This window comes from Variovorax sp. UC74_104 (genome assembly GCF_044055375.1).
In the GTDB taxonomy this organism is placed as follows: Bacteria; Pseudomonadota; Gammaproteobacteria; order Burkholderiales; family Burkholderiaceae_C; genus Variovorax.
Map to the genome: position 1 here is coordinate 1017844 of NZ_CP171978.1, position 110450 is coordinate 1128293.

Sequence of the window (110450 nt, forward strand, 5' to 3'; positions counted from 1 at the left end):
CAACAACGAAAAGCGCTTGGTCGGCCAGTGACGAAAAGAACTGGGCCGACATGATCGTGTAGAAACCGCGCTTCATCGATGGGCTGGCTGGCCAGAGACGCTGATCGGGTCTGCTGGCGGTAGTGAAAAAGTGTCGCCAAGAGGGCGAATGGGCGGTTATAGCACGGGGGTGCGAGATCGAATCCGGCATCCCCACCGTGTTCGACCCCATTCCCGAAGATGCTAAAACGTGGTCTGCATTCTCCCCGAGCCCCCACCGAGCCTCCCCGGAAACCCCATGCCGCGCCCCATCCTCGCCACCGTCCATACCGAAGCCCTGCGCCACAACCTCGAGCGGGCGCGCCGTTCGGCCCTCGAAGCCCGCGTCTGGGCCGTCGTCAAGGCCAATGCCTATGGCCACGGGATCGAGCGGGTCTACGAGGGCTTTCGCGGCGCCGACGGCTTCGCGCTGCTCGACCTGGCCGAGGCCGAGCGCGTGCGCGCCCTCGGCTGGCGCGGGCCGGTGCTGCTGCTGGAGGGCGTTTTCGAGGCCCGCGACCTGGAGCTGTGCTCCCGCCTCGACCTCTGGCACACCGTGCACTGCGACGAGCAGATAGACATGCTCGCCGCCCACAAGACCCTCAAGCCGCAGCGCGTGTTCCTCAAGATGAACTCCGGCATGAACCGCCTGGGCTTCACCCCCGAGCGCTTCGGCTCCGCCTGGACCCGCCTCAACGCGCTCACCCAGGTCGACGAGATTTCCCTCATGACCCACTTCAGCGACGCCGACGGCGACCGCGGCATCGCCCACCAGCTGGAGGCCTTCGAGCGCGCCACCCGCGACCTGCCGGGCGAGCGTTCCATCGCCAACAGCGCCGCCACGCTGCGCCATGCCGATCTCACGCGCGGCGACTGGGTGCGCCCCGGCGTCATGCTGTACGGCGGCGCGCCCGACTTTCCGCAGCACGACGCGGCGCACTGGCAGCTGCAGCCCACCATGACGCTGTCGACCAGGCTGCTGTCGGTGCAGACGCTGCAGGCCGGCGACACCGTCGGCTACGGCTCCAACTTCACGGCCGAGGGCCCCATCACCATCGGCGTGGCGGCGGTCGGCTATGCCGACGGCTATCCGCGCCACTGCGGCACCGGCACGCCGGTGCTGGTGAACGGCGTGCGCACCCGCATGGTCGGGCGCGTGAGCATGGACATGATCACCGTCGACCTCACGGGCGTGCCCGACGCGAAGTTCGGCAGCGAGGTCACGCTGTGGGGCAAGTCGGCCAGGACCGGCGCCGTGCTGCCCATCGACGAGGTCGCGCGGGCCGGCGGCACCATCGGCTACGAACTCATGTGCGCGGTGGCGCCGCGCGTGCCTTTCGCAGAGCCGGAACCCGCCTGAAGCCGTGAAGGTCCTTTCCAACTGGCGCTCCGTGCGCCTGTGGGAAACACAGGTGGAGCGCGAACTCCACCGCAAGTACAGCCTGCGCACGCACGGCATCCTCATCGGCAGCTTCACGCTGCTGCTGATGTGGGGCGTCTCGGCGCTGCAGATGCACCTGCTGCACGTCGATTCGCTCGCGGTGCGCTACTTCCTCACGCTGGGCGTGGGGTACCTGGGCTACCTGCTGGTGCTGCGCTGGTGGGCGAAGCGCCTCGTCGAGGAGCGCGGGCTCGACCTCAACGTCGACGCGCCCGACTTCGAGTTCGGCGGCGGACGCGGCGGCGGTTCGCACGGGCACACGAGCGTCGGCGAGGCTCCGGGCGATGGTGGCGGCGGTGGCGGCGGCAGTAGCCTCTCCGACATCGCCAGCGGCGCGCTCGACGTGGCCGGCGGCGCGGACGAGGGCGCGGTGGTCGTCATCCCGGTGATCGCCGTCTTCCTGATCTGCGCCGCCATCCTGTTCGGCGCGGGCTCGCTGGTGCTGCTGTACTTCAGCTGGGACGCGCTGCTGGCCGTGGCCATCGAGATCGCGTTCTCCTACGTCTCGGCGCGCGCCGCGGTGCGCGTGGCGCGCGAGGGCTGGCTCATGGCTGCGGTGCGGCTCACCTGGAAGCCGCTGCTGGGCGCGGTGATCTGCGCGGTGGCCCTGGGCGCGCTGCTCGACCACTTCATGCCGCAGGTCGACTCCCTGCCCGAGGCGGTGCGCGTCCTGATGAAGAAGCACTGAGCGCGCTCGTCAGGTGATCGACCAGCGCCCTGCACTTGGGCGCCATGAAGCGGTTGGGCGGGTACAGGACGTACGCGTGGCCCCGGTAGTTTCCGCGGTACTCCCAGCCGGTCAGCACGCGCACGAGGCTGCCCGCGTCCAGCGCCTCCTGAGCGACGAAGGCCGGCACCACGGCCACGCCCAGGTCCGCCAGCGCGCCTTCGAGCCGCACCTCGCTGTGGTTGGAAACATAGCGGCCGCGCACGATGACTTCCGCTTCGTCCCCGCCTTCACTCTTGCCGAACCGCCAGTGGTTGTCGCGCTCGTGCTCGCCCAGCGAAAGGCAGCTGTGGGCGGCAAGATCGCCCGGGTGCTCGATGGGGCCATGCGCCGCCAGGTAGCGCGGCGAGGCGCAGAGGATGTGCGCCACCGGCATCAGCTGCCGCGCCACCAGCCCCTCGGGCGGCTTCGTCGTCAGCCGGACCACCAGGTCGACGCCTTCGCGGATCGGATCGACGTCGCGGTCGGCCACGATGAGCTGCACGTCCACGTCGGGGTAGCGCCGCAGGAACTCGAGGATGTGCGCATGCAGCACGCGCCGCGCGAAGGCCTTGGGCGCGCTGATGCGCACCAGCCCGCTCGGGCCCGCGGCGAACTGCTGCCCGATCTCCATCGCGCCCTGCGCCGCCAGCACCAGCTCGCGGCAGCGCGCGAAAGCCTCGGCGCCGGGCTCGGTCAGCCGCAGCTGGCGCGTGGTGCGCTGCAGCAGCTGCACGCCGATCTCCTTTTCGAGCCGCTTCACCTGCCGGCTCGCCGCCGACGGCGTCATGCCCAGCAGGTCGGCCGCGGCCGAGAAGCTGCCGAGCTCGGCGACCCGCACGAAGGTCACCATCTCCGGCAGCACCTTGAGAAATGAATTCGTTCCCACGACGCAATAGTCCTGTTCCGGCCGACGCCTGTGCGGCCCGGGTGATGCCCGGAACAATTTCCTGCCCGGCGGATGCGTCGGGTTTTCGGAAATGTTCACGGACGGCGCAAGCGAAGTATGGATTCAAAGACGAAGAGGCCGGCGGGCATCGGCCTCGCCGAAGTCATGCTGCTGCTGGTGGCCGCCGTGTGGGGCGGCAGCTATGCGGTGGCCAAGCAGGCGACGCAGCAGCTGCCGGTGCTGGAGTTCATCGCGCTGCGTTTCGGGCTGACCTTCCTTGTGCTGCTGCCCGCGCTGAAGCCGCTGTTCGGCGCCGGTTGGCAGCGGGGCCTTGCCGTGGGCGGCCTGCTCGGCGCGAACCTGCTGGCGATCTTCGTGTGCGAGACCTTCGGCGTGTCGCTCACCACGGCCAGCAACGCAGCCTTCCTCATCAGCCTGTGCGTCGCGCTCACGCCCTTCGTCGAATGGTGGCTGCTGGGCCAGCGGCCGGCGCGGCGCATGTTCTGGGCCGCCGGACTGTCGGCGCTGGGCGCGGCGATGCTCTCGGCCACCTCGCCCGCCGAGCTTTCGGTGGGCTGGGGCGACGGCCTGATGGTGATCGCGGCCTTCCTGCGCGCCGTGATGGTCTGCATGACGCGGCGGCTCGCCGGGCACCACGCGATGCCGGCGCTGACGCTGACGGCGGTGCAGTCCGGCGTGATGGCCCTCGGGGCGGCGGTGCTCGCCCTCGTCGCTTCGCCGGCCGGCGGCGCATGGCACGTTCCGCCCGCCACCGCTTCTTTCTGGTGGGGCATGGCGTACCTCGTGCTGCTGTGCACCGTCTTCGCCTTCTTCGCGCAGAACCATGCGGCCTCGCGTTCGAGCCCGAGCCGCGTGTCGCTGCTGATGGGCAGCGAGCCTGTGTTCGGCGCGCTGATCGCGGCTTACGGCTTCGGCGAGCGAATCGGGCCGTGGGGCTGGGCAGGGGGCTTGCTGATCGTCTGCGCGGCGTGGTGGGTGACGATGCCGGCGAGGGAGGCTTCGGGCCGCGCTGTCGCCGGCGACACGGCCTGAGGGAGCGCGGACCCGCCGTGTCTCTTGCTGCGGACGATGGCCCCGGCGCTCGGAGACAATCCGCGCCGGGAGGAATTTCGTTCACATGATTTCGAAGAAACAGGGAGCGCGCGCCGTCCGGCGCGCATGCGGCATCGCATTGGCGGTCGCCGCCATCTCGGCGCACGCCGAAACCGACGCGGCGGCGCCGGCTGAACAGCAACGATCGCAAGCCACGGAGGCTGTCGCAGAAGCGCCCATCGTGCCGGCCGCACCGATGGAACCGGCCGCACCCGCCGCACCTGTCGCGGCAGTCGCACCTGCGGCACCGCAGACCCGCGTGCGCTTCGCCCGCGGCAACTACAAGCCGGGCATCGAACAGCTTCGCGTGGTTCGCCGCGAGAACACGATGAACAACATCGCGGGGCAGGTGGCGCTGAACATCGCGCTGTCGGTCATCGCGGGCGGCGTGAGCGTCGGCGCGCAGGGCTTCTCGAAGGACGACCTCGGCGGCACCACGCTGGAGGCGCTCAAGGACGACCCGCTGGGCGCCAACCCGGCCATCGGCGAGCTCAGCGATGCGCTCGGCAAGGTCGCCACCGACATCTACCGCAAGCGCGCCGAGGCCGCCTACGCCACGGCCCTGACCGACGGCTCCACGCCCGAGGAGATCGAGGAGGCGCGCAAGGTGCAGGCGGTGGCGGACACGCCGCTGCTTCCGGGCTCCTGGCACCTGGTCTACGAGAACCTGACCGGCTCGGACGAGCTGTTCCGCCTGAAGTTCGGCGCCGCGCTCGGCCGCGCGGGCTTCATGCGTCCGCCGGCCGAGTGCTTCTATCAGTCGGAGCCGGTCGCGTGGAACGAATGGCAGGCCGACAACTGGCAGCGGCTGCGCGAGGAGCGCGCCAAGGCCGTGGCCCGCTGCACCGAGACGCTTTCGGCCACGCCCGAGAAGTTCTGGTGAACGCGTCCTAGGCCGCGCGGAACGCCTGCATGGCCGCGGGCTGCCGGTTCAGCCCCAGTTCGTCGTCGGCGCAGAGGATGGCGAAGGCCCGGTGCTTCTCGCCGAAGCTCATGACGGGGCCGGCATGGTGCAGCGACCGGTGGTTGAAGGCCACCACGTCGCCCGGGTCCACCTCGTAGCCCACGATGTCGAAGGCGCTCCGGTTGGCCTCGATGTCGGGCAGCTCGGGGGCCAGCGCCTCGTCGTCCGCCGCCGCGATCCAGCCGCGCCGGCGGTACGCCGTCTTCCAGAGGTGGGAGCCGCGCACCACTTCCGGCGCGGTCTCGCGCGGCATGTGGTCCACCGCCATCCAGAGGTGGACGATGCGGTGGCTGTCCGCGAGGCCGTAGGACATGTCCTGGTGCCAGGGCGTCGCGGTCGCGGCGCCCACGTCCCTGTCGAAGAGCAGCTGGTCGCAGATCCAGCGCAGCCGCCGCGTCACGGTGAGCTGCCCGGCGATCTCGCTGGCGCCCGATTCGGACACCACGCGCTGCAGCATGCCGTCGTGCCGCTGCTCGATGCCGTCGCGCGCCAGTTCTATCCACTGGGGCGAGACGATCCCGCGCAGGCACACGACGCCATCCCGCAGGAACCGGAGGCGCTCGTCGAAGCTCACGCCGCGAAGCAGTGGGTTGCTCATAAGGATCTCCTCCAGCGCCGGACCCGTTCGGGCTCAGGCGCGTTGCTCCCCGTTCGCCCGCATCAGGAAGAACAGCCAGGCGATCATCAGTGCGGCCATGCAGGCGAAGCCCCACGTCATGGCGTGGACGGTCTGGATGTAGGAGACGGGCGTCCCGGCCGCGAGCATCGCCACGGCGAACACCACCGCGCCGGCCACCGAGCACAGCAGCAGGGCGCCGGGCCGCGAGGCCGCCCGGAAGCCGGTGCGCAGGCACATCGTCAGGCCGAAGATCGCGGGTGCGTAGAAGAAGGGCGAGAAATCCATTCCCCTGTAGTTCTCGCCGAAGGCCAGCACGACGAGGCGGGGCCCCAGCAGGCCCAGCACCACGCCCACGGCCTCGGCGACCACGAACCCCAGCAGCACGAAGCCGGTGAAGTCGCGCAGGGACTTCTTCCTTTGCGCTTCCTGTGCCGACTTCCAGTTGGCCGCCAGCTGCGGCAGCAGGTAGTAGCCCAGTGCCGACAGCACGTACTGCATCGGCAGCAGGAAGGTGATGTAGATCTTCAGCAGGCCGCCCTGCTCGGCGTCGGCCGAGGAGCCCAGCAGCAGGATGGCGCCGCCCGTCATGATCCAGCTCATGAACTGCGAGAGGCTGGCCTTCCAGCCGTAGGCCATCGATTCGCGGACCGTCAGGCCCTGCGCATCCCTGGCCGCGGGCAGCGGAAGAACCGTGTGCTTCAGGTTGCCCAGCACGAGGAGGAGAAACGGAATCTGGAGAACCGAAACCAGCAGCAGGGCCTCCTTCCAGCTCGCCGGCCTTTCGGCGCCGAGCACGACGACGTAGCCCGCCGCGATGAGCGCGCCCGTGACGCACAGCACGACGTAGCGCCGGCCCGCGAGCAGCAGGCTGCGCGAGATCCAGAAGATCTCGTAGCCCACGATGAGCGCCGCGCCCACCCATTGCAGCTGCCCCGGAAAGGCCGCGACCTGCCAGGCCAGGTAGCCGAGCAGCGAGAACAGGACCACCAGCGCCCACGCCAGCCACGCGGTGGACCGGTCGGCGTAGTAGCGCCTGATGAGCAGGGGCTCGTGCACCATCGCCATGTGCAGGATGTACTGGAAGCTGACCACCGCCAGAAAGGCGGAGGCCACGCCGAAATCGGCAGGGGAGAGCACGCGCGCGAGGGCGAAGCTCAGCAGCAGCTGGCTCGCGCTGTAGATGCACTGGTCGGCAACGGCGAAGACCGGACCTCCGAGGCGCCTTGCCAGACCGGACAGACGTTTCATTCCACCTAGTCCGATATGGAAAGCAGTACGGGACTGGACGTCGCCTTGACGGTGAACCCCTCGCCCGAACGGCTGCCGCAGCTGCCTTCGCGCATCACGGGAAAGAAATCGACGCGCGTGCACTTGCTGCCGCTCGCGCCGGCGGGGACCGACACGGTCTTCTCGCCGCCCTGCGTCCACACCACGTTCAGCAGCGACTGGCCGCGGCGCAGCACCAGCCGGTTCGCGCCGCCGGCGTCCTGGTAGGACACCTTCTGCGAGTGCCGGACGATCTTGAGGAATTCGGTGAGCGCCGAGTAGGCCTCCTTCTTCTCGCCGCCCTTCGACTTGAGGCCGAAGTTGTCCTCCTTCGAGAAGTAGGAGTCGCCGCGGTCGCGCCACGAGTAGAGGTTCAGCAGCCTGATGCCCGCGGCGGCGTTGATCAGGTATTCCCTGAAGATCAGCGAGGCCTGCGCGCCCTGGTCGCGCACCGGCATGTACGAGGCATAGCCCCATTCCGAGGCGACGATGCCGGTCTTGTTCAGCTGGCGGCGGTCGAGCTGCACGCGCAGCTTCTCGTAGTCGGCCAGCGCCGTCTCGGGCACCGAGCGGTAGGGGTGGATGGAGATGTCCGTCAGGCAGTCGCTTTTGGCGGCGGAGACGAAGGCGTCTTCGAGCTCGGTAGGGACCTTGCCGTTGCTGCCGCCGACGAAGGGCAGCTTCGCGAAGCCGAACCCGACGATGATGTCGGGCGGATCTGCCGCTGCGCCAGCTTGCTGCAAAGCGCGGAAGAGGCCGCGCCGAACTCCGGCACCAGGGCGGGCTGCAGGAAGGTCTTGTTGTCGGGCTCGTTCCAGATTTCCCAGACGGCGACGTCGGCCGAATGCGCCTTGATGAAGTCGCTCGCGAAGTCGGCGAACAGGCTTTCCTTGTTGGCATTGCCGGGTCCGCCGCGCAGGTCGCCGGGCTCGTGGCCCCAGATCTCCTTGCCGCCGAACAGCGTGACGATGGCGCCGAGCCTGGCCTTGCGCACGCGCTGGATGAGCTTCGGATAGTCGATCAGCGTCGGGTTGACGCTCTTCAGCGGAGGCCGCACGCCGAAGCGCACGAGTTCGAAGCCCGACGCGCGGATCTCGCGCAGGTCGTCGTCGGTGATGGTCGCCGGGTCGATCTGCACGCTCAGCGCGACCGGGTACTCCGAGCTCAGGGTGCCGATGCCCCGCGCCTCGGCCGGCCCGGCCGCCAAGGCTGCTGCAGCCGCTGCCGTCGCGAGGAGCAGGGCGCCGAGCCCGCCGGCGAGCTTGCGGGAAAGAAGACCGGGAGTCGTCATGGAAGTCGTGGAGGTCTTCATGGCAGCACCGATTCCTTGTACAGGTCGACGATGGCGGCGTTCATGCGCTGCGAGGTGAACTTCTCCTCGAAGATCCTTCGCCCCGTCTGCCCCATCTGACGCAGGCTCTGCTCGGGCATGCGGTCGATCTCGCGCAGCATCTGGTCGATGTGGTCCAGCTCGAAGAGACGGCCGCTGCGGTCGTTCTCGACGATGTCGACCAGGCCGCCCACGGCGGATGCGAACACGGCCTTGCTCCGCGCCATCGCCTCCACGGCGACGAGGCCGAAGCCTTCCCAGCGCGACGGAACGATGATGGCGTCGCACGTCTGGTAGACCGCGTCGAGCGCGTCCTTCTCGAGCCAGCCCTTGAATTCCACCCGGTCGGGTTGCGCGAGCTGGAGGTCCTTGCGCACCGCGTCGCCGACCACGATCAGCCTGAAGTCGGGCCGGACCCTGGCGTAGGCATCGAGCAGGAGGTCGATGCCCTTTTGCCGGTCGAGCCGGCCGACGAAGAGGATCGTGCGCGGCCCGGCTTCGCCGTCGCGAAGCGGCAGGCGCGCCGGCGCGGGGCCCACGGAGTCGATCCCGTTGGGAATGCAGGTGCACCGCCTGATGCCCGACTTCGACGCGATCCGCACCTCGTGGCGGCTGATGCAGATGATGGCGTCGCTGCGCGAGGACAGCAGCCGCTCGATCCAGCGGTAGGCCGACTTCTTATAGCGCGACGCCGCCTGGTCGAAGGCCCAGCCGTGGGAGCAGTAGACGATCTTCACCTCGCTGGGTATCTGGCCCAGCAGCGCCATCGAGCGCACGATGCCGCCCGCGATCGAGCTGTGCAGGTGCAGCACCGAGGGGCGCTCCGTCTCGATGATCTTCTTCACCCGCTTGGCGTAGCCCACCAGCGACAGCGGGCTGCGCGCGGTGGGCACCACGTGGGCGCTCTCGGGGTTCAGCCAGTCGACGTTGCCGGGCAGGATGAACTTCACCTGGCTGATTTCCGGCGAGTTGCGCTGGAAGTTCGAGACGATCCGGAGATAGGTCTCCAGTCCGCCCTTGAGCGTTTCCGCGACGTGCAGGACTTTCATGGGATTCACTCCTCGGCTCAGATCAATGCGTGGGTTCCGGCGATGACGGCGGACTGCAGCTCGTGCAGCCGCTCGCGGTCGTTTCGCGCCTGGAGCAGCGCCAGCACGGAGGCCTTCAGCTCGTCGTGCCGGGGCGAGAGGCCGAACAGGTGCTGGGTGCGGTTCGTGAGCTGGAAGAAGGACTCGACCTTCTTGTCCCAGTTCATGCCCAGCGAGGGAATGCCCAGGCTGTAGGCGACGATGTTCGCGTGCAGCCTGTGGGCGGCGATGCACGAGCAGGCGCTGATCAGCGAGACGAGGTCGTCGGGGCGCTTCGGAACGGCGAACGAGAAGTTCGCCGCCGTGGCGCGCGAGGAAATCTCGGCCAGGACCTTGTTGTCCTCCGCCGCGCCGTTCGTGAAGTACAGCACCCGGGCGCCTTCTGCCTGCAGCGCTTCGGCCAGGCCCGAGAAGAACTCCGCCGAGCCGACGGTGCGCGTGCTGCCGTACTCGGAATTCATCACCAGGGCGTCGAGGCTGCTCACGCAGATGCCCACGTCCCACTTCTTCTCGGGCGCGAGCTCTTCGGAGAAGGCGCTCGCGCAGACCAGCGCCGGATCGGGCACCACGCTGATGCGGCTGCGCGGAATGCGGAAGAAGGCGTGCAGGTTGTTCGCCGAATCCACGTCGCGCGTGGCGTAGAAGACCGGCGCGGCGTTCTGGAGGAACTTGCCCACGAGCAGCTTTCCCCAGAACGACCATCTGGCCGTGACCCCCACGGACACCACCGCCACCTTCTTCCCGCGCAAAAGCCTGCCCAGGAAGAAGAGCTTCGACGGGAAGTTCAGCGCCACGTCGCAGAAGAGCTGGCCGCCACCGACGATGACCAGGTCGGCATCGGCCACCGCGGCCTGCCATTGCCTGCGCCAGCTCAGCAGGTAGTTCTTCAGGCAGTAGGCGAAAACGATTGCGGAACGCAGCAGCGAAGGCAGCTTCTGGAAGATGCCGAAGGCGCCGCCGCCGCGCAGGTTCGATTCGTCGAACGCGACGCGCCCGGCGATGTCGAGGAATTCGACCTTCACGCCCGGGTACTTCATGTCCGCGATGTGGGCCAGCGACGCCGCGATGACGCCGTCACCCAGGTTGTCGCTGAACGGCACCGCGCAGATCAGTATTTTTTTCATCTTTGAATTGGCCTGTTTCCGGAAACCTTGATGGCAATCAGATAAAGCATCACGGAGGTCAGATGCCTGGTGAAACTGCCGAGGTCCGGTTCGAATATCAATTGGACGAGGATGTGAGCGACGAAAAGACTGCCGAAGAAGCGGGGCTCGAATTGCCCCGGGTCGCGCTTCGACCTTCGCCGCGCCTTGTAGAGGATCAGCAGCATCGCGAAGATCATCAATTGCATGAACGCGTCGCTCGGCGTCTGGAAATAGATGACGGGCGTGATCAGCACCGTCGCCGCATAGACGTAATTGGCCAGGAACCCGGGGCCGGTGGCCGGCGACGCAATGTTGGTGAAGGCCGTGCGGTTGTCGCTGCCGATCTGTTCCGCATAGGCATTGGAGGTGTCGCGAGGCGATTGCAGGGTCTGCAAAAGGCTGGAAGGCGCTGCCATGACCGCGCCGGCGGCCAAAATGGCGGCCGCCACGTGGTATTTGAGCGGCCGGCGCCAAAGGTAATGCACGACGAAGAAGGCGCCGACGATCAGCAAATAATAATTGCGGACGAAAATCCCGTAGACGGCGTAAAGAGCCAGAAAAGCCCCGATGGTCAGGAATTTCGAGGTCCGGAAATAGATCGTCGTCACGGTGATGCACATGGTCATGATCAGCACCACCGTCTCCTTCGACGGCGCGAACATGTTCAGCATGATGCAGGGCGCGATCAGCAGCAGCCGGGAAAAGAAGTCGCCGGCCCGGCGGATGTTGTGCGTCGCGAAGAAAAGGAATATCGCGCTGCTGATGCAGGTGAAGACGTCGAGATTGTCCGACCCGATGATGCTGAACAGCGCGGCCGTGACGGCGAACGAATTGTCCATTTCGTCCGTTCCGCCGTAATTCAAGATCTCGAGGATCTTTGCCGAATCGACGCTCCATTTCTCGGGAAGCATTTCCCGGAAATATGCATAGATGATCACGTACACGAACACGATCAGCACTCCGGCAATCGAGTACTGGTTGAAGCGGCGCGTGCCTCTTCTTGTTGTTGTTCGTGCTGTCGCGGCCGGACCTGGAATGGCGTGGCTCATCCGCATGTGGATTCCAATCCGATCATTTGCAAAGCGAAAGAAGGTCTGTCCGGGCTTGCGGCACGGACTCCGTGGAAGACTTGCTCCGGCCGGCGCGGCCGGAGCCGATCACCCGGGACCGGCGAAATTCATCGCGACCCGTGACCGGCTGCAACCACCCAGATGGTCCTGAAGAAGATGTCGACGTCCTTCCCGACGGAAAGCGTTTCGACATACCGCACGTCGAGCGCGACGCGTGCGTTGTAGGTCAGCTGGTTGCGCCCGCTGACCTGCCACAGGCCGGTGATCCCGGGGCGCACCGCGCAGTAGTGCGACCAGCTGTGGCCGTAGAGCTCCTTCTGCTCGAGCATGCAGGGGCGGGGGCCGATCAGGCTCATGTCGCCCGTCAGCACGTTCCAGAATTGCGGCAATTCGTCGAGGCTGGTCTTGCGGATGAATTTGCCGAAACGGGTGATGCGCGGATCGTCGTCCAGCTTCTGGTATTCGTCCCACTGGCGGCGCGCCTCGGGATTGCTTTTCAGATGCTCTTCCAGCACCTGGGCCGAATTGGCGATCATCGAGCGGAATTTATAGAAGCGGAATACCCGCCCGTTCTTTCCGTATCGCGGCTGGTAATAGAGCACCGGCGCGCCCGAACTCGCGAAGACGCAAAGGCCGAGCAGCACGAAAAGCCAGCCGAAGGCGATGAAGAAGAAAAGCGCGGCGCCGATATCCACCGATCTTTTCGCGATCTTCAGCAGCGGGGAATGGTTGATTCCGGATTGCGAGCCGCCGCGGGCCATTCCACCGCTTGCCTCTGAGATGTCCCAGCCTTGCGGTACGAGCGATTCCTCGGGACGGAGATTGCCCATCGGGTTTTTCCATCCGGATTTGAAGCGCGACAAGATTTCCCGTCGAAATGCTTTCATTTTTGACGCACCTTTCCTCATGCGGGCAATTGCCCGCATATCCTCGGTTATGGCCCTGTATTTTTGGCCGACACTACCCGCACAAATGCCTCTTAGTGTCTGCAATGCAGAAACTATTGCGCGGCCAAATGACTCGTTGAAGGCAATACGAATGGACTAATCGTCATTTGTAATGCCTTTTCATGCCGAATACTATTTGAGTATTCAATCGATGCGCCAGGCTGGAACCCACCGCATGATTTTGAATTTAACTCCAATTCAGACGGTCTAAGTGGAATCCCTGTTGGTATTGTATGTGTATTGCAACTGTTTGTAAGCGCCATATTTGTATCCCCCGCTTCCAGCGTGGCGGCGGCTTAGATCAATAGCATTCAGAATTACGCCATTTACCGTTCTGCCGGCATGGGCGAGCCTTCTGACGGTTTCGTTCAATTCGCCAAGCTGGGTCTTCTCGGCCCGCGCCACGAGCAGCAGGGTGCTCGCCAGCGGGGCCACCGAGGCGGTGTCGGCCGCCACCAGGACCGGGGCCGTGTCGATGACCACGAGGTCGTACTGCGGCGAGAGCTTCTCCAGCACGTGCACGAAGGACTCGCTGGTCAGCAGCTCCGCCGGATTCGGCGGCAGCACGCCGGTGGTGATGACGTCCAGGTTCGGCAGCACGGCAGGGCGGATGGCCTGCTTGAAGTCCAGCGTGCCGGCGATCAGTTCCGACAGGCCCGAGGAACGCGGGATCGAGAAGAACTGGCTGACCCGGCCCTTGCGCAGGTCGGCGTCGATCAGCAGCACGCGCTTTCCGGTGGCCGCGGTGATCGCCGCGAAGTTGACCGAGATGAAGGTCTTGCCCACGCCGGGCGTCGCGCCCGAGATGAGCAGGCGGTTGTTGGTCGCCTCCAGCATCGCGAACTGCAGCGCCGTGCGCAGGCTGCGCAGGCTTTCCACCGCCGGGTCTTCCGGCTGCAGGTGCGCCAGCACGTGCTTGCCGGCCAGCTTGTTCTCGATGTTCCTGTCGATGGCGCGCTGCGCCGCGCTCAGCGGCACGCTGCTGTAGACGTTGAGGCCGGTGTGGCTCTCGATCTCGGCCGGGTTGCGGATGCCGCCGAAGAAGGAGCTGCGCGCGATCGCGGCGCCGAAGCCCGCGGCCAGCCCGAGGATCGCCGCCAGCACGATGATCAGCGGTTTCTTGGGCCACACCGGCTCTTCGGGAACGATGGCCTCGTCGAGCAGGCGGACGTTGCCCACCTTGCCTTCCTTGGCCAGCCGCATCTGCAGCGAGCTGTTGAGCAGCGACACGTACAGGTCGGTGTTCACCTTGATGTCGCGCTGCATGCGCACCGTGTTCTGCTGCAGCTCGGGCATCTTGCGGATGCGCGCGTCGACCGTGGCCAGCGCGCTCTTCCACGCGGCGACCTGCGCGTCCAGCGTCTGCACGTTGGGATGCTCGCTGGTGAAGCGCGAGGTGAGCTCGCGCCGCTTCTGTTCGGCCTCGAGCAGCTTGGACTGCAGGTCGACCGTCTGGGTCAGCGCGTTCTTCGCCTCGTCGTCGAGGCTGACGGTGCCGTTCTGGTTGCGGTAGCGGTTGTAGATGTCTTCCGACTGCTCCAGCTGCTTCTTGAACTGCGGCAGCGCGCCGTCGAGGAAGCCCAGCGTCTTCTCGGCCTCGGCCGCCTTGCGCTCCATGTTCTGCCGCACGTAGAGCCGGCCGATCTCGTTGAGCAGCTGCGTCAGCTTCTCGGGGTCGGGGTTCTTCCAGCTCACGTCGAGCACGCCCGACTGCTTGCCCTTCTCCACGACCTTGAGCGCGTCCTGCAGCCCCAGCAGCGTGAGCTGGGTGGACGAGCGCACGAGCACGAACTGCGCGCCTGGCTTGGCCTCGATGCTCGTGACCATCAGGCTCAGGTTGCCGTTGGCAACGCCCGGCACCTTGGCCTCGAGCAGCGTGCCGACGCGGCCCTTCATCGGCGTGTCGATGTCGGGGTTGCTCAGCTCGTACTGGCCGTCGGTGCCGAGGGTCAGCGTGAACTGCTTGTCCTCGAAGTCGGCGGGCACGTCGAACCTGGGCACGAGGATCTTCTCGGTGCCCGTCACGTAGCCGGAAAGCCCCATGAAGCCGGGCTCCGAAAGCTCGGTGGCGCGGCGCGCGAGCCAGCTGCCCACGAAGGGCGCGTAGCGCGGCCGCGCGCTGATGTAGAGCTTGGTGTTCTCCACCGCCTTGCCGAGGATGGCGCGCGAGCGCAGGATCTCGATCTCGCCCGCGGCCGGCGTCTTCACGCTCAGCAGCGAGGAGGCCGCGTCGCCCAGGAAGCTCCCGGCCGAATTGCCGCTGTCCTCCACCTGCACCGCGACGTTGCCCTCGTAGACCGGCTTTCCGAGAAATGCGTACGCCGTGCCCAGCAGCACGGCCACCGCGGCGATGGCCGCGACGAGCCAGCGGTTGTCGATCAGGATGTCCAGGTACTCGGCCAGGTTGATGCCATCGCCATCCTCTTCCATGGCTTGCAGCGGCAGCGCGGCTTGCTGGGGTGCGTTCATGTAGTTTGCTGCTCGGGTTTCGTGATTTTCAGAATGCGGTCGATCCACGCGCGGGCGCCGGCATCGATCAGCGCCAGGGCGTGCTCGAAGGCGGCCTCGTCTTTTCCGTACGGGTCGGGCACGTCGTGGCCGTCGAACTCGGCGATGCGGAACACCTTGCCGCGCACGAAGGGGTAGGTCGACTCCAGGTAGCGGCGCTGCTCGCGGTCCATCACCAGGATCAGGTCGGCCTGCCGGCACAGCAGCTGGCTCACCTGCTGCGCGACGTGGCCCGAGATGTCGATGCCGCGGTCTTGCATGAGCCTGCGCGCGGTGGCGTCCGCCGGCTTGCCGATGAGCGCGCCGGTGCCCGCGGAGAACACGCGCAGCTGCGGCAGCCCCGCGGCCAGCAGGCCTTCCGCCATCGGGCTTCGGCAGATGTTGCCGATGCAGACTGTCAGCACGGATCTCATCGGTGGTTCATGTAGACGCGGTCGCCGATGTCGAGCACCTGCGCCGCGGGAAGGATCAGGCTGGCCACGCGGTTCCAGCTGGCCAGCGGCACCGAGTCGATGTAGACGACGTCGCGCGGCTGCAGCGGAAAGCGGTCGGCCAGTGCGAGCGCTGCGGGGTTCTTCGCGTTGAGGTGGAAGACGGCGGGCGTGTTCCTCGCGCCGGCGTCGCTGCCGCCGTTGTTGCTGCTGTTGCGCACGACGTAGATCTGCCCCGTGTTCGCCGTGCCCAGGTTCGCGCTGCCGGACTCGCCCAGCGCCTCGTTGAGGCTGAGCCTGCCGTTGTGCATGGTCAGCGCCGAGGGCTTGAGCACTTCGCCCATCACGAACACCTTGCTCTCGTCGCGGTTGCGCACCTGCACCACGTCGCCGTTGTGCAGCGGGATGCGGCTGGCGCCGACGCCGATGTCCTGCAGCTTCGGCAGGTCGATGAGCGTGGTCCTGTCGCCGCGCGTGAGCGTGATGAACGAGCGGTCGCCTGCGGCCGTGATGCCGCCGGCGCGGTTGAGCGCCTCGGCCAGCGTCATCGGCACGTCGGTGAAGATCTGCAGCCCCGGCGAGTTCACCTCGCCTTCGACGAAGGCGCGGCGGCTTCTGAAGGACTGGATGCGCACCGTCACCTGCGGGTCCTTGATGTACTTCGCGATGCGCTTTGCGATCAGGTCGGAGGCCTCGATCTCGGTCAGGCCCTGCATCTGCACGCGCCCGATGTACGGAAAGCTGATCTGTCCCGAGGCGTCGACGATGAAGCCGGGCGCCACGCTGATGCCGGTCGGGTCCACCTGCTGGGAGATCACCGCGCCGGCGTGCGGCAGCAGCTCCGGGTGGTCGTAGACGACCACGCCCACCACGTCGCCCGGCCCGATGGTGTAGACCGGCGCCTCGCCGAACAGCGCCTTCACGTCCGGCGGAACGGCAGTGGGCCGGGCGTCGGCCATCGCGCGGATGAGGCTCGGCGAGATCGGCACCAGTCCGCCTTCGGCCGGCGTGCCGTCGGCCGAGAGCGCTGGCGCGGGACTCTGGTCGGGCTCGTAGGCCACCACCGAGCCGAAGCCCGGAGCGCAGCCCTGAAGCGCCAACGCACCGGCCAGGGCGGCAATCCACCCCGTCAGGTACAGGTAGCGGGTCAAATGGAACTCCATTGCGAACTTGGTTATTTCAAAAAAACTGCGATTGCCCATGCAAAGCCCGAGCCTGATTTGGCGTCGATTGCGCCGGTTAATTCTTTTTATTGATGGTGGCTTATTTCGGGCGGTCGACGATTTATCGGAAGGTCGGCGAGAGCGCGAATTGTCGCTGCCTTCGCAAGGCGACTTTTTGGTGGAGTAGACGCAAGTGACGTGTCTATTCGTGCCTCGACCACGCCGGCCGCAGGGTCATGTCCCGGCATGACCGGAACCGGTCTGTTTTCACTCGGGAAATGGGGCGTGGCTTGCCCGTTTTGCAGGCGCTTCCGGCGGCCGGAAATTGCGACCTATTTATTACCCTGCGCAGCCGGGAGATTGTTGTTTTCGATCCACAAAGTCAGGTTGTATAGGGTTTTTGATATTGCGTTCGATTTTGTAAAGAAATGTGTCCCGGTAGGAGGCGGCTGACAAGCCGTGGGTCGGGAGCATCAATGTGCCTGCCGGAGGCAACAAATGGCTTCGGTTGGCAAAGACCGGCCGGAATGCCGCCGGGGCAGGCGGGCAGTACGTTTTTCTAATTAATCCGGCAATTGAGCGCCCCTTGGCGGGGCTGAAAGCACCAACTGCGTGCAATGGTGTTCCATGAGGCCGAGGAATGATTTCGATCTAATTTGGCGGATATTTGGTGCGAATTTCGATTTGCTCGGCCACAGGCAAAACTTTTGTATTGCCTGGCAACGCCATCAATTTCCGCCGCCGGAATATGTTTCATTTTTCGATCGTTGAAACCGGCGCCAACCAGGGCAGGCGCCGAAAAAATCAGAAAAAAGAATTCATGAACGGCAGTGCATTGCCGTTCCGGGCGCGAAATACAGGAGGAATATTGTGCCGAATCGCGGCGAATTGAATGCGAATGTTTCTGTGCCGCGGCGCGAAGCAGGGCCCGTTGCAGGCCCCGCGGTTTATTGCTCGCGGTCGTCGCCGGGGTGGCCGAGCTGGCTCTTGGCCGAGCGCACACCCCGCACCACCAGATAGAGAGCGCCGCCGGCAACCACCACGAAGCCGGCCACCGCGAGGCCGCCCATGCCGAAGGCCCACCACCAGAACAGGCCGCTGATGGGCAGCAACACCAGCGCCACCAACAGCTCGATGAAGATCAAACGCATCCGTCTCCCCTTGTTCTCGGACATGCAGGCAGCCTTGTGGGTGTGTAATAAATCGCTACGTGCATTTTGAGTGGCGAGAGGATAGCCCAAGACGAAAAGCGGGGGTACAGGGTTTGCGGCCCCCCGCAACCCCACCTCCCGGCTGATCAGTCTGCGGGCCGAACCTGTGCGCGGCCTGACTGGCGCCGGCCAACTCCCCGACGCCCGGCGCCCGGCGGCTGGGTCAGTACAGCCCGAGCTGCCGCGTGCGCAGCCGCGCCAGGCCCAGCAGCGCGTCAGTGAACGGGGTGGCCACGGCGGTCCGCTCGCCCAGTTCGCGCACCACCGTCACCAGCGCGTCGAGTTCCACCGAGCGTCCGGCTTCCACGTCCTGCAGCATGGAAGTCTTGAAGGCGCCGAGCTTCTTCGTGATCTCGTGCCGGTCTTCCGGGCTCTGGGTGATCTCGATGCCGATGCGCCGGCCGATCTCCTTGGCCTCCAGCATCACCGCCGAGATGAAGCCGCGCACGTAGTCGTCGCCCATGATCAGGTCGGTGGTGCAGCCGGTGAGCGCGCTGATCGGGTTCACCGTCATGTTGCCCCAGAGCTTGAACCACACGTCCTTCTGGATCTGCGGCGACAGCGTGGTGTCGATGCCGGTGCTCCTGAGCAGCGCCAGCAGCTTCTGCACGCGCGGCGTGGCCTCGCCCGAAGGCTCGCCGATGATCAGCCCGTTGCCGAAGTGGTGCCGCACCACGCCCGGCGCGTCCAGCGAGCAGCTCGCGTGCACCACGCAGCCGACCACGTTGCGCGACGGAATGGCGCGCGCGATGGCGCCGTCGGGGTCCACGGCCGCGAGCCGGTGGCCGGTGATCGGGCCGCCGAAGCCGCCCTCCAGGAACCACCACGGCACGCCGTTCATCGCCACCAGCACGATGGTGTCGGCGCCGATGAGCGGTGCGATGCGCTCGGCCACGCCGGCCAGCGCGGGCGCCTTCACGGCAATGACCACCAGGTCCTGCACGCCGAGCGCCTCGGGGTCGGCCACCGCGTTGACGGGCACGCGCGTGCGCACATCTCCACCCGCGCTGCCGCGCATCAGCGACAGGCCGTCGCGCTGCAATGCCTCGAGCGTGGCGCCGCGCGCCACCACGTTCAGCCGTTCGCCCGCCTGGGCGAGGCCGACGCCTATCCATCCGCCGATCGCGCCGGCGCCGTAGATGCAGATCTTCATGAGCTGGGCCGTTCCGTTTCAGTTGCGGTAGGAGGGATCGATGCGGTCCACCTGCCGCACCAGCGCGTTGAACACGTCCTGCCCGGCGCCGTGCTCGGGGCTGAACTGCAGCGCGTCGCGCGTGCAGCGCCGCGCGATCTCCTCGCTCACCGGAATCGCCTGGCCCATGGAGAAGGTCGCCATCTGGATTTCGCAGGCGCGCTGCAGCGTCCACAAAATCGCGAAGGTCTGCGGCAGCGTCTGCCCCCAGGCCAGCAGGCCGTGGTTGCGCAGGATCACCGCATTGCGGTCGCCGATGCTCTTCAGGAGGCGCGGACCCTCGTCGGCATGGATCGTGATGCCCTCGAAGTCGTGGTACGCCACCATGTCGTGCAGCTGCGCCGTATAGAAATTGGTCTGCTGCAGGCCGCCCTGCAGGCAGGCCACGGCCACGCCGGCCGTGGTGTGCGTGTGCATCACGCAATGCGCGCCCTCCAGCCCGTCGTGGATGGCCGCATGCACCGTGAAGCCGGCCGGGTTCACCGGGTACGACGAACCGTCGAGCACCTTGCCCTGCAGGTCGATCTTCACCAGGTTGCTGGCCGTGACCTCGCCGTAGTGCAGGCCGAAGGGGTTGATGAGGAACTGCTTCTCGCCGCCCGTCACGCTGTCGGGCAGCCGCACCGTGATGTGGTTGTAGATCATCTCCGTCCAGCCCAGCATCGCGAACACGCGATAGCAGGCCGCGAGCTGTTCGCGCGCGGCGCGCTCGTCCGGATGGATCGAGGGATGGACCAGCGCTGTCGTGGAAGACGGCGCGGTGGTGGCGAGTGCGTTCATGGCAGTTCTTTCTATCTGGATGACTTGCCTACCGCGCCGGCCGGCGCCCTTCGCGGGGATCCGGCTACACGAAGCGGGCAAGAAACGGGGTGGTCTAGCCCTCTGCGGTGAAGCCGACCTCTTTCACGATCGGCGCCCACTTGGCGGTGTCCTTCTTCAGCAGTTCCGTCAGCTCGGCCGGGGTGGAAGACATCGCCTCCAGCCCGAAGGTGCCGAGGCCGTCGATCACGTCCTTCTGCGCGAGCGCGTTCTTCATCGAGGCGTTCAGCTTCGCCACCAGCTCGGGCGAGGCCTTGGCCGGCAGGAAGAAGGCGAACCATTCGCTGTGCGCCATGTCCTTCAGGCCCTGTTCGCCGAAGGTGGGCACGTCCGGCGCGAAGCGGCTGCGCTTGGCGCCCGAAACGCCCAGGATGCGCACCTTGCCCGTCGGCAAATGCTGCGTGATGTCGCCGATGGGGCCCGACACCGCCGAGATGTTGCCCCCCAGCAGGTCGAGCATGGCCGGCTGCGTGCCGCGGTAGGCCGCGTGCTTGAGCTCGACCTCGCCCTTCTTGCCCAGCAGCGCACCGATGAAGTGCGGCGTGGAGCCGGCGGCCGGCGAGCCGTAGTTGGCGCCGGCCGGGTTGGCCTTGGCCCAGGCCAGGAACTCGGGCACGGTCTTCACGCTGGCCGGCACCGCCGGGCCCACGGCAAAGCCGAAGTCGAAGATGCAGGCCAGGCTGACCGGCGTGATGTCGGTCATCGGGTCGTACGGCAGCTTCTTGTAGATGTGCGGGTAGATCGTGAGGATCGAGGTCGGCGTCTGCAGGATGGTGCTGCCGTCGGCCGGCTTGCTCTTCACGTAGCCCACGGCGATCTGGCCGCCCGCGCCGGTGCGGTTCTCCACCACCACGGTCTTCGCGTAGTCCCCGCCGAGCTTGGTCGCCAGGCGGCGGCAGGTGGTGTCGGAGGTGCCGCCGGCCGCGAAGCCGGTGACGATGGTGGCGGTCTCGATGTTCGTCGTCGCCTGCGCGAAGACGTTCTGGCCCAGGCTGGCCATCAAGGCGGATGCGCTGGTGGTCTGAAGGATCTGGCGGCGCGTGAAGGTCATGGTGTCTCTCTCCGGGTGGTGGTTGTGGAGGGTCGATCAGGACTCGTCGCGCAGCCAGGTGACCGCGCCCGAGTGGGTCACGGCGCCCTGGTGGGCAGGGCGCACGGTGAGCGCGTATTTTTCCAGCAGGCCGCCGCGCGCGACCCCCGCGTTTACCTCACGTCCGGCAAGGCGCGACGCGATTTCCCCGGCCGTCAGGTCCACCGTGATCGAGCGCGCTTCCGCCCGCGCGTCGATCGACACCATGTCGCCGTCGCGCAGCGCCGCGATCGGCCCGCCGTCCGCCGCCTCGGGGCCGGCGTAGCCGATGCACAGGCCGCGCGTCGCGCCCGAGAAGCGCCCGTCGGTCAAGAGCGCCACCTTGTCGCCCATGCCCTGGCCGTAGAGCAGGGCGGTGATGCCCAGCATCTCGCGCATGCCCGGGCTGCCCTTGGGGCCCTCGTTGCGGATCACGATCACGTCGCCCGCCTCGTAGCGGCGGTTCTGCACGGCGGCCTGGGCTTCTTCCTCGGACTCGAAGACGCGGGCCGGGCCGCGAAACACCAGGCCCTTGAGACCCGCCGTCTTCAGCAGCGCGCCGTCGGGGCACAGGTTGCCCTTGAGCACCGCCAGCCCGCCGTCGCGCGTGATCGGGTTGCCCGCCTCGCGCACCACGCGGCCGTCGGGCGCCAGCGCGCCGGCCAGCTCTTCGGCCATGGTGCGGCCGGTGAAGGTGAGCGCGTCGCCGTGCAGGAAGCCCTGCTCCAACAGCGTGCGCAGGATCACGCCCGCGCCGCCGATGTAGAACACGTCGCGCGCCAGGTACTTGCCGCCCGGGCGCAGGTCGGCAATGAGCGGGGTGCGGGCGAAGATTTCGGCCACGTCGTCGAGGTGGAACCTGATGCCCGCCTCGTGCGCGATGGCCGGCAGGTGCAGCGCTGCGTTGGTCGAGCCGCCGGTGGCCGAGACGATGGCGCAGGCGTTCTCCAGCGCCTTGCGCGTGACGATGTCGCGCGGCAGCGGCCCGTCGCCCATGACTGCCTTCATCAGCTGCTTCGCGGCTCGGCGCATCAGCGGCGCGCGTTCGCTGAACACGGCCGGCACCATGCTGGAGCCGATGGGCGCCAGGCCCAGCGCTTCCGACACCATGCCCATGGTGTTGGCCGTGAACTGCCCCGCGCAGGCGCCGGCCGTGGGCAGGCAGGCGCGGCTCATCGCGTCGAGCTCGTCGTGCGTGGCGGTGCCGGCCAGCACCTTGCCGATGGTCTCGTAGGTGTCGACCACGTTGAGGTCCTGCCCGTCCGGTCCCGGCATCTGGCCCGGCAGCGCCGAGCCGCCGTGCACGAACACGCTGGGCACGTTGCAGCGGAGCATGCCCATCATCAGCCCCGGCAGGTTCTTGTCGCAGGCGCCGATGGCGAAGATGCCGTCCCACTGGTGGCCGCGCGTGGAGGCTTCCACGCTGTCGGCGATGAGTTCGCGCGAGATCAGCGAGAAGCGCATGCCCGAGTGCGCCATCGTCAGCCCGTCGCTGATCGACACCACCGGGCACTCGTGCGGCGTGCCGCCGCCGGCGTAGATGCCGGTCTTGGCGTGCTGCGCCTGCTCGCGCAGGTTGAGGTTGCACGGGCTCATCTCGCCGCCCGTGTGGAACACGCCGACGTGCGGTCGCGCGATGTCCTCGTCGTCCTGGCCCAGCGCGTGAAGAAAGCTGCGCGTGGTCGCACGGATCGTGCCCTCGCGGATGGTGGCGGAGCGGAAGCGCTTGGGCGTAGGGTCGGTCGGCGTGGTCATCGGACTGGCTGGGGGTTGGCTGGCTTGATCTAGGGAAGTCAGAACATGCCGTTCTTGTTCGCGGCGGTCTCGGGCACGGGCTGCACCACGTCCCAGTGCTCGACGATCTTTCCGTTCTCCAGCTTGAAGATGTCGACGATGGCGCTGCCGCGCGTGCCCGGCTCGCGGATCGCGTTGACGTGCAGGATCACGTAGTCGCCGTCGACGAAGCTGCGCTTGATCTCGCTCCTGGAGTTCGGGAATTTCTCGCGCAGGAAGGCGATGAACTTGCGAAAGCCCTCGGGACCGTCGGCCGCCGTCGGGTTGTGCTGCACGTAGCGGTTGCCCACGTACTGCAGGGCGGCGTCGGCGTCCTTCTGGTTCAGGCCCTTCTCGTAGAAGGCGAGCACCGCGCGGCGGTTGGCCTCCTGCTGGGCGCTGGCGTCCTGCCTGCCGGAGCCCATCGGCGCGCAGGCGGCAAGGAACAGGGTGGCTGCTGCGGCCAGGGCCGCCAGGGTCATGCGTTGCATCGAGGTGCTCCGTTGGTGTGAAGTGAATCAATAGCCGTTGGCCGAGGGCGTGCCCGGCGCCGCCTTGTACCTGGCCAGCAGCTGCTTCGCCGCCGCCGCCAGCACGATGGTGTCCACGCCCACCGCCACGAACAGCGCGCCGGCCGCGAGCCACTTGCGCGCCTGCTCTTCGGTGGTCGAGAGGATGCCCGGCGCCTTGCCGGCCTTGAGGATGCGCGCGATCGCATCGGCGATCACCGCCTGCACCTCCGGGTGGTTGGGCTGGCCCACGAAGCCCATCGAGGCCGACAGGTCGGCCGGGCCGATGAACACGCCGTCCACGCCCGGCGTGGCCGCGATGGCGTCGAGGTTCTTCATCGCCTCCACCGTCTCGGCCTGCACCAGCAGGCAGGTCTGCGCGTTGGCCTCGTGCAGGTAGTTGGGATAGGCCTGCCAGCGCGAGGCACGCGCCAGCGCGCTGCCCATGCCACGGATGCCCTCGGGCGGGTAGCGCATGCCCTGCACCAGGCGCGCGGCCTGCTCGGCCGTGTCGACCATGGGCACCAGCAGCGTCTGCGCGCCGATGTCGAGGTACTGCTTGATCAGCGTGGTGTCGCCCACCGGAATGCGCACGATGGGGTGCGAGCGGTCGGCCTCGGCCTGCGCCGACCATGCGCTGGAAATGCCCTGCAGCTGCGCGAGCACCGATCGCACGTCGTTGGGCGCGTGCTCGCCGTCGACCAGCAGCCAGTCGTAGCCGGTGCCGGCCAGGATCTCCGCCGCGTAGCCGTCGGCCAGCCCGACCCAAAGGCCGATCTGGGGCTTGCCGGCCGCGAGGGCCTGCTTGAAGGTGTTGATGGGTGTGTGCATGGTGTTGTTCGTTCAGACTAGACGAAAAGAGATGGAGCCCAGAGGTCCGTAGTCGGCGTGGAAAGTGTCGCCGGGCACGGCCGTCGTGGGCCGCGTGAAGGAGCCGCCCAGCACCACTTCGCCGGCCTCCAGGCATTCGTCCCACGGCGCGAGCTTGTTCGCGAGCCAGGCCACGCCGTTGGCCGGGTGGTTGAGCACGGCGGCGGCCACGCCCGATTCCTCGATCACGCCGTTCTTGAACAGCAGCGCGCTCACCCAGCGCAGGTCCACCGCGTCGGGCTTCACCGGCCGCCCGCCCATCACGATGCCGGCGTTGGCCGCGTTGTCGGAGATGGTGTCGAACACCTTGCGCGGCGCCTTGGTGTGGCGGTCGAACTGCTCGATGCGCGCGTCGATGATCTCGATGGCGGGCACCACGTAGTCGGTGGCGGCCAGCACGTCGAACATCGTCACGTCCGGGCCCTGCAGCTTCCTGCCGAGGACGAACGCCAGCTCCACCTCGATGCGCGGCGCGATGAAGCGCTTGAACGGGATGTCGCCGCCCTGCTCGAAGAACATGTCGTCCAGCAGCGTGCCGTAGTCCGGCTCGTCGATCTGGCTGGACTGCTGCATCGCGCGCGAGGTCAGGCCGATCTTGTGGCCCTTGACGGTGCGGCCCTCGGCGATCTTGGTCTTCACCCACTCGCGCGAGATGGCGTAGCCGTCGTCGATGGTCATCTCGGGAAAGCGCTTGGAGAAGTGCTCGACCTGCACGCGCGACTTCTCGCTTTCGTGCAGCTCGGCGGCCAGTTGGGCGATGGTGGCTTGGGACAGCATGGGGGACGCTCTCTTCTTCTTGTCGTTCAGGTCTTGTTGAACAGGGGATGCAGGTTGCTGTGCTTGCCGTCGTACACCTGCCCCGGGCTCTCGTCGATCTGCAGCGTGATGCCGATGTGGCGCTTGTCGAAGATCGGCGCGAAGTGCGTGCGCACGGCCGCCAGCAGGTCGTCGCCGGCCTTCTTCTTCACCGCCTCGGAGCGGCCCGCGGCCATGCGCAGGTTGAGGTACACGAAGGCGTAGTCGGCCTTGCCGTCGGCCACGGCGTAGTGCGCAGCGGGGTAGGCCAGCACGCGCGTGCCGCCGGTGGGGTACACCGGCTTGCCGGCCTCGTCGCGCTGCTCCAGCATGGTGTCGGCCAGCGTGCGGCACAGGGCCTGCATGCCGGTCTCGGCCTCGATGTTCGGCGTGTAGAGGATCACCAGGTGGGGCATCGTCGCTTCCTTGCGTTCATTCGACCGACATCGTCGCGGCCGTGCAGGTCACCGCGAAGATCGGGATCGCCTTCATGTGGAAGATCTCGCCCTTGCCTCGCGCGGCGGCCGCCACGCTGATGAAGGTGCGGATCTCGAAGCCGCCCTGGCCCGCCTCGCGGTAGGTGGCCTCGTCGCTGTAGTCGTCCTGCGAAAGCAGCGCCTCGCGGTCGTTGGCGCACCAGCGGCGCATGAACTCGGCGTCCCATTCGGCGTTGACCTTGCCCGAGTCGGGCGTGGCCGGCCAGTGCGAGATGCCGCCCGTGCCCACCAGCGCGATGCGCTCGGGCACCTTGTCGCAGGCGCGGCGCAGGGCCTCGCCGAAGGCCCATGCGCGGTGCAGCGGCGTGAGCGGCGGACCCTGGCAGTTGATGTTCACGGGAATGATCTTGGTGTCGAACTTCGGCGTGAGGAAGTTCAGCGGCACCATGATGCCGTGGTCGAACTTCCACTCCTCCGCGTAGGCCACGTCCACAGTCTGCATCACCTCGCGGATCAGCCGCTGCGACAGCGCGGCGTCGCCGGGGATGCGGTGCTTCTCGATGCCCAGCCACTTCGGGTCTTCGATCGGGCCCTCGTAGCTGTTGGCCATGCCGATCGCGTAGGCCGGCATGTTGTTCATGAAGAAGTTCGCGAAGTGCTCGGCGGCGATCACGATCACCGCGTCGGGCTTCGTCGCGCGCATCGCCTCGCCGAAGCGATGGAACTGCGCGTGGAACTCGTCCTTCACCGCCGGGTCGGCAAGATGCGCGCGGCCGGTGATGCCGGGGGCGTGACTGCACACGCCTGCGAATACGAGGCTCATATCGATGCCCGCCCGGCCGCCCGAAGGGCATCGAGCGCCCCCTCGGGGGGCAGCGAACCACACGAAGTGGGGAGCGTGGGGGTCTTCATATTCCTGCCACCTTTTCGTCCGTGCCCGTTGTCATTGCGTAGATGCCCGCGCGCACCGGGCCGTACTTGCGCACGCCCTCGCGCATGGCCTCGAGGTAGTCGGCCCACGGAATGCCCAGCAGCGGTGCGAAGTGCATCAGCAGCTGACCGTTGCATCCGAGCACGTAGAGCTTGCCGATGTCGCCGGTGTCGATGGCCTCGCGCTCCTCTTCGGTGAAGTCGTAGGCGCCCAGCAGCGCCGCGCGCGCCTCGCCGCCTTCGGCGTAGCGGCGCTGCACCTCCGGCTCGCGGTTGAGCGCGAAGAGGAATTTCTGCATCGTATAGAGGCTCATGGTTCAGCCCTCGATCTGGATGTTGGCCTTGCGGATCACCTCGGCGTACTTCGCGATCTCGCTCTGGATGAAGGCCGCGAAGCGCTCCGGCGTGCCCGACAGCGACGCGATGCCACCCTTCTGGAAGGCATCGGTCACGGCAGGGCCCGCGAGCGCGCGGTTCACCTCGGCGTTCATGCGCTGCACGACGGCGTCGGGCGTGCCGGCGGGCGCCAGCAGGCCGTTCCAGGAATTGGACTCGATGGCCACGCCCTGTTCGGCCAGTGTGGGTATGGCCGGCGCGTACTGCGAGCGCTGCGCGGTCGCCATGCCCAGCGCCACCAGCTTGCCGCTCTGGATGTGGCCGCGAAACTCCGGCCAGTTGCCGAACATCATCGTCACCTGTCCGCCGAGCAGATCGGTGAGCGCCGGACCCTGGCCCTTGTAGGGCACGTGCACGATGTCCAGGCCCATCTGCAGCCTGAGCATCTCACCCGAGAGATGGGCCGAGGTGCCGTTGCCGAAGGAAGCGAAGCTCAGCGTGCCGGGCTTCGCCTTGGCGGCGTTGCGCAGGTCGGCCAGCGTCTTCAGGCCGCTGCCCGGATGCGTGGCCAGTACGTGCTCCGACATGCCCATGAGCGCGACCGGGCGCAGGTCTTTCTGCGTGTCGTAGGGCAGCTTGCGGATCAGCGTCTGGTTGGCCGTGAAGCTGTTGGCCACGCAGACGAAGGTGTAGCCGTCGGGCGCGGCCTTGGCTGCGGCATCGACGCCGATCACCGTGCCCGCGCCGGGCTTGTTGTCGACGATCACCGGCTGGCCCAGCGTCTTCGACAGCTCCGTGCCGACGAGGCGCGCGACGAAGTCAGTGGTGCCGCCGGGGGTGAAGGGCACGATCACGCGGATCGGCTTGGCGGGCCATGTGCCCTGCGCGCGTGCGAGCGAGGGCAGGGCCGCCAATGCGGCCGCGCCCTGCAGCAGCGTGCGGCGCCGGGAGTTCACGCCACGCCCCAGTGCGGAATGTGATGCGAGCCCAGTGACACCGCCACGTTCTTCGGCTCGCAGAACACCTCGTAGCTCCAGGTGCCGCCTTCGCGGCCGGTGCCCGAGGCCTTGGTTCCGCCGAAGGGCTGGCGCAGGTCTCGCACGTTCTGGCTGTTGACGAAGCACATGCCGGCTTCCACCGCGGCGGCCACGCGGTGGGCCTTGCCGATGTTCTCGGTCCACACGTAGCTCGAAGAGGCCGTACTGGATGTCGTTGGCCAGCTCGATGGCGTGCGCTTCGTCCTTGAACGGAATCAGGCAGGCCACCGGCCCGAAGATCTCGTCCTGCGCGATCTTCATGCGGTTGTCCACGTCGGCGAACACGGTGGGCACGACGTAGTTGCCCTTCTTCACGCGGTCCGGCAGGTTCGACGGCGCCTCCAGCCCGCCGCACAGCAGCGTCGCGCCTTCCTTCGGGCCCAGCTCGATGTAGCTGCGCACCTTGGCCAGGTGGGCCTGGGAAATCATCGGGCCGACGATGATCTTCTCGTCCAGCGGATCGCCCACCGTGATGCGCTTCGCGCGCTCGGCGAACCTGGCCGCGAAGTCGGCGTAGATCGACTGCTGCACCAGGATGCGCGAGCCGGCCGTGCAGCGCTCGCCGTTGTTGCTGAAGATCATGAACACGGCCGCGTCGAGCGCGCGGTCGAGGTCGGCGTCCTCGAAGATCACGAAGGGGCTCTTGCCGCCGAGTTCCATGCTGAACTTCTTCAGGCCCGCGCTCTTCACGATGCGGTTGCCGGTGGCGGTGGAGCCGGTGAACGAGATGGCGCGCACGTCGGGGTGCGCCACCAGCGGCTCGCCGGCTTCCTTGCCATAGCCGTGCACCAGGTTCAGCACGCCTGGCGGAATGCCGGCTTCCAGCGCCAGTTCACCGAGGCGCGCGGCCGTCAGCGGCGAGAGCTCGCTCATCTTCAATACGGCGGTGTTGCCGAAGGCCAGGCAGGGCGCGACCTTCCAGGTGGCCGTCATGAAGGGCACGTTCCACGGGCTGATGAGCGCGCACACGCCCACCGGATGGAACAGCGTGTAGTTCAGGTGCGTGGGCGTGGGGTAGGTGTGGCCGTCCACACGCGTGCACATCTCGGCGAAGTAGTAGAAGTTGTCGGCCGCGCGCGGCACCAGCTGCTTGCCCGTCTGCGCGATGACCTGGCCGCAGTCGTTGGTCTCGGTCTGCGCGATCTCCGGCACGTTCTTCGCAATGAGGTCGCCTAGCTTGCGGATGAGCTTCGCGCGCTCGGGCGCGGGCATGCCGGCCCACTTGGGAAAGGCTTCCTTCGCGGCGGCCACCGCGGCGTTGACCTCGGCTTCGCCGCCCGAGGCGACTTCTGCCAGCACTTCCTGCGTGGCGGGGTTGACGGTCTCGAAGTAGTCCGAGCCCTTGACGGACTTGCCGCCGATGAGATGGTCGATCTGTTGCATGGGGAAAGGTCCGGTTCACTCAGTCCAGTTTGATGTCGCGCGCCTTGATGAGCGTGTGCCATTTCTTGCGCTCCGAGTCGGCGTAGCGCGTCATTTCGGTGGCGTCGGCGGGGCGTGCCTCCCAGCCGGCGTCGTAGAGCTTCTGTTTCACGCCGGCGTCGGCCATGGCCTTCTGCAGCTCGCTGCCCAGCTTCGCCTGCACTTCCTTCGGCGTGGCCGCGGGCGTGACGAGGCCCTGCCATGTGTAGGCCTCGACGTTGGCGAAGCCGAGCTCCTTGGCGGTGGGCACGTTGGGCAGTTGTGGCACGCGCTCGCCCGACATGGCCAGCAGCGGGATCACCTTGCCGGCCCTGATCGCGCTCACGCCGCTGGGCAGGTCGAGCATCATCAGCGCGACTTGGCCGCCCATCAGGTCCTGCAGGGCAGGGGCGCCGCCCTTGTAGGGCACGTGCAGCATCGATACGCCGGCCTCGCGCTGGAACAGTTCGTAGGCGAGGTGGTGCGGGCTGCCGGTGCCCGGCGTCGCGATGCTGTACTTGCCGGGCGAGGCCTTGAGCGCGGCCAGCAGCGCCTTCGCATCGGCGATGCCCGCGTTGGGCGCGGCGGTGATGATGAGCGGCGAGCGGCCCATCATGCCGACGAGCGCGAAGTCTTTCTCCGCGTCGTAGGGCAGCTTCTTGTAGAGCGCGGGGTTGTAGACCAGCACGCCGTTGTCGGCGGAGAACACGGTGTAGCCGTCGCCCGGCGAGCGCGCCACGTTCTCCGACGCGATGATCGCGCCCGCGCCGGGGCGGTTGTCCACCAGCACCGGCTGGCCCAGCTGCTGCGAGACCTGCGCGCCCACGGTGCGCGCGAGGAAGTCGGTGCCGCCGCCGGCCGGGTAGCCGACCACCCAGCGCACGGGCTTGGCGGGGTAGGCGGTCTGCGCGAGGGCCGTGGCCGAGACGGCCAGCGCCAGAGCGGCCGCGGTGAACTGGAGGAGCTTTCTGCCGGTGATCATGTCGTGTTGTCTCCGCTGATCTGGTTATGGATATGGCAAGGAAAAAGTGCGCTGCGACAGCGCGCCGGCTCAGGCCGCCGCGATGGTGTTGACCAGTGCGCCCACGCCCTCGATCTCGGTGACGATCACGTCGCCCGGCTTGCAGTCGACCACGCCGTCGGGCGTGCCGGTGAGGATCAGGTCGCCCGGCGAGAGCGTCATGAAGCGGCTGAAGTACTCGATGAGGAAGGGCGCATCGAAGATCATGTCGCGCGTGTTGCCCTCCTGCGTGACGGTGCCGTTCACCGTGGTGCGCAGCGCGAGCGCCATCGGGTCGGCGATGTCGGCGGCGTCGACCAGCCACGGGCCCAGCGGTGTGCAGGTGTCGCGGTTCTTCACGCGCAGGTTGGGGCGGTACCAGTTCTCCAGGTAGTCGCGGATGGCGTAGTCGTTGGCCACCGTGTAGCCGCCGATGAAGTCGTAGGCGTCCTCGCGCTTCACGTTCCTCGCGGTCCTGCCGACCACGATGGCGAGCTCGCATTCGTAGTGCATGAACTGCACGCCGGCAGGGCGGTGCGTTTGCTGTCGATGGCCGATGAGCGTGCTCTGGCCCTTGACGAACACCAGCGGCTCCTCGGGTGCCTTGAACTCGAGCTCCTTGGCGTGGTCGGCGTAGTTCAGGCCCAGCGCGAGGATGGTGCGCGGACGTGCGGTGGGCGCGAGCGGCGGCAGCCACACCAGCTGCTCCTGCGGCACGACGCGGCCGTCGTCCAGCCGCACCGCTGCGTCGGGGCGGCCGTCGAGTTCATGGCCGGTGCCGGTGTGCTCGCGGCCTTCGAAGATGACGCGTGCGTGCTTCATGCCGTGGCTTCCTTCACCAGCGTGTTGCTCAGGGTCTCGAAGCCCGGCGCGGAGATGTCGATGCGGTCGCCCGCGCGGGCCAGCGGCCGGCCGGGGCCGCAGCCGAGCATCAGCACGTCGCCGTGCGCGAGCGTCATGAATTCGCCGACGTCGGCGAGCAGCTGCTGCGCGGGGCGTACGAGCTGCGAGAAGTCGAGCGACTGCTTCAGCTCGCCGTTGATGCGAACCTCCACGCGGAAGCCGGCGGGGTCGGCCACCTCCTGCGCGTCGCGCAGCACGGCGCCGATGCCGAGGAAGCCATCGACGCACTTGAACTTGACCGGCGGCCGGAAGAAGCTCGCGTGCGGGATCGACAGGTCGTTCATCAGCACGAAGCCTTCCACGTCGCCCTCGGCGCCGATCACCATGCCGATGCTTGCGCCGACTTCGACCTCCGGCACGCCGGCGGGCACCGTGATGGCGCTGCCGTGCGGGCTCCAGGTGTTGGCCGTCTTGACGTAGAGAACAGGCGCCTTCGGCGGTGCCTTGTAGGGCGGCTGCGGCATCTGCGGCGCGAGCGCTTCCACCTCCGCGCGGAAGTTGAGCAGGGTGCCGTACACCGTGCCCGTGGGCAGGAAATGCGGAGTGCTGCTCATGGCGAGGGTTGCTCCAGTGCGATGAGTTCATCGAGCAGCCCGTAGAGCTGCGCGAGCTTGGCCTTGCCGAGGGACTCTTCCATCCACTCGTAGTGCGCCTCGATGCTGGTTCCCAGCCGCTTCACCAGCTTCATGCCGTGCGGCGTGGCCTCGACCACGGTGCGGCGCTGGTCGGCCGGATCACGCGCGCGGGTGATGAGGTTGTCGCGTTCCATGCGCGCGAGCACGCCGGTGAGGCTGGGCCCGAGGATGAAGGCCTCGCGCGCCACGCGCCCGGTGTCGACCGCGCCGTGCTCGCCCAGCACGCGCAGCACGCGCCACTGCTGGTCGGACAGCGCGTGCTCGCGCAGGCTGGGCCGCGTGTGGGCCATCACGGCCTCGCGTGCCTGCAGCAGAAGGCGCGGCAGGTTGCGATGAGTGAATGTGGTGCTCAAGGCTTGTCTCTTCCGAAATTATTTAAGATGTTAAATAATTGGCCGTTTCTTTTCAAGAAGCCGCGGATCAGGGTTTGTACGGACACCTAAACTCGCCGCATGGCCAAGGACAAAACAACTTTCGTCTGCAGCGAATGCGGCGGCACCAGCCCGAAGTGGCTCGGCAAATGCCCCAGCTGCGGCGCATGGAACACGCTCGTCGAGCAGGTCGCGGGCGCGGGCAGCGGGCCCGCCAACAACCGCTTCGGCACCCAGTTCGCATCGCTCGCGGGCGCATCGGAGCTCGCGACCCTTTCCGAGATCGAGGCGACCGACGTCGCGCGCACGCCGACCGGCATCGACGAGCTCGACCGCGTGCTGGGCGGCGGCATCGTTTCGGGCGGCGTCACGCTGATCGGCGGCGACCCGGGCATCGGCAAGTCGACGCTGCTGCTGCAGGCAGTCGACGCGCTGCAGCATGCCGGGCAGAACGCGCTCTACGTCACTGGCGAGGAAAGCGGCTCGCAGGTGGCGCTGCGCTCCAGGCGGCTGGGCCTCGACCACTCGCAGGTGCAGGTGCTGGCAGAGATCCAGCTGGAGAAGATCATCGCCACGCTCGACGCCACGCGGCCGGCCATCGCGGTGATCGACTCGATCCAGACCGTGTATTCCGACCAGCTCACCTCGGCGCCCGGCTCGGTGGCGCAGGTGCGCGAGTGCGCGGCACACCTCACGCGCTTCGCCAAGACCAGCGGCACGGCCGTGGTGCTGGTGGGCCACGTCACGAAGGAGGGCGCGCTCGCCGGCCCGCGCGTGCTGGAGCACATGGTCGACACGGTGCTGTACTTCGAGGGCGACACGCATTCGAGCTTCCGCCTCGTGCGCGCCATCAAGAACCGCTTCGGCGCGGTCAACGAGATCGGCGTGTTCGCGATGACCGAGCGCGGCCTGAAGGGCGTGACCAACCCGAGCGCGATCTTCCTGAGCCAGCATGCCGAGCCGGTGCCGGGCAGCGTGGTGCTCGTCACGCTGGAAGGCACGCGGCCGATGCTGGTGGAGATCCAGGCGCTGGTCGACAATGGCGGGCCCAGCCCGCGCCGCCTCTCGGTGGGCCTGGACCGCGACCGCCTCGCGATGCTGCTGGCGGTGCTGCACCGCCATGCCGGCGTAGCCTGCATGGACCAGGACGTGTTCGTCAACGCGGTGGGCGGCGTGCGCATCAGCGAGCCCGCGGCCGACCTGGCCGTGATGCTGGCCATCACCTCCAGCCTGCGCGGCAAGCCCATGCCCAAGGGCTTCATCGCATTCGGCGAAGTGGGCCTGGCCGGCGAGGTGCGCCCCGCGCCGCGCGGGCAGGAGCGCCTGCGCGAGGCCGCCAAGCTGGGTTTCAGCGTGGCGGTGGTGCCGAAGGCGAACGCGCCCAAGAAGGGCGCGAAGGAAATCGAAGGGCTGACGATCCACGCGGTGGACCGCATCGAGGAGGCGATGGACGTCGTCCGCCGCCTCGACTGAATCCCGGGGAAAAAATGACCCGGCGCGCGCGATGACGCGCCGGGCCTACCCTCCCTATCCCCCTATGTGCATCGTGAACGCCGGGCCGCTGTTGAGCACGCACTGGCCGCTGCCCAAGGTGGCCGAGTTCATCGAATACTGGCAACTCAGGTTGCCGCCGCGGCTGCCGGTGGCGTTCGCCACGCCGTTGGCACGCGAGCCGGCGACCCGGGTTGCCTCTCCCTGAAACTGCTCGTCGCCGATCTGTGCGTTGAAGTGGCCGCGGCCGTTCATGTCGTTGGTCACCGTGCCGGCGACGACGCCGTAGCGCGAGGCTTCGGCATTCGACGGGTACAGCCGCGCGTTGAAGGTCTGTGCGACGGGGCCCGGTGCGACGGCGTAGGCCTGCGAAGGCGGCGCTGCCGGAGCGGGTTGCCCGAGCGGCACGACGTAGCAGCCGCTGAGTGCGGCGGCCGTGAGCGTGGCGGCGAGGGTGAGACGAACGAATGTGACGGAGCGCGGAATGGTCATACGCTTTTCGGTGGCCCGGGCAGATGCCCGTGCGGCGAAATGTGCCAGTCGATGCGCCCGCGCAAAGTGCTTTTGAAGCCGAGTACCGTTTTTCGCCCCTTGCGGTAGTCGGGCTGGCTACTTCGGGGCGGCGTGCACGGGCGGCGACAATGCGCGCCATGAATTTCAAGAACTTTCTGCTGCCTCTGGGCGCCATCGTCGTCATGGCGCTGGCCTGGCGCGCTGGCGGTTGGGGCGGCGTCGCCCTGGCCGGCGGCGCGATCGTGATGTTCCTGCTGCTGCACTTCAACCGCGCCATGCAGGTGCTCAAGCGCGCGGCCGAGCGGCCGGTGGGCTACGTGGGCAGCGCCGTGATGCTCAATGCCAAGCTCAAGCCCGGCGTCACGCTGATGCACGTGATCGCGATGACGCGCGCCCTCGGCGAACTGCGCTCGCCCAAGGACGAGCAGCCTGAGCACTACCGCTGGACCGACGGCGGCGGCTCGTACGTCGACACCGTCTTCAAAGGCGGCAAGCTGCAGAGCTGGACGCTGACGCGCCCTGAGACACCGGCTGACGACGAGGGCAGCGACACGGCAGCCTAGGCCGCACTCCCCTTTCGCCCGGGCTGCCGCCAGGGCGGATTCGCCTTCGCCTGGTGGCGCGCCTCCTTCGCGAACTCGGCGCATGCATGCGTCATCAGGTCGGCCGAGCGGTAGACCAGGAACACGTCGAAGTCCGGCAGTTCGTCGGTGATCGGCAGCTTCTCCAGGAGGTGCGGCTGCAGCCGCAGCGGCCCCGCCCCGTGGAACACGAAGTCCGACCACATGCTGATCAGGTCGGTCTGCGTGGCCAGCTGCAGCCCCAGCAGGTTCGAGGCGCTGTGCACCATGCGCCTGGGCATCTCCAGCCCGTGCATGTTCATCATGCTCACCAGCGGGCTGCCCGCGTCGTCGATCGGGTCGAGCACCAGCCAGTCGGCGTCCACCAGCGGCTGCAGCCTGCGCACGCGCCTAAGCGGATGGCCGGCGCGCACCGACAGGTGCATGGCCACCGAGAACAGCGGCTCCCACTGGAAGGCATTGGTGCCCGGCCCGTTGCAGGTGGAGACCATGCCCAGGTCGAGCCGGCCCTCGCGCAGGCCCTCGAAGATCTGCTGCGGCCGCAGCTCGAAGCCGCGCAGCGCCACGTTGGGAAAGCGCCTGCGGAACGAGGCCATCGCATCGGGCAGCGGTCCGCTCGACGCCACGGCGGTGAAGCCGATGTTGAGCTGCGCCTCGTCGTGCCCGCGGATCGCCTCGATGTCTTCCAGCGCGTGCCGCAGTTCCTGCTCGACCACGCTCGCGCGCTTGACCAGCGCCGTGCCGTAGGCCGTGAGGCTCACGCCGCGGGTGGAGCGCGACATCAGCGTCACGCCGAGCTCGCGCTCCAGCTCCGAGATGGTCTTCGACAGCGCAGGCTGGGTGGTGTGCAGGCTGCGCGAGGCCTCGTGGATGCTGCCGTGCTGCGCCACGGCCAGCAGTACGCGCAACTGTTGCAGCTTCATCGTGGTGCCGATCTGCCGTAAAGAGGCGTCTTGGGGCTTGTCCCGATGGCTTCCGGTGCCTGTTTATGACGGGGATGCCGTTTGGTTATCAGCATGAAAATTTGTGATTCTTCGCCGCAGCGCTTTGCCTGAATACTCCGCCGCGAACGGGCCCGTGCCCACCGCAACCTGTACGTTGGAGTGACATTAGATGAGCGAAGCCGCATTGCCCGCAAGCCCGATCCTGGGTTCTTCTTCAACTGGCGCCACGGCGCACGGCAAGGGAAAGCAGAGCCAGTTCCGCCTGATCGCCGCCTGCTCGCTGGGCAATGCGCTGGAGATGTACGACTTCACCGTCTACAGCTTCTTCTCGCTGCTGATCGGCAAGCTGTTCTTCCCCTCCGACAGCCCCTACGGCTCGCTGCTGCTGGCGGTGGCCACCTTCGGCATCGGCTTCGTGATGCGGCCGCTGGGCGGCGTGATCATCGGCAACTACGCCGACCGCAAGGGCCGCAAGGCCGCAATGACGCTGACCATCGGCCTCATGGTGCTCGGCACGCTGTGCATCGCGTTCGCGCCGCCGTATGCATCGGCCGGCGTGTTCGGCTCGCTGATGATCCTCGCGGGCCGGCTGCTGCAGGGCTTCTCGCTCGGCGGCGAGGTGGGCGCAGCCACGTCGATGCTGATGGAGGCGGGCGGCGTGAAGGGCCGCGGTTTCCGCGTGAGCTGGCAGCTCGCCAGCCAGGGCGTGTCGGCGCTGCTGGGCGCGCTCACCGGCGCCGCGCTGTATGCCGCGCTGCCGCAGGCCTCGCTGGAGAGCTGGGGCTGGCGCCTGCCGTTCCTGCTCGGGCTGCTGATCGCGCCGGTGGGGCTCTACATCCGCTCGCACCTCGAAGAGACGCACGTTGCCGAGAGCCACGAGGCCAGCCCCATCGGCCGGCTGCTGCGCAACCACGGCGGCCTGGTGCTCAAGGGCATCCTCGCCACCACCGCGGGCACGGCCACGATGTACCTCGTGGTGTTCTTCATGCCCACCTACATGATCCGCGTGCTGCACATGCCGCCGTCGCTGTCGCTGCTGTCGGGCTGCGTCACGGGCATCACGCTGTTCGCGGTGTCGCTGGTGGCGGGGCGGCTGGCCGACCGGCTGCCGAATCGCAAGCCGCTGGTGGTCGGCTCGCTGCTCTTCAGCGTGATCGCGGTGTACCCGGTGTTCTGGCTCATCGGCCAGTACCCGAGCGTGCCGCTGGTGCTGTGCCTGTCGGCGCTGCTCACCGCGAGCGTGAACATCGGCACCACGCCCATGTTCCTGATGCTGCTGGAGATGCTGCCGGCCGGCGTGCGCGCCAGCGGCATCTCGGTGATCTACAGCGTGGGCGTCACGGTGTTCGGCGGCTCCTCGCAGTTCATCGCGACCTGGCTGCTGGCGAAGACCGGCAACCCGCTCTCGCCGGCCTTCTACATGATGGCCTGCGGGGTGATCAGCCTCTGCGCGCTGCTGAGCCTGCGCGAACGCAAGGCGGCATGAACCCCACGACGATCACAAGCAGGAAGCTCCAAGAATGACCCGCCAACTCAGCCCCCAGACCACCAAGCTCCTGTCGCGCCTGCTGCCGCAGGCCGACGTCGACACCCAGGCCTTCGTCGACATCCGCAGGCAGATCCACGCCAACCCCGAGCTCGGCTTCGAAGTGAACGCCACCAGCGAGCTGGTCGCGAACCTGCTGCGCAGCTGGGGCTACGAGGTGCACACCGGCGTCGGCCGCACCGGCATCGTGGCGCAGCTCAGGCTCGGCAGCGGCACGCGCCGGCTGGGCATCCGCGCCGACATGGACGCACTGCCCATCACCGAGGCCACCGGCCTGCCGTACGCCAGCCGCAACGCCGGGCGCATGCACGCCTGCGGTCATGACGGCCACACGGCCATCCTGCTGGCGGCGGCCAAGGCGCTGGCGAAGGCGCGCAACTTCGACGGCACGCTGAACCTGATCTTCCAGCCCGACGAAGAAAACCTCTGCGGCGCGCGCGCCATGATCGATGACGGCCTGTTCGAGCGCTTCCCCTGCGACGCGGTCTACGCGCTGCACAACGCGCCGGGCGTGCCGGTGGGCACGATGATGGCGATCGAAGGCCCGGTCACGCTGTCGTCAGACGTGGCCGACGTCACCCTCAAGGGCGTGGGCGGACACGGCGCCATGCCGCACCGCGCGCGCGACCCGGTCGCGGCCGCCGCCGCGGTGGTGACGGCGCTGCAGACGGTGGTGGCGCGCAATGTGGCGCCCGACGACACGGCAGTGGTGTCGGTCGGCTTCATCCGCGGCGGTGCGACGCACAACGTGATCCCGCAGTCGGTGTCGCTGGGCCTGAACGTGCGCGCGGCCCGGCCCGAGACGCGCGCGCTGGTCGAGCAGCGCATCCGCGAGATCGTGAGCCTCACCGCGCAGGCGCACGGCGTGGAAGCCGAGATCGACTACCGCCAGCTCGTGCCGCCGGTGGTCAACACCGCGGCCGAGACCGAGCTGGCCGCGCAAGTGTGCGCCGAGCTGGTGGGCGAGGAGAACGTCGTCAGGCAGGCGCCCAAGGGCTTCTCGGGCAGCGAGGACTTCGCCTGGATGCTCTCCGAACTGCCGGGCTGCTACTTGCTGCTGGGCAACGGCGAGGGCGAATTCGGCGGCTGCATGGTCCACAACCCCGGCTACGACTTCAACGACGAAGTGCTGCCGCTGGGTGCCGCCTGCTGGATGCGATTGGCCCAGACTTACCTGGTCGCCTGAGCTGCCGATGAAGGCGCGTCAGAACGGCGCGTCTTCTTCCTCGGGCGCATCGGCCGGCACGGTCGTCGTGGGCGCGGCTGCAACAGTGGGCTTGGGCGCTTCGTCTGGCGCCGCCGCCGAGAAAGCCGCCTCGCCGCCCAGCGCATCGAGCAGCGCCGGCACCAGCTGGCCCAGCTCGCCCGTGGCGATGGCCACGTCGGCGTCGAAGTTGTCTTCCTTCTTGCCGCCGGCCGCGCCGTCGCCCGTGCCTTCGAGGAAGGCGATCTTACGGATCAGCAGGCCGTGCGTGAGTTCGAAGGACACGCGGTCGTCCCAGGTCAGCGCGAGGCGGGTGGGGCGCTTGCCGTCGGTGATGTGCTGCTTGACCTCGTCGATGTCCAGCGGGTGCTTGGCGTAGCGCACCACGGCCTTGGAGTCGTCGCTGGCCTTGAGCTCACACTCGCGGTCGATGGTGAAGCCGGCCGGCGGCTCCTGCGTGAGCAGCCAGTTGGCCATGGCGGCGGCGGGCTCGATCTGGGTGTTGATGAGAGCCACCGCGAAGCCGTCGAGCGACTTCACGAGGCTGGTGACCACTTCGTCGGCGCGCGAGGCGTTGCCGGTGTTGATCACCAGGCGGTTCTCGGCCTTGTCGATCCACACCGTGACGCGGGCGCTGCGGGTGAAGGCCATGGGCAGCAGCTCGAGCGTGATGTCTTCCTTGAGCTCCTTCTTTTCCTTCTTGCCGGGCTTGCGGCCGGTGGTGGCCTCGATGTGGGCGCAGCGCTCGTCGACCTTGCGGCGAACCACGGAGCCGGGCACCTGCTTGCTCTCGATCATGTATTCGACCAGCCACTGGCCGTCGATGGACTCCACCAGCGGACCGTTGGCCTCGCCGCGCGGCTCGATCCAGCCGGCGGACTTTTCCTGCGAGGGGCCGCAGGGTTCGAAGCGCTGCTTGCCCAGGCCTTCTTCGGCCTCGGCCAGTGTCTGGGACCAGGCAGGTTCGATGCGATAGACGATGACGTTCTTGAATACGGACACGGAAACCCTTTTCCCACTGGTTTGCACAACCGGCCATTGTCGGGCACCCCGTTGCGGCCCCGGCCGTAAAATCGCAAGCTTTTGCGACTTCCCTTCCTGTCGCACCCCCACACCGATCCCAAAGGAATCAGGAAATGAGCTCGATCCCCCCCTCGCTGGACGACCGTGACGGCAAGATCTGGATGGACGGCGAACTCGTGGACTGGCGCGACGCCAAGATCCACGTGCTGAGCCACACGCTGCACTACGGCTGCGGCGCCTTCGAGGGCGTGCGCGCCTACAAGACGGCCGACGGCAGCACCGCGATCTTCCGCCTGGCCGAGCACACCGAGCGCCTGTTCAACAGCGCCAAGATCCTGCGCATGAAGATTCCCTTCACGCAGGAGCAGCTCAACGAGGCCCAGAAGCAGGTGGTGCGCGAGAACAAGCTCGAGAGCTGCTACCTGCGCCCGCTGATCTGGATCGGCTCCGAGAAGCTGGGCGTGAGCCCCAAGGGCAACAAGATTCACGCCATGGTCGCGGCCTGGTCCTGGGGCGCCTACCTGGGCGAAGAGGGCATGAAGCGCGGCATCCGCGTGAAGACCTCGAGCTACACCCGCCACCACGTCAACATCACGATGACGCAGGCCAAGACGGTGAGCAACTACACCAACTCGATCCTGGCCAACATGGAAGCGCTGGACGACGGCTACGACGAGGCGCTGCTGCTCGACGTGAGCGGCTTCGTGTCGGAAGGCGCGGGCGAGAACATCTTCGTGGTCAAGGGCGGCGTGGTCTACACGCCCGACCTCTCGGCCGGCGCGCTCAACGGCATCACCCGCAACACCATCCTGCACGTGTGCAAGGACCTGGGCCTGGAGCTGGTGCAAAAGCGCATCACGCGCGACGAGGTCTACGTCGCCGACGAGGCCTTCTTCACCGGCACGGCCGCAGAAGTCACGCCCATCCGCGAACTCGACCGCGTCGAGATCGGCAACCGAGGCGACGGCGGCGCGCGCGGCCCGATCACCGAGAAGATCCAGGCGGCCTTCTTCGACATCGTGAACGGCAAGAACCCCAAGTACGCACACTGGCTCACGAAAGTCTGAGCAGAAGAAGAGAACGAGAGAACGATCCCATGTCCACCAATGCAGTAGTCGAACTCCTGGCCAAGGAACTCAATCATCAGGGCGGCGTGTTCTGCCCCAGCCCCAAGGCCGACATGAAGCTCTGGAACAGCCACCCGAAGGTCTACCTCGACGTGGCGCGCACCGGCGAAGCCAAGTGCCCGTATTGCGGCACGCTGTACCGGCTGAAGGCCGGCGAGGCGGTGTCGGCGCGGCACTGAGCCCGGGCGAACCGCTGGTTCGCTGAACCGACCGGCCCCGGTCGTCCGATGCCTCTTCAGGCAGCCGGGCGGGCGGGGTCTTTTTCCAGGCTCTCCAGGCTTTTCAGGCGCGAGGACAGCAGTCCGCGCCACGGATTCGGGTCGTTCTTCTCCTGCGCGAGCCGCAGGTAGACCATCGAGATGAACAGCAGCGCCAGGCCGATCTGCGCGTCGCGCATGGCCGAGTTCACGCTCGACGCGATCAGCGCGATGAGCGTTGCGGCCAGCGCGTAGCGGCCGGCGATGTCGGGCCGCTTCCATGCCTGCCAGACGGCGGCGACCATGATGAAGAGCAGGCTCAGCAGGGCGGGCAGTCCGCCCTGGGCGCCGACCCAGAGGAAGTCGTTGTGCGGCATGTTCGAGTCGGCCAGCAGCGCGGGGCCGCGCTTGTGCCACTGGTCGGTCCAGCCGCCGATGCCCCAGCCGGTGAACGGACGGTCGGCGATCATGAGGCCCGTGTCGCGGTACATGTAGTAGCGGATGGCCCAGCTGCCCTTGAAGACCGCGCCGGCCTGCGCCTCCTCGAGTTCCTGCACGCCGACTTCGACCTTGTGCTGCAGCTGCGGCAGCTGGTAGAGCCCGGCGCCCATCACCACGGCACCCAGCACCAGCGCGCCCACCAGCATCTTCAGGTGGCTGCGCCACTGGTGGATGCACACCACCGGGATCACAAGCAGCAGCGCGAGCACCGAGGTGCGCGAGGTCAGCGGCAGCGCCACCACCAGGCCCAGCCCGAGCATCAGCACGAAGGCCGGAATGGCGCGCAACGGCCTGTGGGCGGCGATCTGCGCGATGCCCCACACGGCGGCGGTGGAGGCCACCACGCTGAACAGCAGCGCGTTGCTGATCGACTTGTTGCCCACCTCCATCACCACCGCGCGCAGCGGCGACCAGATGTTGAAGCCGCCGACCGCATAGAAGACGATGACCAGCACGATGTTCAGCGCCGCGATCAGCAGGAAGCCGCGCAGCGCCCAAATGGCCTCCTCGCGCGTGAGCGCCATCGCCATCAGCATGGTGAGGCCGATGCGGATGCCGTGGAACAGGTTGGAGCCGGTCTCGGGATAGTGCTGCCCGATGGCCAGCACGATGAGGGTCCAGGCGAAATAGGCCATCACCGGCCACCACAGCGGATTGGCGCGCAGCCGCGCGTAGCGCTCGCCGAGGCCGCCGGCCACCAGCATGGCGAGCAGCAGCACGATGGCCGAAAGATACGTGACGCCGACCGGCATGAACACCACCAGCCCCCAGAACATGGCCGCGGGCCGAACGATGTGCGATCTCTGCATAGGGCCGGGATTTTATGTTGGCGTCCCCGGGGCCAACCTGACCACGACCCCGCGCGGGCGGGGGTGGTGGACAGTGCGCGCTCAGTGGCTGCGCGCGGCCGCCGGCAGGCGGATCACGAAGCTCGCGCCGCCGCCCGGACGGTCTTCGCAGCGCACGGTGCCGCCGTGCCGCTCGGCGATCGACTTCACCAGCGCCAGCCCCAGGCCCACGCCGCCGTTGCGCTCGCTGGCGCCGGGCAGGCGGTAGAACGGTTCGAAGATGCGTTCGCGCAGGGCGGCCGGCACGCCCGGGCCGCGGTCGTTCACGCGCACAGTGGCATAGCCGTTGGCACTGCCGAGTTCCACCGCGATCTCGCCGGCGCCGTAGCGGCGCGCGTTCTCCAGCAGGTTGCGAATGGCGCGGCGCAGCAGGCGCGACACGCCCGGCACGGTGAGGGTGGCGTTGTCGGTGCCGTCGGCCAGGTCGAGCTCGGCGTTGACCTGCGAGCATTCCTCGGCCGCCAAGCCGGTCAGGTCGACGGGCTCGATGGTGCCCATGTCGGCCTCGCTGGCGTCGAGCCGGCTGGCCAGCAGGATCTCGTCGATGAGCTGGTCGAGCTCGCCGATGTTGCGCGAAATCTCCTCGCGCGCCGACTGGCTCGGGCGCTCGCCCATCAGCTCCAGGCCCATGCGGATGCGGGTGAGCGGCGAGCGCAGCTCGTGCGAGGCGTTGGCCAGCAGCGACTTGTGCGAACGCACCAGCTGCTCGATGCGCTCGGCCGACGCGTTGAATCGTTTGGATAGATCAGCCACTTCGTCCTGCCCTTCTTCTGTCACGCGCACTGAAAGGTCGCCTTCGCCCCACCGCTGCACGCCGCGCTGCAGCGATTCCAGCCGCTGCGTGATGCGCCGCACGATCGGGTACACGCCCAGCGCCACCGCCACGCCCACCAGCGCGATCATCCAGCCCAGCCCGAAGGGCGTGCGCCACGGTGCGAAGCCGGTCGAGCCCGTGGGCCGCTCGCGAGGCGCCACGCGCAGCGTGATGGCCTTGCCGTCGCTGAGCGTCACGTCGAACTCCAGGCCCTGGCCCGGTACGCGCAGCGCGGTGCCCGCGCCGATGGGCTTGTCCTGCGCGTCCAGCACCACCACGTTGCGCGGCACCGGCGCCAGCCGCTCGCGCTCGGCCTCGGCAGCCTCGCGCACGATCCAGTTGGCCATCAGCGTGAGGATGACGACGCCGCCCACCACCGCGAGCCAGATGCGGACGTAGAGGTGGCGCGAATAGAGACTGCGCAGCATCGGCGGTCAGCCTAGTCTTGCTGCTTGGCGAAGACGTAGCCCACGCCGCGCACCGTGAGGATGCGCTTCGGGTTCTTCGCGTCGACCTCGATGGCCGCGCGGATGCGGCCCATGTGCACGTCGATAGAGCGGTCGAAGGCTTCGAGCTCGCGGCCGCGCACGGCTTCCATGATCTGGTCGCGCGTGAGCACGCGGCCCGCGCGCTCTGCCATCGCGGTCAGCAGGTCGAACTGGTAGGAGGTGAGGTCGGCCAACGCGCCGCCCACCGACACGGTGCGCGCGTTGCGGTCGATCTCCAGCGTGCCGAAGCGCATCACCGACGAAGCCTCGGCCTCCGTGGCGCTCTCGGCGCGGCGGCGCAGCACGGCGCGGATGCGCGCCAGCAGCTCGCGCGGCTCGAAGGGCTTGGGCAGGTAGTCGTCGGCACCGATCTCCAGGCCGATGATGCGGTCCATGGGGTCGCCCTTGGCGGTGAGCATCAGCACCGACACCTTCGACAGCGGACCGGGCAGCGCGCGGATGCGGCGGCAGACTTCAAGGCCGTCGGTGTCGGGCAGCATCAGGTCGAGGATCACCAGGTCGGGGCGCGTGCTGCTGCAGCTGCTCTAGCCCGGCGGCGCCGTCGCCGGCATGGTTGAACGCGAAGCCCGACTGCGTCAGGTACTCGCCCACCATCTGCGCCAGGCGGGCGTCGTCTTCGATCATCAGGAGTTGGGGGGTGCTCATGCGCTTCATGGTCGTCCACCGGGAGCAAGAGGGCTTGAACGCTCCGTAAAGTTGGGTAAACCTCGGCAACCCCTGTCAACCGGCCATGCTGCGAAAAGCATAGCGCCGGTTACAGTGGCCGTGGGCTCAGCCCCGCGCGAGCGGCCGCAACTGCAGCCGCAGCGACAGGGACGCGGAAAGCGGCAGGTCGACCGGCGTGCCCGCGCCGCCGACATTGCCGTCATCGAGATGTGCCAGCGATTCGAAGAGGCCCAGCGACTGGGCCATGGGGTTGATCTCAGCCAGCGACTTCGCGGCTTCGGAACGCGGCGGCGTGGCCGCGGGAGCCTTGCCGTCTTCGCTGACGAGCGACCAGTCGAGCGCCGCCACGGTGCGCTCGCCGGGTTCGCTAGCGATCACCAGCGCCACCGCGAGCAGGCCGCGGCTGTCGGTGACGGAAGCCAGCGCGCCCAGGGTGGGGGTGTCGTAGCCCACCAGCAGCACCGGCTCCTGGTCGCAGGCGGATTGCACCGCGGCCTCCAGCAGGCCCGAGGCGAAGCTGTGCTCATAGGCCGAAACCGCATTGCTGGCCGCCATGCAGCCGGTGCCGATGGTCCAATAGCCCACGGCCGCGTTGTGCACCGAGTTGTGGAACTTGGTGGGCGACAGCCCCTTCGGATCGCTTGCGAGCGTGCTGCACATGTAGTCGTTGATCGACAGGTCGCCGTGCGCCGACGTGAACACGCAGGGCACGTCGGCCGCATTGCGGCCGGAGCCGGCGAGGGCGGCGGCGGCCACTTCGAGCGCCAGCGCCACGGTGTCGGGCGCGCGGCGGCGCTCGGCCGGGGCCAGCACCTGCGGAGAAGGCCGCTTGGCGGGCGGATCGGCCAGCGCGCCTTCGCCGCGGAAGGCGGCGCGCGCGGCGTCCCAGCCGGGCAGCGTGGGCGTCCAGAAGGCGGGGCCTTCGATGTAGAGGGTGGGGGGCTTGGGTGCGGCCTGGTTCATGTCGTTCATGCCGCCTTGCCGAAGACCAGCGAGCAGTTGTTGCCGCCGAAGCCGAAGGAATTGCTCAGCGCGTAGCGCACCTCGCCGCGCGCCGGCTCCAGCCGGATCTGCGGGCCGAAGCCCTCGTCCAGCGTCTGCGTGTTGACCGTGCCCGGCATCAGGCCGCGCTCGATCGCCAGCAGGCTGATGACGGCCTCGACGATGCCGGCCGCGCCCAGCGTGTGGCCCATGAAGCCCTTGGTGGAGCTCGCGTGCGTGCGCGCCGGGAAGCGGCGCGCCACCAGCGCGCCCTCGACCTCGTCGTTCTTCTGGCTCGCGGTGCCGTGCATGTTGATGTAGTCGATGGCCTCGGGCGCGAGGCCGGCGCGCGCCAGTGCCTCGTCGAGCGCGCGCTCGGCGCCCAGGCCCTCGGGGTGCGGCGTCGACATGTGGTGCGCGTCGCTCGCCTCGCCGTAGCCCAGCAGGTGCAGCGGCGCGGCATCTGCGCCGGCCTGCACGCGCTCGACCAGCGCGAAGCCCGCGGCCTCGCCCAGGCTGATGCCCTTGCGCGCGGCGTCGAAGGGCCGGCAGGGCTCGCTCGACACCAGTTCGAGCGAGTTGAAGCCGAACAGCACGCTGCCGCACAGCGTGTCGGCCCCGCCGACCACGGCCGCGTCGGCCAGGCCCAGGCGGATCAGCCGCTCGGCCGAGGCGAACACCTTGGCGCTGGAGGAGCAGGCGGTCGAAATCGTCTCGCTGGGCCCGCTGATGCCCAGCAGCTGCTGCGCGAACATGGCCAGCGAATGCGGCGTGTGCACCTCGGCGCGGCGCTGCCCGGGCGGGAACATGCCCTGCGCGTCGAGCTGCGTGTAGGCCAGCTCGGTCTCGCCGATGCTGGCGGTGGAGGTGCCCAGCACCAGCGCGATGCGCGAGGCGCCGTACTTCTCGCGCGCCGCGGCCACGGCCTCGAGGAAGCCGTCGGCTTGCAGGCCCATCCAGGCGAGCCGGTTGTTGCGGCAGTCCCACTGCGCGAGCGACTCGGGCAGCCGGGCCTCCTCGACCCCGTCGACGCGGCCGATCCAGGTGGGCAGCGGCGCGTCGCCGAAGTCGTTGGCGCGCAGCCCGCTGCGCGACTGCGCCAGCGCGTCGGCCAGCGCTTCCTTGCCGACACCGACGGCGCAGGTGGCCGTGTAGGCACTTATTTGAAGAGGAGAGATTCGGGACGGCACGATCTTGGAGGTGTTTGGCTGTCGGTCAGGCGGACGATGGGCGCGCGGAAAAATGGAAAACCCGAAAGCGCGCGGCGGAGAAAGGACATTGAAAGAAACGAATGTATACCGGCACAGCCTACCAGTTGCGCGGCCTGCGCAGCGTCGGCCGTTTCCTATAGGAGCCGGCCCTGCAGACCCCTATTGACGGCCCTGTGGGCTTGTGGTCGTGGTCAGCCGCGAGGCCAGCGCCACCAGCACCAGCACCGGCGCGCCCAGCAGGGCGGTGCCGACGAAGAAGCTGCTGTAGCCGTAGGCGTCCACGAAGGCGCCCGAATAGCCGGCCAGGAACTTCGGCAGCAGCAGCATCAGCGAGCTGAACAGGGCGTACTGCGTGGCCGAGTAGCTGATGTTGGTGAGGCTCGACAGGTAGGCGATGAAGGCCGCCGAGGCGATGCCGCCGGCCAGGTTGTCGGCCGACACCACCGCGATCAGCGCCGTCAGGTCGTGCCCGCGGGTGGCCAGCCAGGCGAAGAGCAGGTTGCTGGCGGCACTGAGCACGGCGCCCATCATCAGCACGCGCATCACGCCCAGGCGCATCGACAGCACGCCGCCGACGAAGGCGCCCACCAGCGTCATGATCACGCCGTAGATCTTGCTGACCGAGGCCACCTGGTCCTTGGTGAAGCCCATGTCCACGTAGAAGGGGTTGGCCATGATGCCCATCACCACGTCGCTGATGCGGTAGATGGCGATCAGCGAGAGGATCAGCACCGCCTGCCATCTGTAGCGGCGGATGAAATCGGCGAAAGGCTCGACCAGCACGTTGCGCAGCCACTCGGCGGCGCTGCGGGCCTTGGGCAGGGCACCCGGCACCGGCTCGGGCGACAGCAGCACCGTGATCACGCCGACGGCCATCGAGCCCGCCATGACCAGGTAGGCCGTCTTCCAGGCGCCGTTCTGATAAGCCGCCGCGCCCGTGGCCGCCACCGCGGGCGCCACCTCGGCCCAGGCCGCGACCCACAGCACGCCGGCGCCGGCCCAGATCATCGCGAGCCGGTAGCCCGTCTGGTAGGCGGCCGCCAGCGCGGCCTGCTTGCGCGGCTCGGCCGATTCGATGCGGAAGGCGTCGAGCGCGATGTCCTGCGTGGCCGAGCCGAAGGCCACCACCAGCGCGCACCAGACCAGCGGCGTGAGCCCGTGGCGCGGGTCGTTGACCGCCATGCCCGCCAGCCCCGCGATGACCATGCACTGCGCCAGCAGCAGCCAGCCGCGGCGGCGCCCCAGCAAGGTGGTGAGCGGTGGCAGCGGCAGCCGGTCGACCAACGGCGCCCAGACCCATTTGAAGCCGTAGGCCAACCCGACCCAGCTCAAATAGCCGATGGTGGTGCGGTCGATGCCCGCCTCGCGCAGGCGGAAGCTCAGCGTGCCCAGCACCAGCAGGAGCGGCAGCCCCGCCGAGAAGCCCAGCGCCAGCATGCGCAGGGTGGCGGGTTCCAGGTAGACCTTCAGCGCGTCGCGCCAGGGCGGAGAGGGGGGCGTGGGGGTTTCTGCGGGCGAGGCGGACATGTGCCCCGGATTGTCCATGAGCGAAGGCCCGGGTTCCCGGGCTTCTTGTCTTCATTTGTTCCTATCATCCGGCTCCTATGTGCACACGATGCGATCGCCCCTTTTCCGCCGTTCCCGCTCCCTCCGTAGCCTCCGCATGGAATCCGCGGCGCGCCTTCCTGCTGGCCGCCGCCGGCGCGGTGCTCGCGAAGCCGGCCCTGGCGCAGGTCGAGGTGGGCAAGCCCTCGGTGGCGCGCAACCTCGTGCCGGCGGACCAGATCGAGACGGCTGGCGTGCAGCAATACGGCCAACTGCTCGCGCAGGCGCGCGCCAAGGGCGCGCTCGCGGGCGACAGCAATCCGCAGCTGCAGCGCCTGCGGGCCATCGCCGCGCGGCTCGTCCCGTTCGCCATGCCGTGGAACGCGCGCGCCCGCGACTGGAAGTGGGAGGTCAACCTGATCGGCAGCAAGCAGATCAACGCCTTCTGCATGCCCGGCGGCAAGATCGCCTTCTTCACCGGCATCCTCGAGCAGCTCAAGCTCACCGACGACGAGGTCGCGATGGTGATGGGCCACGAGATGGCCCACGCCCTGCGCGAGCATGCACGCGCCCGCCTGGCCAAGAGCGCGGGCACGGGCGCGGCGCTCTCCATCGGTGCGCAGCTGCTCGGATGGGGGCAGGTGGGCGACCTGGCCGCGCGCGCCGGCACGCAGCTCATCACGCTCAAGTTCAGCCGCAGCGACGAGACCGAGGCCGACCTCGTGGGGCTCGAACTCGCGGCGCGCGCGGGCTACGACCCGAAGGCGTCGGTGTCGCTGTGGCAGAAGATGGCCACGGCGTCGAAGAACCAGGGCGGCCTGAGCTTCCTTTCGACGCACCCGAGCGGGCCGGACCGCATCGCGAAGCTGGAAGCGAACCTGCCGAAGGTCGAGAAGCTCTACCGCGACGCAAGGAAGAGTTGAGCTTCTTGCTCCCTCTCCCCTTGGGGAGAGGGCGGGGGTGAGGGCGACGGCCTCTAGATAGAAGCCGCGCTTCACTCTGCGCACCTGCCCTCACCCCAACCCTCTCTCCAAGGGGAGAGGAAGCCAATTTCAGACACGGTTTCCCCATCCGCGCCACACGGCGTTCGCGCTGGCATGCCGCTTGCATCTCAGCTTGTACACATGTTTGGATGCCTGAAGATGGTGCATGAACAAAACCCGAAAAGCGGAACGCCCGAAGCAGCCTGGATCGCCAGGTTCGCGTCGCCAGTGGTGCACACGCACGCCGCCGTGGCGCTGGATTTCGCCCTGCCGCTCGCCGGGCTGCGCTTCGCGGTCAAGGACAACATCGACGTGGCCGGCGTGCCCACCACCGCCGCCTGCCCGGCCTTCGAGCACCTGCCGGAGGCGCATGCGGGCGCGGTGCAGCGCCTGCTCGAAGCCGGTGCATCGCTGGTCGGCAAGACCAATCTCGACCAGTTCGCCTGCGGCCTGAACGGCACCCGCTCTCCTTATGGCGAGGTGCCCAACGCCTTCGACGCGCGCTACGTGTCGGGAGGCTCCAGTTCGGGATCGGCCTACGTCGTGGCCACGGGCGAGGTCGATTTCGCCCTGGGCACCGACACCGCCGGCTCCGGCCGCGTGCCGGCCGGGCTCAACAACATCGTCGGCCTCAAGCCCTCGCGCGGGCTGCTGAGCGCCTTCGGCGTGGTGCCCGCCGCGCAGAGCGCCGACTGCGTCTCCATCTTCGCGCGCACCGTTGCCACCGCGGTCGACGTGCTGCTCGCGGCCGCGGGCCACGACGCGCGCGACCCGTATTCCCGGAACATCGACCTGCGCCGCGAGCCGCTGCCCGCGCGCTTCCGCTTCGGCGTGCCCGACCGGCTGAGCTTCTTCGGCGACGCCGCCGCCGAGCAGGCCTTCGGCGATGCGGTCGCACGGCTGCTCGCCATGGGCGGCACGCCCGTCACCATCGCCTACGCACCGCTCGCGGAAGCCGCCGGGATGCTCTACGAGAGCGCACTGGTCGCCGAACGCTACGCCGCGGTGCGCGAGTTCTTCGATGCACATGCCGACGAAGTCATCGAGCCCGTGCGCGGCATCCTCGCGAGCGGGTGCCGAATACGACGCCGCCGACGTGTTCGCGGCCCAGGCACGGCTGCGCGCCATCGCGCAGAAGGTCGAGCCGATGTGGCGCGACATCGACCTGCTGCTCGTGCCCACTGCGCCCACGCACTACACGCGCGAGCAGATGCGCGCCGATCCGGTCGTGCTCAACCGCAACCTGGGTGCGTACACCAACTTCGTCAATCTGCTCGACTACGCCGCGCTCTCGGTGCCCAGCAGCCTGCGCGCCGACGGCCTGCCCTTCGGCATCACGCTGATCGGCCCCTGCGGCAGCGACCTCGCACTAGCCGAGCTGGGCCAGCGCTTCCACCACGCCACCGGCCTCGCGCAGGGCGCGACCGGCGAGCCTCTTCCGCCGCCGCGCGCCATTCCGGGGCTCGCCGCACCGGGCGCCGGCATGTTGCCGATCGCCGTCGTCGGTGCACATCTCTCGGGCATGCCGCTCAACAGCCAGCTGACCGAGCGCGGCGCCGCCCTGGTGCGCGCCACCACCACCGCGCCGGCCTACCGGCTTCACGCGCTGCCGGGCACCGTGCCGCCCAAGCCCGGACTGCGACGCGTGGCCGAAGGCGACGAAGGCGACGGAGGCGCCGCCATCGCGCTCGAGGTGTGGGCCGTGCCGCTCGCGCAGGTCGGCAGCTTCCTCGCGCTGATCCCGCCACCGCTGGGTCTCGGCAGCGTCGAGCTGGCCGACGGCAGCTGGGTGAAAGGATTCATCTGCGAAGGCCACGCGCTGGCCGGCGCGCAGGACGTGACCCATCACGGCGGCTGGCGCGCCTACGTCGCGAGCCGCGCCACCCCGAGTTCCAACTGATCAGAGGAGTTCCGATGAGCATCCAACAACACTCTCCCGCCGCACGCCGGCGACGCCAGCTGCTGCAGGCCGGCGCCGCGGGCCTGGCCGTGCTGGCCGCGCCCGCCATCGTGCGCGCGCAGGGCGCGGCTGCGAAGCTGCGCATCGGCTTCTGGCCCGTGGCCGCCGGCCTGCCGTTCTTTGCAGCCGTCGACAAGGGCTACTTCAAGGAGGCCGGCCTCGACGTGGAGCCGCTGAAGTTCGCCGGCGCGCAGCAGGTGATGGAAGGTATGCTCGCCGGCCGCTGCGACGGCAGCGCCAACGGCACCGGCTCGGCCAACCTCGCCATCGGCGAGATCGCGCAGCCCGGCCTGTTCAAGATCTTCTGCACCAACCCGAGCAACGCGAAGTACGTGCTCGACGAATTCATCGTCGCCAAGGACAGCCCCGTCAAGAGCGTGGCCGAGCTGGCCGGCAAGAAGGTCGCATCGGGCCCCGGCATCCAGAACGTCACGCTGTGCAAGACCATGCTGGAGCGCGCGGGCGCCAAGGGCGCGACCGTGAGCGAACTGCCCATCGGCCAGCACGTAGCTGCGCTGGTCGCGGGCCAGGTCGACGCCTGCTACACGCTGGAGCCCACCGGCACCGTGGGCCGCATGAACGGCACCACGCGCGTCGTCGAGGCCGGCGTGGTCGCGAAGTACATCCTCGGCGACCCGATGGCGCCGTGGCACGGCGGCGCGGCCAGCCTCACCAGCGACTTCATCAAGAAGAACCCCGAGGTCGCGAAGAAGTACATCGCCGCCTACGCACGCGGCGTGGAGCTGGTGCGCAGCAAGCCCGACGAGGCGCGCCAGTTCATGAAGGGCTACACCGCCATCGAGGGCAAGCTCACGGCCGAGGTGCCGCTCGCGTCGTACATGCTCTACAGCGAGTTCAAGCCCAGCGACGTCGCGTACTTCCAGAAGTTCTACGACCTGTTCACCGAGAAAGGCATCTTCGAGAAGAAGGTGGCGGTGGACGGCCTGCTCTACAAGGCCTGACGACCATGGCCGACGCAAGCTCGACCACGGCCGCGCCGTGGACCCCGCCGGCCAGCACGGCCACCGCTGCGCCGAAGCCGCCGCTGCGCGACCGCCTGCTGCCCTTCATCGGCCCGGTGGTGCTGTTCATCGTGTGGGACCTGGTGGTACGGCTCGGCTTCATCAAGCCGATCCTGCTGCCCACGCCCGCCGACACCGTCGCCGCGCTCGTCACCGGCCTGGCCGGCGGCCCGCTGCTCACCGACTTCGCCATGACCGTGTGGCGCACCGTGCAGGCCTTCGTCATCGCGGCGGTCGTCGGCGTGCCGCTGGGCGTGCTGCTCGGCAGCAACGAGAAGGCATACCGCAGCGTGGAGTTCCTGATCGACTTCTTCCGCTCCACGCCTTCGTCGGCGCTGATCCCTCTGTTCCTGCTGATCTTCGGCGTGAGCGACGTCAACAAGGTGGCCATCGCGGCCTTCGGCGCGTTGCTCATCGTGGTGTTCAACAGCGCCTACGGCGTCATCAACGCCCGCAAGCAGCGGGTGATGGCGGCGCGCGTCATGGGCGCCTCGCGCTGGCAGATCTTCAAGGACGTGCTGGTTTGGGAAAGCCTGCAGCCCAGCTTCGTGGGCCTGCGCTCGGCGGTGTCGATGGCGCTGGTGATCGTCATCGTGGCCGAGATGTTCATCGGCTCCGATACAGGCTTGGGCCATCGGATCATCGATGCGCAGCAGGTGCTCAACGTGAAGAGCATGTACGCGGCGATCCTCTCGGCGGGTGCGCTGGGCTACGCGCTGAACATCCTCTTCCTGGTCGCCGAGCGCCGCATCGTGCACTGGAGCGGAAGATGAAAGCTACGCAGGACATCGTCATCAACGGCCCGGTGTACGCCGACGTTCCGAAGCCGGCCTTCAAGCCCGGCCCGGCAGGCACGCACATCACCATCCGCGGGCTCACCAAGTACTTCGCGGGCTGGCCGCTGTACGACAACTTCGACCTCGACATCCCGAAGCACGCGATCGTCTCGGTGTTCGGCCCCAACGGCTGCGGCAAGTCCACGCTCATCAACATGATCGCGGGGCTCATTCCCATCGACTCGGGCGAGATCCTGTTCGACGGCAAGCAACGCAAGGACACCAAGATCGGCTACGTGTTCCAGAACTACCGCGAGGCGATGTTCCCGTGGATGCGCACCATCGACAACATCGCCTATCCGCTGAAGCTCGAAGGACGCAGCAAGGCCGAGGTCGACCGGCGCATGGAAGAGCTGGTGGCCTCCTTCGACGTGAAGTTCGACCTCGCGCGCTATCCGTACGAGCTCTCCGGTGGCCAGCAGCAGACCGCGTCGATCATGCGTGCGCTCGCGCCCAACCCGGAGGTGCTGTTTCTCGACGAGCCCTTCTCCGCGCTCGACTTCGAGATGACTCTCTTCATCCGCGAGAAGCTGCAGGAGGTGTTCATGCAGACCGGCACCACCATGCTGCTGGTGTCGCACGACCTCGAGGAGGCGGTGTACCTCGCCGACGAGGTGCTGCTCTTGACCAAGCGGCCCACCCGCGTGGCCGAGATCCTGCGCTACGGCGACGCGCGCCCGCGCACCGTCGACACGCTGAGCACCGAGAGCTTCGTCGCGATGAAGAAGCTCAGCCTCGACATCTTCCAGCGCGAGGTCCGCCGTTGATGCCCGAGATCAACCTCCCCGACGTGCTCGCCGAGGTGCAGGCCGTGTTCGCGCGCTACGAGGCGGCGCTCGTCGGCAACGACCGCTCGACGCTCGACGAGCTCTTCTGGAACAGCCCGCACACGCTGCGCTACGGCTTCTCGGAGAACCACTACGGCCATGCCGGCATCGCGGCCTTCCGCGCCTCGCTGCCGGTGCAGAGCCCGCCGCGCGAGCTGCTGCGCACCGTCATCACCACCTACGGCCGCGACTTCGCGACCGCGAACGTCGAGTTCCGCCGCGAGGGCAGCCTCCAGGCCGGCCGCCAGAGCCAGACCTGGATGCGCACGGACGAAGGCTGGCGCGTGGTCGCCGCCCACGTGAGCCTGCTCGGCTGAGCCCTCGCCAGGGCACGTTTTTTGCACCTCAACCTGTAACGGAGAACGCCATGACCCGCCATCTCAATCGCCGCGATTCGCTCAAGACACTGGCCGCGCTGGGCACCGCCGGCAGCCTCGGAAGCTGGAGCGCGCTCGCCGCCGCCCAGGCCAAGCCCAAGCCGCTCACGGTCGGCGTGATCTACGTCGGCGCGCGCGACGACTACGGCTACAACCAGGCGCACGCCATGGCCGCCGCCGAGATCAAGAAGCTGCCCGGCGTGAAGGTGGTCGAGGAAGAGAACGTGCCCGAGACCGCCGCGGTGCAGAAGACCATGGCCGGCATGATCTCGCAGGACGGCGCCGGGCTGCTCTTTCCCACCTCGTTCGGCTACTTCGATCCGCACATCCTCGCGGTGGCGCCCAAGAACCCCGACGTGCGCTTCTCGCACTGCGGCGGCCTCTGGACCGAGGGCAAGCACCCGAAGAACGTCGGCAGCTTCTTCGGCTACATCGACGAGTGCCAGTTCCTCAACGGCGTGATCGCCGCGCACATGACGAAGAGCAACAAGATCGCCTTCGTCGCCGCCAAGCCCATTCCGCAGGTGCTGCGCAACATCAACGCCTTCACGCTCGGCGCTCGATCGGTCAAGCCGAACATCACCTGCAGCGTGATCTTCACGGGCGACTGGTCGATGGCGGTGAAGGAAGCCGAGGCCACCAACAGCCTGGCCGACCAGGGCTGCGACGTGTTCACCATGCACGTGGACGGCCCCAAGGTGGTGGTCGAGACGGCCGCCAAGCGCGGCAAGATGGTCTGCGGCTATCACGCGAGCCAGGCCAAGCTGGCGCCCAATGCATACCTCACGGGCGCCGAGTGGAACTGGCTCACCGCCTACAAGACCGTCATCGAGGCCGCGCAGACCGGCAAGCCGCACCCCAACTTCCTGCGCGGCGGCCTGAAGGAGGGCTACGTGAAGATGTCGGCCTACGGCCCCATGGTGCCCGACGCCGCGAAGAAGCAGGCCGACGAGATCAAGGCAAAGATGATCGCGGGCAGTTTCGACATCTTCAAGGACGGCATCAAGGACAACAAGGGCGCGGTCGTCGTGCCCGCGGGCAAGGTCCTGAAGCAGACCGACCTGGAGCTCGAAGAAGATGAACTACCTCGTCGAAGGCGTCGTGGGAAGCATCGGATGACATCCCCCAGGCTTCGCGCACTGCGTGTCGCTTCGCCCACCCCCTTTGCAAGGGGGCGCCGTCAGCGGCCCGGCGAAGCCGGTTCCGCGACGGCCCTGGCCTGAAAGCAAACTTCATCATGCGCAGTGTCCTCAAGGAGTTTTCCCTGCCGGTGTTCGCCATCGCGGCGGCGCTGCTGTTGTTCGGGCTGGTGGTGGCCTTCGCCGGCATCGACGCGGTGGAGGTGTGGGGCACGCTGTTCAAGGGCGCGTTCGGCGACTGGTTCTCGTGGCAGAACACGCTGCAGCGCGCCGCGCCGCTGATGCTCACCGCGCTGTGCGTGGCGCTGCCCGCGCGCGCGGGTCTCATCGTGATCGGCGGCGAGGGCGCGCTGGTGCTGGGCGGGCTGGCCTGCGCGGCGCTGGCGCATGCGGTGCCGCTACCGGGCAATGTCGTCGGCACGGCGATCGTCTGCATCGCGGGCGCCGTCATCGGCGCGCTGTGGGTCGTGCTCGCGGGCTGGCTGCGCCAGTACCGCGGCATCAACGAGACCATCAGCAGCCTGCTGCTGGCCTACATCGCCATCGGCATCTTCAAGCACCTGGTCGAAGGGCCGCTGCGCGACCCGGCCAGCCTCAACAAGCCGTCGACCTACGCGCTGAGCGACGGGCTGCTGATCGGCGGCATCGGCGGCTCCGACGTGCACTGGGGCCTGGTGGTGGGCGTGGTGGCCTGCCTGGGGCTCAGCTGGTGGCTGCGCGCCACGGCCTCGGGCTTCTCGGTGCGGGTGGTGGGCGGCAATCCGCGCACCGCGCAGCTGGTGGGGCTGCCGGCCACGCGGCTCATCCTTTCGGCCTGCGGGCTCGGCGGCGCATGCGCGGGGCTCGCTGGCGCCATCGAGGTGGCGGCGGTGCACACCAACGCGAACGCATCGCTGATCGCGGGCTACGGCTATGCGGGCATCCTGGTGTCGTTCATCGCGCGGCACAACCCGGTGGCCATCGTGCCGGTGGCCATCCTGTTCGGCGGCTTCGGTGCGGCGGGCAGCCTGCTGCAGCGGCGACTCGGTTTGCCCGACGCGTCGGTGCTGGTGCTGCAGGGCATCGCCTTCGTGCTGATCCTCGCGAGCGAGGGCCTGCGCACCGTCAACTGGAAGAAGTTCGGCGACCGCATGCTGCCCGAGGCGAAGCACTACGACAGGAGCTACATCGCATGACCGCCGACCAATGGATCGCGCTGGTGGCCGGCATCGTCGGCGGTGCGCTGCGCGTGGGCGCGCCTTTTCTCTTCGTGAGCCTGGGCGAGTGCCTCACGGAGAAGTCGGGCCGCATCAACCTCGGGCTCGAAGGCGTGCTGGTGCTGTCGGCCATGGCGGCCTTCGGCGGTGCGTATCTCACCGATTCCGCATGGCTCGGCGTGCTGATCGGCGCGGTGGCCGGCGCCGTGCTCGCGCTGCTGCACGGGCTGCTGTGCTCGCTCGACCGCGTGAACGACGTGGCGACCGGCATCGCGCTGATGCTGCTGGGCACGGGGCTCGCGTTCTACCTGGGCAAGCCGCTGATCCAGCCGCAGGCGCCACAGATCCCGGCGATCCCGCTGGGCTTCTGGAGCGACAACCCCGTCGTGCGCTCGGCCCTGCAGCTCAACGCGCTGGTGCCGGTGGGCGTGGCGCTCGCGGTGCTGCTGTGGTGGGGCTTCGCCCGCACGCGCGCCGGGCTGCTGGTGCGCATGGCAGGCGACTCGGCGCAGGCGACGCGCGCGCTCGGCTATTCGGTCTCGGGCCTGCGCATCGCGGCCACCACGGCGGGCGGCTTCATCGCGGGGCTGGGCGGCGCGTCGCTCACGCTCTTCTATCCGGGCAGCTGGAACGAAGGCATCTCCAGCGGCCAGGGCCTGATCGCGGTGGCGCTGGTGATCTTCGCGCGCTGGAGCCCGCTGCGCTGCGTGGGCGCGGCGCTGCTCTTCGGCGGCGCGGGCGCCATCGGGCCCGCGCTGCAGTCCATCGGCATCGGCTGGGGCTACCACCTCTTCAACACCGTGCCCTATGTGCTCACGCTGGTGATCCTGGTGTTCACCTGCAAGCCGGACAGCGCCGCCGCCGGAAGCCCCGGCGAACTTTCATCGACAAGGAGCTGAACGTCATGACCGCAACGACGACATCGACGAAGACCGTCGCCGCCGAGCCCTACGCCTGGCCCTACAACGCGAACATGCGTCCCGACAACACGGCGCTCATCGTCATCGACATGCAGACCGACTTCTGCGGCAAGGGCGGCTATGTCGACGTGATGGGCTACGACCTGTCGCTGGTGCAGGCGCCGATCCAGCCGATCGCGCGCACGCTGGCGGCGCTGCGGCCGCTGGGCTACCACATCATCCACACGCGCGAAGGCCACCGGCCCGACCTCGGCGACCTGCCGGCCAACAAGCGCTGGCGCTCGCGGCAGATCGGCGCGAACGGCGTGGGCATTGGCGACGACGGGCCCTGCGGGCGCATCCTGGTGCGCGGCGAGCCGGGCTGGGAAATCATTCCCGAGCTGGCACCGCTGCCGGGCGAGGTGATCATCGACAAGCCCGGCAAGGGCTCGTTCTACGCGACCGACCTCGAACTGATTTTGCGCACGCGCGGCATCGAGAACATCATCCTCGCGGGCATCACCACCGACGTGTGCGTGCACACCACGATGCGCGACGCCAACGACCGCGGCTTCGAATGCCTGCTGCTGTCCGACTGCACGGCCGCCACCGACTACGGCAACCACCTCGCCGCGCTGAAGATGATCACGATGCAGGGCGGCGTGTTCGGCGCGCACGCCACCTCGCAGGCGCTGCTGGCTGCGCTCGGCTGACCGCCATGGGCGCCGCGTCTTCTTCCTCCCATGCCATCGGCGGCCTGCCGGCGGGCAGCGGCGCGCTCGCGCTAGACACCTACGAGCTCACCAAGCGCTTCGGCGACTTCACGGCGATGGACCGCGTGACGATGCACGTGGAGCCCGGCACGGTGCATGCGCTCCTCGGCGAGAACGGCGCGGGCAAGAGCACGCTGGTGAAGTGCGTGGCCGGCTTCCAGCGCGCGGAGGAGGGCAGCATCCTGATCGACGGGCGCGAGCAGGACATCGCCAACCCGATCGTGGCGCGCGCGCTGGGCATCGGCATGGTCTACCAGCACTTCACGCTGGCACCGGGCATGACGGTGGCCGAGAACCTGCTGCTCGCCGGCGGCAAGACGCCCGCGGTCATCGACTGGAAGAGCAAGCGCGCGGAGCTGAAGGAGTTTCTGGCGACCACGCCGTTCAGCCTCGACCTCGATGTGCGGCCTTCGGAGCTCGCGGCGGGCGAGAAGCAGAAGCTGGAGCTGCTCAAGCAGCTGTACCTGAAGCCGCGCCTGTTGATCCTCGACGAGCCGACCTCGGTGCTCACGCCGCAGGAGGCCGACGAGGTGCTGGGCCACGTGCGCGAGTTCGCGCGCAGCGGGCTGTGCACGGTGCTGATCATCACGCACAAGTTCCGCGAGGTGATGTCGTACGCCGACAGCGTGACGGTGCTCAGGCGCGGCAAGGCGGTGCACCATTGCAGCGTCGCCGATACCAGTCCTGCGCAGCTGGCGCAGGCCATGATGGGGGGCGAGCAGGCGGCGGCGCCTCCTGCCGCGCAGACCACTGCAAGGAAGCCGGTGACTGCCGGCACACCGGTCGCGCTGGAGGTCGAAGGCTTGAAGGCGCAGGGCGATCGAGGAACGTTGGCGCTGCATGAGCTGAGTCTGTCGGTCCGAGCCGGGGAGATCCTCGGCGTGGCCGGCGTCTCGGGCAACGGGCAGCGCGAACTGGTCGAAGCGCTTGTGGGCCAGCGCCCGCGCCTTGCGGGCAAGGTGACGGTAATGGGGCGGCCCTATGCCGCGCGCCGCGCCGAGAACCGCGAGCTCAAGGTGCGCAGCCTTCCGGAGGAACCGTTGCGCAACGCATGCGTCGGCGATCTGAGCGTGGCGGAAAACATGGCGCTGCGCGACTTCGACCAGCCGCCGCTGTCGCGCGCCGGCGTGCTGAGCTTTCCGTACTGGCGCAGCAGGGCGCGCGAGTGGATCGCCGAATACGGCGTGAAAACGCGGGGCGAGGGAGCGCCGATCCGCAGCCTCTCTGGCGGCAACGTGCAGCGCGCAGTGCTGGCGCGCGAGCTGGCGGGCGACATCAATGTGCTGATCGCAGCGAACCCGGTGTTCGGTCTGGACTTCGCTGCGGTCGCGGAGATCCACTCGCGCATCGTGCAGGTGCGGGAGAAGGGTGGGGCCGTTCTTCTCATCAGCGAGGATCTCGACGAGTTGCTCGAGCTGGCGGATCGCATCGTCGTGATGAGCGAGGGGCGGATCGTGTTCGAGACTGCGGCTTCTGGGGCGGAGCGGCATGTGATCGGGGCACACATGGGTGGTGGGCATCACTAGGTGGCTGCATGAATGCACTTCTTGCTGTTTTGGCTCCGCCCGGCGGGCGGCACGGCACGGCCGCCCCCACTGTGCCGGTCGCTTCGCGGCTGCCCTGCGGTGCTCGCGTTTCGCGGGGTCTCGCAGAACTCGCTTCGCTCAGACAGCTGCGAGCCCTTGTCCGCGAAACGCTGCGCTCCTCGGCTGCACAGAGGGGGCGGCCGCGCCGCACCGCCCGCCGGGCTCTGTCGTGGGGTGAGGGCCGTCGCGGGCCGGCACATTCTTGAGGACCAGCATGCACATCGACGAAGCCAATCCGTTTCCCTACGAATTCGACATCACTGGCACTGCGCTCGTGCTGATCGACATGCAGCGCGACTTCATCGAGCCCGGCGGGTTCGGCGAGTCGCTGGGCAACGACGTGTCGCTGCTCGAAGCCATCGTCCCGGCGACGAAAGCCGTGCTGCAAGCCTGGCGGGATGCAGGCGGCCTCGTCGTGCACACGCGCGAGGCGCACAAGGCCGATCTTTCCGATTGCCCGCCGGCCAAGCGCAATCGCGGCAACCCCACGCTGCGCATCGGCGACGAAGGACCGATGGGCCGCATCCTCGTGGCGGGCGAGCCGGGCAACCAGATCATCGAGGCGCTCGCGCCCGTGGAGGGCGAGATCGTGATCGACAAGCCGGGCAAGGGCGCGTTCTATGCCACCGGCCTGCACGAGCTGCTGCAGGCGCGCGGCATCACGCATCTGCTGTTCGGCGGCGTCACGACCGAGGTCTGCGTGCAGACCAGCATGCGCGAAGCCAACGACCGCGGCTACGACTGCCTGCTGCTGGAGGACTGCACCGAGAGCTACTTCCCGGCCTTCAAGGCGGCGACGCTGGACATGGTGCGCGCGCAGGGCGCCATCGTCGGCTGGACGGCACCGGGCACCGCGCTCGTCGCGGCGCTGAAGAAGAAGCCGCAGCAGCAATGACGACGACCATGGCCGACCGCGCCAGCGACTAACATTCCATCCGTGTCCACCGTTCGCCCCCGCCCAGAAGCCTCAGTTCCCGCCGCCACCGACGCGTCCGCATTCCGCACGCGTGCCGACGAGGTCTACGCGCAGCTCAAGCGCGATGTTGCCGACTTCATCCTCGTGCCCGGCGACCGCTTCACCGAAGGCGAGATCAGCGACCGGCTCGGCGTGTCGCGCACGCCGGTGCGGCAGGCGCTCTTCAGGCTGCAGCAGGAGGGCTTCGTCGAGGTGCTGTTCCGCAGCGGCTGGCGCGTGCTGCCCTTCGACTTCGACCAGTTCGAGCAGCTCTACGACCTGCGCATGGTGCTGGAGACCACCGCCGTGCACCGCCTGTGCGAGACCGACCGCCACATCGACCGCGGCATGCTCGACACGCTGGCCGACATCTGGCTCGTGCCCGCGGCGCAGCGCAGCACCGATATGGCCCAGGTGGCCCAGTGGGACGAGGCCTTCCACTGCTCGCTGGTGGCCGCCGCCGGCAATGCCGAGATGGCGCGCGTGCACGGCGACGTGACCGACCGCATCCGCATCATCCGCCGGCTCGACTTCACCAAGCAGCCGCGCATCGACGCCACCTACGACGAGCACGCCAAGATCCTGAAGGCCGTGCGCGCGAACCGCGGCGACCAGGCCGCGATGCTGCTGCGCGCCCACATCGAGACCAGCCAGGCCGAGGTGCGCAAGATCACGCTGCACCAGGTGCATCTGGCGCGGCACGCGGGGAAGGCTGCGCCGCGCTGAGGGAGAAAGAAAGGCCCAGCTCAATCCGCCGTGATGTTGCCGCGCTTGACAACGCCAGCCCAGCGGTCCGCATCCTTCTTCACCAACGTACCGAACTCCGCCGGCGTCGAGCTCGCCGGCACCATGCCCTGCGACTCGAAGGACTTCGCCACCTCGGGCTGCTTCAGCACCGCCGCGATCTCCTTGTTGAGCCGCGCTACCACGTCCGGCGGCGTGCCCTTGGGCGCGAGCACGCCGTACCACATGTCGACGTTGTCGGCGGTCACGCCGGCTTCGGCGAGGGTTGGCACGTCGGGCAGTTGCGGCAGGCGCTTGCCGCTGCCGGTGGCGATGGCCTTGAGCTTGCCGGCCTGGATGTGCTGCAGTGCCACGTGCACAGGCAGGAACATGTAGTCGATGCGTCCGCCGAGCAGGTCGGTCACCGCTCCGGCGGTGCCCTTGTAGGGCACGTGCAGCATCTCGGTGCCCGTGCCCTGCATGAGGAGCGCCATCGACAGGTGGTGCGGCGTGCCCACGCCGGGCGTGGCGTAGGTCAGCTTGCCGGGCTCGGCCTTGGCCGCGCTCACCATCTGCTGCACCGACGAGGCCTTCTGCACGTTCGGGTTGGTCACCAGCAGCAGCGTGCCCCAGGAGGTGAGCGACACCGGCGCGAAGTCGGCCACCGGGTCGTAGCTCAGCGAGCGATAGAGGCTGCGGTTCATCACCAGCGTGTTGACCTGCACCAGCAGCGTGTAGCCGTCGGGCTTGGCGCGCGCCACGCGCTCGCTGCCGATGTTGCCGCTGGCGCCGGCCACGTTCTCCACGATCACCGGCTGGCCCAGCCTGGCGGGCAGTCTCGCCGAGAGTTGGCGGGCGATCAGGTCGATGCCGGTGCCGGGGGTGTAGGGCACCACCAGCGTGATGGCCTGGTCGGGCCAGGCGAAGGCGGTGGTTGCGGTGCCTGCAGTGACGAGCAGGGCGGCGAGGGTCTTCTTGATCAGCGATCGCATGGTCTTTTTCAGTCTCCGTGTTCTTCTGTGGTTGCCTGTCCGGTTCAAAGGTAGGAGGCGCGCGCCTTCAGGGCGGCAGGGTCGTAGCCCGCCACGCGCTTGTAGTTGTCCGAGATGGCCTGCAGCTCGGCGACGGGCACGACCTCCTCGATGCTCTCGAAGCGCTTGCCGCCCGAGCGCTCGAACACTTCGCGCAGGATGGTGTCGGGCGGATTGCTGCGGTTGGTCAGCACCACGTCGGTGGTGGCCTTGACGCGCACGCGGTCGTAGTCTTCGAGCGCGGCCGTGCCGACGCCCATCTTCTTCAGCGCACCCGCGAGGTAGCGCGCGTCGATGATGGCCTGCCCCGCGCCGTTGGAGCCGCGCGGCACCATCGGGTGCGCGGCGTCGCCCAGCAGCGTGAGGCGGCCGTGCGTCCAGCGTGGCAGCGGATCCTGGTCGACCATCGGATATTCGAGGATGGTGTCGGAGGCGAGGATCAGCGCCGGCACATCGAGCCAGTCGAAATGCCAGTCGGCGAATACCGGAAGGAAGTCCTCGACGCGGCCCGTGCGGCTCCAGTCGCGCATCGCGGGCTGCGGCGCGTGGATCTCGGCGACCCAGTTCACCAGCTGGTTGCCCTCGGCGTCGATGTTGTCGCGGATCGGGTAGATCACCATCTTGCCGACCGAGAGCCAGCCCGCGCGCACCATGCTGCCGCCGGAGAGAAAAGGCTTCCAGCGCGCGGTGCCGCGCCACATGTTGATGCCCGAGTAGCGCGGAGCGCCTTCGTTCGGATAGAGCTGCTTGCGCAGCGCCGAGTGAATGCCGTCGCAGCCCACGGCAACTGCGCCGCGCACCGGCGGCGCATCGGCGAAATGCACGGTGACGCCCTCCGCGTCCTGCTCCACGTGTGTGCAGCGGCGGCCGCACACCACGCTGTCGGGGCCCAGGCGCTTCAGCGTCTCTTCGTACAGCACCGTCTGCAGGTCGCCGCGGTGGATGGAGAACTGCGGCCAGTCGTAGCCAGCGTGCTGGCCCGCGGCCTCGCGGAACACCAGCTGGCCGTGCTCGGTGAAGAACACCGCCTCCTTCGTGCGCACGCCCACCTTGTCGAGGGCATCCAGCAGTCCGAGTTCGGTGAGTTCGCGCACCGCATGCGGCAGCAGGTTGATGCCCACGCCCAGCGGCTTGAGTTCGGGCACGGCCTCGTACACGCGGCAGGGAATGCCGGCCTGGTGCAGGCTCAGCGCGAGGGTCAGGCCGCCGATGCCGGCGCCCAGGATGATGACTTCGTTGCTCATGATGATCGGTCGTTGCGACGCGTTGCTTTGTCTCGGCCCGCATTAGGAACGCAGAAGGATCATTTGGGAAATTTAGATGTGATATGGATTTATCATGAATCCATATGAATCTATCGACCCGCCAGCTGCGCGCCTTCCTGCAGGTGGCGCGCGTCGGCAACTTCACCCGCGCGGCCGAGCAGGCGCACATCACGCAGGCCGGGCTCAGCATCCTGATCCGCGAGATGGAAAAGCAGCTGGGCTGCCGCCTCTTCGACCGCACCACGCGCGTGGTGAGCCTCACGCCCGCGGGCCGGCGCCTGCTGCCGGTGGTCGAGCGCATGGTGACCGACCTAGACGACGTGGCAGCCGAACTGGGCGCCGAGGGCGACGCGGCACGCCAGACGCTGCGCATCGCGGCCACGCCGCTGGTGTCGTCGAACCTGCTGCCGCAGGTGTTCGCGAGCTTCCGCGCCGCGCATCCGCAGGTGAGCCTGCGCCTCTTCGATGCCGACCTGCGCGACGTGGAGGCGATGGTGGCGGCGGGCGAGGCCGACGTGGGGCTGGGCTTCTTCTTCAAGGCCGCGCCGGGACTGGCGCGCGAGCCGGTGGGGCGCTTTCACCTGATGCGCGTGGCGCCGATGGACGGGGCTGGGGAGCCGGGGGCCGTGGGCGCTGCGCCGTGGTCGTCGTTGCGCGGCGCCGAACTCGTCGGCCTGCCGCCAGGCAACCCCATCCAGAAGGTGATCGATCAGCATCTCGCCGCCATCGACCGCGCCGACGCGCAGCGCACCGCCTTCAACTTCTTCGGCACGCTGATCGCGATGGTGGAGGCCGGCTTCGGCACCGCCGTGATGCCGACCTTCGCGCTCGCGGCCTGCCGCCGCCACCGCGTGCGCATCGACGTGCTGACCAAGCCGAAGGTGGGGCTGGACTTCTACCGCATCACCAAGCGCGGGGCGTATGAAACGGAGGCCATGCAGGCCTTCGTGGCCACGCTGGAGAAGGCGCTGCCGGAGCTGTCGCGCTGAGCAGCGCGGACCGGCCTACAGCTTGAAGTCGTAGTCCACCGTGATCGGCGCATGGTCCGAAAACTTCACGGTTTTGTAGATTTGCTCACTTCGCGCCAGCGCCGCGATCTTCGGCGTGGCCAGGTGATAGTCCAGCCGCCACCCCACGTTGTTCGCATAGGCCTGTCCGCGGTTGCTCCACCAGGTGTAGGCCTCGGCGGTGGTGTCGGGCTTGAGCATGCGGTAGACGTCCACCAGGCCCGCGCCGTCGGCGCCGGCGTCGAGCAGCTTCGTCATCCAGGCGCGCTCCTCGGGCAGGAAGCCGCTGTTCTTCTGGTTGCCGCGCCAGTTCTTCAGGTCGATCTCCTTGTGGGCGATGTTGATGTCGCCGCACAGCACGAACTCGCGTTCCTTCTTCAGTGCCACCAGGTGCGGGAAGAAGCCCTTGAGGAAGCGGAACTTGGCCTCCTGCCGCTCCTCGCCCGAGCTGCCGCTCGGGAAGTAGCAGCTGATGACGGAGAACTTGCGCTTGGGCGTGTCGAAGCGCAGTTCGAGGTAGCGGCCCTCGGCATCGAACTCGGCGTCGCCCCAGCCCACCACCACCTGGCTCGGAGCGTGCTTGGTGTAGACGGCGGTGCCGGCGTACCCCTTCTTCTCGGCGAAGTGGAAATGGCCCTTGAGGCCGGCCATTTCCTCGAACCGGCCCTCGATGTCGCTGGCCTGGACGCGGATCTCCTGCATGCAAATACAATCCGGCGCAAGTTCGGCCACCCAGTCGGCCACGCCTTTGGTTGCGGCCGAACGCAGGCCATTGAGATTGAGACTGGTCAGTTTGAACACAAGGAATTTCCGATGGCTGTAGATGGTGAGAAAAGCAAAAGCAGCGCGATCGCACAGGATTTCGTCCAGTTCGCCCTGGATGCAGGCGTACTGCGCTTCGGGGAGTTCAAGACCAAGGCCGGTCGGATGAGTCCCTACTTCTTCAACTCGGGGCTCTTCGACGACGGCGGCAAGATCGCCCGGCTCGCCGGATTCTATGCAGACCGCCTGATGGAAAGCGGCCTCGAGTTCGACATGATCTTCGGCCCCGCCTACAAGGGCATCCCGCTGGGCGCCACGGTGGCCGCCGAGCTGGCCCGCCGGGGCCACAACTATCCCTTCGCCTACAACCGCAAGGAAGCCAAGGCGCACGGCGAGGGCGGCAACCTGGTCGGCGCGCCGCTCAAGGGCCGCGTGCTGATCGTCGACGACGTGATGTCCGCCGGCACCGCGGTGCGCGAGTCGATCGCCGCCATCGAGGCCGCGGGCGCCACGCCGCATGCCGTGGCCATCGCGCTCGACCGGCAGGAGAAGGCCACCGAGAACGGCGTGGACGTGGACCACAGCGCCGTGCAGTACGTGCGCAACCAGTTGGGCCTGTCGGTGATCGCCATCGCCACGCTGGACGACCTGCTGAGCTACCTTTCGGGCGCTGCCGCGGCAGACCTCGGCGCGCACCGCGAGCGAGTGCTGGCCTACCGCGCGCGCTACGGCGCCAGCTGAAGAAGCAGGGCCGCCGAATGCACCAGCATCATCCCGCACGCGACGCTCACGGTTCACCGGCCCGCCTGCTGGCGGCGGCATCATTTCTTCTCATAGCCTCCTCGTTCTGCGGCGCGCTGCAGGCGCAACCGCAGAAAGTGGAAGGCGCTTCGGCCGGCATCTATACCTGCACCGACGCCCGTGGCCGCACCCTGACGGCCGACCGGCCCATCGCCGAGTGCAGCGACCGCGAGCAGCGGGAGCTCAATCCGAGCGGCTCGACCCGCCGCAAGCTGGAGCCCACCTACACCGCGCGCGAACTGCAGGAGCGCGAGGACCGCGCCCGCGAAGCCGCCATCGTGGCGGCGCGCCAGACCGACGAGCGGCGCCGCGAGCGTGCGCTGCTGGTGCGCTACCCCAACAGCGCCACGCACGACCGCGAACGCGCCGAGGCGCTGTCGCAGATCGATGCCGTCTCGGAGGCCGCGCGCAAGCGCATCTCCGAGCTGGGCGAAGACCGCAAGAAGATCGACGAGGAGATGGAGTTCTACAAGCAGGACCCCAGCAAGGCGCCGGCCGCGCTGCGCCGCAAGATCGACGAGAACACGAAGAGCGTGGCGGTGCAGAACCGCTTCATCGCGGAGCAGGAAGACGAGAAGAAGCGGGTGAATGCGCGCTTCGACGAGGAGCGCACGCGCCTGAAGGCGCTCTGGACCCCTCAGAACGGCGGGAACCCGAAGTAACCCCCCAGGCTGCGCGCACTTCGTGCGCTTCGCCAACCCCCCTGCCGGGGGCAACACCGGTGGCCCGGCAAAGCCGGTTCCACGGTGTTCCCCGAAGGGATAGGGGGAGGCGGAGGGGAGGGGCGATCAGGCCAGCTTGGCCTTCAGCAGCTCGGTGACCTGCGCCGGGTTCGCCTTGCCGCCGCTGGCCTTCATCACCTGGCCGACGAGGGCGTTGAGGGCCTTTTCCTTGCCGCCGCGGTATTCCTCGACGTTCTTCGCGTTCTTCGCGATCACCTCGTCGAGGATCTTGTCGAGGGCGCCGGCGTCGTTCATCGGCTTCAGGTCTTTCGCCTCGATGATCGCGTCGACGTCGCTGCCTTCGCCGGTCCACAGGGCCTCGAACACTTGGCGTGCGGCGTTGTTGGGCAGGGTGCCGTCGGCGATGCGCTTGACCAGTTGCGCCAGCTGCTGCGCCTTCACGGGCGCGGCCTCGATGCCGATCTCGGCGGCGTTCAGGCGGCGGGCCATCTCGCCGGTGATCCAGTTGCTCGCGAGCTTGGGCGTGGCGCCCGCCTTCACGGCTTCGTCGAAATAGCCGGCGAGCGCCGCGCTCTGCGTAAGCTGCGCGGCGTCGTATTCCGAGAGGCCGTGTTCGCGCACATAGCGCTCGGCCATCGCACGCGGCAGCTCGGGCATTCCGGCCTTCACGCGCTCGATCCAGTCGGCGGCGATGACCAGAGGCGGCAGGTCGGGGTCGGGGAAGTAGCGGTAGTCGGCCGAGTCTTCCTTGGCGCGCATCGCGCGCGTTTCGCCGGTGTCGGGGTCGAACAGCACCGTGGCCTGCTCGATCTTGCGGCCGTCCTCGATCTCGTCGATCTGCCAGCGGATCTCGTAGTCGATCGCCTGCTGCATGAACTTGAAGCTGTTCAGGTTCTTGATCTCGCGGCGCGTGCCGAGCTTCTCGCCGGGGCGGCGCACCGACACGTTGGCGTCGCAGCGGAAGCTGCCTTCCTGCATGTTGCCGTCGCAGATGCCGATCCAGGTGACGATCTTGTGCAGCTCCTTCGCATAGGCCACGGCCTCGGCGGTGGAGCGCATGTCGGGCTCGGTCACGATCTCCAGCAGCGGCGTGCCGGCGCGGTTCAGGTCGATGCCGCTGTGGCTGCCTTCGTGCACCGACTTGCCGGCGTCTTCCTCAAGGTGGGCGCGCACCAGGCGCACCGTCTTCTGCTCCTCGCCCACGAAGAACGACACCGAGCCGCCCTGCACCACCGGAATCTCGAACTGGCTGATCTGGTAGCCCTTGGGCAGGTCGGGATAGAAGTAGTTCTTGCGCGCAAACACGCTGCGCGGCGCGATGTGCGAGCCCAGCGCCAGGCCGAGCTTGATGGCGCGCTCGACGGCGCCCTTGTTCATCACGGGCAGCGTGCCGGGCAGCGCGAGGTCGACCGCGCAGGCCTGGGTGTTGGGCTCGGCGCCGAAGGCGGTGGAGGCGCGGCTGAAGATCTTGCTCGCGGTGGAGAGCTGCGCGTGCGTCTCGAAGCCGATGATGACTTCATAGCCGCGCACCAGCGGGCCGGTCGGGCGGCCCTGTTGTTGTGCTTCGAAGGTGTTCACTGTCTCGCTCATTTCAGAAGCCCTCCGGCGTGCGCGCATGCCAATCGGTGGCCTGCTGGAAGCGGTGCGCCGCGTTCAGCAGCTTCGCTTCGCCGAAGTAGTTGCCGATCAGCTGCAGGCCCACGGGCATGCCGCCGTCGAAGCCCGCGGGCACGCTCATGCCGGGCAGGCCGGCCAGCGATGCGGGCAGCGTGAAGATGTCGGCGAGGTAGTCGGCCACCGGGTCGTCGCCGTGCTCGCCGATCTTCCATGCGGTGGTGGGCGCGGCGGGGCCGGCGATCACGTCGCACTGCTCGAACGCCTGCTGGAAGTCGTCGGCGATCATGCGGCGCACCTTCTGCGCCTGCAGGTAGTAGGCGTCGTAGTAGCCGTGCGAGAGCACGTAGGTGCCGATCATGATGCGGCGCTTCACTTCGTCGCCGAAGCCTTCGGCGCGGGTGCGCTCGTACATCTGCGTGAGCGCGCTCTTCTTGCTCGCCGGGTCGATGAAGTCCTTGGCGCGGTGGCCGAACTTCACGCCGTCGAAGCGGCTCAGGTTGCTCGAGGGCCTCGGCCGCGGCAATGATGTAGTACACGGGAATCGACAGCTCGGTGCGCGGCAGCGTCACTTCGACGCGCCTGGCGCCGAGCTTCTCGTACTGCGCAAGAGCCGCGTCGATGGCCGCGCGCACGCCCGGTGCCACGCCTTCGCCGAAGAACTCCTTCGGCACGCCGATGCGCAGGCCTTCGAGCGAGTCGTTCAGCGAGCGGCCGAAGTTCTCGGCGGGCTTGTCGAGCGAGGTGGAGTCGCGGTCGATGTCGGGGCCGCAGAAGGCCGACAGCAGCAGCGCGCAGTCTTCGGCCGAACGGGCCATCGGGCCGGCCTGGTCGAGGCTGGACGCGAAGGCCACCATGCCGTAGCGCGAGGCGCGGCCGTAGGTGGGCTTGATGCCGGTGACGCCGCAGAACGATGCGGGCTGGCGGATCGAGCCGCCGGTGTCGGTGCCGGTGGCCGCGGGCGCGAGGCGTGCCGCCACGGCGGCCGCGCTGGCGCCGGACGAGCCGCCCGGAATGCGCTCCGTGTTCCAGGGGTTGCGCACCGGCACGGCCTTGTCGTGGCCCACGGCGGGCACGGCGACGTTCTCGTTGGCCGAGCCCATGGCGAACTCGTCGCAGCTCAGCTTGCCCAGCGTGACCGCGCCGGCATCTGCCAGGCGCCGCACCACGGTGGCGTCGAAGGGCGAGCGGTAGCCCGCCAGCATCTTCGAGCCGGCGGTGGTGGCGAAGTCGGTGGTGACGAAGATGTCCTTGTGCGCAATGGGCACGCCGGCCAGCGCGGGGGCGCCGCCCCTGGCGATCAGCGCGTCGGCGGCGCGGGCCTGCGCCAGCGTGGCTTCCTCGTTCACGTCGACGAAGGTGCCCAGCGCTTCGTGCGCCTTCATGCGGCCCAGGAAGGCCTGCGAGGCCTCGACGGCCGAAACCTTGCGTTCGGCCAGCGCCTTCGCCAGCTCGACAACGCTCAATTGGTGCAGTTCACCGCTGCTGCTCATCATTCGATCACCTTGGGCACGAGGAACAGGCCGGCTTCGACGGCCGGGGCGCTCTTCTGGTTGGCTTCGCGGTTGTCGGGTTCGCTCACCACGTCGTCGCGCAGGCGCAGCGTGATGTCTTCGATGGCGGCCACGGGGTGGGCCAGCGGCTCGACGCCGGCGGTGTCCACCGAACGCATGCGTTCGACCAGGTCGAAGAAGCCATTGATCTGGCTGAGCATGCGCTCGCTTTCATCGGGAGCCAGCTGCAGCCTCGCCAACGAGGCGATGCGCGCAATATCGGAAGCGGAAAGTGACATAGGTCGGAACGGCCCAAAAAAGCGGGGGTAATCGCACGCCGGAACGGGTGCTAATACGGGAATCAGAGGGGATTCGGGTATTATCCCGCCTTTGCCGCAACCCCCGCGAACGCGCCGGCTTTTGCGCCAAAAACGATCAATTCACCCCATCAAACGACCCAAAAAATAGAGCGACGACCTGCCGATGCGCAGGCCGTGCTCAGAGGATTCCGCACATGTTTGGAGCTTTCCGTCGGTACTTTTCCACCGACCTTGCGATCGACCTCGGCACCGCCAACACCCTGATATTCGCCCGCAACAAGGGCATCGTGCTCGATGAACCCTCGGTCGTCGCCATCCGCCACGAAGGCGGTCCGCATGGCAAGAAGGTGATCCAGGCCGTCGGCCGCGAAGCCAAGGCCATGCTGGGCAAGGTGCCCGGCAACATCGAGGCGATCCGCCCGATGAAGGACGGCGTGATCGCCGACTTCGTGATCACCGAGCAGATGATCAAGCAGTTCATCAAGATGGTGCACCCGCGCACGCTGCTCACGCCGAGCCCGCGCATCATCATCTGCGTGCCCTGCGGCTCCACCCAGGTCGAGCGCCGCGCCATCAAGGACGCGGCCGAAGCCGCCGGCGCCACTTCCGTCTATCTCATCGAGGAACCCATGGCCGCGGCCATCGGCGCCGGCCTGCCCGTCAGCGAGGCCTCGGGCTCGATGGTGGTGGACATCGGCGGCGGCACCACCGAGGTGGGCGTGATCTCGCTGGGCGGCATGGTCTACAAGGGCTCCGTGCGCGTGGGCGGCGACCGCTTCGACGAAGCCATCATCAACTACATCCGCCGCAACTACGGCATGCTGATCGGCGAGCCGACGGCCGAAGTCATCAAGAAGAACATCGGCTCGGCCTTCCCGGGCTCCGAAGTCAAGGAAATGGAAGTCAAGGGCCGCAACCTCTCCGAAGGCGTGCCGCGCAGCTTCACCATCAGCAGCAACGAAGTGCTGGAAGCCCTGACCGATCCGCTCAACAACATCGTCTCGGCCGTGAAGAACGCGCTGGAGCAGACGCCGCCCGAGCTGGGCGCCGACATCGCCGAGCGCGGCATGATGCTGACCGGCGGCGGCGCGCTGCTGCGCGACCTCGACCGCCTGCTGGCCGAGGAAACCGGCCTGCCGGTGCTGGTGGCCGAAGATCCGCTGACCTGCGTGGTGCGCGGCTGCGGCATCGCCCTGGAGCGCATGGACCGCCTGGGCAGCATCTTCACGAGCGAGTAATCGAGGTACACCCCCAGGCTTCGCGCACTTCGTGTCGCTGCGCCAACCCCCTTGCAGGGGGCAATACCAGCGGCCCGGCGAAGCCGGTTCCGCGGTATTCCTGGCATCGTCATGTGTTAATTTCTTGTGCCGTAACTCGCGCAAGGCGCGGTGAAAACTAGGCCGAATTCATGCCCCTGGGCACGCTCGATCGCACAGCGCCACCCCTGTTCAACCAGGGGCAGTCGGCGCTCAGCAAGCTGATCTTCTTCGGCGCGCTTTCCCTGTTCCTCATGGTGGCCGACGCGCGCTTCCACATCGTGCAGCCGATCCGGGCCGCCATCGGCGCCGTGCTCTATCCGGTGCAGTGGGTGGCGTTGAAGCCGGTGCAGGCGGTGCTCGGCGGCGGACGCTATCTCGAAGACCTGCAGACCGCCCAGCGCAATGAGGAAGACGCGCGCAAGGCGCTGATGATGCAGGCCGAGCGCGCCGCCCAGGCCGATACGCTGGCCCAGGACAACGCCCGCCTGCGCGAACTGCTCGAGCTGCGCCAGACCACCACCACACCGGGCCGCGCCGCCGAGGTGCTCTACGACGCGGCCGACCCCTACACCCGCAAGATCGTCATCGACCAGGGGCTGGCCCAGGGCGTGCAGCCCGGCTCGCCGGTGATCGACGCGCGCGGCGTGCTCGGGCAGGTCACGCAGGTGCTGCCCTTCACGAGCGAGGTCACGCTGGTGATCGACCGCGATCTTTCCATTCCCGTGCAGAACACCCGCACCGGCGTGCGCAGCGTGGCCTTCGGCGACGCCTCGGCCCACGGCGGCGGGCTGGAGCTGCGCTTCATGGCCGCCAACGCCGACCTGCAGGAAGGCGACCTGCTCTCCACCAGCGGCGTCGACGGCATCTATCCCGCCGGCCTGCCGGTGGCGAAGATCGAGCGCATCGAGCGCCGCGCAGATTCCGCCTTCGCCCGCATCTACTGCGTGCCGCTGGCCCACGTGACGGCCGCGCGCTACGTGCTGGTGCTCGAGCCCACGGGCACGCCGGCCGCGCCGCCGCCCGCGCAGCCCGCCGTCACCCAGCGCAAGCGCCCCGAGGGCAAGCCGGGCGCGGGCAAGAACGAGAAGAAGCCGGGAGCGCGCCCATGATCAAGCGTCCAGGCCAGCAGCAGCTGCTGCTGCCCGTCAGCCCCGTCTTCATGTGGAGCAGCCTCGTGGTGGCGCTGCTCATCAACATGATCCCGATCGGCCGCGCCGTCTGGATGCCCGACCTGCTGGCGCTCGTCATCGTGTTCTGGGGCGTGCACCAGCCCGCGCGCGTGGGCATCGGCGCGGCCTTCGTGTTCGGCCTGTGCATGGACGTGCACCAGTCGTCGATGCTGGGCCAGCATGCGCTGTCCTACACCACGCTGGGCTTCTTCGCGATCACCATCCACCGGCGGCTGCTGTGGTATCCGGTGGCGTCGCAGGCGCTGCAGGTGCTGCCGCTCTTCGCGCTCTCGCAGCTGATCGAAGTGGTCACGCGGATGATCGGCGGCGGCGTGTTCCCGGGCTGGACGGTGCTCGCCTCGCCGGCCATCGAGGCTGCGCTCTGGCCGCTGGCCACCGCCTTGCTGCTGGCTCCCCAGCGCAGAACGCCGGAACCCGACGAGAACCGCCCCCTCTAAGCCCAGCCTCTCCCGCATTTGCCTTCGCACCTGCGCGCGCCTAAGCTCCCATCGCCATGACCGAAATCCGCAACGTCGCCGCCGACCTCGCGCGCTTCAAGCGCCGCGTGATCGTCATCGGGCTGGCGGTGCTCTTCGCGTTCGGGCTGTTGTGCTCGCGGCTGCTCTACCTGCAGGTCGTGCGCCACGAAGACCTGGCCGAGCAGGCCGAGAGCAACCGTACGGCGGTGGTGCCGGTGGTGCCGAACCGGGGGCTCATCCTCGACCGCAACGGCATCGTGCTGGCCTCCAACTACTCGGCCTACACGCTGGAGATCACGCCCTCGAAGGTGGGCGACGTCGAGGAGACCATCGACAGCCTCACGCAGGTACTGGAAGTCTCTCCTCGCGACCGCCGCCGCTTCAAGCGCCTGCGCGAAGACTCTCGCAGCTTCGACTCCATTCCCATCCGCACCCGCCTGAGCGACGAGGAAGTCGCCCGCTTCGCCGCCCAGCGCTACCGCTTCCCGGGCGTGGAGATCAAGGCGCGCCTGTTCCGCAACTACCCGCAGGGCGAGCTGGCCTCGCACGTGCTGGGCTACATCGGCCGCATCAACCAGCGCGAGAAGACCGCGATGGAGGACTGGGACGAGGAGGACCAGGCCAACTACAAGGGCACCGACTACATCGGCAAGCTCGGCATCGAGCAGAGCTACGAGAAGACGCTGCACGGCCAGACCGGCGTGGAGCAGATGGAAACCTCCGCGGGCGGGCGCGCCGTGCGCCGGCTGGCAAGCCACCCGGCCACGCCGGGCAACACGGTCATGCTGTCGCTCGACATCAAGCTGCAGAAGCTGGTGGAGGACATGTACGGCGACCGCCGTGGCGCGCTCGTGGCCATCGACCCCAAGACCGGCGAGATCCTCGCCTTCGTGAGCAAGCCCACCTTCGACCCGAACCTGTTCGTCGAGGGCATCGACAACGAAAGCTGGGCCGCGCTCACCGAGTCCATCGACAAGCCGTTGCTGAACCGCGCGCTGCGCGGCACCTACCCGCCGGGCTCCACGTACAAGCCCTTCATGGCGCTGGCGGCGCTGCAGACCGGCAAGCGTGGCCCCAGTGTGGTGGTGAACGACCCCGGCTACTTCAACTTCGGCGGCCACCGCTTCGGCAGCCCCGAGGGCTATCTGGGCGGCGTCGACATGCGCCGCTCGATCCAGCTGTCGAGCAACATCTATTACTACTCGCTGGCCAACGAGATGGGCGTGGACCTCATCCACGACTTCATGAAGCCGCTGGGCTTCGGCCAGATCACCGGCATCGACCTCGGCGGCGAGGTGCGCGGCGTGCTGCCCAGCACCGAGTGGAAGCGCAACACCTACAAGCGGCCCGAGCAGAAGAAGTGGTACGCGGGCGAGACCATCTCGCTGGGCATCGGCCAGGGCTACAACAACTTCACCATGCTGCAGCTGGCGCAGGCCACGGCCATCGTGGCCGATGGCGGCCTCAAGCACAAGCCGCACCTCGCGCTCGCCACGCGCGACACGGTCAACGGCCAGGTGGTGCCCCTGCCGCAGCCGCCTGCGGTGAACCTGGGCTTCACGGCGGCCAACATCGCGGTGATCCGCGAGGGCCTGACGAGTGTGGTCACCAGCGGCACCGCGCGCGGCGTGTTCGCGGGCGCCAGCTACCAGGCGGCCGGCAAGACAGGCACGGCGCAGGCCGTGTCGATGGGCCAGAACACCAAGTACAACGCGCGCGCGCTCGAGGAGCACCAGCGCGACCACGCCCTGTTCATGGCGTACGCGCCGGTGAACGACCCGAAGATCGCATTGGCGGTGATCGTGGAGAACGCCGGCTGGGGCGCCGGCGCGGCAGCGCCCATCGCGCGCCGGGTGTTCGACTACTGGCTTGCCGACCAGTACCCGAGCGAAGCCGACATGGCCGCCATCAAGGTCGGCAAGGCGACCGCGCCGATCGGCAAGCCGCGCGTGGCGAGCGAGGTGGCCTGGCCAGCTGCTTCGGCCACGCCCGCCACCGCGCCCTGATGTCTTGCTCCCTCTCCCCGAGGGGAGAGGGAAGAAGACTCTCAGACCACCGTTCCGCTGACCTCGCCCAGCCCGATCCGCACCGCGCCCCGGCGCTCGCAGTAGCCGCGAATGGTCAGCGTGTCCCCATCCTCCAGGAACGTCCGCTTCTCGCCGTTCGGCAGCGTGATCGGCTGCTTGCCGCCCTGCGTCAGCTCGATCAGCGAGCCGGCCTCGTCGGGCTTCGGGCCCGAGAGGGTGCCCGAGCCCAGCATGTCGCCCGACTGAAGGTTGCAGCCGTTCACCGTGTGGTGCGCGACCAGCTGCGCGGCGGTCCAGTAGGCGGCTTCGGCGACGTTGCCGCGCGTCAGGCGCACGGGCGCCACGCCCTCGGCGCGCATCTTCGCGGTCTGCAGCAGCACCTCGACCGTGATGTCGAGGGCGCCGCTCTCGCGGTTGGAGGCCGCGTCGAGGTACGGCAGCGGCTGCGGGTCGCCGGCGGGCCGCTCGAACTTCGAGCGGAAGGGCGCCAGCGCCTCCATCGTCACCAGCCAGGGCGACAGCGTGCTCGCGAAGTTCTTCGACAGGAAGGGGCCGAGCGGCTGGTATTCCCAGGCCTGCAGGTCGCGTGCCGACCAGTCGTTGAGCAGCGTCACGCCGAACAGGTGCTCCTCCGCGTCGGCGATGGCGATGGGTTCGCCCTGCGCGTTGCCGCGGCCGATGAAGAAGCCCAGCTCCAGTTCGTAGTCCAGGCGCTTCGACGGGCCGAAGCTCGGCTCGGCCGCGTCGGGCGCCTTGGTCTGGCCGTTCGGGCGCTTGAAGACCTGGCCGCTCACGCCGATGGACGAGGCACGGCCGTGGTAGCCGATGGGCACCCACTTGTAGTTGGGCATCAGCGGCTGGTCGGGGCGGAACAGCTTGCCGATGGTGGTGGCGTGGTGGATGCCCGTGTAGAAGTCGGTGTAGTCGCCGATGCGGCAGGGCACGGTCATCTCGGCCTTGGCCTGCGGCAGCAGCGCCTTCGACCAGGCGGCCTGCCGGTCGCTGCCTTCGGCCAGGCCTGCCGAGATGGCGGCGCGCAGCGCCTGGCGTTCCTTCGTGCCGGCGTCCATCAGCGCGTTCATGTCGTCGGTGTCGATCAGGCCCGTGGCGCGCAGGTCGAGCACCTGGTCGCCGATGGCGACGCCGATGCGGAAGGTCTCGCTGCTGCCGGCGGCGCGGAAGCGGCCGAAGGGCAGGTTCTGGATCGGGAAGTCGGTGCCGGCCTCGTTGGCCGATGCGACCCAGCTGCGCAGCTTCGGGTCATGGGTGGCGTTCAGTGCGGTCATGGAGGATGTCTTTCTGCTCGGTTCTGTTTGTCTGGCTGTCGTGTTCAGTCTGCGGTCATGCCGGCCTTTTGGGCTACATCGCCCAGGCGCTTGTATTCGGTCTCGCTCAGCGTCGTCAGCTCCTGCGCGGTCGAGCCGCGCGGCGAGAAGCCGGCCTGCGCCAGCTTGGCCTTCACGTCGGGCATCGCGAGCGCTTCCACGAAAGCCTCGTTCAGCGCCTTCACGACCGGCGCCGGCAGCTTCGCCGGTCCGTACACGCCGAACCACGGCTCCAGCGCGTAGCCCTTCAGGCCCGCCTCGGCCATGGTCGGCACGTCGGGCAGCGAGGGCGAGCGCGTGGGGCCCGCCACCGCCAGCGCGCGCAGCTTGCCGGCCTGGATGTGCGGCAGCGAGGCCGGCAGGTTGTCGAACATCACGCCGATGTTGTTGCCCAGCATGTCGGTGATGGCCGGGCCGCTGCCCTTGTAGGCGACGTGCACGAGCTCGGTGCCGGTCATCTGCGCGAACATCACGCCCGCCAGGTTCATCGAGGTGCCGGCGCCCGCGGTGGCGTAGGGCAGGCCGGGGTTCTTCTTCGCGGCCGCGATCAGGTCGGGCACAGACTTCACGGCCGAGGCCGCCGGCACTTCGAGCACGATGGTCGAGGTGCCCAAGAGGCTGATGGCGGTGAAGTCCTTGCGCGGATCGAAGGCCATCGACTTGTAGATGTGCGGGTTCAGCGCGTTGGTCGAGATCGCGCCGAAGCCGATGGTGTAGCCGTCGGGCGCCGCCTTGGCCACGGCGTCCATGCCGATGTTGCCGCCCGCGCCGCCGCGGTTGTCGACGAGCACCGGCTGGCCCAGCTTCTCCGACACCTTCTGGCCCACGGTGCGCGCCACCAGGTCGGTGGTGCCGCCGGGCGTGTAGGGCACGATGAAGCGGATGGGCTTGGAGGGGTAATCGGCCGCGTGCGCGAGGAAGGGCACGGCGAGCAGGGCCACGGCCGCCGTACGGCGTGTGAGGGTGAACACGGTCTTCATGCCTTGAACTGGTCTTTCAAGCCCGCCCAGCAGTCGGCGTAGTCGGTATCGAGTGCCGGGCTCTTCAGCGCGAAGTTCGTCGGGATGAAGCGATAGCGGCTCTCGAACATGAAGGCCAGCGTGTTGTCCAGCTTGTGCGGCTTCAGGTCGGCATTCGTGGCCTTGTCGAAGGCTTCCTCGTCCGGCCCGTGCGGCACCATGCAGTTGTGCAGGCTCGCGCCGCCGGGCTTGAAGCCGCCCGGCTTGGCGTCGTACTCGCCCAGCACCAGGCCCATGAACTCGCTCATGAGGTTACGGTGGAACCAGGGCGGGCGGAAGGTGTTCTCCATGACCATCCAGCGCGGCGGGAAGATCACGAAGTCGCAGTTGGCGGTGCCGGGGGTGTCGCTGGGCGAGGTCAGCACGGTGAAGATCGACGGATCGGGGTGGTCGAAGCTGATCGAGCCGATCACCATGAAATGCGCCGTGTCGTACTTCACCGGCGAGAGGTTGCCGTGCCAGGCGACCACGTTGAAGGGCGACTGCTTCATCGGCGCCTGCCAGAAGCGGCCGCCGAACTTCTTGACGATCTCGTAGCCGCCTTCTTCCGTCTCGAAGGCCGCCACCGGCGCCTGGAAATCGCGCGCGTTGGCCAGGCCGTTCGAGCCGATGGGGCCCAGCTCGGGCAGGCGGAAGTGCGCGCCGTAGTTCTCGCAGACGTAGCCGCGCGAGAGGCCGTCGGGCAGAGCCACCTTGAAGGCCATGCCGCGCGGCAGCACGGCGATCTCGCCGGGCTTCACGTCGAGCACGCCCAGCTCGGTGGTGATGACGAGGCGGCCCTGCTGCGGCACCACCAGCATCTCGCCGTCGGCGTTGACGAAGGCGCGGCGCTCCATCGAGCGGCCCGCCAGGTACATCAGCGAGCCGATGCCGACCTGCGACTCGGCGTCGCCGTTGGCCGCGATGGTGCGCATGCCGTCGATGAAGTCGGCCTTGGCCGCCGCTTCGTCCAGCGGCTGCGGATGCCAGCGCAGGGGCTCGGGCGGCAGCGCGATCTCGCGGTCGGCGCCGGTGGTCCACAGCAGCTGCGCATACGACTGGTAGCGGCCCGACACCACCGAGGGCTGGCGGCGATAGAGCCAGGTGCGGCGGTTCTCGTGGCGCGGCGCGGTGAAGGCGGTGCCGGAGATCAGCTCGGTGTAGAGATCGAAGGGCCCGCGCTGCGGGTTGTTGCGGCCCTGCGGCAGCGCGCCGGGCACGGCCTCGGAGGCGTATTCGTTGCCGAAGCCGCTCTGGTAGCGGCGCTCGGTGGAGGAGGTTGCGGCGGTCATGGGGTCCTCATGGATGGCTTGAACGGGGGCATTACTTCGCAGCCGCGAGCGCTTCGCGCAGCACGGCCAGCGAGCCGATGTGGTTGGCCAGCACCAGCACGAGGCGCGCGTTGTAGGCGTTGCTCTCTTGCGTGCTCAGGCCCTGGTGGGCATCGATCAGCGCTTCGTAGAAGTCGTCGGGCGCCTCGAGATGCGGGTCGGTGATCAGCTTGGGGGTGGATGCGGTCATGGGGTCGTTCCCTCAGTGTTTGCCGAGCGCGCGATCGACGGCGCTGCGCACCTGCGCCGCCGACGGGGTGCGCCAGCGTGCGCACACGTGCTGGTCGGGACGCAGCAGGTACACGGTGCCGGGCCGGGCGTCGTAGCGCTGCGCGGCGAGCTCGCTGCCGCGGGCGCCGTCTTCCATGCGCACCACATGCAGCGGCCGGTCGCTGGCCCTCAGCTCGGCCAGGCTGCGCTCGGCCGCCTCGCCCTGGCCGAACACCAGCGCGGTGAACTGCGCGACATGGCATTCGCGCAGCAGCCAGCCGGTGCTGCCGTCGGCATGCACCACGGGCGCGTCGGCCGCGGCGGCGCCGGGCACCATCGCGCCCGAGAAGGCGTCGGCGTCGGGCGTGTTCAGCGGCGAATCGCGCAGCACCGAAGGCACCGACAGCCGGCCGCTGTTGACCAGCGATCGCGCGAAGGCGTGGCGCCTGGTCAGCTCCAGCACCGCGTCGCGGAACAGGCGGCTCACCTCGCTCTTGGGCGTGATGAAGTCGGTGGCGCGGGTGGAGTTGCGGATGTTCTCGTCGGCGGCGTACTCGCGCTCGCTGGCGTAGCTGTCGAGCAGCGCATCGGGCGCCTGGCCCTGCACCACGGCGGCGAGCTTCCACGCGAGGTTGTCGGCGTCCTGCACGCCCGAATTGGCACCGCGCGCGCCGAAGGGCGACACGCCGTGCGCCGAGTCGCCCGCGAACAGCACGCGGCCGTGGCGGAAGCGCTCCATGCGCTGGCAGGCGAAGGTGTAGACGCTGGCCCAGCCGATGCGGAACTGCACGCCCTCGAAGCCGATGCTGTCGAGCAGCGCGCGCACGCGCGGCGTGATGTTCTCGGGCTTGCGCTCCTCCACCGGGTCGGCGTCCCAGCCGAGCTGGAAGTCCACGCGCCACATGCCGTCGGCCTGCTTGTGCAGCAGCACGCTCTGGCCGGGGTGGAACGACGGGTCGAACCAGAAGCGCCGCTCGGTGGGCAGGTCGGCGTCCATCGTGATGTCGGCGATCAGGAAGCGGTCGCGGAACACGCGGCCCTTGGCTTCCAGGCCGAGCATCTGGCGCGTGTTGGAGCGCGAGCCGTCGCAGGCGGCGACGTAGTCGGCCTGCAGCCGGTACTCGCCCTCGGGCGTTTCCACCGTCAGCACCGCGCCGTCGTCGCCCTGCTCGATGCCGGTGACCTTGTTGTTCCAGCGCAGGTCGATCAGCGGCAGCGCCGCCGCGCGCTCGACGAGGTAGCCCTCGACGTAGTACTGCTGCAGGTTGATGAAAGCCGGGCGCTCGTGGCCGGGCTCGGGCAGCAGGTCGAAGCGGTAGACCTGCTCGTCATGGAAGAACACCTTGCCCACGTTCCACGACACGCCCTTGTCGACCATCCGGTCGCCGCAGCCCAGGCGGTCGAACACCTCGAGCGTGCGCTTGGCGAAGCAGATCGCGCGCGAGCCGCTCGAAAGGGTGTTGTCGTTGTCCAGCAGCACCACGGGCACCTGCCGCAGCGCGAGGTCGATGGCCAGCGTCAGCCCGACCGGGCCGGCGCCGACGATCACCACGGGGTGGCGCGCGGGTGCGGCCGCGTCCTGGTCGGCATGGCGGCGGTAGTCGAAGCGCAGGCTCTGATAGTCGATCACGTGTTGTCTCCGTGTCTTTTGTCTTTGCTCCTTCCCCCGCTGGGGGAAGGCCGGGATGGGGGCACGACGGCGTTCACTTCGGGCGCTCTGCCTGCCCTCACCCCAACCCTCCCCCAGCGGGGGAGGGAGCAGTTCGATCAGCCTTCCAGCGCCTTCCACATCTCGACGTCGCGCTCGGCCGTCCAGATGCGCGGGTCGGCGTGGCCCGAGGCCTCGTCGTAGGCGCGGCTCACGTCGAAGGGCATGCAGTGGTCGAAGATCACCCACTGGCTGTACTTGGGCTTGAGCTTCTCGTAGGTTTCCTTGTAGACCGCGTTCAGGTCGCGCCCGGCCTTCACGCCTTCCTGCACGCTGGCGTAGACGTCGGAGATGAAGTTGCGCGTGCCCGTCAGGCCTTCGGCCACTTCGGCGGGCGTGGTCAGCGCGGCACCGCGGCCGGGCACCAGCGCCACGGGCTTGAGCGCGGCGATGTTGTCCAGCGTCTGCGGCCAGTCCTTGAAGTAGGCGTCGCCCGCGTACGGCGTGGCGCCGAACTCGACCAGGTCGCCCGACAGCAGCGTGCGCTCCTGCGGCAGCCAGACGACGGTGTCGCCCTTGGTGTGGCCGCGGCCGAGCTGGATCAGCTGCACTTCCAGCTTGCCCAGCCACAGGGTCATCTTGCCGGTGAAGGTCATGGTGGGCCAGGTCAGGCCCGGCGGCACCGTCTCGACGTTCTGGAACAGGCGTGGGAAGCGGCCGATTTCGCTGGCCTTGTCCTGCTCGCCGCGCTCGACGATCAGGTCGCGCGTGTCCTGGCTGGCCAGGATGTGCTCGGCCCCGTAGCCCGCCGCGCCCAGCACGCGCACCGCGTGGTAGTGGGTCAGCACCACGTACTTGATGGGCTTGTCGGTCACCTCGCGGATGCGGCGCACCACGTCGGCTGCCATGGCCGGCGTGGCCTGGGTGTCGGCCACCAGCACGCAGTCGTCGCCGATCACGATGCCGGTGTTGGGGTCGCCCTCGGCGGTGTAGGCCCAGGCATGTTCCGAGATCTGGCTGAAGGTGACCTTCTTCTCTTCCATGTCGGCCTGGCTGGCGAATTTCTTGGCTTGGCTCATCGGGTGTCTCCGTCGGTGGGGTGGAATTTGAAATTCGTTTAAGTCGAACGAATTCGCAGTTAACGAATGGCCGCAGTGTAAGCCGCAGATCAGTTAATGTCTAATCCCTTCTTCATGAACGAACGACCAGAAGGCGAGGCCGGCCATGGCAGCCAGTGACAACGACCGCGCCCAGCGCGGCATCCAAAGCATCGAAGTCGGCGGCCAGCTGCTGCGCGCGCTGGTGCATCACGGCCGGCCCATGGCGCTGAAGGACCTGGCGCGCGAGGCCGACATGACGGCCGCCAAGGCGCATCCGTACATGGTCAGCTTCGGGCGGCTGGGCCTCATCGAGCAGGACCGCGCCAGCGGCCACTATCTGCTCGGCCCGCTCGCCTTGCAACTGGGCCTCATCAGCCTGCAACAGGCCGACCCGGTGCACATCGCCACCCCGCTGATCGGCCAGCTCGCGCAGCAGATCGGCCACACCGTGGCGCTGGCCGTGTGGGGCGCGCGCGGCGCGACCATCGTGCGCACGGCCGAGTCGCCATCGCCGGTGCATGTGAACATGCGGCACGGCACGGTGTTCTCGCTGACCAACACCGCCTCGGGCCGGGTGTTCGCGGCCTACCTCGACGAGGGCGTGGTGCGCCGGCTGCTCGAGGAGGAGCGCCAGCGCCAGAAGCAGCGCAAGGGAGCGGAGCCTGCGGCCATCGCCGGCATGCCGCCGGTGCAGCCGCTGCCCTCGTGGAGCGACTTCGAGCGCCAGCTGCAGGAAGTGCGCGCACACGGCATCAGCCGTTCCGACGGCGAGGTCATCGAAGGCGTCAGCGCCATGGCCGCGCCCGTCTTCGACCACACTGGCGCCATCGTGCTGGCCGTTACCGCCATCGGCCCGGCCGGCATCTTCGACACCGCGTGGGACGGCCAGATCGCCCGCGCGCTCAAGGCCTGTGCCGGCACGGTGTCGCAGCGCCTCGGCGCCGCCGCCCCCGCGCCCGCCGCCCCCGGACCCGAGCGATGACGCCAGTCACAACAACAGACATCTCTTCTTCCGCTTCTCCCATCCACGCGGCCATCGAGCTGCTTCGCAATGCCCGGCGCATCGTCGTGTTCTCGGGCGCGGGCCTGTCGCGCGCCTCGGGCATTCCCACCTACCGCGACGCCGACGGCCTGTGGAAGAGCCAGAACGCGCTGCAGTTCTCCCATGCCGAGGACCTGCAGCGCGACCCTTCGGGCTTCACGAAGTTCTGGGCGCAGCGCCTGTCGACGATCGAATCGGCGCAGCCGAACCCCGGCCACGCCGCGCTCGCGCTGCTGCAGCGGCTGCGCCCCGCGACCCGGCTGGTCACGCAGAACGTCGACGGCCTGCTGACGCTGGCCGGCGGCCAGGACGTGCTCGAACTGCACGGCTCGCTGCGCCGCTGGCGCTGCGATCGCTGCGGCAACCGCAGCGGCCCCTGGCCCTTCCACCGCTGCCTGCGCTGCGGGGCGCATGCGCGGCCCGACGTGGTGATGTTCGGCGAGATGCTGAATGCCGGCGTGCTGCTCGACGCGCAGATGGCGGCGCAGGAGTGCGATCTGTTCATGGTGGTGGGCAGCACCACCATCGTCTACCCGGCGGCCGAGTTGCCGCAGACCGCGCTCGCGCACGGCGCGCGGCTCATCACGCTGAACCTGGAGCCGCTGCCGCACCTGGACGACGCGGCGGCCGTGGTGCTGCGCGGTGCTTCCGAAGACCTGCTGCCGCAGCTGCTGGCGGGCGTGCCGGGCTCGAGAGGCTGAGGGCGATCAGCCCTTCCTGCCCCCGAGCAGCACCAGTGCCCCGCCCACCACGATCACGGCCACGCCGGCCCACACGGGCACGTTGACCGTTTCCTTCTCCTTCACCGAGAACTCCAGCGGCCCGAGCTTGGCCTGGTGGGTTTCCTTGGTGAAGCTGAAACTGCCCAGGGCCAGCACGGCGATGCCGGCCACGATCAGCAGGATGCCGACGATGCGTGTTGCGTTCATGGGGCGATGCTCCTTCCTTCCAACTACCTTCCGTGTGGGTGCCGCAGATTACTGCCGCGGCTGTTGCTGCTGCAACTGATCGACCCACTGCACCACCTCGGCCACGGCCGCGTCGCTGGCGGCGATGAGCGCCTTCACGCCGCCGGGCGCGTCGGCGCTGGGCGCGGGGCGGCGCACGGTGAACAGGCGCTGGCCCAGCACGCGGTCGCCGGCGGCGGTGCTGCGCACGAGGGTGGCACGCAGGCGCACCAGGCCCACGCTGGCGCTCGCGGATTCGAAGTAGTGGCTGAACTCGTCCAGCGAGATGCGCAGCGTGTCCGGCGCCTGGCCCCGGCCGCGCGAGATGGTGGCCGCCTCTTCGGGGCCGAGCACCATGCGGCGCTCCGAGAGCGTGTCGCGCAGCCGCTGGCGCAGCAGCTGCGAGGGCGGCAGGCTCCAGCGCGACTGGCCGTAGGGCCGCAGCTCGTTGGCGTCGGCATAGCCCAGGCGATAGAGGATCTGCGTGCCGTCGAGGCGGGTGTTGCTCTCGAACTCGGCCAGCGACAGCGTCGGGAGCGTGGCCGCTGAAGGTGCCGTTGCGGGTGCCGCGGCAGGCATCGCCGGGCCGGGGCCGAAGTCGTAGAGCGTGGCGCGCGCGGGCTTGTCGGGCAGCGCGCCGCAGCCGGCGGCCAGCAGCAGGGCGCAGCCGAGCGCGATGGCGGCAGGGGTCTTGCGAATGGCGTTCATGGTCGGTGATCCTCCCTCGGTCGGGAATCAGGGCCGCGTCGCGGCCGGCGCCTGGAAGCCCGGCTCGCCCGGGCCCGCGGCCGCGCCGCCGTTGCCGAACAGCAGCGATTGCGGGTTGTCGTTGATGCTGTCCGCCGCGCGGCCCAGCCGGCGCACCGCGTGCGAGGTGTCGTCGGCCACGCGGTTCACGCGCGGCAGCGTGGCGGCGTTGAACGAATCGACCGCCTGCGCCAGCGCCTTGGTGCCGTCGCTCAGCCGCTCGACCGGGCCGTCGGGCGCGTTCAGCCGGCCCACGGTGGTGTTGAAGTTGTTGGCCACGCGAGAGACGTCGCCGGCGGCCTTCTTCACCGAGGCCATGGTGTCGGGCAGCTTCGTCAGCGCCGGGTTCAGGCCGGTCTTCACGGTGTTGTCGAGCGTCTTGAGCAGCGTGTTGGCGCTGGCCGAGGCGGCGGCGATGTTCTCCAGCGCATCGGCCGCGCGCTTCTGGTTGGGGTCGCTCAGCAGCTGGTTGGCGCGCTTGGTCACTTCCTCGACCTGGTTGATGATGGCCTCGCCGCGGTCCTGCAGCTGCGCCAGCATCGAGGGCTTGAGCGGGATGCGCGGCGGGTCGTCGTTGTTGGGCTTGAGCGAGACGCTCGATTCGCCCTTGTCGTCCAGCGCGATGAAGGCCAGGCCGGTCACGCCCTGGTAGCTCAGCGTGGCGAAGCTGGAGGTGGTGAGCGGCACGCGCTCGTCGACCGTGATGCGCACGCGCACGTTGCCTTTGACCTTCGGGTCGAAGTCGATCGACGCCACCTTGCCCACCGCGATGCCGCGGTAGCGCACCATGGCCTGCGGCTGCAGGCCGCTGACCGCGTCGCGGGTGGAGAGCTCGTAGATGTTGCGCACGGTGTTGTCGCGCGTGAACCAGACCACCAGCGCGACGAGCGCGGCGATCAGTCCGAGCACGAAGGCGCCGGCGGCGAGGGCGTGGGCCTTGTTTTCCATGGTGGCTACCTACCTTTCAGCGGCCTGTTCGGGGGCCGGCTTGTCATGCAGCGCTTCGAGGGCGCGCTGGCCGCGCCCGCCGAGAAAGTATTCGTGGATGAAGGGATGCGGATACGCGATGACCTCGCGCGCCGCGCCGGTGACGATCACCTTCTGGTCGGCCAGCACCGCGATGCGGGTGCTCAGGTCGAACAGCGTGTCCAGGTCGTGCGTGACCATCACCACCGTGAGGCCCAGCTCGCGGTGCAGGCCGCGCAGCAGGTCGCAGAAGCTGTCGGACGCCTCGGGGTCGAGGCCGGCCGTGGGTTCGTCCAGCAGCAGCAGCGGCGGGTCCATGATGAGCGCGCGCGCCAGCGCCACGCGCTTGATCATGCCGCCCGAGAGATCGGCCGGGCTCTTGTTGGCATGCTGCGGGCCCAGGCCCACCATCTGCAGCTTCACCAGCGCCGCGTGGCGGATGAGCTCGTCGGGCAGGAGCTTCAGCTCGCGCAGCGGGAAGGCGATGTTCTCCAGCACGCTGAAGGCCGAGAACAGCGCGCCGTGCTGGAACAGCATGCCCACGTTGGCCGCGCCCGAGGCGCTGAGCTCGCCGGGCTCCTGGCCCAGCACCTCCACGTGGCCGCGCGTGGGCTTCTCGAGTCCGAGGATCTGGCGCAGCAGCACCGTCTTGCCCGTGCCCGATCCGCCCACCAGCGAGAGCACCTCGCCGCGGTCGATGTGCAGCTGCAGGTCGCGGTGCACCACCTGCTCGCCGTCGGGGCTCTGGAACACGGTCCACAGGCCGCGGATGTCCACCACGGTGGGGTCGGTGTCGGGGCGCACGGGCATGCTCATGGTTTCACGCCCTCATGCACGGAAGCCGATGCCCTTGAAGAGGACGGCGAACAATGCGTCGACCAGGATCACGGCGGTGATCGACGTGACCACCGACGAGGTCGTGCCGCGCCCGAGGCTCTCGGTGTTCGGCTTCACCTTCATGCCGAAGTGGCAGCCGATCAGCGCGATCAGGATGCCGAACACGGCCGACTTGGCCATGGCCAGCCACAGGTTCGAGATCGGCACCGCGCGCGGCAGCGCCGAGAGGAAGTACGCCGGCGAGATGTCGAGCGCCGCGTCGGCCGCCAGCATGCCGCCCGCGAGCGCGGCCATCGAGGTCCACAGGCTGATCAGCGGCATCGCGATGGCCAGTGCCAGCACGCGCGGCATCACCAGGCGAAAGCCGTGCGGGATGCCCATCACGCGCATCGCGTCGAGCTCTTCCGTCACGCGCATCACGCCGATCTGCGCGGTGATGGCCGAGCCCGACCGGCCGGCGATCAGCACGGCCGCCAGCACCGGCCCCAGCTCGCGGATCAGCGAGAGCCCGAGGATGTTCACCACGAAAGTCTCGGCGCCGTATTGGCGCAGCTGCTGCGAGATCAGGTAGGCCAGCACCACGCCGATCAGCAGCCCGACCAGTGCCGTGATGTGCAGCGCCGTCGCGCCGAACTGGTACAGGTGCCCGGAGAAATCGCGCCACGGCCCCCGGTGCGCGCGCGCGCGCCAGCCGGCACAGGTCGAGCGCGAACTGGCCGACCAGCGCGGTGAAGTCGCGCACCACGTACATGAGCCGCGGCCCGTTGTGCGAGAACGCGCGGATGCGGTCGTTCAGCGTGGGCGAGGGCTCGTCGGGCGTGGCGACGGTGTGCTGCGCCACGTGGTCGAGCACGGCCTTGTGCTGCGGCGACAGCTCGATGGTCGCCGGCCACTCGTGGCGCCAGTGGTCCCACAGGAGCTGCGCGCCGATGTGGTCGAGCTGCTCGACGGGCCGGAGGTCCCAGGCGCGGTCGTCGGCGGGCGGGGCCGTCTTCAGGCTCTCGGCCAACGCCTGCCAGGCCGGCTTGGACGACATCGCCAGCGTGGTCCACCGGCCGCTGGCCACCGTCCACTGGCGGCCGTCCTGCTCGCGCTGCGCGACGCGGGGCCACGCGCTGTCGGCGGCGGAGGCGTCGGCAGGCGATGGGGCGGGAGACATGGCTGGACGAAGAATGAGTCGGGTGAGCGTGAAAGTTAACAAAACCCGGGCCGGGTGCGCGCATCGTAACCGCGTGCATCCGCAGTCAAGGTGAGCCAGACCCTTCGTTCGCGTAGGGCACCACGCCGTTTCTTCATGTTTCCTTCAGGGTGCGAAACCGTCGGAAAGGGTTTCGCGCAGCCAGGCCACGAAGGCCGTCACCGCCTGCGGCACGTGCGTGGCGTAGGGCCGTATGGCATACAGGCGCTCGCCGAAGGCGCCTACCGAGCGCCATTGCGGCAGCACCTGCTGCAGCTTGCCCGACTGCAGCGCCGCCTGCGCGCTGAAGTCGGGCACCAGCGCGATGCCCAAGCCGCTGAGTGCCGCGTCGCGCAGCGCCTCGCTGTTGTTGGCGACCAGCGGGCCCGAGACCGGCACCGTGATACGAGGCGCCGAAGATTGGGTCTCGAAATGCCAGGTCGGCGTTTCCTGCGCGCGGGGGTAGTGCAGGCAGTCGTGGCCGGCCAGGGCCTGGGGCTCGCGCGGCGTGCCGCGGCGGCGCAGGTAGGCGCGGCTGGCCACCAGCACCGATCGGGTCTCGCACAGCGTCCAGGCCACGTGCGTGTCGGGCGGCGCGGCCGTGTGGCGGATGGCGAGGTCGAAGCCCTCCATCGCGAGCGAGCTGAGCCGGTCGGACAAGTCGAGCTCGATGCGCACCTCGGGCTGCGCGCGCAGGAAGTCGGCCAGCCTCGGCACCAGCTGCTGGCGCGCGAAGGCCACCGGCGCCGTCACCCGCACCAGCCCGCGCGGCACGCCCGCGAGGTCGCGCACGCCGGCGAAGCTGTGGGCGATCTGCTCGAAGGGGCCGCGCATGTCCTCCACCAGCCGCTGGCCGGCCTCGGTGAGTCGCACGCTGCGCGTGGTGCGCTGCACCAATGGCGCGCCGGCCGCGCGTTCGAGCTCGGCGATGCGCTGGCTCATGGCCGCCTTGCTCACGCCCAGGCGCAGCGCAGCGGCGGTGAAGCTGCCCTGCTGCGCCAGCACCGTGAGCCAGTGCAGGTGCGTCCAGAGCGACTCGATATTTTGGGGTTTCATGCCTGCATTGTTCGCTATTGCGAACAATAAGTTCAAGCATCGCGACTAGGCGGGGAACGAGGCGCTGCCTAAACTGGCCGCATCTTCCTTCTGGCACAGCCTCTCTCAGGGTTCTCCCCATGTCTACCTCCATCGACCACTTCATCGCCGGCAAGCCCGCCGCCAACACCTCCGGCCGCACGCAGGACGTGACCAACCCCGCCACCGGTGCCGTCACCGGCAAGGTCGGCCTGGCCAATGCAGACCAGGTCGGCGCCGCCGTCGCCGCCGCGCAGGCCGCCTTCCCGGCCTGGGCCGACACCCCGCCGATCCGCCGCGCGCGCGTGATGTTCAAGTTCCTGCAGCTGCTCAACGAGCACAAGGACGAGCTGGCCCACATGATCACCGCCGAGCACGGCAAGGTCTTCACCGACGCGCAGGGCGAAGTCAGCCGCGGCATCGACATCGTCGAGTTCGCCTGCGGCATCCCGCAGCTGCTCAAGGGCGACTTCACCGACCAGGTCAGCACCGGCATCGACAACTGGACGCTGCGCCAGCCCCTGGGCGTGGTCGCCGGCATCACGCCCTTCAACTTCCCGGTGATGGTGCCGATGTGGATGTTCCCGGTGGCCATCGCCGCGGGCAACACCTTCGTGCTCAAGCCCAGCCCGACCGACCCGACGCCTTCGCTGCGCATGGCCGAGCTGCTGAAGGAAGCCGGCCTGCCCGACGGCGTGTTCAACGTGGTGCAGGGCGACAAGGCGGCGGTCGACGCGCTGCTGGAGCACCCCGACGTCAAGGCCATCAGCTTCGTCGGCTCCACCCCCATCGCCAACTACATCTATGAAACCGGCGCCCGCCACGGCAAGCGCGTGCAGGCCCTGGGCGGCGCGAAGAACCACATGGTGGTGATGCCCGACGCCGACATCGACCAGACCGTGGACGCGCTGATCGGCGCCGGCTACGGCTCGGCCGGCGAGCGCTGCATGGCCATCAGCGTGGCAGTGCTGGTGGGCGACGTGGCCGACAAGATCATTCCGAAGCTCGTCGAGCGCACCAAGACGCTGAAGGTGCTCAACGGCGAGAACCTCGCGGCCGAGATGGGCCCGATCGTCACCCGCGCCGCGCACGAGCGCATCACCGGCTACATCGACCTGGGCGAGAAGGAAGGCGCGAAGCTGCTGGTGGACGGCCGCCAGTTCGACGGCAACAAGGCGGGCGAAGGCTGCGGCGACGGTTTCTGGATGGGCGGCACGCTCTTCGACCACGTCACGCCCGAGATGCGCATCTACAAGGAAGAGATCTTCGGCCCCGTGCTGAGCTGCGTGCGCGTGGCCAACTTCAAGGACGCCGTCGACCTCGTCAACGCGCACGAGTTCGGCAACGGCGTGAGCTGCTTCACCCGCGACGGCAACGTGGCGCGCGAGTTCAGCCGCCGCATCCAGGTGGGCATGGTCGGCATCAACGTGCCGATCCCGGTGCCGATGGCCTGGCACGGCTTCGGCGGCTGGAAGCGATCGCTCTTCGGCGACATGCATGCCTACGGCGAAGAGGGCGTGCGCTTCTACACGAAGCAGAAGTCGGTGATGCAGCGCTGGCCGGAGAGCATCGGCAAAGGCGCGGAGTTCGTCATGCCCACCGCGAAATAAGTCCACCCCCGACTCTCGCGCACTTCGTGTCGCTCGCATCCCCCTCAGGGGGCGCTCCCGGCGGCCCGGCAGAGCCGGTTCCGCGGGAGCACTGGTACTGACGGATAGCTGGCAGCGGCGCGGTGGGCGCCGTATGCAAACAAGAACGAAGCAGAAGGAGACAACCACTTGAGCGAGACCACCTTCGACTATGTCGTCATCGGCGCCGGCACCGCCGGCTCGCTCATGGCGAACCGCCTGAGCGCCGACAAGAACCGGCGCGTGCTGCTCATCGAGGCGGGCCGCAAGGACGACTACCACTGGATCCACATCCCGGTCGGCTATCTCTACTGCATCGGCAACCCGCGCACCGACTGGCTCTACAGCACCGAGCCCGACGCGGGCCTCAACGGCCGGGTGCTGCGCTATCCGCGCGGCAAGACGCTGGGCGGCTGCTCCAGCATCAACGGCATGATCTACATGCGCGGCCAGTCGCGCGATTACGAGCACTGGGCCGACCTCACCGGCGACGACGGCTGGCGCTGGCAGAACGTGCTGCCGGCCTTCAAGAAGCATGAAGACCACTACCTGGGCGCCGACGAGATGCACGGCGCGGGCGGCGAGTGGCGCGTCGAGAAGCAGCGCCTGCGCTGGGACATCCTCGACGCTTTTGCCGAAGCCGCGGTGCAGGCCGGCGTGCCGCACTCCACCGACTTCAACCGCGGCAACAACGAGGGCGTGGGCTACTTCCAGGTCAACCAGAAGAACGGCTGGCGCTGGAACACCGCCAAGGCCTTCCTGCGCCCGACCTGCTATGGCAGGCCCAACTTCGAGCTCTGGACCGGCGCGCAGGTCTCGCGCCTGCTCTTCGAGACGCAGCCCGACGGCACGCGCCGCTGCACCGGCGCCGAGGTGTGGAACGGCAGCGAGAAGGTCACGGTGCGCGCCACGCGCGAGGTGGTGCTGAGCGCCGGCGCCATCGGCTCGCCGCAGATCCTGCAGCTCTCGGGCGTGGGGCCCTCCGAGCTGCTCAGGCAGCATGGCATCGACGTGGTGGTCGACGCGCCCGGCGTCGGTGCCAACCTGCAGGACCATCTGCAGATCCGCGCGGTCTACAAGATCGCGGGCGCGCCCACGCTCAACGTGATGGCCTCCTCGATGATCGGCAAGGCGAAGATCGGCCTCGAATACGTGCTCAAGCGCAGCGGCCCGATGAGCATGGCGCCCTCGCAGCTCGGCGCCTTCACGCGCAGCTCGCCCGATCGCGAATGGCCCAACCTGCAGTACCACGTGCAGCCGCTGTCGCTCGACGCCTTCGGCGATCCGCTGCACAGCTTTCCGGCCTTCACCGCGAGCGTGTGCAACCTCAACCCGACGAGCCGGGGCTCGGTGCGCATCCGCAGCAACCGCTTCGAGGACGCGCCGGCCATCGCGCCCAACTACCTGAGCACCGACGAGGACCGCAAGGTGGCGGCGGAGTCGCTGCGCGTCACGCGCCGCATCGCGCAGCAGCCCGCGCTCGCCAGGTACAAGCCCGAGGAATGGAAGCCCGGCGTGCAGTACCAGACCGACGAGGACCTGGCGCGCCTGGCCGGCGACATCGCCACCACCATCTTCCATCCGGTGGGCACCACCAGGATGGGCGCCGACAACGACCCGGCGGCGGTGCTCGATTCGCGCCTGCGCGTGCGCGGCGTGCAGGGCCTGCGCGTGGTGGATGCGGGCGCGATGCCCACCATCACCAGCGGCAACACCAACAGCCCGACGCTCATGATGGCCGAGAAGGCCGCGGGCTGGATCGTCGAGGACAACCGCTGAGCGGCTTCAGCGGCGCGGTGCGGCAGTGCGGCGCTTGGCCGGCGCATTGCCCGCCATGCGCGCCTTCGCGCCTTCCAGCATGAGGTCGATGCCGATCTCGAACAGCGCGTCGGGCCCGGCCTTCCGGTAGTTGGCGAAGGCCTCGGCCAGCAACGGGCGCGAAGCCGCGGCGGCGTCGAGCGCCTGCTGCTGCTCGGCTGCGTCGGGCGGCGTCGCCTGCTGTTCCAGCACGCAACCCACGGTGTAGCGGCCCAGGGCGATCAGCAGCGTCATCGCCTGCGGCGCGGGCAGGCCCAGGCGGACCACCGAGGCGAGCTGCGCCTCGACCATGTCGAGGTCGGCCGGATCGGGCTCCGAGCCCGCATGCAGCCGCGCGCCGTCGCGCCGCGCCAGCAGCGCGCGGCGGAAGCTGCGCGCGTTCTCTCGCAGGAAGGCGTCCCAGGTCTCGCCGGGCTCCGGCAGCTTGCGCTCGTGGGCGCGGCGCAGGATCTCGCCGTTCATCGCATCGAGCAGCGCGCGCTTGTTCCTGAAATGCCAGTACAGCGCGGGCTGCTGCACGCCGAGCCGTTCGGCCAGCAGCCGCGTGCTGAGCTTGTCCATTCCCACCTCGTCGAGCAGCGTGAGCGCTGTCTCGAGGATCACTTCGCGGTCCAGTTTCATTCTTCCGATGTGCGTGCGTGCGTACGTATGTGTGTGCCGATGTCGATCGGGGAGGGTACTTCACGCCCAGGAATTTATCGCTGATAATTCCTTATCGATGATAAATTCAAACGCACTTCCAACCCCTTTCGCGAGCGGCCGCCATGCGCATGTGGTGATCCTCGCGATCGTCACGCTCGACGCGATCGGCATCAGCCTGGTCATGCCGATCGTGCCCAGCCTGCTGCGCGAGGTCGGCCACACGGGCGACCTCGGCTGGCGCTTCGGCGCATTCCTCTCGCTCTACGCGCTGATGCAGTTCCTCTGCGCGCCGGTGCTCGGTGCGCTCAGCGACCGCTTCGGCCGCCGTCCGGTGCTGCTGGTCTCGGTGGCGGGCGCGGCCGTCGACGCGCTCTTCATGGCCTTCGCGCCCTCGCTGTGGATGCTGTTCGTGGGCCGCGCGATCGCCGGCATGACGGGCGCGAACATGGCGGTGGCCTCCGCCGCCATCGCCGACCTCACGCCCGAGAACCAGCGCGCGCGCTGGTTCGGCCGCATGGGCGCGTGCTTCGGCATCGGCTTCATCGCGGGGCCGGCGCTCGGCGGCGTGCTCGGCGACCACGGCGTGCGGCTGCCCTTCGTCGCCGCCGCGGTGCTCAACGGCCTGACCTTCCTCGCGGCCTTGCTGCTGCTGCGCGAGTCGCGCCCGTCGAAGCTCGCCTCGCAGCCCTTCGACCGAGGCGTGCTGCATCCGCTCGCGCCGCTGCGCTGGGCGAAGAGCTTTCCCGCGCTGCTGCCCATCCTCGGCGTGTTCATGGTGCTGATGCTGGTGGGCGAGGTCGCAGGCACGACCTGGGTGCTCTACGGCGAAGACAAGTTTTCGTGGAACGGCACCATGGTCGGCGTCTCGCTCGCGGTCTTCGGGCTCATCCAGGCGCTGATGCAGGGCTTCGTGGCGGGGCCGCTGGTCGAGCGCTGGGGCGAGCGCGCGGCCATCGCCATCGGCACCGCGGCCGACTGCACCGCCTATGCGCTGCTGGCCTTCGCCACGCAGGGCTGGATGGCGCTCGCGCTGCTGCCGCTCTTGTGCACGGGCGGCATCGGCGCGCCCGCGCTGCAGTCGATGCTCTCGGCCCGCGTGGGCGAGGCCGAGCAGGGACGGCTGCAGGGCGTGCTCGCGAGCCTGTCGAGCCTGGCCTCGGTGTTCGGACCGCTGCTCATCAGCCAGCTCTACTTCGCCTTCCGCCTGCGCTTTCCCGGCATCGCGTGGCTGGCGGGCGCGGCGGTCTACCTGCTGTGCATGCCGGTGCTGCTGCGCAGGAGCAGCACCGCGCGCGGCTGAAGAAGGGTCACTTCTCGATGGTCTTGTTCCAGCGCGCGTTCCACGCCGGGCGGTTCGCGTTGATGCTTTCCCAGTCGATGGTCACCGCGGTCTTCATCCACTTGTTGATGTCGGCCACCTGCGCCACGCCGTCGCCCACCACCGGCGCCTTCGGGTTGGTGGGAATCTGCGCGCCGTACTGCAGCACGTTGGCCTGAGCGAGCGGGCTCAGCAGGAACTCGGCGAGCTTCTGCGACAGCTCGGGCTCGGTGTTGTTGGCGATCACGCACTGGCCCACCATGAGCACCACCGCGCCTTCCTTGGGCGGCGCGTATTCCACCGGAATGCCCTTGCTCTTCATCGCGGCCACGGCCGTGGGCGTGAGCGGGAAGATCGCGGCCTCGCCGGTCTGCACCATCTCAGAGAGCTTGGCCGAACTCGGGATGTACTCCAGCACGTTCGGCCCGATGGTGGTGGGCCAGGCCTTGAAGCCGGGCTCCACGTTCTTGTCGTTGCCGCCCTGGATGCGGTTGAACATCAGGAAGCCGTGCAGCCCGAAGGAAGACGACGACACCGACTGGAACACCACCTTGCCCTTGTACTTCGCATCGGCCAGGTCCATCCACGAAGTGGGCGGCGCCCAGCCCTTCTCCTTGAACATCTTCGCGTTGTAGGCCAGGCCCGTCATGCCCAGGCTCACGCCGCTGGCCATGTCGTCCTTGAAGCGCGCGGCCGGGTAGATCTCGCTGAGCGACTGGCTGGGCTTCTGCTTCTGGCACAGGCCCATGCCGATGGCGCGCACCATCACGCCGTCGTCGAGGAACATCACGTGCATCTGCGGCTTGTCCTTGTTGGCCTGCGCCTTGGCGAGGATGTCGGAGGACGTGCCCGGCACCACCACCACCTTCGCGCCGTAGGCCTTCTCGAAGGCCGGAAAGACGTACTGCGTGTACGCCTTCTCCATCGTGCCGCCGTTCATGCCGATGTAGAGGGTCTTGGTCTGCGCACCGGCGATGCCGGCGGCCGCGAGCAGCGCGGCCAGTAGCGGGAGGGTTCTGATCGAGGACTTCTGGGACATGGCGATGCTCTCCATTCAGGTTCAGGTGGGGGATGCGGTGAGGGATTCGTCGGCGCCGTCGAAGCGCTCGATGGCGAAGGCGTCGATGGGCGTGTCGGTGCGCCCGTCGCGTGCGAGGTCGGCCAGCACTTCGCCGGCGGCCGGGCCGATCTGGAAGCCCGCGCCCGCGAAGCCGAAGCCGTGGAACAGGCCGGGCGTGGTGCGGCTGGGCCCGAGCACCGGTTCGCGGTCGGGCAGGTAGCCCTCGGTGCCGCCCCAGGTGCGGATGATGTGCGCGTGGCGCAGCACCGGCAGCAGTTCGATGGCCTGCATCGCGAGCGTGGCGATGGCGTCGCGCTCGGCGCGCGAGCGTTCGGCGTCGAGCGTGATGCCCGTGCCGCCGCCGAGCACGAGGTTGCCGCGCTCGACCTGCCGGCAGTAGATGCCGCCGCCCTCCACGCCAAGGCTCCATTGCATGAAGTGCGGCACCGGCTCCGTCACCGCCATCACGGGGCTGCGCGCATACAGGGGAGGCGTCTCGCCGAACTGAGCTGCGATGGCGCCGGCCCATGCGCCCGCGCAGTTCAGCAGCACCGGCGCCTGCACTTCGAGCGCATTGCCGCTGCGCACCATGAACATCGCGCCGTCGTGCGCGACCTCGTCGACCTTGTGGCGCTCGAAGACCTGCGCTCCGGCGCGCTGCGCCGCGAGCGCGAAGGCCGGCGACACCAGGCGCGGATTGGCCTGCCCGTCTTCCGCGCACAGCGAGCCGCCTACGGCGCGCGTGCCGAGCCACGGGCATTGCTCGCGCAGGCGCGCGCCGGAGATCAGCTCCAGGCCCAGGTCGAAGTCGCTGCTCAGCGCACGGTAGCGCTCGAGCGAGGCCATGTCCGATTCGCTGCGCGCGATCTTGAAGTGGCCCGAGCGGATGTATTCGCCGTCGGTGCCCAGCAGCGCGGCCAGGTCGCCCCAGATGCGGTGCGCGCGCTGCGCCAGCGGCAGCTGGCTCACCGGACGGCCCTGGCGGCGCACGCCGCCGTAGTTCACGCCGCTGGAGCGCGAGCCGCAGAGGTCGCGCTCCAGCAGCACCACCTGCGCCCCCATGCGCCGCAGCGCAAGCGCGGCAGAGGAGCCGACGATGCCGCCGCCGACGATGGCCACGTCGGCCTTCAGCTGCCTGATGGAACTCATGCGCCGCTCCCTTCAGTCGGTGCAGCCGGCACCAGCCGCAGCGGAATCGGCTTGATCGGAGCCTGCCCGCGCAGCCGGCCCACCTGCTGCAGCGGCTGGCGCGTCGCATGCGCGAGGATCTCGGCGGCCGCGGCGCCGCACATGCGGCCCTGGCAGCGGCCCATGCCGACGCGCGACAGGGCCTTCAGGCGGTTCATCTCGTCGGCGCCGGTGTTGGTGATGGTCTGGCGCAGCGTGCCGGCGGTGACGTTCTCGCAGCGGCAGATCACGAGATCGTCGCTCGCGTTCTCGGCCCAGTCCTGCGGCACGGGAAAGGCGCGCTCCAGGCCGCGGCGGAAGCCGGCGAGCCTGTCGAGCTTGCGTTCGAGTTCCGATGCGCGCGCGGTGTCGATGGCGATGCCCGCGTCCTGCAGCAGCGCCAGCGCCGCGCGCTCGCCCGCCCACTCGGCCGCGTCGGCGCCCATGATGCCGGCGCCGTCGCCCGCGAGGTACACGCCTCGCACGCTGGAGCGCCCCGCCGCGTCACGCACCGGCAGGTGCGCGCGGTGCAGCGGCGCGTAGTCGAAGCGGCAGCCGAGCAGGTCGGCGAGCTGCGTTTCGGAGCGCAGCGCGTAGCCGAAGCCCACCGCATCGCAGTCGATCGTGCGCTCGGTCCCGCCGTCGAGCCAGGCCACGCCGGTGACGCGGCCCTGCGCCTCGTCGCCGAGCACGCGCAGCGGACGCACGCCGCCATGCAGCGCAACGCCGTGCGCGCGCAGCCAGCCCACGTAGTAGATGCCCTTGGCGAGCACGGCCGGCTGCGCCAGCAGCGCGGGCGCGGCGGCGATCTGGTCGGTGAGGCGTGCCGTGTCGAGCACGGCGGCCACGTCCACGCCGGCCTTCGCATATTGATAGGCCACCAGGTAGAGCAGCGGCCCGGTGCCCATGAACACCACGCGTCGCCCGATGGCGCAGCCCTGGTACTTGAGCGCGACCTGCGCGCCGCCCAGCGTGTAGACGCCGGGCAGCGTCCAGCCCGGCAGCGGCAGCACGCGGTCGGTGGCGCCCGTTGCGACGATCAGGTGGCTGTAGGGCACGCGGCGGTTGCCGAGCGTGGGGTTGTGCATCACGTCGAGCACCTGGTCCTGCGCGTTCCACGCGAGGCTGTCGGCATGGTGCTCGATGCGGCCCTGCAGCGTGTCGAAGGCGATGTGCACCGCGTCGGCGCGCTTCGATTCGAAGCCGTAGAGCGTCTGCTTGTCGCATGCCGCCAGCCCGGGAGGAGGGCGGCGGTAGATCTGGCCGCCGGCGCGCGAAGCCTCGTCGATCACCACCGGCTTCAGGCCGTGCGCCACCAGCGTCTGCGCGGCGCGCACGCCGGCCGGGCCTGCGCCGACGATCACCGGGCGGAGGTCGCTTGTCGCTGCGGTCATGCGCCGTCCCTTCCGGTGACCAGCGCCATGCCCGGCGCGATGAAGGTCGAGCAGGCGCGAAGGCGCTCGCCCTCGTCGGTGGAGATCCAGCAGTCCTGGCAGGCGCCCATCATGCAGAAGCCCGCGCGCGGCAGGCCGCTGAACTCGTTGCGGCGCAGCTGGCCGCATTGGGTGAGCACGGCGGTCAGCACGGTGTCGCCGGCCAGGGCGCTCGCGGGTTCGCCGTCGAGCGTGAAGGGCACCGTCGCGCGGCCGCTCTTTTCGGCCACGCGGTGAAGCAATGCGTGTGCGGTCATGGTCGTCTTCATCTATCTGCGCCCCACCAGCACGCGGTCGAGCCCGTACACGCGGTCGAGCAGCACCATCGCGAAGGCCGTCACCGCCACCATCAGCGCCGACACGGCGGCCATCAGCGGGTCGATGGATTCGGTCGCATACATGTACATGCGCACCGGCAGCGTGACCGTGCTCGGCGAGGTGACGAAGATCGACATCGTCACTTCGTCGAAGCTGTTGATGAACGACAGCATCCAGCCGCCCGTCACGCCCGGCAGGATCATCGGCAGCGTGATGCGGCGGAACACCGTGGCCTGGCTCGCGCCCAGCGAGAGCGCGGCCTGCTCGGCGCTGCGGTCGAAGCCCACCAGCGCCGCCACCACCAGCCGCAGCGTGTAGGGCGTGACGATGAGCGCATGCGCCAGCACCAGCCAGCCGAAGCTGCCCGTGCCGCCCACCAGCGAGAACAGGCGCAGCAGCGCCACGCCCAGCACCAGGTGCGGAACGATCAGCGGCGAGAGGAACAGGCCGTTCAAGAAGTTGCGCCCCGGAAACTCGTAGCGCGTGATCGCCATGCCGGCCGGCACGGCGAGCAGCGTCGCGATGGTGGCCGAACTCAGCGCGAGCCACAGGCTGTTCCAGAACGACTGCACGAAGTCGGGGTGCGCGAACACCGCCTCGAACCAGCGCAGCGAGAAATGCGTGGTCGGAATGGTCAGCGTGTTCTCGGGCGTGAACGCCACCACGCACACCACCACCAGCGGTGCCAGCATGAAGACGATGACGAGCGCGTTGAACGCGAGGGCGATGGGACCGTTCTTGTTCATGGCGCCTCCTGCCGGTCCGCCCCAAGGGAGGCACGCGCCCCCTCGGGGGGCAGCGAATACACGAAGTGATGGAGCGTGGGGGCCATGTTCACCCCAATGCCTTCTTGTAGCGGCCTTCTACGAGCCGGTTGTAGCTGAGCATCACAGCCAGGTTGGCGACGAGCAGCACCAGCGCCACAGCAGCACCCAGCGGCCAGTTGAGCTCGCTCAGGTACTCGTCGTAGACGATGGTCGCGACCATCTTCAGCCGTCGTCCGCCCAGCAGCCCCGGAATCGCGAAGGAGCTGGCGGCGAGGCCGAACACGATCAGGCTGCCCGAGAGAATGCCCGGCATCACCTGCGGCAGCACGATGCGCCGCAGCGTGGTCAAGGGCGTGGCGTTGAGCGAGAGGGCCGCGTTCTCCACGCCGGGGTCGAGTTTCTGCAGCGAGGTCCACACCGGGATCACCATGAAAGGCAGCATCACGTGCACCAGTGCGATGACCACCGCCGAGCTCGTGTAGAGAATCTTCACCGGCCCGATGCCCACGAGCTGCAGCAGCCCGTTCACCGCGCCCTCGGGGCCCAGCAGCATGCTCCAGCCGAAGGCCCGCACCACCACCGACACCAGCAGCGGCGCGAGCACCACCAGCAGCAGCACCGAGCGCCACGGGTTGCGCATGCGGCTCAGCACATACGCTTCTGGCGCGCCGATCAGCACGCAGATCAGCGTGACCAGCGCCGAGACCCAGAAGGTGCGCCAGAAGATGCCGAGGTAGTACGAATCGGAGAACACGAGCGCGTAGTGCGCGAGCGTGAACTCGCCGGCCTTCGGTCCGGTGGCCGGGTCGTAGACGTTGAACGACAGCACGGCGGTGAGCCCGAGCGGCACCACCAGCAGCACCGTGAACAGCAGCAGCGCGGGGCCGGAGAGCCACCACGGCGTGGCCTTGCTCTTCGAAGTGCTCATGCCGCGACAGCCTTTTCATCGGCCGGCAGCAGCCGCATGCAGTGCGTCGGCCAGTCGATGCCGGTGCGGCTGCCTTCGGCGAGGGCCTCGCGCCCGTCGTTGGGGCTCAGCACCATGAGCTCGCCGACCGAAGTCGCCACGCGGTAGAGCCACTGGCTGCCGAGGAAGAAACGCTCCAGCACCTCGCCGTCGATGCGGCCCTGGCCCGGTGCCACCAGCTGCAGCTTCTCGGGCCGCACGCTCAGCAGCGCGCCCGCGTTCAGGTCGAAGCCGGTGTCGTCAACGTCGAGCGAGAGCGATCCCACCTCCACGCAGGTGCGCTCCGGGCCGCTGCCCGACACGCGGCAGTCCAGCAGGTTGGCCTTGCCGACGAAAGTGGAGATGAAGCGCGTGCCCGGATGCTCGTACACGCGCTGGGGATGGTCGATCTGCGTGGCGCGGCCGCCTTCCATCACCACCACGCGGTCGCTGATCGACATGGCCTCGCTCTGGTCGTGCGTGACCATCACCGTGGTGGTGCCGACCTTGCGCTGGATCTGGCGCAGCTCGAACTGCATCTCCTCGCGCAGCTTGGCGTCGAGGTTCGACAGCGGCTCGTCCAGCAGCAGCACCGGCGGCTCGATCACCAGCGCGCGCGCCAGCGCCACCCGCTGCCGCTGGCCGCCCGAAAGCTCGCGCGGGTAGCGCGCGGCGTGCTGCTCGAGGTGCACCAGCGCCAGCGCCTGCTTCACGCGCTCGGTGCGCTCGGCCTTGGGCATCTTGCGCATCTCGAGGCCGAAGCTCACGTTGTCGGCCACCGTCATGTGCGGGAACAGCGCGTAGGTCTGGAACACGATGCCCAGCCCGCGCGTGTTGGCCTTGGCGTGCGTGATGTCCTTGCCCGCGAGCTCGATGCGGCCGCCGCTCACCGCCTCGAAGCCCGCGATCATCTGGAGCGTGGTCGTCTTGCCGCAGCCCGAGGGACCGAGCAGCGAGACGAACTCGCCCTTTTCCACCGAGAGATTCATGTCCGTCACCGCACGGGTGGCGCCATAGAACTTGGTCACGTCGGTGAGCCGCAGGAATGACATGGAACGGGCCTTTCTTCGGAGGGCGAAAAGATGGCTTCAGGCACCTTGCTTCGACTTGGTGCGGGCCATGGACAGCTTGCTGTTCTTGATTCACTCTATTGCAACGATTGAGCCAGATCGCCTCGGGTATTCCACTAATCAGAATATTTCTTCAATTTATTCCGTTCAACGGAATATGATGGGCGCGGTCGATCAATCGAATTCCGCAGGAGGAAGGTATGGAGAGCTCTTCGGCGAACACCCCGGCCGGCGCAGGGTCGGGCGCGGCGGCCAGCGGCGGCGTGCCGCGCGTCTTTTCGGTGATCCGCGCGCTCGGTGCGGTGCAGGCCGAGGGCGGCCGCGTGACCCAGATCGCGCGCTCGGTGGGCCTCACCCAGGCCACCACGCACCGGCTGCTGCAGTCGCTCATGGCCGAAGGCATGGTCGAGCAGGACGAGCGCAGCAAGCTCTACCGCCTGAGCATCGATTTCTTCGCGCTCGCCGCCAGCGCGGGCAATCCCGGCGACCTGCGCTCCATCTGCCGCCCCGTGCTGCTGCGCCTGTGCGCAAGCCTCGGCGACAGCATCTTCCTGCTGGCGCGCAGCGGCTTCGACGCCGTGTGCCTCGACAGGAGCGAAGGGCCCTTTCCCATCCGCTCATTCACCGGCGACATCGGCGGGCGCATCGCGCTGGGCGTGGGGCAGGGCGCGCTCGCGATCCTGGCCTTTTTGCCCGAGGCCGAGCGCGAGGAGGTGATCCGCTTTAATCTCTCGCGCGTGCGCGAGTACGGCGTGTACGACGAGGTCTACCTGCGCACCGAGATCGAGCGCGTGCGCCAGGCGGGCTACGCGGGCCGCAACACCGGCCTGCTCGAAGGCATGGCCGGCGTGGCCGTGCCCATCCTCGACCGCGAAGGCCGCGCGGTGGCGGCGCTCAGCGTCGGCACCATCGCCGACCGGCTCAACGCCGACCGCATGCCGACCGTGGTCGAGCTGCTGAAACGCGAGGCGGCGGCGATCGGGCCGAGGATCAATCCCTTCGACGCGACGCTGAGACGGCCGGCGCAGAGCCTGGCGAGTTCGCCGGCGGGGCAGCGGATCAGCGCGCCGGAGGCGACGGGCTGAGGTTGCGCGGCTTGGGTCTTAGAGGCCGAAGAGCATGATCACGACCATGATGGCCGCGCCCAGCGCGAAGTAGCCGAGCATCGCCATCGTCGCGGCGAAGAGTACTAGGTAGATCGCACGCCTCGGCAAGCTCGATGCCGAAGGAACGCAGCGCCAGTAGATGAAGGCTGCCCACACGACGAGCAGAACCTCCATCGCATGCGCCATGACCCCTTCGGCCTCGGCCGAGCGGAACACCGTCTTGCCGAGCAGCGAGCCGACGATCCCCAGAGCGGGAATCGCCACGGTCCAGGCGGCCATGTTCAGCGCAAGACGCAAGCCGGGCTTCATCGGATGGCCTCGCCCTTGAAGAAGTGCAGCGGCATCGGCTCCTCCCAGCCGGGTGTCTGGTAGCCCGCAACCCGGAGCTCGGGCACCCGGCCCATCACGCTCCTGAGAAGCGCGGCGAGGTAGGAGCTGCTGTTGTATTCGCCGGGGGTCATCCGGTCACCCTGAAAACGTGTCGGAAAGCTGTAGGGCGACACGTAGCTCGAGAAGTTCAGCGCTCTCTTGATCAGTTCGCGTGAGAACGCCTCGGGACTCATGCCATCGGGCGGAGCCAATGGAATCTTGACCACCACACCCGGAGGAAGCGAATTTGCGTACATGTTTGTTCTGATCCGCAGCACGTTGCGCAGACCTGCCTCCACCATTGTGGGTTGCCCGTCGATGACGGTGATGCCGTTGTAGGCGTCGTCGATGATGAGCGAAATATGCAAGCTTGGATGTGGCTTGCCAACTTTGCCTATGGGCGCTGCGGCGATGCGCCCATAGAGCGTGAATGTCGGTGCCGAATGCTGGATCCGGCCGACCGAAACAGCCTCTGTCGTCATAAGTACTCCCTGATTTTTCTAGTCTTGGCGTCACGCGCCGCGCCCATGATATCGAGCGCAAATTTCAGCTTTTCCCGCCGTCGGCGACGCGATCCGCCCCACGACAATGCGCCCGAGGAGACACCGCGAAAATGAACAACCCCTCGATCCTCTACCCCGTCTTCGCCCTCGCAGCCCTCACGGGCATGGTGCTGCTGCTCATCCCCTTCACGCGCGTGCGCGCCGTGCTGCGCCGCGAAGTCCGGGCGGCCGACTTCAGGCTGGGCGAGTCGGCTGCGGTTCCGGACGCCGTGCGCATTCCCAACCGCAACTACATGAACCTGCTGGAACTGCCGATGCTGTTCTATGTGGTGTGCCTGGTCTTCTACGTGGCGGCGCAGCCGACGCCCGCGGCGGTGTGGCTGGCCTGGGCCTACGTGGGGCTGCGGGCCCTGCACAGCGTGGTGCACCTGACCTACAACCACGTGCTGCACCGGCTGGGCGTGTTCGCGGCGAGCAATGTGGTGCTGGTGGCGCTGTGGATCCTGGCGGCCGCCCGGTTGGTGCGCTAGGCGCACGTCAACGGCCCGGGATCCTTCCTGAAACGCATCAGGTCCTTCCATATTTTCATTAGGCAATCGGGCGGGATTCGCTGATATTGGCCGGATCAGGCCTCCCGCTGCCTTCCCGTCTTTCCCTTCATCTGTCCCCGGAGCGCTCATGTCCGAAGCCCAACCCTCTCTTCCCGTCGCCACCGAAGTCGAACAGCTGCTGCAGCGCCTGGGCGTGCCCCGCTCGGTCCACACCGGCGGCGAGCTGACGGTGCGTTCGCCCGTCAGCGGCGAAGTGGTGGCGCAGGTGCCGCAGACCTCGCCGGCCGAAGCCACGGCGGTGATCGGCCGCGCGCACGAGGCCTTCAAGGCCTGGCGCAACGTGCCGGCGCCGCGCCGCGGCGAGCTGGTGCGCCTGCTGGGCGAAGAGCTGCGCGCGGCGAAGGCCGACCTGGGCCGCCTCGTCACGCTCGAGGCCGGCAAGATCCCGTCCGAGGGCGCGGGCGAGGTGCAGGAGATGATCGACATCTGCGACTTCGCGGTCGGCCTCTCGCGCCAGATCTACGGCCTCACGCTGGCCACCGAGCGCGCCGAGCACCGCATGATGGAAACCTGGCACCCGCTGGGCGTGTGCGGCGTGATCTCGGCCTTCAACTTCCCGGTGGCCGTGTGGTCGTGGAACGCGGCGCTGGCGCTGGTGTGCGGCGACCCGGTGGTGTGGAAGCCCTCCGAGAAGACGCCGCTGACCGCGCTGGCCGTGCATGCCATCGCGCAGCGCGCCATCGAGCGCTTCGGCGATGCACCCGAAGGCCTGCTGGGCCTGCTGCTGGGCCAGCGCGACATCGGCGAGGTGCTGGTGGACGACCACCGCGTGCCCGTTCTGTCGGCCACCGGCTCGACCGCCATGGGCCGCCAGGTGGGGCCGAAGCTGGCCGCGCGCTTCGCACGTGCCATCCTGGAACTCGGCGGCAACAACGCCGCCATCGTCACGCCCTCGGCCGACCTCGACCTCGCGCTGCGCGGCATCGCCTTCGCGGCCATGGGCACGGCCGGCCAGCGCTGCACCACGCTGCGGCGCCTCTTCGTGCACGAGAGCGTGTATGACCAGCTGGTGCCCAAGCTCGCCAAGGTCTACGGCAACGTGCAGGTGGGCGATCCGCGCGAGGCCGGCACGCTGGTCGGTCCGCTGATCGACCGCGCGGCCTTCGACGGCATGCAGAAGGCGCTTTCCGAAAGCCGCGAGATCGGCGCCAAGGTGCACGGCGGCCAGCGCGTGGAGGGCATCGGCACGAGCGACGCCTACTACGTGCGCCCCGCGCTGGTGGAGCTGAAGTCGCATGAGGGCCCGGTGCTGCGCGAGACCTTCGCGCCCATCCTCTACGTGGTGCGCTACAGCTCGCTCGACGAGGCCATCGAGCAGCACAACGCGGTGGGCGCGGGCCTGTCGTCGTCGATCTTCACGCTGAACATGCGCGAGGCCGAGCGCTTCATGTCGAGCTCGGGCTCCGACTGCGGCATCGCCAACGTCAACATCGGCCCGAGCGGCGCGGAGATCGGCGGTGCTTTCGGCGGCGAGAAGGAAACCGGCGGCGGACGCGAGGCCGGCTCCGACAGCTGGAAGGCGTACATGCGCCGCGCGACCAACACGATCAACTACTCGACTGCGCTGCCCCTCGCGCAGGGCGTGACCTTCGACATCGGCGACTGACCGATCGCTTTCCGGACCGCCCGGGCCTGCCGCTTCGCGCGGCGAGGCGGGCAGCCGCATGCCTTCACTGCAACCAGAACCACAACCAGGAGACAGAAGAAATGAGGATTTCCTTCAAGGCCATCGCCGCTGCAGCCGGCCTGCTCGCGCTGTCGTGCGGCGCCATCGCGCAGACCGCCGCCACCGGCGGCACGCTCGACAAGATCAAGTCCAGCGGCAAGGTGGTGCTGGGCGTGCGCGAGGCCTCGCCGCCCATGGCCTACATGCTGGGCGCGGGCGAGAAGTACGTGGGCTACCACGTCGAACTGTGCGAGCGCGTGCTGAAGGAGATCGCGCCGCAGGCGAAGCTGGAGTACATGGCCGTGACCGCGCAGAACACCATTCCGCTGGTGCAGAACGGCACGCTCGACATCGGCTGCGGCCCCACCACCAACAACACCGCGCGCCAGCAGCAGGTGGCCTTCGCGCTCACCACCTACGTGAGCGAGGTGCGCATGGCCACCAAGGTCGACTCGGGCATCGCCAACCTCGACCAGCTCGCGGGCCGCAACGTGTCGGCCTCCACCGGCACCACGGCGGTGCAGCTGCTGCGCAAGCGCGAGCGCGCGCAGAACGTCTCGTACAACACCATGCTCGGCAAGGACCACCTGGAAAGCTTCCTCCTGATGGAGTCGGGCCGCGCCGATGCCTTCGTGCTCGACGACAACCTGCTGGCCGGGATCATTGCGAACTCGAAGAACCCCTCGGCCTACCGCATCGTGGGCGAGCCGCTGGGCTCGGAGCCGATCGCGCTGCTGTTCCGCAAGGACGACCCCGGCCTTCAAGTCGGCGGTAGACGACTCGCTGCGCCGCATGATGAAGAGCGGCGAGCTCGAGAAGATCTACACCAAGTGGTTCGTCGCGGCCATCCCGCCGAAGAACACCAGCCTGAACCTGCCGATGAGCGCGACGCTGAAGCAGCTCATCGCCGAACCCAACGACAAGCCGCTGGAGGCCTACGCCAAGTGACCGTCGATACCGCCACCTCCATCGTCTTCGAGCCCGCGCAGCGCGTTCGCGCCATCGGCGTCTCGGAGATCCTGCGCATCACTGACCACGCCAACGCGCTCAAGCGCGCCGGCCGCCCGGTGATCGTGCTGGGCGCGGGCGAGCCCGACTTCGACACGCCGCAGAACGTGCGCGACGCCGCCGTGCAGGCCATCGGCAGAGGCGACACGCGCTACACCGTGCTCGACGGCAGCCCGGCGATGAAGGCGGCGGTGCAGCTCAAGTTCAGGCGCGACAACGCGCTCGACTTCGCGCCCGACGAGATCAGCGTGAGCGCGGGCGCCAAGCAGGTGATCTTCAATGCGCTGATGGCCAGCCTGGACCCGGGCGACGAAGTCATACTGCCGGCGCCGTACTGGACCTCGTACGCCGACATCGTGCAGATCTGCGGCGGCGTGCCGGTGCCCGTGGCCGGCACCGAGGCCAACGGCTTCCGGCTCGATGCCGCGCAGCTCGAAGCGGCCATCACGCCGCGTACGCGCTGGCTGTTCCTGAACTCGCCGTCGAACCCGAGCGGCGCGGCCTACAGCGCCGACCAGCTCAAGCCGCTGTGCGATGTGCTGCTGCGCCATCCGCGGGTCTGGGTGCTGGCGGACGACATCTACGAACACATCCTCTACGACGGGCTGGCCTTCGCCACACCGGTGGCGGTGGAGCCGCGCCTGCGCGAACGCACGCTCACTGTGAACGGCGTGTCCAAGGCCTATGCGATGACCGGCTGGCGCGTGGGCTACGGCGCCGGTCCGCGCGCGCTGATCGCGGCCATGGCCGTGGTGCAGAGCCAGACCACGTCGTGCCCCTCGTCGATCAGCCAGGCAGCGGCGATCGAGGCGCTGACCGGGCCGCAGGAGATCGTGGCCCAGCGCTGCGCAGACTTCCAGGCGCGGCGCGACTTCGTGGTCGCCGCGCTGAACTGCTCGTCGGGGCTGCACTGCCGCGTGCCCGAAGGCGCGTTCTATACCTTCGCGAGTTGCGCCGGCGTGCTCGGCCGGCGCACCCGCAGCGGCATGCTGCTGCGCAGCGACAGCGATTTCTGCCGCTACCTGCTGCAGGACTTCGAGGTGGCGGTGGTGCCGGGCAGCGTGTTCGGGCTGGCGCCGTATTTCCGCATTTCGTATGCGACCTCGATGGCGCAGCTGGAAGAGGCATGCAAGCGCATCCAGGCTGCCTGCGAGGCGCTGGAATGAACCCGCTTTTCTCCTTCCCCCGCTGGGGGAGGGCAGGGGTGGGGGCAGGCGGCGTATCCGGTGCCGCGGGCTTTTCCATCGCCGCTTGCCCCCATCCCAACCTTCCCCCAGAGGGGGAAGGAGCGATACCCGACACCTTCATTTCCCTGGAAACCCCATGACTTCATCCCGCACCGGCGGCCAGATCCTGGTCGACCAGCTCGTCACCCATGGCGTCGAGCAGCTCTTCTGCGTGCCCGGCGAGAGCTTTCTCGCCGTGCTCGACGCGCTGCACGACGCCTCCATCGCAGTGACCGTGTGCCGCCAGGAAGGCGGCGCGACGATGATGGCCGAGGCCCAAGGCAAGCTCACCGGCAGGCCGGGCGTGTGCTTCGTGACGCGCGGGCCGGGCGCCACCAATGCTTCGGCCGGCGTGCACATCGCGCACCAGGATTCGACGCCGCTGCTGCTCTTCGTCGGCCAGGTCGCGCGCGAGGCGCTGGGCCGCGAGGCTTTCCAGGAACTGGACTACGGCGCGGTGTTCGGCACCATGGCCAAGTGGGTGGTGCAGATCGACGACCCTGCGCGCGTGCCCGAGCTGGTGTCGCGCGCCTTCCATGTCGCGACCTCGGGCCGACCCGGCCCGGTGGTGATCGCGCTGCCGGAAGACATGCTGACCGAGGCCGCGACGGTGGCCGACGCGCAGCCTTATGCCGTCACTGAAACGTACCCCGGCCCGGCGCAGCTCGCCGAGCTGCAGCAGCGGCTGTCGCAGGCGCAGCGGCCGGTGGTCGTCCTGGGCGGCAGCCGCTGGTCGGAGAAGGCGTCGCGCCAGTTCGCGGATTTCGCGGCGGCGTTCTCGCTGCCCGTGTACTGCTCGTTCCGCCGGCAGATGCTGATGTCGGCCGATCACCCCTGCTATGCGGGCGACCTCGGCCTGGGCGTGAACCCCAGGATGCTGGAGCGCATCCGCAATGCCGACCTGATCCTGCTGGTCGGCGGGCGTCTGTCGGAGGTGCCCTCGCAGAGCTACGAGCTGCTGTCCATCCCGCAGCCGAAGCAGGCGCTGGTGCACGTGCATGCCGATGCCGACGAACTGGGCAGGCTGTATCGCCCGGCGCTGGGCATCCACGCCACGCCGCAGGCCTTCGCCGAGGCCGTTTCCACGCTGCGCCCCGCACAGGTGCCGGCCTGGCAGGCGGAGACGAAGGCCGCGCGCGAAGACTTCCTGCGCTGGAGCGACCCGTCGCCCATCCGCATTCCGGGCCCGTTGCAGATGGGCGAGGTGATGAAGCACCTGCGCGAGGTGCTGCCGGCCGACACCATCTTCTGCAACGGCGCGGGCAACTTCGCCACCTGGGTGCACCGCTTCTGGCCGTTCCGCGCGTATGCCAGCCAGCTCGCGCCCACCAGCGGCTCGATGGGCTACGGCCTGCCGGCCGGCGTCGGCGCCAAGCGGCTGTGGCCGCAGCGCGAGGTGGTGGTGTTCGCGGGCGACGGCGACTTCATGATGCACGGCCAGGAATTCGCGACCGCCGTGCAGTACGGCCTGCCGATCATCGTGGTGCTGCTGGACAACGCCATGTACGGCACCATCCGCATGCACCAGGAAAGGCACTACCCGGGCCGCATCAGTGCCACGCAGCTGAAGAACCCCGACTTCCGGGGCTACGCCGAGGTGTTCGGCGGCCACGGCGAGCGCGTCGAGAGCACCGAAGAATTCGGCCCCGCGCTGGCCCGCGCGAGAGCGAGCGGCAAGCCGGCGATCCTGCATTGCCTGCTGGACCCGGAGGCCATCACGCCGGGCAGCACGCTGCAGTCGATCCGCAAGGCGGCGCTCGGGAACTGAGCACTCCCCCAGGCTGCGCGCACTTCGTGTCGCTTCGCCACCCCCTCACCGGGGGCGACACCTGCGGCCCGGCAAAGCCGGTTCCCCGGTGTCCCGCGAACTGGCTGCGTATCAGCGCAGGCCGCCGACGTACCGCGGCGGCGGCGTGGGCGGCTGGCCGTCGGGCTGGCGTGCCGCCAGGCGCGCGGCGCGGGCCAGCGGCTCCATCGCCTGCTCCAGCCGGGTGGCGAGAAGGTAGAGCTCCTCGTCCTTGGTGTCGGCCGCGTGCGCGCGGGTCATGCGCACGATCTCGGCGGCGTACTCGGCATTGGTCGCCATCCATTCGGTGTCGGTCACGCGGCCGTGCTTTCGCCGCAGTGCCACGTGAAGGCGGGCGGCGAGGGCGATGCGTTCGCTTTCGGACATGGATGGCGACATGGCTTGTTTCCTCCGTCGGTGGGTCAGCTGCTCCCGAGATGTTCCCTGTGCTGTGCAAGATCGAGGCCCAGCAGCTCGCTGTCGGCATCGACGCGCAGGCCGACGATGACGTGCACCAGGAACAGCACCACCGCCGTTCCCGTCGCACTGAAGATGGCCACGCTGCCGACCGCGATCGCCTGCGTCAGCACGTCGCCCGTGGCGCCGGAGACGCGCGGGTCGGCGAACACGCCGGTCAGCAGCGCGCCCACGATGCCGCCTATGCCGTGCACGCCGAACACGTCGAGCGAGTCGTCCGCCCCCAGCAGGTGCTTCAGGCCGGTGGCGCCCCAGTAGCAGGCCAGCCCCGCGATGGCGCCGATGGCCAGCGCGGCCGGCGGCGTGACGAAGCCGGCCGCCGGCGTGATGGCCACCAGCCCGGCCACGAGGCCCGAGCACAGGCCCAGCAGCGAGGGGCTGCGCCGCACGATCCATTCGCCGAGCATCCAGCTCATGGCGCCGGCGGCCGCCGCGATGTGCGTGACCAGCATCGCCAGCCCCGCGCGGCCGTCGGCCGCCACCGCCGAGCCGGCATTGAAGCCGAACCAGCCTACCCACAGCAGGCCGGCGCCGGTCATGGTGAAAGCCAGGTTGTAGGGCTCGAAGGCCTCGCGGCCGTAGCCCTTGCGCGAGCCCAGCGCATAGGCGCACACCAGCCCCGCGATGCCGGCGTTGACGTGCACCACCGAGCCGCCCGCGAAGTCGAGCGCGCCCATCTGCGCGAGCCAGCCGCCGGGCTCCCACACCCAGTGCGCGACGGGTGCGTACACCAGCACGCTCCACAGCAGCGCGAACCACAGGATCGCCGAGAAGCGCATGCGCTCGACGAAGGCGCCGAGCACCAGCGCGGTGGTGATGATCGCGAAGGTCAGCTGGAACATCGCGTAGACCGACTCGGGCACGTTGGGCGCCACGTGGCTCACCGCGAGCTGGCCGGCCTCCTTCAGGTATTCGAAGCCCGAGAACCAGAAGCGCCCGGAGCCGCCGAGCCAGGGCCAGCCCTCGGTGAAGGCCAGCGAATAGCCCAGCGCGAACCAGGTCAGCGAGACCGTCGCGGCGATCGCCACCACCGCCGCCATGGTGGCCAGCACGTTCTTGCGGCGCACCATGCCCGCGTAGAAGAGAGCGATGCCGGGCAGCGTCATCAGCAGCACCAGCGCGGTCGAGGTCATCATCCATGCGGTGTCTGCCGCGTTGATGGAGGCTTGCGGTGCCAGGGCCATTGGTCGCTTTCTTCTTCAAGTGGTGGACTCAGGCGCCCCGTGCACAAGTCGTGCCACGTCGTTAACTATCAG

The 110450-nt window shown here is 68.6% G+C and carries 103 protein-coding genes and 7 pseudogenes (1 of these 110 running past the window's edge); 42 read left to right on the forward strand and 68 right to left on the reverse strand.

Annotation, left to right across the window (positions count from 1 at the left end):
• Positions 1-76, reverse strand: the beginning of a protein-coding gene (gene lplT / locus ACHMXA_RS04900; protein ID WP_395318950.1) for a lysophospholipid transporter LplT. It extends 1229 nt beyond the left edge of the window; 76 of the gene's 1305 nt are visible here — the first part of the coding sequence; the start codon lies at positions 74-76; its stop codon lies off the left edge, out of view.
• 201 nt (positions 77-277) lie between these two features.
• Between lplT and alr the strand changes: the two genes are divergently transcribed.
• Together alr and ACHMXA_RS04910 are read left to right on the forward strand one after the other, a co-directional pair.
• Positions 278-1378, forward strand: a complete 1101-nt coding sequence (gene alr, locus ACHMXA_RS04905; protein ID WP_176665702.1) for an alanine racemase — start codon at positions 278-280, stop codon at positions 1376-1378.
• A gap of 4 nt (positions 1379-1382) precedes the next feature.
• Positions 1383-2147 carry a hypothetical protein gene (locus ACHMXA_RS04910; RefSeq protein WP_395318953.1) on the forward strand — a complete coding sequence of 255 codons (765 nt, stop codon included), beginning with the start codon at positions 1383-1385 and terminating at the stop codon, positions 2145-2147.
• On the opposite strand, the gene ACHMXA_RS04915 is transcribed toward ACHMXA_RS04910, so the two are convergent.
• Positions 2089-3054 (reverse strand): LysR family transcriptional regulator, encoded by a 966-nt coding sequence (locus ACHMXA_RS04915; RefSeq protein ID WP_395318955.1) that lies wholly within the window; start codon positions 3052-3054, stop codon positions 2089-2091. The two genes, ACHMXA_RS04910 and ACHMXA_RS04915, sit on opposite strands and share 59 nt — an antisense overlap.
• A 117-nt stretch (positions 3055-3171) precedes the next feature.
• Between ACHMXA_RS04915 and ACHMXA_RS04920 the strand changes: the two genes are divergently transcribed.
• Together ACHMXA_RS04920 and ACHMXA_RS04925 are read left to right on the forward strand one after the other, a co-directional pair.
• Positions 3172-4107 (forward strand): DMT family transporter, encoded by a 936-nt coding sequence (locus ACHMXA_RS04920; protein ID WP_395318957.1) that lies wholly within the window; start codon positions 3172-3174, stop codon positions 4105-4107.
• Positions 4108-4192: 85 nt separating this feature from the next.
• Complete coding sequence (locus tag ACHMXA_RS04925; RefSeq protein ID WP_395318959.1) at positions 4193-5050, forward strand: hypothetical protein; 858 nt, start codon at positions 4193-4195, stop codon at positions 5048-5050.
• Between the two features lie 7 nt (positions 5051-5057).
• Here the strand turns inward: ACHMXA_RS04925 and ACHMXA_RS04930 are convergent, their stop codons facing one another.
• From ACHMXA_RS04930 to ACHMXA_RS04975, 10 genes are all read right to left on the reverse strand, one after another.
• Entirely contained in the window at positions 5058-5729 is a 672-nt protein-coding gene (locus ACHMXA_RS04930) for a phytanoyl-CoA dioxygenase family protein (RefSeq protein WP_395318961.1), read from the reverse strand.
• Positions 5730-5762: 33 nt separating this feature from the next.
• A complete protein-coding gene (locus ACHMXA_RS04935; protein WP_395318963.1) occupies positions 5763-6998 on the reverse strand; it encodes a lipopolysaccharide biosynthesis protein in 1236 nt (411 codons plus the stop codon).
• 5 nt (positions 6999-7003) lie between these two features.
• On the reverse strand, positions 7004-7759 hold the full coding sequence (locus tag ACHMXA_RS04940; protein ID WP_395318965.1) for a hypothetical protein: 756 nt from the start codon (positions 7757-7759) through the stop codon (positions 7004-7006).
• A 565-nt stretch (positions 7760-8324) separates the two neighbouring features.
• Positions 8325-9395, reverse strand: a complete 1071-nt coding sequence (locus ACHMXA_RS04945; protein ID WP_395318967.1) for a glycosyltransferase — start codon at positions 9393-9395, stop codon at positions 8325-8327.
• A gap of 17 nt (positions 9396-9412) precedes the next feature.
• The gene (locus ACHMXA_RS04950) at positions 9413-10558 is read right to left on the reverse strand and encodes a polysaccharide pyruvyl transferase family protein (protein WP_395318969.1); all 1146 of its coding nucleotides are present in this window, start codon (positions 10556-10558) and stop codon (positions 9413-9415) included.
• A complete protein-coding gene (locus tag ACHMXA_RS04955) occupies positions 10555-11628 on the reverse strand; it encodes a hypothetical protein (protein WP_395318971.1) in 1074 nt (357 codons plus the stop codon). The genes ACHMXA_RS04950 and ACHMXA_RS04955 overlap by 4 nt, the downstream gene beginning before the upstream one ends.
• 128 nt (positions 11629-11756) lie before the next feature.
• The gene (locus ACHMXA_RS04960; RefSeq protein ID WP_395318973.1) at positions 11757-12536 is read right to left on the reverse strand and encodes a sugar transferase; all 780 of its coding nucleotides are present in this window, start codon (positions 12534-12536) and stop codon (positions 11757-11759) included.
• 267 nt (positions 12537-12803) lie between these two features.
• Positions 12804-15065, reverse strand: coding sequence for a polysaccharide biosynthesis tyrosine autokinase (locus tag ACHMXA_RS04965; RefSeq protein ID WP_395318975.1), 2262 nt, complete (start codon positions 15063-15065; stop codon positions 12804-12806).
• Positions 15062-15517 (reverse strand): low molecular weight protein-tyrosine-phosphatase, encoded by a 456-nt coding sequence (locus tag ACHMXA_RS04970; protein WP_176665712.1) that lies wholly within the window; start codon positions 15515-15517, stop codon positions 15062-15064. Before ACHMXA_RS04970 ends, ACHMXA_RS04965 begins: the two co-directional genes overlap by 4 nt.
• On the reverse strand, positions 15514-16698 hold the full coding sequence (locus tag ACHMXA_RS04975) for a polysaccharide biosynthesis/export family protein (RefSeq protein WP_395318977.1): 1185 nt from the start codon (positions 16696-16698) through the stop codon (positions 15514-15516). Before ACHMXA_RS04975 ends, ACHMXA_RS04970 begins: the two co-directional genes overlap by 4 nt.
• Positions 16699-17368: 670 nt before the next feature.
• On the opposite strand from ACHMXA_RS04975, the gene ACHMXA_RS04980 reads away from it, so the two are divergent.
• Positions 17369-17590 (forward strand): hypothetical protein, encoded by a 222-nt coding sequence (locus tag ACHMXA_RS04980; RefSeq protein WP_395318979.1) that lies wholly within the window; start codon positions 17369-17371, stop codon positions 17588-17590.
• 55 nt (positions 17591-17645) lie between these two features.
• On the opposite strand, the gene ACHMXA_RS04985 is transcribed toward ACHMXA_RS04980, so the two are convergent.
• The 17 genes and pseudogenes from ACHMXA_RS04985 to hpaR all read right to left on the reverse strand — a co-directional run bounded on the left by ACHMXA_RS04985 (position 17646) and on the right by hpaR (position 31968).
• A complete protein-coding gene (locus ACHMXA_RS04985; protein WP_395318981.1) occupies positions 17646-17873 on the reverse strand; it encodes a hypothetical protein in 228 nt (75 codons plus the stop codon).
• Positions 17874-18072: 199 nt separating this feature from the next.
• Entirely contained in the window at positions 18073-19062 is a 990-nt protein-coding gene (locus tag ACHMXA_RS04990; RefSeq protein WP_395318983.1) for a 2-dehydropantoate 2-reductase, read from the reverse strand.
• Between the two features lie 18 nt (positions 19063-19080).
• Complete coding sequence (locus tag ACHMXA_RS04995; protein WP_395318985.1) at positions 19081-19881, reverse strand: class II aldolase/adducin family protein; 801 nt, start codon at positions 19879-19881, stop codon at positions 19081-19083.
• A 94-nt stretch (positions 19882-19975) separates the two neighbouring features.
• Positions 19976-20971 carry a Bug family tripartite tricarboxylate transporter substrate binding protein gene (locus tag ACHMXA_RS05000; protein ID WP_395318987.1) on the reverse strand — a complete coding sequence of 332 codons (996 nt, stop codon included), beginning with the start codon at positions 20969-20971 and terminating at the stop codon, positions 19976-19978.
• A gap of 36 nt (positions 20972-21007) precedes the next feature.
• Positions 21008-22744, reverse strand: coding sequence for a dihydroxy-acid dehydratase (ilvD, locus tag ACHMXA_RS05005; protein WP_395318989.1), 1737 nt, complete (start codon positions 22742-22744; stop codon positions 21008-21010).
• Positions 22745-22782: 38 nt separating this feature from the next.
• A complete protein-coding gene (locus tag ACHMXA_RS05010) occupies positions 22783-23253 on the reverse strand; it encodes an ester cyclase (protein WP_176665719.1) in 471 nt (156 codons plus the stop codon).
• Between the two features lie 27 nt (positions 23254-23280).
• On the reverse strand, positions 23281-24102 hold the full coding sequence (gene hpaI, locus ACHMXA_RS05015) for a 4-hydroxy-2-oxoheptanedioate aldolase (RefSeq protein ID WP_176665720.1): 822 nt from the start codon (positions 24100-24102) through the stop codon (positions 23281-23283).
• A gap of 12 nt (positions 24103-24114) precedes the next feature.
• On the reverse strand, positions 24115-24918 hold the full coding sequence (hpaH, locus tag ACHMXA_RS05020; RefSeq protein WP_176665721.1) for a 2-oxo-hept-4-ene-1,7-dioate hydratase: 804 nt from the start codon (positions 24916-24918) through the stop codon (positions 24115-24117).
• Positions 24919-24944: 26 nt separating this feature from the next.
• A complete protein-coding gene (locus ACHMXA_RS05025; protein ID WP_395318992.1) occupies positions 24945-25352 on the reverse strand; it encodes a 5-carboxymethyl-2-hydroxymuconate Delta-isomerase in 408 nt (135 codons plus the stop codon).
• A 16-nt stretch (positions 25353-25368) separates the two neighbouring features.
• Entirely contained in the window at positions 25369-26196 is an 828-nt protein-coding gene (locus ACHMXA_RS05030) for an extradiol ring-cleavage dioxygenase (protein WP_395318994.1), read from the reverse strand.
• Between the two features lie 85 nt (positions 26197-26281).
• Positions 26282-26617 carry an aromatic ring-opening dioxygenase subunit LigA gene (locus tag ACHMXA_RS05035; protein ID WP_395318996.1) on the reverse strand — a complete coding sequence of 112 codons (336 nt, stop codon included), beginning with the start codon at positions 26615-26617 and terminating at the stop codon, positions 26282-26284.
• 3 nt (positions 26618-26620) lie between these two features.
• Positions 26621-27595, reverse strand: a complete 975-nt coding sequence (locus ACHMXA_RS05040) for a tripartite tricarboxylate transporter substrate binding protein (protein WP_395318998.1) — start codon at positions 27593-27595, stop codon at positions 26621-26623.
• Positions 27592-29059, reverse strand: a pseudogene (gene hpaE, locus ACHMXA_RS05045) (5-carboxymethyl-2-hydroxymuconate semialdehyde dehydrogenase). Before hpaE ends, ACHMXA_RS05040 begins: the two are co-directional and overlap by 4 nt.
• Before the next feature lie 19 nt (positions 29060-29078).
• Positions 29079-30059 carry a Bug family tripartite tricarboxylate transporter substrate binding protein gene (locus ACHMXA_RS05050; protein WP_395319000.1) on the reverse strand — a complete coding sequence of 327 codons (981 nt, stop codon included), beginning with the start codon at positions 30057-30059 and terminating at the stop codon, positions 29079-29081.
• Between the two features lie 69 nt (positions 30060-30128).
• Positions 30129-30899: a fumarylacetoacetate hydrolase family protein gene (locus tag ACHMXA_RS05055; RefSeq protein WP_395319002.1), complete on the reverse strand. Its 771-nt coding sequence runs from the start codon at positions 30897-30899 to the stop codon at positions 30129-30131.
• Positions 30896-31534 (reverse strand): fumarylacetoacetate hydrolase family protein, encoded by a 639-nt coding sequence (locus tag ACHMXA_RS05060; RefSeq protein WP_395319004.1) that lies wholly within the window; start codon positions 31532-31534, stop codon positions 30896-30898. The genes ACHMXA_RS05055 and ACHMXA_RS05060 overlap by 4 nt, the downstream gene beginning before the upstream one ends.
• On the reverse strand, positions 31531-31968 hold the full coding sequence (gene hpaR, locus ACHMXA_RS05065) for a homoprotocatechuate degradation operon regulator HpaR (protein ID WP_176665729.1): 438 nt from the start codon (positions 31966-31968) through the stop codon (positions 31531-31533). Before hpaR ends, ACHMXA_RS05060 begins: the two co-directional genes overlap by 4 nt.
• A 99-nt stretch (positions 31969-32067) precedes the next feature.
• Between hpaR and radA the strand changes: the two genes are divergently transcribed.
• Positions 32068-33459, forward strand: a complete 1392-nt coding sequence (gene radA, locus ACHMXA_RS05070; protein ID WP_395319007.1) for a DNA repair protein RadA — start codon at positions 32068-32070, stop codon at positions 33457-33459.
• A 54-nt stretch (positions 33460-33513) separates the two neighbouring features.
• Here the strand turns inward: radA and ACHMXA_RS05075 are convergent, their stop codons facing one another.
• Entirely contained in the window at positions 33514-33969 is a 456-nt protein-coding gene (locus ACHMXA_RS05075) for a hypothetical protein (protein WP_395319009.1), read from the reverse strand.
• Between the two features lie 149 nt (positions 33970-34118).
• Here ACHMXA_RS05075 and ACHMXA_RS05080 point away from each other — a divergent pair, with 149 nt between their 5' ends.
• The gene (locus ACHMXA_RS05080) at positions 34119-34553 is read left to right on the forward strand and encodes a glycerate kinase (protein ID WP_395319011.1); all 435 of its coding nucleotides are present in this window, start codon (positions 34119-34121) and stop codon (positions 34551-34553) included.
• On the opposite strand, the gene ACHMXA_RS05085 is transcribed toward ACHMXA_RS05080, so the two are convergent.
• A complete protein-coding gene (locus tag ACHMXA_RS05085) occupies positions 34550-35494 on the reverse strand; it encodes a LysR family transcriptional regulator (protein WP_395319013.1) in 945 nt (314 codons plus the stop codon). The two genes, ACHMXA_RS05080 and ACHMXA_RS05085, sit on opposite strands and share 4 nt — an antisense overlap.
• A gap of 190 nt (positions 35495-35684) precedes the next feature.
• On the opposite strand from ACHMXA_RS05085, the gene ACHMXA_RS05090 reads away from it, so the two are divergent.
• Positions 35685-37001: an MFS transporter gene (locus tag ACHMXA_RS05090; RefSeq protein WP_395319015.1), complete on the forward strand. Its 1317-nt coding sequence runs from the start codon at positions 35685-35687 to the stop codon at positions 36999-37001.
• Positions 37002-37035: 34 nt separating this feature from the next.
• Complete coding sequence (locus tag ACHMXA_RS05095; protein WP_395319017.1) at positions 37036-38247, forward strand: M20 aminoacylase family protein; 1212 nt, start codon at positions 37036-37038, stop codon at positions 38245-38247.
• 18 nt (positions 38248-38265) lie between these two features.
• Here the strand turns inward: ACHMXA_RS05095 and ACHMXA_RS05100 are convergent, their stop codons facing one another.
• Positions 38266-39267, reverse strand: coding sequence for a recombination-associated protein RdgC (locus ACHMXA_RS05100; protein ID WP_395319019.1), 1002 nt, complete (start codon positions 39265-39267; stop codon positions 38266-38268).
• Positions 39268-39401: 134 nt separating this feature from the next.
• Between ACHMXA_RS05100 and ACHMXA_RS05105 the strand changes: the two genes are divergently transcribed.
• Together ACHMXA_RS05105 and ACHMXA_RS05110 are read left to right on the forward strand one after the other, a co-directional pair.
• The gene (locus ACHMXA_RS05105) at positions 39402-40355 is read left to right on the forward strand and encodes a branched-chain amino acid transaminase (protein ID WP_395319021.1); all 954 of its coding nucleotides are present in this window, start codon (positions 39402-39404) and stop codon (positions 40353-40355) included.
• Positions 40356-40384: 29 nt separating this feature from the next.
• Positions 40385-40594: a zinc-finger domain-containing protein gene (locus ACHMXA_RS05110; RefSeq protein ID WP_395319023.1), complete on the forward strand. Its 210-nt coding sequence runs from the start codon at positions 40385-40387 to the stop codon at positions 40592-40594.
• A gap of 56 nt (positions 40595-40650) precedes the next feature.
• Here ACHMXA_RS05110 and ACHMXA_RS05115 read toward each other — a convergent pair whose 3' ends face one another.
• The 6 genes and pseudogenes from ACHMXA_RS05115 to ACHMXA_RS05140 form a co-directional block, all read right to left on the reverse strand.
• Positions 40651-41922, reverse strand: a complete 1272-nt coding sequence (locus ACHMXA_RS05115; RefSeq protein WP_395319025.1) for an O-antigen ligase family protein — start codon at positions 41920-41922, stop codon at positions 40651-40653.
• A gap of 81 nt (positions 41923-42003) precedes the next feature.
• Positions 42004-43203 carry an ATP-binding protein gene (locus ACHMXA_RS05120; RefSeq protein ID WP_176665738.1) on the reverse strand — a complete coding sequence of 400 codons (1200 nt, stop codon included), beginning with the start codon at positions 43201-43203 and terminating at the stop codon, positions 42004-42006.
• A gap of 11 nt (positions 43204-43214) precedes the next feature.
• Positions 43215-43938 (reverse strand): annotated as a pseudogene (locus ACHMXA_RS05125) (response regulator).
• Between the two features lie 117 nt (positions 43939-44055).
• Positions 44056-44922, reverse strand: a complete 867-nt coding sequence (locus tag ACHMXA_RS05130; protein ID WP_395319028.1) for a beta-ketoacyl synthase chain length factor — start codon at positions 44920-44922, stop codon at positions 44056-44058.
• Positions 44919-46121 carry a beta-ketoacyl-[acyl-carrier-protein] synthase family protein gene (locus tag ACHMXA_RS05135; protein ID WP_395319030.1) on the reverse strand — a complete coding sequence of 401 codons (1203 nt, stop codon included), beginning with the start codon at positions 46119-46121 and terminating at the stop codon, positions 44919-44921. The genes ACHMXA_RS05130 and ACHMXA_RS05135 overlap by 4 nt, the downstream gene beginning before the upstream one ends.
• A gap of 180 nt (positions 46122-46301) precedes the next feature.
• Positions 46302-47687, reverse strand: coding sequence for an AmpG family muropeptide MFS transporter (locus ACHMXA_RS05140; protein ID WP_395319032.1), 1386 nt, complete (start codon positions 47685-47687; stop codon positions 46302-46304).
• A gap of 59 nt (positions 47688-47746) precedes the next feature.
• Between ACHMXA_RS05140 and ACHMXA_RS05145 the strand changes: the two genes are divergently transcribed.
• From ACHMXA_RS05145 to ACHMXA_RS05205, 13 genes and pseudogenes are all read left to right on the forward strand, one after another.
• Positions 47747-48610 carry a M48 family metallopeptidase gene (locus ACHMXA_RS05145; RefSeq protein ID WP_395319034.1) on the forward strand — a complete coding sequence of 288 codons (864 nt, stop codon included), beginning with the start codon at positions 47747-47749 and terminating at the stop codon, positions 48608-48610.
• 201 nt (positions 48611-48811) lie between these two features.
• Positions 48812-50570: pseudogene (gene atzF, locus ACHMXA_RS05150) on the forward strand (allophanate hydrolase).
• A 14-nt stretch (positions 50571-50584) separates the two neighbouring features.
• Complete coding sequence (locus tag ACHMXA_RS05155) at positions 50585-51592, forward strand: ABC transporter substrate-binding protein (protein ID WP_395319036.1); 1008 nt, start codon at positions 50585-50587, stop codon at positions 51590-51592.
• Positions 51593-51597: 5 nt separating this feature from the next.
• Positions 51598-52425, forward strand: coding sequence for an ABC transporter permease (locus ACHMXA_RS05160; protein ID WP_395319038.1), 828 nt, complete (start codon positions 51598-51600; stop codon positions 52423-52425).
• Positions 52422-53255, forward strand: a complete 834-nt coding sequence (locus tag ACHMXA_RS05165; RefSeq protein WP_176665745.1) for an ABC transporter ATP-binding protein — start codon at positions 52422-52424, stop codon at positions 53253-53255. The genes ACHMXA_RS05160 and ACHMXA_RS05165 overlap by 4 nt, the downstream gene beginning before the upstream one ends.
• On the forward strand, positions 53252-53632 hold the full coding sequence (hpxZ, locus tag ACHMXA_RS05170; protein ID WP_395319041.1) for an oxalurate catabolism protein HpxZ: 381 nt from the start codon (positions 53252-53254) through the stop codon (positions 53630-53632). Before ACHMXA_RS05165 ends, hpxZ begins: the two co-directional genes overlap by 4 nt.
• 50 nt (positions 53633-53682) lie before the next feature.
• A pseudogene (locus tag ACHMXA_RS05175) lies at positions 53683-54811 on the forward strand (BMP family ABC transporter substrate-binding protein).
• Between the two features lie 118 nt (positions 54812-54929).
• Positions 54930-56006 (forward strand): ABC transporter permease, encoded by a 1077-nt coding sequence (locus ACHMXA_RS05180; RefSeq protein WP_395319043.1) that lies wholly within the window; start codon positions 54930-54932, stop codon positions 56004-56006.
• On the forward strand, positions 56003-56926 hold the full coding sequence (locus ACHMXA_RS05185; protein ID WP_395319045.1) for an ABC transporter permease: 924 nt from the start codon (positions 56003-56005) through the stop codon (positions 56924-56926). Before ACHMXA_RS05180 ends, ACHMXA_RS05185 begins: the two co-directional genes overlap by 4 nt.
• 5 nt (positions 56927-56931) lie before the next feature.
• On the forward strand, positions 56932-57639 hold the full coding sequence (locus tag ACHMXA_RS05190; protein WP_395319047.1) for a cysteine hydrolase family protein: 708 nt from the start codon (positions 56932-56934) through the stop codon (positions 57637-57639).
• 5 nt (positions 57640-57644) lie between these two features.
• Positions 57645-59225: an ABC transporter ATP-binding protein gene (locus ACHMXA_RS05195; RefSeq protein ID WP_395319049.1), complete on the forward strand. Its 1581-nt coding sequence runs from the start codon at positions 57645-57647 to the stop codon at positions 59223-59225.
• Positions 59226-59499: 274 nt separating this feature from the next.
• The gene (locus ACHMXA_RS05200) at positions 59500-60180 is read left to right on the forward strand and encodes a cysteine hydrolase family protein (protein ID WP_395319051.1); all 681 of its coding nucleotides are present in this window, start codon (positions 59500-59502) and stop codon (positions 60178-60180) included.
• 42 nt (positions 60181-60222) lie between these two features.
• A complete protein-coding gene (locus tag ACHMXA_RS05205; protein WP_395319053.1) occupies positions 60223-60966 on the forward strand; it encodes a GntR family transcriptional regulator in 744 nt (247 codons plus the stop codon).
• A 20-nt stretch (positions 60967-60986) separates the two neighbouring features.
• Here ACHMXA_RS05205 and ACHMXA_RS05210 read toward each other — a convergent pair whose 3' ends face one another.
• Both ACHMXA_RS05210 and ACHMXA_RS05215 read right to left on the reverse strand, forming a co-directional pair.
• Positions 60987-61955 (reverse strand): tripartite tricarboxylate transporter substrate binding protein, encoded by a 969-nt coding sequence (locus ACHMXA_RS05210; protein WP_395319055.1) that lies wholly within the window; start codon positions 61953-61955, stop codon positions 60987-60989.
• Positions 61956-61999: 44 nt separating this feature from the next.
• Entirely contained in the window at positions 62000-63238 is a 1239-nt protein-coding gene (locus tag ACHMXA_RS05215; protein ID WP_395319057.1) for a flavin-dependent oxidoreductase, read from the reverse strand.
• A 104-nt stretch (positions 63239-63342) separates the two neighbouring features.
• Between ACHMXA_RS05215 and ACHMXA_RS05220 the strand changes: the two genes are divergently transcribed.
• Positions 63343-64248, forward strand: coding sequence for a LysR family transcriptional regulator (locus ACHMXA_RS05220; RefSeq protein WP_395319059.1), 906 nt, complete (start codon positions 63343-63345; stop codon positions 64246-64248).
• A 15-nt stretch (positions 64249-64263) separates the two neighbouring features.
• Here the strand turns inward: ACHMXA_RS05220 and ACHMXA_RS05225 are convergent, their stop codons facing one another.
• Entirely contained in the window at positions 64264-65067 is an 804-nt protein-coding gene (locus ACHMXA_RS05225; RefSeq protein ID WP_395319061.1) for an exodeoxyribonuclease III, read from the reverse strand.
• Positions 65068-65079: 12 nt separating this feature from the next.
• Here ACHMXA_RS05225 and pyrE point away from each other — a divergent pair, with 12 nt between their 5' ends.
• Positions 65080-65769: an orotate phosphoribosyltransferase gene (gene pyrE / locus ACHMXA_RS05230; RefSeq protein ID WP_395319063.1), complete on the forward strand. Its 690-nt coding sequence runs from the start codon at positions 65080-65082 to the stop codon at positions 65767-65769.
• A gap of 17 nt (positions 65770-65786) precedes the next feature.
• Positions 65787-66491 carry a DUF4124 domain-containing protein gene (locus tag ACHMXA_RS05235; RefSeq protein ID WP_395319065.1) on the forward strand — a complete coding sequence of 235 codons (705 nt, stop codon included), beginning with the start codon at positions 65787-65789 and terminating at the stop codon, positions 66489-66491.
• 126 nt (positions 66492-66617) lie between these two features.
• Here the strand turns inward: ACHMXA_RS05235 and gatB are convergent, their stop codons facing one another.
• The 3 genes and pseudogenes from gatB to gatC all read right to left on the reverse strand — a co-directional run bounded on the left by gatB (position 66618) and on the right by gatC (position 69918).
• Positions 66618-68102 carry an Asp-tRNA(Asn)/Glu-tRNA(Gln) amidotransferase subunit GatB gene (gene gatB / locus ACHMXA_RS05240; RefSeq protein ID WP_395319067.1) on the reverse strand — a complete coding sequence of 495 codons (1485 nt, stop codon included), beginning with the start codon at positions 68100-68102 and terminating at the stop codon, positions 66618-66620.
• Between the two features lies 1 nt (position 68103).
• Positions 68104-69619: pseudogene (gene gatA / locus ACHMXA_RS05245) on the reverse strand (Asp-tRNA(Asn)/Glu-tRNA(Gln) amidotransferase subunit GatA).
• Entirely contained in the window at positions 69619-69918 is a 300-nt protein-coding gene (gatC, locus tag ACHMXA_RS05250; protein ID WP_093206894.1) for an Asp-tRNA(Asn)/Glu-tRNA(Gln) amidotransferase subunit GatC, read from the reverse strand. The pseudogene gatA and the gene gatC overlap by 1 nt, the downstream one beginning before the upstream one ends.
• A gap of 215 nt (positions 69919-70133) precedes the next feature.
• Between gatC and ACHMXA_RS05255 the strand changes: the two genes are divergently transcribed.
• The 4 genes from ACHMXA_RS05255 (at position 70134) to mrdA (ending at position 74852) form a co-directional block, all read left to right on the forward strand.
• Positions 70134-71177, forward strand: coding sequence for a rod shape-determining protein (locus ACHMXA_RS05255; protein ID WP_007833435.1), 1044 nt, complete (start codon positions 70134-70136; stop codon positions 71175-71177).
• 170 nt (positions 71178-71347) lie between these two features.
• Positions 71348-72307: a rod shape-determining protein MreC gene (gene mreC / locus ACHMXA_RS05260; protein WP_176665766.1), complete on the forward strand. Its 960-nt coding sequence runs from the start codon at positions 71348-71350 to the stop codon at positions 72305-72307.
• Positions 72304-72825 carry a rod shape-determining protein MreD gene (gene mreD, locus ACHMXA_RS05265; protein ID WP_019655414.1) on the forward strand — a complete coding sequence of 174 codons (522 nt, stop codon included), beginning with the start codon at positions 72304-72306 and terminating at the stop codon, positions 72823-72825. Before mreC ends, mreD begins: the two co-directional genes overlap by 4 nt.
• A gap of 56 nt (positions 72826-72881) precedes the next feature.
• Positions 72882-74852 (forward strand): penicillin-binding protein 2, encoded by a 1971-nt coding sequence (mrdA, locus tag ACHMXA_RS05270; RefSeq protein ID WP_176665767.1) that lies wholly within the window; start codon positions 72882-72884, stop codon positions 74850-74852.
• A 41-nt stretch (positions 74853-74893) separates the two neighbouring features.
• Here the strand turns inward: mrdA and fahA are convergent, their stop codons facing one another.
• The 6 genes from fahA to ACHMXA_RS05300 all read right to left on the reverse strand — a co-directional run bounded on the left by fahA (position 74894) and on the right by ACHMXA_RS05300 (position 81464).
• Positions 74894-76159 (reverse strand): fumarylacetoacetase, encoded by a 1266-nt coding sequence (gene fahA, locus ACHMXA_RS05275; RefSeq protein WP_395319072.1) that lies wholly within the window; start codon positions 76157-76159, stop codon positions 74894-74896.
• A 44-nt stretch (positions 76160-76203) separates the two neighbouring features.
• Complete coding sequence (locus tag ACHMXA_RS05280; RefSeq protein ID WP_395319074.1) at positions 76204-77178, reverse strand: Bug family tripartite tricarboxylate transporter substrate binding protein; 975 nt, start codon at positions 77176-77178, stop codon at positions 76204-76206.
• Entirely contained in the window at positions 77175-78488 is a 1314-nt protein-coding gene (hmgA, locus tag ACHMXA_RS05285) for a homogentisate 1,2-dioxygenase (RefSeq protein WP_395319076.1), read from the reverse strand. Before hmgA ends, ACHMXA_RS05280 begins: the two co-directional genes overlap by 4 nt.
• A gap of 31 nt (positions 78489-78519) precedes the next feature.
• Positions 78520-78717 carry a DUF2783 domain-containing protein gene (locus ACHMXA_RS05290; RefSeq protein WP_395319078.1) on the reverse strand — a complete coding sequence of 66 codons (198 nt, stop codon included), beginning with the start codon at positions 78715-78717 and terminating at the stop codon, positions 78520-78522.
• 12 nt (positions 78718-78729) lie between these two features.
• Positions 78730-80367 carry an FAD-dependent oxidoreductase gene (locus ACHMXA_RS05295; RefSeq protein WP_395319080.1) on the reverse strand — a complete coding sequence of 546 codons (1638 nt, stop codon included), beginning with the start codon at positions 80365-80367 and terminating at the stop codon, positions 78730-78732.
• A 137-nt stretch (positions 80368-80504) separates the two neighbouring features.
• Positions 80505-81464, reverse strand: a complete 960-nt coding sequence (locus ACHMXA_RS05300) for an MBL fold metallo-hydrolase (protein WP_176665773.1) — start codon at positions 81462-81464, stop codon at positions 80505-80507.
• A 145-nt stretch (positions 81465-81609) separates the two neighbouring features.
• Here ACHMXA_RS05300 and ACHMXA_RS05305 point away from each other — a divergent pair, with 145 nt between their 5' ends.
• Complete coding sequence (locus ACHMXA_RS05305; RefSeq protein WP_395319083.1) at positions 81610-82467, forward strand: IclR family transcriptional regulator; 858 nt, start codon at positions 81610-81612, stop codon at positions 82465-82467.
• Positions 82464-83228 (forward strand): SIR2 family NAD-dependent protein deacylase, encoded by a 765-nt coding sequence (locus tag ACHMXA_RS05310; protein ID WP_395319085.1) that lies wholly within the window; start codon positions 82464-82466, stop codon positions 83226-83228. Before ACHMXA_RS05305 ends, ACHMXA_RS05310 begins: the two co-directional genes overlap by 4 nt.
• A 6-nt stretch (positions 83229-83234) precedes the next feature.
• Here ACHMXA_RS05310 and ACHMXA_RS05315 read toward each other — a convergent pair whose 3' ends face one another.
• The 6 genes and pseudogenes from ACHMXA_RS05315 to ACHMXA_RS05340 form a co-directional block, all read right to left on the reverse strand.
• Entirely contained in the window at positions 83235-83456 is a 222-nt protein-coding gene (locus tag ACHMXA_RS05315) for a hypothetical protein (protein WP_395319087.1), read from the reverse strand.
• Positions 83457-83504: 48 nt separating this feature from the next.
• Positions 83505-84182 carry an ABC-type transport auxiliary lipoprotein family protein gene (locus ACHMXA_RS05320; protein WP_395319089.1) on the reverse strand — a complete coding sequence of 226 codons (678 nt, stop codon included), beginning with the start codon at positions 84180-84182 and terminating at the stop codon, positions 83505-83507.
• 27 nt (positions 84183-84209) lie between these two features.
• Positions 84210-85169, reverse strand: coding sequence for an MlaD family protein (locus tag ACHMXA_RS05325; protein WP_176665777.1), 960 nt, complete (start codon positions 85167-85169; stop codon positions 84210-84212).
• A 9-nt stretch (positions 85170-85178) separates the two neighbouring features.
• Positions 85179-86003, reverse strand: coding sequence for an ABC transporter ATP-binding protein (locus tag ACHMXA_RS05330; RefSeq protein ID WP_176665778.1), 825 nt, complete (start codon positions 86001-86003; stop codon positions 85179-85181).
• Between the two features lie 12 nt (positions 86004-86015).
• A pseudogene (locus tag ACHMXA_RS05335) lies at positions 86016-87183 on the reverse strand (MlaE family ABC transporter permease).
• A 144-nt stretch (positions 87184-87327) separates the two neighbouring features.
• On the reverse strand, positions 87328-88257 hold the full coding sequence (locus tag ACHMXA_RS05340) for a LysR family transcriptional regulator (RefSeq protein WP_395319092.1): 930 nt from the start codon (positions 88255-88257) through the stop codon (positions 87328-87330).
• 119 nt (positions 88258-88376) lie between these two features.
• Between ACHMXA_RS05340 and ACHMXA_RS05345 the strand changes: the two genes are divergently transcribed.
• Together ACHMXA_RS05345 and ACHMXA_RS05350 are read left to right on the forward strand one after the other, a co-directional pair.
• A complete protein-coding gene (locus ACHMXA_RS05345; protein WP_395319094.1) occupies positions 88377-89885 on the forward strand; it encodes a CoA-acylating methylmalonate-semialdehyde dehydrogenase in 1509 nt (502 codons plus the stop codon).
• Positions 89886-90053: 168 nt separating this feature from the next.
• The gene (locus tag ACHMXA_RS05350) at positions 90054-91682 is read left to right on the forward strand and encodes a GMC family oxidoreductase (protein ID WP_395319097.1); all 1629 of its coding nucleotides are present in this window, start codon (positions 90054-90056) and stop codon (positions 91680-91682) included.
• A gap of 6 nt (positions 91683-91688) precedes the next feature.
• Here ACHMXA_RS05350 and tetR read toward each other — a convergent pair whose 3' ends face one another.
• Positions 91689-92342: a tetracycline resistance transcriptional repressor TetR gene (gene tetR / locus ACHMXA_RS05355; RefSeq protein ID WP_395319099.1), complete on the reverse strand. Its 654-nt coding sequence runs from the start codon at positions 92340-92342 to the stop codon at positions 91689-91691.
• Between the two features lie 97 nt (positions 92343-92439).
• Between tetR and tet the strand changes: the two genes are divergently transcribed.
• Positions 92440-93663 (forward strand): Tet(A)/Tet(B)/Tet(C) family tetracycline efflux MFS transporter, encoded by a 1224-nt coding sequence (gene tet / locus ACHMXA_RS05360; protein ID WP_395319101.1) that lies wholly within the window; start codon positions 92440-92442, stop codon positions 93661-93663.
• Between the two features lie 7 nt (positions 93664-93670).
• Here tet and ACHMXA_RS05365 read toward each other — a convergent pair whose 3' ends face one another.
• The 7 genes from ACHMXA_RS05365 to ACHMXA_RS05395 all read right to left on the reverse strand — a co-directional run bounded on the left by ACHMXA_RS05365 (position 93671) and on the right by ACHMXA_RS05395 (position 100424).
• On the reverse strand, positions 93671-94720 hold the full coding sequence (locus ACHMXA_RS05365; RefSeq protein ID WP_256099031.1) for an ABC transporter substrate-binding protein: 1050 nt from the start codon (positions 94718-94720) through the stop codon (positions 93671-93673).
• Positions 94721-94741: 21 nt separating this feature from the next.
• The gene (locus ACHMXA_RS05370; RefSeq protein ID WP_395319104.1) at positions 94742-95890 is read right to left on the reverse strand and encodes an NAD(P)/FAD-dependent oxidoreductase; all 1149 of its coding nucleotides are present in this window, start codon (positions 95888-95890) and stop codon (positions 94742-94744) included.
• On the reverse strand, positions 95887-97302 hold the full coding sequence (locus ACHMXA_RS05375) for an FAD-dependent oxidoreductase (protein ID WP_395319106.1): 1416 nt from the start codon (positions 97300-97302) through the stop codon (positions 95887-95889). Before ACHMXA_RS05375 ends, ACHMXA_RS05370 begins: the two co-directional genes overlap by 4 nt.
• Positions 97299-97598, reverse strand: a complete 300-nt coding sequence (locus ACHMXA_RS05380) for a (2Fe-2S)-binding protein (protein WP_395319108.1) — start codon at positions 97596-97598, stop codon at positions 97299-97301. Before ACHMXA_RS05380 ends, ACHMXA_RS05375 begins: the two co-directional genes overlap by 4 nt.
• Positions 97599-97610: 12 nt before the next feature.
• Positions 97611-98405: an ABC transporter permease gene (locus tag ACHMXA_RS05385; RefSeq protein ID WP_395319110.1), complete on the reverse strand. Its 795-nt coding sequence runs from the start codon at positions 98403-98405 to the stop codon at positions 97611-97613.
• An 88-nt stretch (positions 98406-98493) separates the two neighbouring features.
• Positions 98494-99354, reverse strand: coding sequence for an ABC transporter permease (locus tag ACHMXA_RS05390; protein WP_395319112.1), 861 nt, complete (start codon positions 99352-99354; stop codon positions 98494-98496).
• Positions 99351-100424: an ABC transporter ATP-binding protein gene (locus ACHMXA_RS05395; RefSeq protein ID WP_395319114.1), complete on the reverse strand. Its 1074-nt coding sequence runs from the start codon at positions 100422-100424 to the stop codon at positions 99351-99353. Before ACHMXA_RS05395 ends, ACHMXA_RS05390 begins: the two co-directional genes overlap by 4 nt.
• Before the next feature lie 218 nt (positions 100425-100642).
• Between ACHMXA_RS05395 and ACHMXA_RS05400 the strand changes: the two genes are divergently transcribed.
• On the forward strand, positions 100643-101527 hold the full coding sequence (locus ACHMXA_RS05400) for an IclR family transcriptional regulator (RefSeq protein ID WP_395319116.1): 885 nt from the start codon (positions 100643-100645) through the stop codon (positions 101525-101527).
• 18 nt (positions 101528-101545) lie between these two features.
• Here the strand turns inward: ACHMXA_RS05400 and ACHMXA_RS05405 are convergent, their stop codons facing one another.
• Positions 101546-101857 carry a hypothetical protein gene (locus ACHMXA_RS05405; RefSeq protein WP_395319118.1) on the reverse strand — a complete coding sequence of 104 codons (312 nt, stop codon included), beginning with the start codon at positions 101855-101857 and terminating at the stop codon, positions 101546-101548.
• On the reverse strand, positions 101854-102399 hold the full coding sequence (locus tag ACHMXA_RS05410) for a hypothetical protein (RefSeq protein ID WP_395319120.1): 546 nt from the start codon (positions 102397-102399) through the stop codon (positions 101854-101856). The genes ACHMXA_RS05405 and ACHMXA_RS05410 overlap by 4 nt, the downstream gene beginning before the upstream one ends.
• A gap of 131 nt (positions 102400-102530) precedes the next feature.
• Here ACHMXA_RS05410 and ACHMXA_RS05415 point away from each other — a divergent pair, with 131 nt between their 5' ends.
• The 5 genes and pseudogenes from ACHMXA_RS05415 (at position 102531) to ACHMXA_RS05435 (ending at position 108699) form a co-directional block, all read left to right on the forward strand.
• The gene (locus ACHMXA_RS05415) at positions 102531-102950 is read left to right on the forward strand and encodes an MAPEG family protein (protein WP_395319122.1); all 420 of its coding nucleotides are present in this window, start codon (positions 102531-102533) and stop codon (positions 102948-102950) included.
• A 148-nt stretch (positions 102951-103098) separates the two neighbouring features.
• The gene (locus ACHMXA_RS05420) at positions 103099-104637 is read left to right on the forward strand and encodes an aldehyde dehydrogenase family protein (RefSeq protein WP_395319124.1); all 1539 of its coding nucleotides are present in this window, start codon (positions 103099-103101) and stop codon (positions 104635-104637) included.
• A gap of 101 nt (positions 104638-104738) precedes the next feature.
• Positions 104739-105645: pseudogene (locus tag ACHMXA_RS05425) on the forward strand (amino acid ABC transporter substrate-binding protein).
• Positions 105642-106871, forward strand: a complete 1230-nt coding sequence (locus ACHMXA_RS05430; RefSeq protein WP_395319126.1) for a pyridoxal phosphate-dependent aminotransferase — start codon at positions 105642-105644, stop codon at positions 106869-106871. The pseudogene ACHMXA_RS05425 and the gene ACHMXA_RS05430 overlap by 4 nt, the downstream one beginning before the upstream one ends.
• Before the next feature lie 157 nt (positions 106872-107028).
• On the forward strand, positions 107029-108699 hold the full coding sequence (locus tag ACHMXA_RS05435) for a thiamine pyrophosphate-binding protein (RefSeq protein WP_395319128.1): 1671 nt from the start codon (positions 107029-107031) through the stop codon (positions 108697-108699).
• A 111-nt stretch (positions 108700-108810) separates the two neighbouring features.
• Here ACHMXA_RS05435 and ACHMXA_RS05440 read toward each other — a convergent pair whose 3' ends face one another.
• On the reverse strand, positions 108811-109116 hold the full coding sequence (locus ACHMXA_RS05440) for a hypothetical protein (RefSeq protein WP_019655447.1): 306 nt from the start codon (positions 109114-109116) through the stop codon (positions 108811-108813).
• Between the two features lie 23 nt (positions 109117-109139).
• The gene (locus ACHMXA_RS05445; protein WP_176665798.1) at positions 109140-110378 is read right to left on the reverse strand and encodes an ammonium transporter; all 1239 of its coding nucleotides are present in this window, start codon (positions 110376-110378) and stop codon (positions 109140-109142) included.
• Between the last annotated feature and the right edge of the window lie 72 nt (positions 110379-110450).

What these genes read in the sequence shown, in the direction of transcription:
- ACHMXA_RS05095 (WP_395319017.1), top strand. Translation starts at nt 37,036, where the DNA reads ATGACCCGCCAACTCAGCCCCCAGACCACCAAGCTCCTGTCGCGCCTG.
- ACHMXA_RS04985 (WP_395318981.1), bottom strand. Translation starts at nt 17,873, where the DNA reads ATGTCCGAGAACAAGGGGAGACGGATGCGTTTGATCTTCATCGAGCTG.
- ACHMXA_RS04945 (WP_395318967.1), bottom strand. Translation starts at nt 9,395, where the DNA reads ATGAAAGTCCTGCACGTCGCGGAAACGCTCAAGGGCGGACTGGAGACC.
- ACHMXA_RS05400 (WP_395319116.1), top strand. Translation starts at nt 100,643, where the DNA reads ATGGAGAGCTCTTCGGCGAACACCCCGGCCGGCGCAGGGTCGGGCGCG.
- mreC (WP_176665766.1), top strand. Translation starts at nt 71,348, where the DNA reads ATGCCCCTGGGCACGCTCGATCGCACAGCGCCACCCCTGTTCAACCAG.
- ACHMXA_RS04960 (WP_395318973.1), bottom strand. Translation starts at nt 12,536, where the DNA reads ATGAAAGCATTTCGACGGGAAATCTTGTCGCGCTTCAAATCCGGATGG.
- hmgA (WP_395319076.1), bottom strand. Translation starts at nt 78,488, where the DNA reads ATGACCGCCGCAACCTCCTCCACCGAGCGCCGCTACCAGAGCGGCTTC.
- ACHMXA_RS05105 (WP_395319021.1), top strand. Translation starts at nt 39,402, where the DNA reads ATGAGCTCGATCCCCCCCTCGCTGGACGACCGTGACGGCAAGATCTGG.
- ACHMXA_RS05055 (WP_395319002.1), bottom strand. Translation starts at nt 30,899, where the DNA reads ATGAAGCACGCACGCGTCATCTTCGAAGGCCGCGAGCACACCGGCACC.
- ACHMXA_RS05410 (WP_395319120.1), bottom strand. Translation starts at nt 102,399, where the DNA reads ATGACGACAGAGGCTGTTTCGGTCGGCCGGATCCAGCATTCGGCACCG.
- ACHMXA_RS05215 (WP_395319057.1), bottom strand. Translation starts at nt 63,238, where the DNA reads ATGAGCAACGAAGTCATCATCCTGGGCGCCGGCATCGGCGGCCTGACC.
- ilvD (WP_395318989.1), bottom strand. Translation starts at nt 22,744, where the DNA reads ATGACCACGCCGACCGACCCTACGCCCAAGCGCTTCCGCTCCGCCACC.
- ACHMXA_RS05345 (WP_395319094.1), top strand. Translation starts at nt 88,377, where the DNA reads ATGTCTACCTCCATCGACCACTTCATCGCCGGCAAGCCCGCCGCCAAC.
- ACHMXA_RS05390 (WP_395319112.1), bottom strand. Translation starts at nt 99,354, where the DNA reads ATGAGCACTTCGAAGAGCAAGGCCACGCCGTGGTGGCTCTCCGGCCCC.
- ACHMXA_RS05130 (WP_395319028.1), bottom strand. Translation starts at nt 44,922, where the DNA reads ATGAACGACATGAACCAGGCCGCACCCAAGCCCCCCACCCTCTACATC.
- ACHMXA_RS05115 (WP_395319025.1), bottom strand. Translation starts at nt 41,922, where the DNA reads ATGCAGAGATCGCACATCGTTCGGCCCGCGGCCATGTTCTGGGGGCTG.
- ACHMXA_RS05330 (WP_176665778.1), bottom strand. Translation starts at nt 86,003, where the DNA reads ATGAGCATGCCCGTGCGCCCCGACACCGACCCCACCGTGGTGGACATC.
- ACHMXA_RS05160 (WP_395319038.1), top strand. Translation starts at nt 51,598, where the DNA reads ATGGCCGACGCAAGCTCGACCACGGCCGCGCCGTGGACCCCGCCGGCC.
- ACHMXA_RS05090 (WP_395319015.1), top strand. Translation starts at nt 35,685, where the DNA reads ATGAGCGAAGCCGCATTGCCCGCAAGCCCGATCCTGGGTTCTTCTTCA.
- ACHMXA_RS05320 (WP_395319089.1), bottom strand. Translation starts at nt 84,182, where the DNA reads ATGAACGCCATTCGCAAGACCCCTGCCGCCATCGCGCTCGGCTGCGCC.
- ACHMXA_RS05310 (WP_395319085.1), top strand. Translation starts at nt 82,464, where the DNA reads ATGACGCCAGTCACAACAACAGACATCTCTTCTTCCGCTTCTCCCATC.
- ACHMXA_RS05370 (WP_395319104.1), bottom strand. Translation starts at nt 95,890, where the DNA reads ATGAGTTCCATCAGGCAGCTGAAGGCCGACGTGGCCATCGTCGGCGGC.
- ACHMXA_RS05445 (WP_176665798.1), bottom strand. Translation starts at nt 110,378, where the DNA reads ATGGCCCTGGCACCGCAAGCCTCCATCAACGCGGCAGACACCGCATGG.
- ACHMXA_RS05025 (WP_395318992.1), bottom strand. Translation starts at nt 25,352, where the DNA reads ATGCCCCACCTGGTGATCCTCTACACGCCGAACATCGAGGCCGAGACC.
- ACHMXA_RS04920 (WP_395318957.1), top strand. Translation starts at nt 3,172, where the DNA reads ATGGATTCAAAGACGAAGAGGCCGGCGGGCATCGGCCTCGCCGAAGTC.
- mreD (WP_019655414.1), top strand. Translation starts at nt 72,304, where the DNA reads ATGATCAAGCGTCCAGGCCAGCAGCAGCTGCTGCTGCCCGTCAGCCCC.
- ACHMXA_RS05280 (WP_395319074.1), bottom strand. Translation starts at nt 77,178, where the DNA reads ATGAAGACCGTGTTCACCCTCACACGCCGTACGGCGGCCGTGGCCCTG.
- ACHMXA_RS05190 (WP_395319047.1), top strand. Translation starts at nt 56,932, where the DNA reads ATGACCGCAACGACGACATCGACGAAGACCGTCGCCGCCGAGCCCTAC.
- ACHMXA_RS05155 (WP_395319036.1), top strand. Translation starts at nt 50,585, where the DNA reads ATGAGCATCCAACAACACTCTCCCGCCGCACGCCGGCGACGCCAGCTG.
- ACHMXA_RS05305 (WP_395319083.1), top strand. Translation starts at nt 81,610, where the DNA reads ATGGCAGCCAGTGACAACGACCGCGCCCAGCGCGGCATCCAAAGCATC.
- ACHMXA_RS05000 (WP_395318987.1), bottom strand. Translation starts at nt 20,971, where the DNA reads ATGACCTTCACGCGCCGCCAGATCCTTCAGACCACCAGCGCATCCGCC.
- hpaI (WP_176665720.1), bottom strand. Translation starts at nt 24,102, where the DNA reads ATGCACACACCCATCAACACCTTCAAGCAGGCCCTCGCGGCCGGCAAG.
- ACHMXA_RS05010 (WP_176665719.1), bottom strand. Translation starts at nt 23,253, where the DNA reads ATGCAACGCATGACCCTGGCGGCCCTGGCCGCAGCAGCCACCCTGTTC.
- ACHMXA_RS05185 (WP_395319045.1), top strand. Translation starts at nt 56,003, where the DNA reads ATGACCGCCGACCAATGGATCGCGCTGGTGGCCGGCATCGTCGGCGGT.
- ACHMXA_RS05415 (WP_395319122.1), top strand. Translation starts at nt 102,531, where the DNA reads ATGAACAACCCCTCGATCCTCTACCCCGTCTTCGCCCTCGCAGCCCTC.
- gatC (WP_093206894.1), bottom strand. Translation starts at nt 69,918, where the DNA reads ATGTCACTTTCCGCTTCCGATATTGCGCGCATCGCCTCGTTGGCGAGG.
- ACHMXA_RS05300 (WP_176665773.1), bottom strand. Translation starts at nt 81,464, where the DNA reads ATGAGCCAAGCCAAGAAATTCGCCAGCCAGGCCGACATGGAAGAGAAG.
- ACHMXA_RS05110 (WP_395319023.1), top strand. Translation starts at nt 40,385, where the DNA reads ATGTCCACCAATGCAGTAGTCGAACTCCTGGCCAAGGAACTCAATCAT.
- tetR (WP_395319099.1), bottom strand. Translation starts at nt 92,342, where the DNA reads ATGAAACTGGACCGCGAAGTGATCCTCGAGACAGCGCTCACGCTGCTC.
- ACHMXA_RS04955 (WP_395318971.1), bottom strand. Translation starts at nt 11,628, where the DNA reads ATGAGCCACGCCATTCCAGGTCCGGCCGCGACAGCACGAACAACAACA.
- radA (WP_395319007.1), top strand. Translation starts at nt 32,068, where the DNA reads ATGGCCAAGGACAAAACAACTTTCGTCTGCAGCGAATGCGGCGGCACC.
- ACHMXA_RS05375 (WP_395319106.1), bottom strand. Translation starts at nt 97,302, where the DNA reads ATGACCGCAGCGACAAGCGACCTCCGCCCGGTGATCGTCGGCGCAGGC.
- alr (WP_176665702.1), top strand. Translation starts at nt 278, where the DNA reads ATGCCGCGCCCCATCCTCGCCACCGTCCATACCGAAGCCCTGCGCCAC.
- ACHMXA_RS05030 (WP_395318994.1), bottom strand. Translation starts at nt 26,196, where the DNA reads ATGAGCCTCGTATTCGCAGGCGTGTGCAGTCACGCCCCCGGCATCACC.
- ACHMXA_RS05325 (WP_176665777.1), bottom strand. Translation starts at nt 85,169, where the DNA reads ATGGAAAACAAGGCCCACGCCCTCGCCGCCGGCGCCTTCGTGCTCGGA.
- ACHMXA_RS05195 (WP_395319049.1), top strand. Translation starts at nt 57,645, where the DNA reads ATGGGCGCCGCGTCTTCTTCCTCCCATGCCATCGGCGGCCTGCCGGCG.
- ACHMXA_RS05435 (WP_395319128.1), top strand. Translation starts at nt 107,029, where the DNA reads ATGACTTCATCCCGCACCGGCGGCCAGATCCTGGTCGACCAGCTCGTC.
- ACHMXA_RS05440 (WP_019655447.1), bottom strand. Translation starts at nt 109,116, where the DNA reads ATGTCGCCATCCATGTCCGAAAGCGAACGCATCGCCCTCGCCGCCCGC.
- hpaH (WP_176665721.1), bottom strand. Translation starts at nt 24,918, where the DNA reads ATGCTGTCCCAAGCCACCATCGCCCAACTGGCCGCCGAGCTGCACGAA.
- ACHMXA_RS05200 (WP_395319051.1), top strand. Translation starts at nt 59,500, where the DNA reads ATGCACATCGACGAAGCCAATCCGTTTCCCTACGAATTCGACATCACT.
- ACHMXA_RS04930 (WP_395318961.1), bottom strand. Translation starts at nt 5,729, where the DNA reads ATGAGCAACCCACTGCTTCGCGGCGTGAGCTTCGACGAGCGCCTCCGG.
- fahA (WP_395319072.1), bottom strand. Translation starts at nt 76,159, where the DNA reads ATGACCGCACTGAACGCCACCCATGACCCGAAGCTGCGCAGCTGGGTC.
- ACHMXA_RS05315 (WP_395319087.1), bottom strand. Translation starts at nt 83,456, where the DNA reads ATGAACGCAACACGCATCGTCGGCATCCTGCTGATCGTGGCCGGCATC.
- ACHMXA_RS04925 (WP_395318959.1), top strand. Translation starts at nt 4,193, where the DNA reads ATGATTTCGAAGAAACAGGGAGCGCGCGCCGTCCGGCGCGCATGCGGC.
- gatB (WP_395319067.1), bottom strand. Translation starts at nt 68,102, where the DNA reads ATGAGCGAGACAGTGAACACCTTCGAAGCACAACAACAGGGCCGCCCG.
- ACHMXA_RS04965 (WP_395318975.1), bottom strand. Translation starts at nt 15,065, where the DNA reads ATGAACGCACCCCAGCAAGCCGCGCTGCCGCTGCAAGCCATGGAAGAG.
- ACHMXA_RS05075 (WP_395319009.1), bottom strand. Translation starts at nt 33,969, where the DNA reads ATGACCATTCCGCGCTCCGTCACATTCGTTCGTCTCACCCTCGCCGCC.
- ACHMXA_RS05085 (WP_395319013.1), bottom strand. Translation starts at nt 35,494, where the DNA reads ATGAAGCTGCAACAGTTGCGCGTACTGCTGGCCGTGGCGCAGCACGGC.
- ACHMXA_RS05035 (WP_395318996.1), bottom strand. Translation starts at nt 26,617, where the DNA reads ATGAGCCTCTATACGATGCAGAAATTCCTCTTCGCGCTCAACCGCGAG.
- ACHMXA_RS05380 (WP_395319108.1), bottom strand. Translation starts at nt 97,598, where the DNA reads ATGACCGCACACGCATTGCTTCACCGCGTGGCCGAAAAGAGCGGCCGC.
- ACHMXA_RS05385 (WP_395319110.1), bottom strand. Translation starts at nt 98,405, where the DNA reads ATGAACAAGAACGGTCCCATCGCCCTCGCGTTCAACGCGCTCGTCATC.
- ACHMXA_RS05365 (WP_256099031.1), bottom strand. Translation starts at nt 94,720, where the DNA reads ATGTCCCAGAAGTCCTCGATCAGAACCCTCCCGCTACTGGCCGCGCTG.
- ACHMXA_RS04975 (WP_395318977.1), bottom strand. Translation starts at nt 16,698, where the DNA reads ATGGAGTTCCATTTGACCCGCTACCTGTACCTGACGGGGTGGATTGCC.
- ACHMXA_RS04995 (WP_395318985.1), bottom strand. Translation starts at nt 19,881, where the DNA reads ATGAACGCACTCGCCACCACCGCGCCGTCTTCCACGACAGCGCTGGTC.
- ACHMXA_RS05165 (WP_176665745.1), top strand. Translation starts at nt 52,422, where the DNA reads ATGAAAGCTACGCAGGACATCGTCATCAACGGCCCGGTGTACGCCGAC.
- ACHMXA_RS05060 (WP_395319004.1), bottom strand. Translation starts at nt 31,534, where the DNA reads ATGAGCAGCACTCCGCATTTCCTGCCCACGGGCACGGTGTACGGCACC.
- ACHMXA_RS05050 (WP_395319000.1), bottom strand. Translation starts at nt 30,059, where the DNA reads ATGATCACCGGCAGAAAGCTCCTCCAGTTCACCGCGGCCGCTCTGGCG.
- ACHMXA_RS04990 (WP_395318983.1), bottom strand. Translation starts at nt 19,062, where the DNA reads ATGAAGATCTGCATCTACGGCGCCGGCGCGATCGGCGGATGGATAGGC.
- mrdA (WP_176665767.1), top strand. Translation starts at nt 72,882, where the DNA reads ATGACCGAAATCCGCAACGTCGCCGCCGACCTCGCGCGCTTCAAGCGC.
- tet (WP_395319101.1), top strand. Translation starts at nt 92,440, where the DNA reads ATGATAAATTCAAACGCACTTCCAACCCCTTTCGCGAGCGGCCGCCAT.
- ACHMXA_RS04950 (WP_395318969.1), bottom strand. Translation starts at nt 10,558, where the DNA reads ATGAAAAAAATACTGATCTGCGCGGTGCCGTTCAGCGACAACCTGGGT.
- ACHMXA_RS05220 (WP_395319059.1), top strand. Translation starts at nt 63,343, where the DNA reads ATGAATCTATCGACCCGCCAGCTGCGCGCCTTCCTGCAGGTGGCGCGC.
- ACHMXA_RS05210 (WP_395319055.1), bottom strand. Translation starts at nt 61,955, where the DNA reads ATGCGATCGCTGATCAAGAAGACCCTCGCCGCCCTGCTCGTCACTGCA.
- ACHMXA_RS05140 (WP_395319032.1), bottom strand. Translation starts at nt 47,687, where the DNA reads ATGGACAATCCGGGGCACATGTCCGCCTCGCCCGCAGAAACCCCCACG.
- ACHMXA_RS05405 (WP_395319118.1), bottom strand. Translation starts at nt 101,857, where the DNA reads ATGAAGCCCGGCTTGCGTCTTGCGCTGAACATGGCCGCCTGGACCGTG.
- ACHMXA_RS05235 (WP_395319065.1), top strand. Translation starts at nt 65,787, where the DNA reads ATGCACCAGCATCATCCCGCACGCGACGCTCACGGTTCACCGGCCCGC.
- ACHMXA_RS05290 (WP_395319078.1), bottom strand. Translation starts at nt 78,717, where the DNA reads ATGACCGCATCCACCCCCAAGCTGATCACCGACCCGCATCTCGAGGCG.
- ACHMXA_RS04935 (WP_395318963.1), bottom strand. Translation starts at nt 6,998, where the DNA reads ATGAAACGTCTGTCCGGTCTGGCAAGGCGCCTCGGAGGTCCGGTCTTC.
- ACHMXA_RS05395 (WP_395319114.1), bottom strand. Translation starts at nt 100,424, where the DNA reads ATGTCATTCCTGCGGCTCACCGACGTGACCAAGTTCTATGGCGCCACC.
- ACHMXA_RS05180 (WP_395319043.1), top strand. Translation starts at nt 54,930, where the DNA reads ATGCGCAGTGTCCTCAAGGAGTTTTCCCTGCCGGTGTTCGCCATCGCG.
- ACHMXA_RS04970 (WP_176665712.1), bottom strand. Translation starts at nt 15,517, where the DNA reads ATGAGATCCGTGCTGACAGTCTGCATCGGCAACATCTGCCGAAGCCCG.
- ACHMXA_RS05340 (WP_395319092.1), bottom strand. Translation starts at nt 88,257, where the DNA reads ATGAAACCCCAAAATATCGAGTCGCTCTGGACGCACCTGCACTGGCTC.
- ACHMXA_RS05255 (WP_007833435.1), top strand. Translation starts at nt 70,134, where the DNA reads ATGTTTGGAGCTTTCCGTCGGTACTTTTCCACCGACCTTGCGATCGAC.
- ACHMXA_RS05145 (WP_395319034.1), top strand. Translation starts at nt 47,747, where the DNA reads ATGTGCACACGATGCGATCGCCCCTTTTCCGCCGTTCCCGCTCCCTCC.
- ACHMXA_RS05420 (WP_395319124.1), top strand. Translation starts at nt 103,099, where the DNA reads ATGTCCGAAGCCCAACCCTCTCTTCCCGTCGCCACCGAAGTCGAACAG.
- ACHMXA_RS05080 (WP_395319011.1), top strand. Translation starts at nt 34,119, where the DNA reads ATGCGCGCCATGAATTTCAAGAACTTTCTGCTGCCTCTGGGCGCCATC.
- ACHMXA_RS05120 (WP_176665738.1), bottom strand. Translation starts at nt 43,203, where the DNA reads ATGCTGCGCAGTCTCTATTCGCGCCACCTCTACGTCCGCATCTGGCTC.
- pyrE (WP_395319063.1), top strand. Translation starts at nt 65,080, where the DNA reads ATGGCTGTAGATGGTGAGAAAAGCAAAAGCAGCGCGATCGCACAGGAT.